This window comes from Wolbachia endosymbiont (group A) of Hedychridium roseum (genome assembly GCF_964028325.1).
In the GTDB taxonomy this organism is placed as follows: domain Bacteria; phylum Pseudomonadota; class Alphaproteobacteria; order Rickettsiales; family Anaplasmataceae; genus Wolbachia.
This window is the reverse complement of sequence record NZ_OZ034755.1, coordinates 519,045-634,387: the sequence shown is the minus strand read 5'-3', so window position 1 is coordinate 634,387 and position 115,343 is coordinate 519,045. Positions and strand designations below refer to the sequence as shown.

The following is a 115,343-nucleotide window of genomic DNA, read 5'->3' as shown; positions in this document are numbered from 1 at the left end:
CAAGCGCCTAGTTACAAAACTTTGGAACGCTAGCAAGTTTGTTTCCATGTTCATGGAAAAGCATCAAGTAATGAGCATAAATTCTGCTCACGAGACAATAGATAAGTGGATATTGTCTAAGTTATACAAAGTTATAGAAAGAGCAACGAATAACCTATTACAGTTTGAATACTGCGAAGCTTTGGGCGTAATAGAGGAATTTTTTTGGAAGGATTTTTGTGATAACTACTTGGAATTAGTAAAAAAACGCGCGTACGGAAGCAGTGAAGCAACCTTAAGTGCAAAACAAAGCTTGGCGTATGTGTTAAATGTTATTTTGCGGTTATTTGCACCTTTTTTGCCTTACATTACAGAAGAGATATACCACCAGTTGTATAGTTATAATTCTGTACACAATCAAAGTAATTGGCCAAAATTAGAAGAGCTTATCTACGATAAATATTCAGAGGAAATGGGAGACAATTGCGTGCAGATATTAAACATTATCAGAAAGATAAAAGCAGATAATAATGTATCAGTTAAGCATTTGATAAAGAAATTAGTGATAAAAGCAGATCTACGAGAGGACAAATTGAATCAATCCGCGCAGAATGACCTACAAGCAGTTTGCAATGCGGAAATGATAGAGTGGATGCAGTCTGAGCTTGAAACTGAAGACGGGAAATACATAGTGAATATAGACTTATACTGATTTGTATAGCTTTACTTCCCTTGACATTTATGCTATTATAATACTTTAGTTGTGAGGGAATAATAATGGGGGATTTATATAATAAAGCCAATGCACCATATCTTATAGCTGGTGCTTTTGCTACTTTGGTATTGCTTGCATCTGGGACACTTGCTGTTGCCCCTTATGTTGAGTTCTTGTCTTCAGTTGCAGTCTTTAATGTAGCTCTTCCTGTTGCCTTGAGTTTATCTATACTATCTACTTTGATACTCGCACTTTCATGCAAGATGATTAGTAATAATAAGAAAATAGAGGTTGAGAAAAATAAATTTGCTGAAAAAGAGCAAGAGTTAGAAAGCGTAAAACAACAATTTGAGAGTAAGGTACAAGAGTTAGAAAATAAAATAACTCTAGAAAAAGAAGCTAAAGAAGCTGCAAGCAAAGAAGTGGAGGAATTGAATAATCAACTAAATAGATTAACTCGAGAAAAGCAAGGTTTAGATGAGAGAATAAAAAAATTGAATAAGAAAGTAAGTCAGTTAGAATGTGAAAAGAAAAATTCTCTTGATTTTACTAAAGAGTTACGTGATGAAAATACGAAACTAAATGAAAAAAAAGGTAATTTACAAGGTGAATTATGTGAGATGAAGAACAAACTGAGCAACTTAGAACATGAATACAATGACTTACCTTGTAAATTAAAAGAGAAGGTTTCTTCTCTAAATCATCAATTAACTATGTTAGAAAAAGAAAAGATACAATTAGAAACAGAATTAAGAAAAGAAGTAGAAGAATTAGTAGTGCAGTTAAGAATAAAAAGTGATGAAGCTTCCTCTCTGAAGGAGGAATTAAAGAAAAGAGAAAAAGAATTAAGTAACGACATAAAAGAATTAGAGAAGAAGTTATACCAGTTGGAAAGGGAAAAGAAAAGATTAGAAGGTGAAGTTAGTTATGAGCGTCAAGAGCACACTCGTTTTAAAAATGAAGTTGACAAATTAAGTACAAAGGAGAAAAAGCACTTATCTAAAATTGAGGAGCTGGAAAAGGAATTATTATCTTTAAAAGCAGACGAGGAAGAACTTGTTAATCAATCAATAAACGTTAAGGATGATTACAAGAAAATGTAAATAAATTTGAAGAAAAAAAGAGAGAATATGTAACAAAAACAGTATTTACTGTACTCAGTGTAGTGAAAGAAAGAGTAGAGCAAGGACTTTTTAATTTAGAAGAACAAGACATGCAAGATACAGACCGTATACAAGAAGCAGTTGATGAATTTATGCAACCTATATATGAAAAGTTAGGTATAAATAATCAACTAGATATAAGCAGTGAACATTCATCAGAATTTGAAGGAACAGGTGAAAATAAGCTTGCTAATGGACTAACTTTCCCGAAACCACTTTCTCCTCGCACATCCACACCAAGAAGATATTCTAGAAAATCTCTATCTCCTAAAAAGGAAGATGAGGATGAGAATAAAGAAAATTCAGAGCAACTAAATCACGAAAATCCTAATACAAGTACCGGCAGCCCTAATTTATCGCTTTTTAGAGATGCAACAAATAATTCCTATCACACCTTAACGATGTAAGTGCAGTGACTTCCACAGATAAGAGAATCTTAACAAATATATACAAGACTGCTGAAGTTTTGTTCATGAGGGGAGGGGAGTAATGAGCAATTTGTTTAACAAAGCTAACACATTTTATTTTGTAGCTAGTTCCTTAGCTACTCTTACGTTACTTACATCTTTAGCGCTTACTGTAACTTCTAATGTGCCTCTTCCTCTAATTCTTGCTTTAGCTGCATTATCTGTTTTGGTGCTTGCACTTTCGTATAAAATAATTAGTAATAATAAGAAACTGGAAGTTGAGAGAAATAAATTCGCTCAGAAAGAGCAAGAGTTAGAAAATAAAATAACTCTAGGAAAGGAAGCTGAAGAAGCTGCAAACAAAGAAGTGAAGAATCAATTAAATAAATTAACTCGAGAAAAGCAGGGTTTAGAAAGCGAAATTGAAAGGCTAAATGAGGAAATAGAGTGGTTAAAGAAACAGTTAGAATCACAAGAAGAACTATATGATGAATCAGGAGAAGAACTGTATGATGAATCAGAAGGAAAAGGGGGAGATGAAAATAAAAATGAGGAGTTAGAAAAAAAGATAACAAAAGAAATAGAGGATCTAAAGGCATCCCTCAATATGACAAGTAGAAATATTGGTTTACATAAACAAAACAAAAAGCACTCATCTGAAAATTCTAATATTGATAAAACTCTTTTTAATAAAGCTCTAAAAGCGGAAAAGAAGTTCAACGAAAATATTAACAAGTGCGAGGAAACGCTAAGCATGCTGGAACGAATTTCATTACAAGAAAATGCAGTACAAGAAGCAACTAATTCGGGAGTGTTAAATAAACTGTGTCAAACCGCATTTTTAGTTCAACTCAATTTTCAATCTGCCAGGAAAGAAAACATCAAGTTGAGAGATAGTTAATGCCCAATCATGTACAGGCATCGTCCACTTTTCCTCTGCCTTCTTTATAGCACAATATACCTGCTTATACAAGGCATTTATGCTGGTAAATGAGCCTTTGGTCTTAGTGAATTTCCTAATTTGCCTATGTAGCCCCTCTATGGGATTGGTGGTGTAGATTATCCTCCTAACTGGACCAGAATACTTAAAATAACCAGACAAGTTTTCCCAATTATTCTGCCAAGATTTTATAACCATAGGGTACTTTGTGCCCCATTTTTCATCTAATTCCAACAGATAATTCTCGGCAATTTCCTTGCTTGAAGCTTGATATACCTTCTTTAAATCGCTCAAAAAACTCTTCGCATCTTTACTGGCCACATACTTCAGTGAGTTGCGTATCTGATGCACTATACACATCTGCACTTCCGCATTAGGAAAGACACTGTTTATAGCTGCAGGAAAGCTTTTCAGCCCATCAACGCAGGCAATAAGGATATCTTCTACTCCTCTTTCTTTGAGGTCATTTAGCACTCCCAACCAGAAGTTAGCTCCTTCACTTTCAGCCAAATAAAAACCTAATACTTCTTTTTTGCCATTTTGATCTATGCCTAATATGTTATACATGCATTTACTTACGCAATGCCCGTCCTCTTTGACTTTAAAAAACCATGAAAACTATCGGATATACAGACTGCAGCGGGCGACTACGCCATTCGTTGATTACTGGTAGCAATTTGTCAGTAATACTTGATATCTCTGCCACCGATATTTTGTGATCATAAATTTCCTCAACATGTGACACTATATCTCTATAGCCCATACCACTGGCAAATGTGCTCAAAATCTTCGTTTCAAGCTCTGGATGTAAGTTTGTTTGCCTTTTTTTGACTATTTGTGGTTCGAAACTTCCTTCCCTATCTCTTGGCGTCAAAAGCTCAAATGACCCTGCGCTTGTACGTAAAGTCTTTGCATTCCTCCCATTTCTTCGATTATTCTCTTCGCTTTCAGCCGACAAGTGGTTTTCTATTTCACCTTCCAGGCTTACCTCCAGCAACTTTTTTATAAACGGTGTTAATGCTCCATCTCTTCCTGTCAACGGTCTTCCTTCTCGTATAGACGACAGGATATTTGTTTCTAATTCTTTATAATCTACCAAACCGGTAGTTCTGTTTACTACTTTCTGACTCATTGTCAAACCTCCATTTTTTTATATCAATTTATTACTTTTTTTTCGGTTTGACACAGTTTATTTAACACTCCCACTAATTCACTGGAAATGATAAAGGATCTGAGTAGTAAACATTCATCAGAATTTGAAGGAACAGGTGAAAATAAGCTTGCTAATGGACTAACTTTCCCGAAACCACTTTCTCCTCGCACATCCACACCAAGAAGATATTCTAGAAAATCTCTATCTCCTAAAAAGGAAGATGAGGATGAGAATAAAGAAAATTCAGAGCAACTAAATCACGAAAATCCTAATACAAGTACCGGCAGCCCTAATTTATCGCTTTTAGAGATGCAACAAATAATTCCTATCACACCTTAACGATGTAAGTGCAGGGACCTCCACAGATAAGAGAATTTTAATAAATATATACAAGACTGCTGAAGTTTTGTTCATGAGGGGAGGGGAGTAATGAGCAATTTGTTTAACAAAGCTAACACATTTTATTTTGTAGCTAGTTCCTTAGCTACTCTTACGTTACTTACATCTTTAGCGCTTACTGTAACTTCTAATGTGCCTCTTCCTCTAATTCTTGCTTTAGCTGCATTATCTGTTTTGGTGCTTGCACTTTCGTATAAAATGATTAGTAATAATAAAAAAATAGAGGTTGAGAGAAGTAAATTCGCTCAGAAAGAGCAAGAGTTAGAAAATAAAATAACTCTAGGAAAGGAAGCTGAAAAAGCTGCAAACAAAGAAGTGGAAAAATTAAAACATGAATTAACTCGAGAAAAGCAAAATTTAGACAAGAGAGCAAAAAAATTGGATCAGAAAGTAAATGAGTCAGAAGTTGAGAGAGAATCTCTTCTTGAAGAAAAAAAATCTTTAGAGAAAAGATTAGAAACAGCAAAGAATCGTACGTTTGAAATAGACAATGAATTGGACAAAACAAAAGAGGAAATAGATAAGCTTGTTGCACGAGAAGAAGAATTGCATCTTAAAATCTCGCGTTTACGTGAACAGTTACAAGAAAAAGAAGGTAATCTAGCTGAAAAAGAAAAACGCATGACGGAATTGAAAAGGAAAATAGACAATAATAAACATGCAGAATTAAAAAATGAAGAATTATATAAGGAAATAGAAAAATTATCTAAAGAAAAAGAGGAATTGTGTAAGGAAATAGAAAAATTGTGTAAGGAAAAACATATATTATGTGAAAAAAAAGAAGAATTACATAAAAGACAAGAAGAACTTTGTGTAGAATTAGATGAATTACAATATAAATTTAAAGAAATTAATCAGAAAAATAAAAACTTATCTCAAGAATTAAAAAGGAAATTTGAAGAGCTATATAAAGCAGATGATTTAATTAAAAATCAATCTTTTGAGTTAGATGGGATAAGAAAAGATTGTAATAACGAAGTGAAAAGTTTAAGAAATTCACTTTTAGAACGAGACAGTCAAATAGAAGATTTTTTGAAAGAGAAAGAAAAACAAGTGAATTTTGTGCAACTGTTGATAAGATGCGTAACAGACAATATAGAAGAACCTATAAGAAATAATGATGGAAAAGCAATATTAAATACGATTCAAATATTAAAGTTTGCGTTACAAGAAGAATTTGCACGGCTTTTGCCAGACAAAACGCCTTCTTCTTCGCTGGAAGATCTTGTATATGCATCATCGCCAGACGAAACATCTGTTCCTTTACATGCAGGAGATCCTGGATATGGATCCGAGGAAGATTCTGGATATAACAGTCGCTCATCCACCCCGATCAAATTGCCAAATTCACTATTGACAGAATCTTATGAACGTAATCAGAGTGAAGGTATTTGCAAAACATAATAATTAGCTTTATTATAAAAAAAATTATGCAAGATAATGAACCCAATAATATGCGCACTGGATACACAAGACTTAAATAAGGCTATTTCTCTAGCTAATGCTCTGCGTGGTAAAGTTGGCATGGTAAAGCTGGGATTAGAATTTTTTGCTGCTCATGGTCTCTCTGGAGTGCAAGAAGTTGCAAAATGCAATGTACCAATTTTTTTAGATCTGAAATTGTATGATATTCCGAGCACTGTGGCTAAAACAGTTGAAGTAATAAAAGTTCTAAGTGTTGAAATGTTAACTCTGCACATCAGTGGCGGAACAAAAATGCTTGAAGAAGCGCTAAGTGTGGTGCAAGGCACAAAAATAAAGCTGATTGGAGTGACAGTGCTAACTAGTATGAGCAATGAGGATTTAAACGAGCTTGGAGTAGCAAGAGAGGTAAAATCACAGGTAATTTTGCTTGCAAAGCTTGCAAAAAAGATTGGACTCCATGGAATAGTCTGTTCTGCACTAGAAGCTCAAGAAGTGCGCCGAGAATGCGGTGAAGACTTTAAAATTATTACTCCAGGAATTCGTATAGATCCAGGTCATGACGACCAAAAAAGAACAGCAACACCAAGAGAAGCAATAAATTTAGGAGCTGATTATATCGTCATTGGCAGACCCATTACAAAAACTGCAAGTAGTGCAGAATTAATATTGAAATCCCTTATCTAATCGAAGCAGATAAAAAAAGTGCTTGACATAAAAAAACGAACATTATATATTGTTGTTGTCTTTTGTTTTACCTCGCTTAATTTAATTACTGGATTAAGCTTACATCACTAAGCGTGGTACAAAGTGCCACGCTATTTTCCGATTTACATTTTCAACAGATAAACAAATGATGTCATGCCAGTGTCTGGGCACATAACTGTACGAATATTCATTTTTGAAGATAAATTGCACAACAGATGATGTCATTCCAGTCTGGAATCCAGAAATTTTGCTTATAACTGAGCTGATGAGCTAAAGGCAGTTGTCTTACGCTAAAACAAACGTTTTTAATTAAGTTGCATAGAAGCTGGATCCCAGTGTCTGGGCACTGGGATGACACCCCACTGGTAGGGAATTGCTCCCAAACTACAATGTTCGTACAGTTATGTGCCCAGACACTGGAATGACATCGTTTACTATGTACCATATTGCAATATTCGTACAACTGTGGGAAACATCTATGGGTGCCATTCCTATTACCTTATTTCCATTCTAATTTTATTTTCAAAGGAGGCTATTATGTCACTTACCGATATCGCTCACCGTATCAATGAACTCGCTTCATCATGGGAGCAATTTAAATTAATAAATGATCGCAAATTAAAAGAAATTGAGAGCAAAGGGCGTGCTGATTCTGCAACGATTGAGCAGCTATGCAAGGTAAATAATGCCATTGATAGTTGCAAAGAGCGTTTAGACTTGATCGAAACTGCAGCTCAACGTCCAGAAGTAAATACAGATTTTAGCACAAGTGATAAATATTTTTCTGATTATATCCGCAAGGGAATGGAAAGCGGTTTATCACACAAAACCCTCAGTGGAGATGATAATGATATCGGAGGGTATCTAGTTACTCCGCATATTGTAAAACGCATAAACAAGCGCGTAACTGATTCGTCCCCAATGCGACAAATATGCTCCAGTCAAAGAATCTCTACTGAAACATTGGATTACATTATAGAAGATTTTGACCGTGCCGGTGCAGGTTGGAGCAGTGAAACAGTAGATGATGAGGACGGTGGCAATAAATCTAAGTATGATTTTGCAAAAGATACGGACACGCCTAAAATCCAAAAGATTCCTATCACGACTTACGAGTTATATGCTCAACCACAGATATCACAAAAGTTACTCGATGATGCGTTTGTCGATGTTGAGAGTTGGCTGGTGGAAAAGATTGCCGAGACTTTTAGTAAGAAAGAAAACGAAGCCTTCATTAAGGGTGATGGCACTTTTCAACCCAAAGGAATTTTAGCTTATGATAATGGAAAGGGCTACAATAAAATAGAGCAAGTTAAAACTGAAAAATTGGATAGCGATTCAATAATGATATTGTATTACTCTCTGGATGAATATTATTCCAAAAATGCATCATTTTTGATGAACAGGAGTACGTTGAAGAATGTTAGGCTACTAAAAGCTCAAACAGGTCAATATCTTTGGCAACCAAGTTTGTCGCTTGAAGCTCCAGATACCTTAATGGGAATACCAGTATATCAATCTGCCGATATGCCACCGGTGCCAAACAATCAGCTACCGGTAATTGCGATGGCAGATTTCAAACAAGCTTATAAGATTGTAGATAACAGAGGAATGAGAATATTACGAGACCCTTATACGAATAAACCTTATGTGAGGTTTTTTGTCACTAAGCGTGTCGGCGGAGAGGTTGTAAACACCAGTGCTATTAAATTGTTGAAAGTTGCGAGCAAGTACTAAAAACTTCTATAGCATCATCTTTAGAGCCGTTTTACTTCTTTTTGTATAGCTCCGCTCCTGTCATCCCATGCCCTCTTCTTGTCATTCCAGTCTGGAATCCAGCCTTTTCATAATCATCAAAACGTTGTATTTTAACATAAAACGGCTACTTTTATGCTTACCAACTTAATAAAATTCCTGGATCCCAGTGTCACGCACTGGGATGACACCCTCCTGGTAGACAATGTTCATACATCTGTGGGCTTGACCATAAGATCCAGTCTAAAAAATTTGGATCCCAGTGTCACGCACTGGGATGACATCAGCGGTTAATATTTTATATACATTTTATAACTAAACTAGACATTCGTACAGTTGTGTGCGGTATGACGTTGTTACTTATAGCTATACACACAAAAATCATATAGAATTGTAAACGCAGTTTTTTTATTCTGATGCTTTTCAATTCTATAGCTCTGGTTGTCTCTCTATTACTATTTTTCTACATTATTGTAAAAAAACTGAGCGAAAAGAAAGCAAACCTTGAGGGTAATTTATGTAAATTAGAGCGTGAGCTTCAAGAAACAAAGCAAACTTTACTTACAAAGAATGAAGAAATAGTTGATTTAAGGGTCAAAAGAGCAGAGCTTGAAGTAACTCTGCAAAAAGAACGTGAGGAAAAGAAAAAGGAAATAGAGTTACTAACAAAAGCAGAGGAGAGATTAACAAACACTTTTAAAGCGCTCTCTCTTGATGCTTTGCAGACAAATAACAATAATTTTCTGAACTTAGCAAAGGAAGTAATCGATAGTAAATTAAAAGAAACAGAAAGCGATTTCAAAAAAAGACAAGCAACGATCAACGAAGTTGTAACGCCAATAAAAGAAAAATTAGAAAAATTCGATAACGAAATACGTGAGCTAGAAAAGGAGAGGGTAGGGGCCTATGAAGGTTTAAAGGAGCAAATTGGAGCGCTGATGAACCAAACTTCTAGCCTTGCTAATGCCTTGAGAAAGCCCCACATTAGAGGAAAATGGGGTGAAATGCAGTTAAAGAGAGTGGTAGAAATGGCGGGAATGATTGAATATTGCGATTTTTTTACTCAGCCGTCAGTGGTTGATAAAAACGAGGATAATTTATTGCGTCCTGATTTAATAATCAAAATGCCATCTGGAAAGCAAATAATAATAGATGCTAAAGTGCCGCTTGATTCTTACATGGATGCTATATCACAAAATGATTTGCAAATACAAAAGGAGAAATTAAAGAATCATTCCCTGGCAATAAAAAAACACATAAATGACTTGGGTAAAAAAGAGTATTGGAATCAATTTGAAAATACGCCAGAACTTGTGGTGCTTTTCTTAACAGGGGAGGGGGTTTTTAGCGCAGCACTGGAATATGAGCCTGCTTTGATAGAGATTGGAGTGGAAAAAAAAGTGATCATTGCAACACCGATCACTCTAATTGCATTGCTGAGAGCAATAGCATATGGATGGAAGCAAGAGATGATAGCTGAAAATGCAAAGAAAATCAGTGAACTAGGTCATATTTTATATGAGCGCATTTGCACAATGGGCGAAAACTTTGATAATTTGCGCAGGAGCTTAAAAAGTGCTGTCGATCATTATAATAAAACTGCTGGTTCGCTTGAAGCAAGGGTGTTTCCTGCTGCCCGAGAATTCAATAAGCTTGGTATACATGCAAAAAATAAAAGTTTAAGTGCTGCAAAGGAATTAGAATCTTTACCACGCAATTTACATACTGAGGAACTGAAAGTGGATTAGACTTCTTACATAACTATTCAAGAGCCAGACCATAGGCGTTTTCCTGCGCTAACATGGAAGTTCTTCTGCTCCACAAACAAATAGTATTGTGCTCAATGCTGCAAATGAAATAGCTATTTATTAATATATTAAGGAAAAAGTTGACTTTTTGTCTAAGATAATATAAAATAATAGTTGGTGAGGTAAAAATGTCAGTATCAAAAGAGCGTAAGGAATATTTACTAGAAAAGTTTAAATATGCTGCCAAAGAATTTGGCAAATCTGGTACAAAGTCCAATCATAAAACAGTACCAAAAGAACAGCAACTCTCTATTGATTTAGGTAACAAAAAAGTTTTTGGTATTATAAACAGAATTTTACACTGGATAGAAAGTAAATTTACATATTTTTTTCCACGCTATAATTTATTTTCAGAAGTTGGAGTTAAAGGAAGAAAAATTCCTAGAACTAATACAAAGGTTAAGTATTTTAACTCTGATGAACAGTTTGATCAAAGCAAATTTATTGGTGAGGAAGATGGGGAACTAAGGTTATACGACTTAGAAGGCAAGCTATATGATACAACTGATAAAATTAGTAAGGGTAAAAAAGGTTGTGTAGCTTATGTGATCACGCTTGATGGCAGATTGGTAACTCATGAACATATTAATGTTAATAAAAACGAGTGGGCTTATCGTCATTCAACTCTTGCAGGTGGTAGGCCAGTTTTATGTTCTGGTTTAATAAAAGTGGTAAATGGTAAAATAACTTATATAGACAATAATAGTGGGCATTATAAACCAGAATCAGCAAACTTATACAATGCAGTGAAAAAATTAGAAGGTCTATTTTCGAAAGATGCAAAAGTTGTCTGCTTACCATATTGGGTTGGCTTGCAAAAACAAATTCCGTTTATACGCAAAATTATTCCAGCTAAACAAGAGCCAGCAGAGGAATTCTTGAAAAGGATGGAGAAAAAAGGAAAAGATGGATTGACTCAATATGAAAGACATTTTAAAGGGGTAAAAGAATATAATGAACAGTATGAACAAAAGTTGCTTCTTGCAAGCTATAAGTCACCTACAAATGAACTGCCCTGCAAACCAACTATACATAAAAAACACAGGTTGAAATACTCTGAATATATTAACTTACACCTTAATTTTTTGAAAGAGTTCGATGAAAATCCCAAAGTGCAAAAAATGGCAATAGAACACTCAATAAGAAGGATTATTGGAGCAAATTATGGCCATAAACCTACAGTTGCGCTTGCTAAGGCACAGATAGCTAAAGATGGAAAGTTGCAAGAAACGGACGAAATAGTAGGTATAAATGTAACCTTTCACCATGAGAACGATTGTAATAGCTTTGCTAAATTTCTGGATCTCAAAAAGCATAGCTATAATTGCACATCTCATCTGAAGGACAAAGAAATTGATGAGCTTCTTAAATATACATATGACGAAAAAGATAGAGCCACTATAGAAAAATTAATGCCCAATAAACATACAGTTTTTATGAGTACAGACCAGGCTGATAAGTTTATAAAGGACACTTTACAAATTGAAATAGACAGTGTTGAACAATTGGGTATCCGTTTAGTGGAGTGTTAAAACAGATAAACAAAGCAAGACAAAAAGGTAATCAGAGAGTAAATGTGAGAGAACTCTGCAAAAATTTACAGTAAAAAATAGAAAAGTTAGAAGCAAAAAGAATGAAGTGGTATTTTTTGAATGATCCAACCGCTACCATGCTGAATGACAAATACGGCATACGGATACATTTTTTAAAGTAGCCAAGCTACTTTGATGACAGAAACCTAATGATCCAGGATATACTCCTTTGTTAAGGGAGATTGAGCATTTTCGAATATTTCTTGAGTGCTTCCAGACTCAACAATTCTGCCATTATGAAAGAAAATTACACTATCAGATAACTTTTTAGCTTGCTTCATTGAATGAGTTACCATAATTATAGTAAACCTTAATTTCAGCTCTTGTATAAGATTTTCGATTGCATTGGTTGCCATTGGATCAAGAGCGGAGCACGGTTCATCCATTAATAAAATAGTTGGCTTCACTGCAATTGCGCGAGCGATGCATAGCCTCTGTTGTTGGCCACCGGATAAATCGAGTGCACTATCTTGCAATCTGTCTTTTAATTCTTCCCATAAGCCAACTTTAGTTAAACTATTTTCCACCATCTCATTCAATTTTTGCTTATCCTTCACCATACCATGCAGTTTTGGCCCATAAGCAACATTGTCATATATTGATTTTGGAAAAGGATTTGGCTTTTGAAATACCATGCCAACTTTTGCTCTGAGTAGCACAACATCCATATCGCGTGAATATATATCACCCAGCCCATCGATATCTAATTCACCAACAGTTTTGCATCCAGGTACATAGTCATTCATACGATTAAAACAACGCAAAAATGTTGATTTACCGCACCCGGATGGTCCGATAAAAGTAGTAACTTTTCTTTTATAAATATTCAAATTTATATCGAATAAAACTTGCTTAGAGCCATACCAGAGATTTAAATCTTTAACAGAGGCACGTGTATTGCTCATATCACATCCTGCATTGAATAGAGCCCCGGAATTTCTCTTTTATTTTCATATAGCCATACTGCTGCTTGAACAGCTCCTCTAGCAAATGTTGTGCGATCAATTGCTTTGTGGTTTAGTTCTATCCGTTCATCAGAATTAACAAACATCACGCTGTGATCTCCTATTACTCCACCTCCACGAGATACTGCAAAACCTATTCCCCCCTTTTTTCTTATGTTTGAACCACTATGTAAATATTGATTGGACTGAAAATCCACTTTTGAAGCGTTAGCAATTGTTTTGCCAAGTTCTATAGCTGTTCCAGATGGTGAATCCTTTTTTAAGTTATGATGCATTTCCCAAATCTCAACGTCATATTCATTACCTAAAAGCTCAGCAGCTTTTTTTACCAATTTCAGCAACACATTAACCCCAACACTCATATTTGCTGACCATAATATTGGAACTTCAGCAGCATATTCTTTCAAATCGACACCTTCTATTCCAGTTGTGCCACTAACCAGCGGTGTTTTAAATTTTACAGCTGCTTTAAGGCAGTCTAACATACATTCTTTAGTTGTAAAATCTATTACAACGTCGGATAACTCAAATATGCCACTAATAGAACTTGTAACCTTGATTCCTAGATTGGCTATAATTGGTCCAATATCTGAATCTATGTACTTACTGCCTGAACGGGCAACAGCACCTGCTATTTCCACTTCGGCATTTGTAATTAATTCATTGAGTATTTTCTTGCCCATTCTGCCTAAGCAGCCTATTACTCCAACTCTGATTTTCATAAAGCTTTTTACGTTTATTAAGAATGTTATGCCTTTTTTTAAGCTCTGTCACTTCTGATCTATATTCTATAGCTGACCCAAGCAACACGTCATGCCGTTGCGGATAGATTCCGCTAACTATTAGCGGAATGACGATTGTCGGTGAACCTAAGTTACTTTAGCTATAGCTGACCCAAGCAACACGTCATACCGCCGCGGCGCTAACTAGTAGCGGAATGACGGTTTTTCAAATTGTCGGTAAATCTAAGTCAGTTTAGCTATATATGACTCATTTCTTTACTGTAACTTAACAAGAACTGGTCTGTAGCTAATAGTTATTGACAATAAGGGTAATTAACTTTGATAAGAATCTTTTCTGTGTTCAATTGAAGTCTATATGTTCTGGAATATCTATATAGTAAATTATGCGGTAATCGTAGACTACGCTGCCCACTTAAATTATGCCACAAAGGTTTTCCAAGTGTAACCGTTCACAGATTTCCACTTAATTCTTCAATCTCACTAATAGAAAGGCCAGTAAACTTGACAATAGTGTTGACATCAACATTATTAGCCAGCATTGCTTTTGCGACTTCAATTTTCCCTTCAATTTTTCCTTTCTCTATACCTTTTTGTATACCTTTCTCTTCAGCAAGATCAAGTCTGTATTCAAGAATGGCTTCTTCTTTCCGTAGATCCATTATTCTTTCTTCGTAAGCTACTAAATCTTTTTCGTTCCAACGAAACTTGTCTAATTCATCATATGCTAGCTTTATTATTGGCGCTTTTTCTGCTATCTCTTTTAAGTCCTCTTCTGTTGTTTCTTCTGCGTATTTAAAAAAGAAACACCACCTTTCTACTATACTTTCTAACTGCTCTACTTTACTTTTTGAAAATTTGGGCAATTCTATAAAGATAAATTGAAAATCTTTTAAGTAATGGCCGTTAGTTTTTATATCACGTATATTGTGAGTAGAGATATAACCAACTTCTTCAGGAAGTAAGTTACAATTTGATATAGCAATAAAGAAGACTTTCTTTAAATCAATGTAGTTGCCAGATTTATCTAATTGTCTTGAGTAGGCTTTAGCGGCATATAATTGAGCGCGTTTTTCGAAGCCCTTGTCTCTAGCGAGCTGCATTTCTGCTATATATCTATTTCCGTGAGAATCCTTGCAGAGAACATCAACAATACTTTGTTTATCAGAGGCAACTTCGGGATCCATAATAGTGCTAAGAAACTCAACTTCTTGTATTGTATTTATCTCAGTAAACCCTAAAATATCGTTCAAAAAGTGGATCAGGATATTCTTATTTTTTTCCGTTCCAAAGATTTTTTTGAAACACAAATCATTGCGAGGATCGAGAAATTTTGAAAGAGCCATGGCAAAAATGCTTGAAAATATTAATAATTATACACTATTATTAACAATTATTCAACCATATTTTTGAAGATAGCTATAGCTATGCTGCCGCGGTATCTCTTAGCATAGATCCCGCTAACAAGTAGCGGGATGACGAGGATGCCGCCGCGGCGCTAACTAGTAGCGGAATGACGGTTTTTCAAATTGTCGGTAAATCTAAGTCAGTTTAGCTATAGGCAGCAATTTTCTGTATTTATTTTAAATTGAAGAAAGCTCAAATGAAAGATCATGTTTTGCTAAAAATCACAGAATGCAGTCTGGTTACACCTTATTTTTGTTAGCTATAGCAAGTAATTGTATTTGTAATATGACAAATCACCTGCTGAAAAATCATTTTATGATCTAAATCAGTTTTTTTACAGGTAACTTCTAAGCTTATCAATTCTTCCAAAATCTTTTTAAGTTCTGAAAGTTGCAAACTTTTCAAATGAGATTTAAAGCTCTGCAATTGTTTAAAAAACAATGGAGGGCTTAGCTGATCAATCGCAGCCTGCTCACTCATTCCACCTTGCACTGACAGCAAAACGTTTTCAAGGCGTAGGAAATAATTTGATATAATGCGAATTAGCGCTATCGGTGAAAAATTTTCTTGCGATATCAATGCATCAGAAATTCTAATGAAGCGCGACATATCTTTACTTGCTATGGCAGAGCATAGATCATCAAGTGTAGCATAGTCGTTGCCGGAAGTTGAAAAGCATAATTCTATATCAGTAAGTTTTAGGTCTTTTCTCTCCCCTAAGTACAAAACTAACTTCTCAAGTTCTGAACATATAGGCAGCTTGCTATGATTAAAGTAAGATTGCAAATGGTAGATTATCTCATTTGTGCATTTTATATCATTTTGTTTTAAGTAACTTGATATAATGTCATAAAGATTGCTGTTGCTGTCCTTATAGCAAGCAATCACACCAAAAATTTTTGAACTCTCCATATAACTTTTAGTCGCAGAATTATATGGAAGATCACTTGCTACCATCATTACATAGTGACCACTTGCGTTATAATCCAATACGTTTTTTAACTCTTTGGATATACCTCCACTCACATTTATCAGCTTAATTAATTTTTTGCTGGTAAACATCGAAATGTTTGCCAATTCAGAAAACAGTAAACCGGGTGACTTATTCACTATTGCAAAATCCATCACCTGAACTGAATACTCATCCAAATTGGCAATTATTTCTTGTACATAAAAACCAACCCTACTGTTATCACTTCCATGAATTAACACACCACTTAAAGCATCAGGTTTCTCTAGGAATTTTTTAACTTTGGATGGTATGACCCTCATGCCATCTATATGATATCATTCTCATTTGATTGTACATGAGTATCCAAAGACTCTGAGTTTTCTTGCGCAATATTGTGCACATCATCTGCCGTACTCTGCACATTATCCGACTCTTCTGTTTTTCCTGTAATATAATTATAAAATTTTTTCACAGGTTGAGATATATATTTGGAAAAAAATCCTTCTTCGCTCATATTGCTTACTCCATAAAATTAACAGCTTATCATTAGCACATAAACAATAATATAGCAAAGACTATTTTGTGCTAAGATAGTGATGTTTTATAATGAGTATATTACAAAATTATTAACATTCGAGACTAAAATCAAGCCAACCTGCTTAATACTAACCTTATAAAATAAGCGATAATTAAATATACGGCTGCAACAAGTATAATTGCAGGTCCAGTTAACAAATCAAAACTTGCAGATAACATCAGACCTGATATCCCAGAAATCACAGAAAAAACTGTTGCAACAATAATCATCTGCATTGGAGTTTTCGAAATGAGCCTTGCAGATGCTGCTGGTATTAGCAAAAATGCAGCAATGAGTAATATTCCTATTAATTGGGCAGCAATTGCTATAAATATAGCAAGAGTGATTAAAAATTCTAGTCTAACAAAATTAACATTAATCTTCTCAACTACTGCTAAATCTTGATTAATTGAAATTATTAACCAATAACGCCATCTAAATATTAATATCAAAGTAACTATTACAGAGATTAAAAAAATCAATATTATATCACTTTGATCGAGCGTTAATATATCACCAAACAGTGAGCTAATAATACTATTATTGCCCGATGGAAGAAAAGACATAAGTATTAAACTCGATGATAAAACTACATTGGTAACAATGTTCAATATCGTATCAGCAGAATATAATCTGTTAAAATTAAGAGAAAGTAGTATAGCAAATGTAATTGCAATGAGCATTATGCTAAGCGATGGGCTAATCTTAAAGATTAAAGCAAGTGCAACACCAAGCAACGAAGAATGGGACAAACTATCACCAAGATAAGATAACCTTTGCCATATCATAAACGATCCTAAAGCGCCTGTTACTAGGCTAATTACGACTACTGCAACTAGACTATTGATGAAAAAGTCCTGGGTAAACATTTCAAGCATGCTATATGGCTATTAGATAACTGACAACAAATCTATCTTCGGATATTAAAACGTTATGGGTTCTGCATGCTGCACCGGTTGTCATAAATTCAAAATTTAAACCTTTTTGTTCCATAAGATAGGACTTCACTGAAGAACTTGGTATATTGCGTGTTTTACCAGTACCTATTATCAAAATTTCTATTTCCTCTGTTAAAAAAGATTTAAAATGTTCCTTGCTATTTATATCACTTTCTTTCAATTTAATCACCTTTTCAGGAAAAACTATAATTGAGCCGCAATATTCTCTATTATTCACCAAAAATTTTCCTTCCCTGTAACCATTTATAAGATTTTTATTCTCGGAAATTAAGGGCATAAAGTCAAACTATTAATTGAGTGTCACATACCCACCATTCTGGTTGCTTTTCTCTGATATTAACTGCAGCAGCTTTTGCATTTTCCTCACTATCGAATATTCCAAAGCATGATACACCACTGCCTGACATGCGAGAAAGTATAGAGCCTTCTTGTGACTCAAGTGTTGATATCACATCCTGAATTTCAGGTACAAGGCTTATTGCTATTTCTTGAAGATCGTTTCTCGTCTCTTTAAGAAACTTCAACAAATCCTTTTCAGCGTCATCGCTCCATTTAATTGGCTCAGAAAATTCTCCTTCATGTTTGGAAAATACCTCTAGTGTGCTCAAAAACTTTTTTTTCGGCTTCACCAGTACTATATTTGTGGGTAGAGAGAATTTTTTTATGGGACACAACTCTTCACCAATACCTCTAACAAAAACTGGCTTGCTATCTATACTCGCAGGAACATCAGCACCAACGCTTAAAGCTATTTCATTTAAAATCGTCCTATCAATCTTCCACAGCTTCCCTAGTATGCGTACCACAGCTCCAGCATCTGAGGAGCCACTGCCCAAACCCGCAGCAATTGGTATATTTTTCACAACCTTTACAATGACTTTAGTTCGCGCAGGAGCATATCTAAGCAATAGATTAACTGCTCTCATTACGGTGTTGTACCTGTTATTAATTCTAAGTTCGGAATTTACAAATTCAACTGTAGAGTTATCGTATCTAGAATCCTTCTCACCTACTTTTATTTCCAAAAAATTAGAGAGATTAGCAAAGACAAATAAACCTTCAATCAAGTGATACCCTGTTTCTTTTTTGTCTACAACATGCAAAAAAAGATTGATTTTTGCAGGCGCCTTTACACAAAAACTTTTCATTATATATCTTCACTAAGATTATTTTTACATTATATGTATAATGCTATTTTAGTCAACTTCTATAAGGTTTTCGCACTTCTGATGAGATCAAATGCCATAAATCCCAATTTCTCTGTATGGGTAAATGCGTCCGCTGGTACAGGCAAAACAAAAATCTTAATAGACAGAGTATTGAGACTTTTATTAGAAAACAAAAGAAATATTCTCTGCTTAACGTTCACCAACGCTGCAGCAAACGAGATGGAGAATCGCATTCACAGCATACTCAGTAAGTGGGCAATATGCTCAGAAAGTGAATTAATAATGGATCTGGAACAACTAGACCTATTGCAAATCAGAAAAAAAGAAACCTGGATCCCAGTGTCAGCTACTTGGATGACAGGGGATGACGCAGAAATAACGGAGAATGATGCTGAGGTGATAGCACCACATAATCACGATTTAAGTGAAAATCCAGTAGCTCACCCTTCGACGTCATCCCAGCACCCCTATTTGTCATCCCAGTGCGTGACACTGGGATCCAGAAAAAATAAAGATTATTTAACAAGAGCAAGAAGGCTTTTCTCTGAATTGGAAAATCTTGGTCTAACTATACAAACCATACACGCTTTCTGTTACAAACTAATTTCCAACTTTCCCATAGAAGCTGGCATCGCCCCAAATTGTACGCTGAGTGAATGTAAAGAATTACATTCCATCATATTCAATAAAGTGCTTCATAACGAAACTGTGCAGGATGATATCAATCTTATTGCGGCTGAATTTGATGAAAATAAGCTACGCGATTTGCTTTATACTTTATGTATAAAAAGATCGATATCAGAAAATGATTCAGAATATATCAAAGATAAACTCAGTGCTCCAGATGAAATTCATGACTTACAGAGTGAAACGACTGAGCACATAAAAAGATTAGCCGAGATATTAAGTGAAGGCAGTAAAAGAGATCAGAGTTATAGTGAAATACTTTATTCTACTGTCATCCCAGTGCTTGACACTGGGATCCAGAAGAAAAGAAGTGTAGATTCCAGCGTCACGCGCTGGAATGACACCAAAATAGAAAACCTAGCCAAGGTATTTCTCAAATCAGAATCGCACGAAAAAAAGAGCATATCATCCATTGCAACAAAAAGTACTTTGGAAAAATTTAGAGATGCAGAGCAAATAATAGAGAGCGTTCAGAATGTAGTGTTTACTCATATAAAAGACATGAACTCTTATCAAATATTCAAGAGAACCAGTAGCTTACTTGGTATATTTAAAGTATATGTTGATCTATATAGTAGCGAAAAATCAAAAAACGCACTGCTTGACTACAATGATATAATTGGCTTAGCAACAAATCTTCTCAGCAATCCAAACTACAAAGATTGGATATTGTTTAACTTGGATCAAAAAATAGATCACATCCTTGTTGACGAGGCACAAGACAATAGCATCAGCCAATGGAAAATTATAACAAATCTCTGCGATGAATTTTTTGCCGGTAATGATGAAAAGCGAACCTTATTTGTAGTTGGTGACGTAAAACAATCCATATACAGATTTCAAGGAGCAAATCCCCATCTATTCAACTACATGCAACAATACTTTCATACGAAAACTGGTGGCAGAGATTGGATATCATGCCAACTTGAAAAGTCATTTCGTTCAACTCCAGAAGTTTTAATGCTTGTAGATAGAATATTTAATAACTTCCGCGCAGAAATATCTTTTGTTGATAATGAAATAAAACATGTTCCACATAGAGAGAATGACCAAGGATATATTGAAATTTGGCCAGCGTTACCAAAGTGTAAAGAGAAAGAACAGCGAGCTTTACAAATTCCTCTGACATGCAGGGAAAATTATATAATAACAGATCGATTACTTGCTCAAACAATAGCCAACAGAATTCACAATTGGTTAAACGAAGGGCGGATTTTAGTCGCTAAAGATCGCCATATAGAGCCAAGGGACATTGTGATTCTGGTACGGCAACGAAACGTGTTAGTTGATTACATAATAAGCGAACTTAAAAAAGCAAACGTGCCAGTTGTAGGCCGAGATTATTTTAGAATTATGGACTATATAGCCGTGCAGGACTTAATAGCTTTGGCCGAATTTTTACTCCTCCAGGCAAATGATTTAGCTCTTGCAAATGCTTTAAAATCACCGTTATTCAATTTTACCGAGGATGATTTATTTAACATTGCATATGACCGTAAAGAGCATTCACTATGGGAAAGAATTCGCGATTATTCTGTGGTTATCTATAGTGAATTAAACTATCTCATTAACTTATCTCGCATAGAGTCTCCTCTTGCACTATTTACACATATATTGCGTACAGGTAAGAAGAAATTTGCTGCAAGGCTAGGTCTTGAGTGCTTCGAGGTTCTAGACGAATTTATGAACCTTGTGTTGCAATTTGAAAACCCATCTCTTCAAGCGTTTGTTCAGTGGATCAAGGAGAATAACCCGGAGATTAAGAATGATATGCAATCAGAACGCAATGCTGTGCGAATAATGACAATTCACAAATCAAAAGGTCTGCAAGCTCCCATAGTATTTTTGGTTGATACAAACACAGTGCCAAGAAACAGTGAAAGCATTATCTTTGATGGAACGGAAGTGCCATTTTGGTGTGGAAAAAACAATAACGCTTATTGTGATCAAGTAAAAAGAGAGAAAAAACTAGAGGATTATAACGAATATTTGCGTTTATTATACGTAGCACTCACACGTGCTGAAGATGAGTTATACATCTTAAGTAAAGAGCCAGTGCAAAAGGGCTCTTGGTATGATCTAATCACTCAGTATGGAGAACCATATGAAAAGAAACAAGCATACTTACAGCCAATATTTAAAGAAAAAGTTGAAGTGCTATGTGTGAACGCAAACTACCCTTACATTTATAAAAAACGTGATTATTTTGACGTTCCAGTCATTTCCCTTCCGCCAAACCTATCAATGTCATTCCAGCGCCCTCTTTCGTCATTCCAACATCCTTCCTTGTCATCCCAGCGTCCTCCCCTGTCATCCCAGTGCTTGACACTGGGATCCAGTAAAAAAGAAGGAAAATCAGCATCAGCTACTTGGATGACAGATGGTTATACAAGAGGCTTAATAATCCACAGCATATTACAATATATGCCCAAGATAGAAAAAGAAAGGAGAAAAAACTGGGTCAGAAAATATCTTGACAATATAAACACCAGTGAAGATAAGGATGAAATTTACAGTAAAATATTGGCCTTTAATGAAAAATATGGCTATTTGTTTGACTTAGAAGGCAAATCAGAGATTACACTGAGTGGAATAATCGATGGCGAACCAGTATTAGTACGACTAGATAGGCTATGCATAACGCAAGATAAAGCGATCATAATTGACTACAAATCACACCGTAACGTTTCTGTTTCCTTATTAAATGAAATAAAAAAGCAAATGCTGACCTATAAAACCTTAGTACAAGAAATATATCCAAACAAGCAAGTAGAGTGTGTGGTTATTTGGGTGGAAGATTTAACCATTCAATCTGACCTTTAACGAAACTTGATTACAAGAAATAGCTACTACGTCATACCCCGCGGTATCTCTTAGCATAGATCTCTTACTTAACCTTCATACCGCGATTCATTCGCGGTATCTCATCAGCTAACAAGCAGCGGGATGACGAGGCTTATCGTCATGCCGCCGCGAACCGTCATACCGCCACTCCTTTCCCGTCATGCCACCACGAACCGTCATACCGCGATTCATTCGCGGTATCTCATCAGCTAACAAGCAGCGGGATGACAGCAGTCCTACGTCATACCGCTGCGGATAGATCCCGCTAACAAGTAGCGGGATGACGAAGTTATCGTCATGCCACCGCGAACCGTCATATCGCCGCAGACCGTCATACCGCCGCGGTATCTCTAGATCCCGCTAACAAGCAGCGGGATGACGAAGTTATCGTCATGCCACCGCGAACCGTCATATCGCTGCAGACCGTCATACCGCCGCGGTATCTCTAGATCCCGCTAACACGTAGCGGGATGACGAATTACTATCTACACCGTCATACCGCCGCGGTATCTCTTAGCCGCTAACACGTAGCGGGATACTTAACCGTCATACCGCGATTCATTCGCGGTATCTCAGCCGCTAACAAGAGATCCCGCTAACACGTAGCGGGATGACGGTTGTCGTTTAGCCATAAATATTTAAGAAATTTACCAAACGAAAAAAAAGGCAAAAGAAGCCCTAGTCATTGTCTACTTTCAGTATTGGCGTTTTTTAAGTCTTAAACACTGCAATTTAGCTGCTTTTAAATGCAACTCACCTTTGTTTAAATGTTTAAGAAATTTACTAAACAGAAAAAAAGGCAAAAGAAACCCCGTGTTAGCTAGTTGTCACTCTCTAATCCTGCAAATTGGCGTACTATACTGTCTTAAACGACTTATAAGCGCGTTTCAGCTTATATAGGTAAAAACCCAGAAATGTTGTGAAGACATAAGGTGCACATAGTGCAAAAAATTAAAAATAAGACGCCAACTACGTTGTTTTCTTGCTGTTTAATCTGCACAGATGAAGATAACTGAATACCTTCACTATCATAATAAGGGGGCTGGCGGAGTTTGTCAAGCAAGTTTTATGCAAGAGATCTATTGAAATGCCCCTGTAAAATTATACTATTAATTAGTGCACTGTAAATTTAAAATTATAGATATGTTAAGCAGATTGGTAATTTTGCTATTAGTTTTTATACTTCCTTTTTCTTCATACTCATACCAGTTTAGAACCAAAGCAAAGCAAGCAGTAGTCTTAGATTTAGCTTCAGATTCATTCATTTTTGACCATAATTCTGATGAAAAAATGGCCCCATCTTCAATGAGCAAGCTAATGACTTTATATATAGCCTTCGATTATCTAAAAGCTGGAATAATACACATGGAGGATAAATTTCGAGTAAGCAGAAAAGCGTGGGAAAGAAAAGGCTCTTCTATGTTTTTGAAAGAAGGTCAATCCGTTACGGTGAGGGAATTACTCGAAGGAATTACAATAGTCTCAGGTAATGATGCCTGCATAACACTAGCCGAGGGTATTGCAGGATCAGAAGAGAATTTTGTGGCTGAAATGAATGAGGTTGCACAAAATTTGAACCTGAATGACAGTCATTTTGTCAACTCAAGCGGGTGGCCAGATGGAGATCATTTTATGAGCGCAAAAGACTTGGTAATGCTGGCAAAAAGGATTTTCACTGATTTTCCTGAATATTACGATTTATTTTCTGAACAATATTTGACATATAACGAAATTGCACAAAAGAATAAAAATCTTCTACTTTTTCACGACATTGGGGTTGACGGTTTAAAAACCGGTTATACAAATGCTGGTGGTTATGGCATTGTAGCATCTGCAAAACGAAATGATAGGAGAATTTTTGCTGTCGTAAATGGTTTAAACACTGAGAAAGAGCGAATAGAAGAAGCAAAAAGACTGATACAATACTCCTTAAAACATTTTAATACTAAGAAAATATTTGCTAAAGACAGTGTAGTTGAGGAAGTAAATGTTCTCTATGGAAAAGATAAAAAAGTGCCTATTACAGTTGCAAACGATGTTACCATAACTTACAACCGCAAATTGCATGACCAAATTAAGGTGCGTATTGAATATAAAGATATGATACCTGCACCCATTAAAAAAGGTCAAGAAGTGGGCAAAGTTTTTGTAGAAATACCAGGTGTTGAGCAACAAACTACGCCTCTTTATGCAGCAAATGACGTACAGGAATTGAATTTCGTAGAAAAGTTTTTTAGAATGTTATTTTAAGTTTAATATATTGGCTTTCAAAGCAATTTCGAAAGAGAGATCTATTGCACTTTAGTATAGTTTTAACTAACAATTTCTGTTACAATACAAGATTGAAATGTTACGAAAATGTGCTGGTTATATTTGTTGCTGTCTAGTATCCTAGAGATACTGTGGGCTGTAACGTTAAAGTTTAGTAACAGTTTTACTAAAGTTGTGCCTTCGATTGCAACATTGGTAATTATGATCATTAGCATTTACTTTTTATCTCTTGCAGCATGCTTTCTACCTATTAGAGTATGCTATGCAGTTTCCTCTGGAATATGCACAATTGGAATAACTATAATTGGTGCAACCGCTTTCACAGAGAATATTAATTTATCTCAAGTTTTATGTATCATTTTAATTGTAATAGGAACCATAGGGCTAAAGCTCTCTATTTAAACCTAAAAATTTATGCATGAATTGGATATATTTACTCTTATCGTCACTAATTGAAGTGTTCTGGGTCATAACACTTAAGCATAGTTGTGGATTTACTCATCTCGTACCATCAATAATTAGCATACTCTCCATGGCTCTTAGTACGTATTTACTTTCGCTCGCTATACGTTCTATACCTATCGGAGTATGCTATGCAATTTGGACTGGAGTAGGTGCTATAGGAGCTTCGATACTTGGAGTTTATCTATTTAATGAACCAGTTAATTTATTCGAAGTAATATGCTTTATTTTAGTTACATTCGGGATTATAGGATTAAAATTGTTTGATACTGCAAAACAAACTGTTGATAAAATGGAATAAGAGATCCCACAATTGGAATTATATTAAGGAAATACTTCCTGCACATTCCCATTTACGTTTTGCGCTTCTTTCGTTTCATCCATTTTAGTACTAGGTTCTAACATTCTAACTGTAGTATAAGCTACCGCTAATGCTGCTGCTACAACTGTAACTACTGCTCCTATTACAGGATATAGCCCATCTGTAATTGTTCCAATTGCAAAAAGTGTTATCGTTATAGCAGTACCAAACAATATTGTTAAACTGAAAGCAACAAGAGATATTTTACCCTGTTGGTCATGTCGTTTCATTCTTTCTTCAGATAAAAGAAAATTCACATGCCGAACTATATAATGATTTTTGTCAAAATCGCTCGGAATTTTATTATCATTATTCTTTGACAAAAGATCTGCTCTTTTGCCTATTAAAGTCTCAATTACCTCTTTGCAACCACGTCGAGCAGCCATATGTAAGGGAGTGCATTTATCTTTATCTACTGCATTAACCTTTGCTCCTGCTCCTATTAGAGCTTTTGCTGTCTCTTCATTCTTGGCATTATGCAAGGGAGTGCGTTTATCTTTATCTAATGCGTTAACATTTGCTCCCGCTCCTATTAGAGTTTTTACTGTCTCTGCATCTTCAGCAAAATGTAAAGGAGTACATCCATATTTATCTGCTGCATTAACATTTGCTCTTGCTTCTACTAGAATTTTTACTATCTCTTTACGGCAAAATTGAGTAGCTATATGCAAGGGAGTGCGTTTATCTTCATCTGCTGCATTAACATTTGCTCCTGCTCCTATTAGAGTTTTTACTGTTTCTTTACAACCATATTGAATAGCCAAATGTAAGGAAGTGCGTCCATCTCTATCTATTGCATCAACATTTGCTCCTGCTTCTATTAGAGTTTTTACTATCTCTATGCGACCTTTTTTAGCAGCCAAATGTAAAGGAGTATTCCTATATTTATCTACCGCTTTGACATCTCCTTCTCCTTCTATTAGAGTTTTTACTATCTCTATGTAACCTTTTTCAGTAGCCAAATGTAAAGGAGTATACCCATCTTTACTTATTGCATTAACATCTATATCTTCTCTTTTCAATGGGAGATTTACTACTTCTGTTTGACCATTTTCACAAGCCAAATGCAAAGGAGTACATTCATGATTATCTTTTTCATTAACATCTGCTCCGTTGTCTATTAGAGCTCTTATTGTTTTAGTGCAGCCACGACGAGCAGCCTTACATAAAGGAGTGTCTCCATATCCATTTTTTGCATTAGCATTGATTCCTTCTACTCCCAATAGAGCATTCACCACATTTTCTAAATTATTGTGGATAGCTAAATGCAATAATCCATATTCTACTGCAAATAAGTGGTTTACACCAAAACCAGCTCCTTCCCACTCTTTATATTCATCTGAATATTGTGATAATTTCTCTTTTATCTTCCCAATTACGTTATCTTTACTTAAATTTTTGTCAGCATCAATTGCACTTAGCATTCTTTCCCACTGCTCGTGTTCAATTGTCATAACTTTACTCCTACTTTAACAATATTTTAATTATCATATATTATGACAAGAAAGTTAACCCTACCTAATTTTGCTTAGTAAGCACACTAACTATGAAACAATCTATATTACCATCAAAAACAGAATTTATATTACCCACTTCATGTCCAGTTCTTAAATCCTTCACCATTTGATATGGATGCATAACGTACGATCTGATCTGATTGCCCCAGCCTATATCGCATTTTTTACCATATTCTTCAGCCATCTTTTGTTCTTTTTTTTCCAGTTCAATTTGGTACAAACGTCCTTTAAGTAATTTTAACGCCTCATCCTTATTTCTGTGTTGAGAACGACCATTTTGGCATTGAACTACAACACCAGTTGGAATATGCGTAATGCGTACCGCACTTTCAGTCTTGTTCACGTGCTGACCGCCTGCTCCGGAAGCACGGTAGGTGTCGATCTTTAGATCCTTTTCATCCACAGCAATATCAATTGAATCTTCTATCACTGGAGTTACTCCTACACTTGCAAAACTGGTATGACGTTTACCATTTGCATCAAACGGCGATATTCTAACCAGCCTGTGAATTCCACTTTCACTTTTTGCCCACCCATAAGCTTTTTCTCCAACGATTTTTATCATTGCAGACTTTATACCAACCGACTCTCCTTCTAATTTTTCTACAACTTCAACTTTAAAGTTGTGATAAATTTCTGCCCATCTTACATACATGCGCATCAGCATTTCAGCCCAATCATTGCTCTCTGTTCCACCAGCTCCTGAGTGGATTTCTAAAAAGCAGTTATTGTTATCTGCTTCACCAGTAAATAAGGATTCTGTCTCTTTAAGTTTGATTAATTTCTCTAGCTTAGCTAATTCACTTTCAACTTCAGAGAAAAATTCTTCATCATTCTCATCAATAGCAGACTTCATTAAGCTAATGGCATCGTTGTAATCGCTTTCCAACTTTAAAAACAACTCTACGTCATGCTTAATTTTAGAACGTTCTTTTAAAATTTCTTGTGCCTTTTGATTGTCTTGCCACAGATTATCATTCGACGCTTGGGAATCCAGCTCTTCAAGACGCAACTTTAATTTTTCTATGTCAAAGACACCTCCTGATAAGAGAAATACTTTTATTTAAGCCTTGAAAGTATTCGAAAATTTCTGAATAAGTTTTCATTATACTTTAGATTTTAATATATTTACTATTACTAACAATAACAGCAAACAAAATAGAAATTTAACCATATGATAGTTAATTCAAAATAATTTCATTATACTTTAATGTTTAAGGAAATCAAGTGTGTATATTTATTAAAAAATAAGGTAAAGTAATGAATATTAAAATAAGTTCTCATTATGGTTTAGACAAAAAGGCTATTGATGACTTAATAGAGTCACTTGATAACGAGGAGCTAGAAAATGTTTGTAATATTGTAAAAACGATAGATAGCGTTCAGTTAGCTTATTTTTTATCTACTTCAATCAGTGATCACAGGGAGAAATTAGTTAATATCCTCGATCAACATTTGTTAAGTGATGCCCTAGTGCATGTAGTGCCAGATTTACAAAGAGAGATCATAGAAACATTGGGAATAGAAAATACAGCAAAGTTACTAATGCTCCTTGATGTAGAAGATATAGTAACCATAGTGAAAGATTTGGATAGAAAGTCTATAGAAAACATACTTAACTACTTACCCAATGCAACTCAAAAATTAGTAGAGGAGTTGTTATCATACCCAGAAGAAAGTGCAGGAAGGTTGATACATAAAAATATGGTTATAGCTCCATATTATTGGACGATAAATCAGCTAATGGAATTCTTGCGCAACTATAAAAAAATACCAGAAAGATTTCACCAGATATTCATTATCAACTCAAAATTAGAGCCTGTAGGCAGTGTTAATTTAAATAAGGTAATATCTCACTCAGGAGACACAATAATAAAAGAGATAATGGATCATGACATAAAAATCATTAAAACTGGAGTAGACCAAGAGGAAGTAGCAAGAATATTTAAAGATTACTCTCTATTATCGGCTCCGGTAGTAAATAAGAATGGTAAAATTATTGGTGTGATCTTAATTGAAGATGTGATAAAAGTTGTTCAACAAGAAACAGAAGAGGATGTACTCAAAATAAGCGGTGTATCTTCTAAAGCCGATATAAATGCCCCTATACATAAAACTATAATTAAAAGGCTACCTTGGTTACTGTTTAACCTCTTAGCTGCAACAATGTGTTCCATAGTAGTTGGCTTTTTCGATGATGTAATAAAAAGTTTTATAGTACTGCCAATAATCATGCCGATAATTGCATCAATGAGCGGAAATGCAGGATCCCAAACAGTAACGCTAACCATCCGGGCAATCGCAACAAAATATCTAACTGAGCAAAATGCAAAAAGAGTACTGATGAAAGAATTTTTAATAGGTCTTATAAACGGGGTAATTTTATCTACCATTTCACTCGTAGTATTAGCAATAAGATTTCACAATTTCAAAGTGGAGATGATTTTTGTGGTCTCCATGATTATGATGTCAATTATTGCAACGTTCATCGGAACTTTCATTCCTATAATGCTTCACCGTTTAAAGTCTGACCCTGCAGTTTCTTCTTCAATCCTAACATCGGCAACAACTGATATTCTCTCAGCTCTTATGTTTCTTGGTTTAGCTACGATCTTTTTATTAAACAGCTGATACTATCTATAGCTATACCGCGATTTATTCCATAGCTGTACGAACATTCATTTTTAAAGGTAAACTGTACAGCGAATGGTGTCATTCCAGTGCTTGACACTGGAATCTAGCCTTTTCATAATCATCAAAATGTTGTATTTTTACATAAAATGGCTACTTTTATGCTTACCAACTTAATAAAATTCCTGGATCCCAGTGTCTGGGCACTGGGATGACACCCTCCTGATAGACAATGTTCGTACATCTGTAGATTTATTCGCGGTATAGATTCTGCTAATAAGTAGCGGAATGACGGTTTTTCAAATTGTCGTAAGTCAGTTTAGCTATAATATCAAGTTTCACAACTTTACCAACTATTTCTTTCTATTAAATAAGAATAAATTACCTATACAAAAATAGATTGGCAATATTTCAAGTCTACCAAGCAGCATCAAAAACGACAAAAATAATTTTACTTCATTACTGAAAGAAGAATAGTTACCTGAAGGGCCTATTAAATTACTAAATCCCGGGCCAGAATTTGTAAGCGTTGCAGAGACTGAACTGATGCTAGTTATAAAGTCTGCATTGCTTAAGTAAGACATCACTATTGATGAAATGGTAAACGTTAACATGAAAATTGCAAAAAATATAAAGACAGAGTGAACTTCATCATTCTCCAGGGTTTTTCCGTTGAATTTTACCCTATTACCTGCACCTGGGTTTAATAAAAGGCGAAAGTGATTTCCTATAGACTTTAGAAAAATGATCAAACGAAAGATTTTGATGCCACCACTTGAAGAACCACTACATCCACCAACAAAGGTTAGAAAAAAAGCTAAGACTGAAATGAAGCTCCAATCTGTATGATTACAGATTGCATAACCAGTTGACGTAATTAAAGAGGTGATGGTAAACGTGCTGTATCTAAATGATAATGACACTCCTAAATCAACATTTTGATACAACCAAAAACAAGCAAATAAAGATGAAACAATAGCTATCTTAACAAAGTAAGAGACCTGTTCATCATAGCAAATGTCTAACCGTCTTATGATTTTTAAATAGCTAAAAAAAGGCAGAGAACCCAAAATCATAAAAATGATCGTTATGACTTCTAACATAGGGTTATTGTAGTGCCCTATAGAATCATTATAGTTAGCAAATCCACCAGTTGATACAGCGGACATTCCGTGACATATTGCGTCAAATAGTGGCATGCCAGCCAGATAATAGGAAAATATACATAACAAAATTAGGCCATAATATATTGCTGTAATATGAATTACTACGCTTCGCGTGTTCGGCAACTTCCTTTTTGTAGCATCTGAATATTCAGAATAAAGTAAATTATTTAGGCTGAAAATCTTAAACATAGGAAAAACTGCAATTCCTAAAGTGATTACACCAAAACCCCCCATGCCATGTAGCATTGCTCTCCATAGCAGTATTCCTGGAGATTGTTTTTCAATATCATTAATATAGTTGCCCCTGTGGTTGTGATGCCAGATATCGTTTCAAATAATGCATCAACATAGCTCAGATTGTCAAAATAGAAAGGAATAGCTGCAAACAAAGACAAGGCAATCCAGGTGCAACTAGTAATTGCAAAAATTGCCGGCATGCCATTTAATTTACCGAGTAAAATAAAAATTACACCAGATGTGCAGGTAATTATGAATCCAGCGAGAAAATTTTTCCATTCGTAGCTGAGACATTTATTAGTAATAGCAGGAATAAGCATTGCTAAGCTAAATAACAATAGGAATATTCCCACAATAAATACAATTGAACGTAAAGTTTGTAAACGTTGATGATTTTTCATAGAGTTATTTCCTCGCTATACAAAGCCATAAAAGCTACTCTAACGTCAAGCATTTTGTTGGCCTTTATTAACAGTTATTAACAATATACTTGACTTACTTGTAAATATATATGATAATTAAACTTTATAGAAAATAGAGGTAAAATATGACTGAATTAACTGACATACAACAAAAAATTCAAACTTCATTAATTACAGCAATCAGCGAGAACAACCTTAAAATGGTCCAGGAAATATTCAACAGTAATGAAAATGATGATATACAAGCAGCTTTGAGACACGAGGGAGCTCCAACTAGTGAAAAAGATATCATTTTATATTTTGCTATTACTCGCCTTAACGATATAGTTGAAGATAAAGAAAAATTTGAAAAAAGCGTAAAGATCATTGAACTAATTTGGCAGAAAACTAATCAAAAAATTCGTGATTCTGTGTGTGATCATGCAATAGAGAGTTTTGAAAACTCTCTAAGAGAAACTGTCCTTAGTGACATACCTGCTCTTGAAACAGTTATTCAAGAAATGGAAGAGCACAAGAGGGTAATGGATCTTAGTTCAATACTAAGAGATGCAATAAAAAGTCTTAATGTTAATCAAGTTGAAGCAGCATTAGAGAATTGTGGTAAAATGTACAAAGTGTTTTAGATCGAATAGTATATTGGGTTGATGGAGACGTAGATGCCTTTTTAGTTTATCCTCTGGAAGTTAAATATAGTAAAGAATTGAACCAAGAAGATGTGGAAAAGATAAAAGAAATCTTTGAATTAATGTTTAATGCTGCTTCTCCACAGCTCCTTGGGTATGAGCACCGTGGAAATAACTATGTAATGAGTAAACTTGTAAAGGCACAAAAACGTTTTGCTAAAATACCTGGAGTAGGTGAGCAATGCTTTCAAGATTTGATTCAAAAATTTGAGGAAAAACTTAGTAAAGATACACTAGATAATGCCAAGGCTGATGATCAGATAGCATGGGATAAAGAGTATGCGACTCGATTTTCACAAGAAATCAATCATGATCTGTTTGAGAATGATGAACTTAATGCTTGTATAGATGACACTGATCTAGGTCAAAACCCAGTAATTAACACCGCAAACCCTGAATTAACAAATGAAGCAGATAACAAAACCCCAGAAAAGAACGATACAAACTTCTGGAGTGAACACAAAGGGAAGATTGCTCTAGGTGTTACTGGACTATGCGTAGCTGGTGCTGTTGCAGCCTATGTGCTAGCGTATCCTGTAGTTGCACTGGCTTTAACAGTTTTGGCAGCAGTTATATTAATGGGTGCTGGTATTGCTAAGTTTTGTGAGAAATCAGAAAGCCCAAATACGAAAAGCTCGGACCCAGATCTTTCTCAGTGTTGCAACAAAACAAGAACTGCCTAATTAGTAATCCATTGTCATCCCAGCGCGCTGCGCTGGGGTCTGACTACGCTAGACAAAGAATATGTATCCGTTCAGGAAAGCGACAAAATAAGGTAGACAAGGTAGTATAAAAAGATAACCATAAAAGTGAGTTTACAACAAATGGTGTCATGCCAGTGCGTGACACTGGCATCCAGTTGAGCTATTTCAACAAAAATACTGCATTTGAGGTGAACTTTTTTCTCACCAGGACCATTATCTATTACACTTATTTACGAGTATAATAATTAAAGTCTGGATCCCAGTGTTACGCACTGGGATGACAAAAAAAGGAGGCTGCTTGGATGACAGGAGAAGGAAGTGTTGCCGTCACGTTATATCATAAACCTTTGCTGAAGCTTTCTTTATATATTCACTTGAAAGTGGGATTAGACCAAGCCTAGATAGGTACCCATCTTCAATGCCGATCGAATCTATAATTTCTTTTATGAATTCTCTTAATCCATCAACAGTATCCAGGTGTTCTTTCTTTATATAAAGGTATAGAGGTCTTGCTAATATATATTTTCCCGATGATATATCTTCGTAAGTTGGCTCAATTCCTGCAATTGTGCTCCCTTGTATTTTATCTTGATTCCTCATTAAAAAGCTAAAACTAAATATCCCTAAAGCGTTCTTGTTACTTTTCAATTTTTGTATTATTATGTTTTCATTAATTCCAACTTCTATATACCTTCCGTCATCCCTTATATTACCACATGCTTTCTTTCTTTCTTCCTGATCTTTATAATTCTCTTTGAAAATTCTCGAGTTCATGCATGAATATTGATTGAACATAATAGAATTAACCAAAGTTTCGTATGTGCCTGTATTTTGATGTGGACCATAAATTTCAATTTCTGTTTTTGGTAAGGCTTGATTTACATCAGACCAAAACTTCTTATTATTTTTTACTAATTTATCATTTTCTTGAGAATATGCAGATAAAGTTTCAAATAAGTCCTTTTTTGTGAAATCAAATCTATGGCTTTGATTTGAATTTGCAATGACAATTCCATCATAGCCAATGATGATCTCTATCACTTCATTAATTTTATTTCTTTTACATAGTTCTCTTTCTACTTCCTTCATAGGGCGAGATGAAGTGGTGATGTCTGGCGTGTCTTCCCCTATTCCTGAGCAAAACATTTTGAACCCTGATCCACTTCCTATCGATTCCACAACTGGAGTCTTAAAAGAGAATACACGATTGAACTCCTCGGCTACAAATGAGATAAAAGGAAAAACGGTTGAAGATCCAACAATTCTGATGTATTTCCTGGCATCAGCATTTGACAGCGGCGTGAATAATACGAATACAAAAATCAGGAGAAAGTTTCTAAGCATTATTTTTAGTTAAGAACATAAATCTAATTATTGTAATAAAAAATCAAACTGAAAAGCTTTAATTTTCTCTTGTGATTGACCTATAGCTAATCCAATTGACCGCTATTTCAATTGCATGAACATTGTAACAATGGTGTCTGCAAGCAGCTTACTGTACGAACATTGTGATTTGAGAGCAATTTCCACTAGGAGGATGTCATCCCAGTGCCCAGACACTGGGATCCAGTTCTTATTACCTGGTGTAAAGTTAAGTTTTCTGGATTCCAGACTGGAATGACATCATTTACCATGTACAATTTGTTAGTTAATAATCCATTGTCATCCCAGCGTCATGCGCATAATTGTATGAACATTGTGATTTGATACAAGCTACTTGCATGACAAAAGCTACAGTTTACATTTAAATTTTATTTTATATTATTGTAAGTATTACACAACTTTAAGGGGCAATTATGGCAGTTATGCCAGATAAATGGATCAGAGAAAAAGCTGAAAATTTTGGAATGATAGAGCCTTTTGTGGATCACAAAAGCAGCAAAGGTGTTATATCTTTCGGACTATCGTCTTATGGGTATGATGCAAGAGTGGATAATAAATTTAAAATTTTTACTAACGTTAATTCAGCCATCGTGGACCCTAAAAATTTCTCTGAGAATAGTTTTATAGATAAAGAAACAGAAGTATGCATAATTCCACCAAATAGCTTTGTGCTTGCAAGCACAGTGGAATATTTTCGTATACCAAGAAATGTACTGGTCATTTGTGTTGGTAAATCAACTTACGCAAGGTGTGGAATTATAGTAAACGTTACTCCCTTAGAACCTGGATGGGAAGGTCATGTCACACTCGAATTCTCAAACACCACCCCACTTCCTGCAAAAATTTACGCTAATGAAGGCGCATGCCAATTCGTATTTTTAAGCGGCGAAAGTGAGTGTGAAAAATCATATGATGATATGAAAGGAAAATATATGAATCAGCATGGTATCACTTTGCCGCTGGTAAAGTGATTACTTTAGGTAAAGCAAGATATTGTGCTATTGTACTGAAGATTACTAAGATAAGTTTTAACTAATTTGTCGCATTCTTTATCACCTAAAACTGCACGTGCAGAGTGGTTTTTAAATGACTCTACATAGCTTGAAAAGAAATTTGTAGAAGGATTACTTAAAGCTTCTGCAACTTCTTTTTTTTCTTTATCATTGGAAAGCTGATTAAATAGTTCTTCTCCCTTTTTTTGCAGCTCATTTTCAAATTCCTGCTTTATAGTATTCTTATCTGCTTTTTGCAAGAAGGAAAACTCTTCAAAAATGTACAAGGAAGAGACAATACTGTTGAAGGTACCAGTAAAACATGCACTTGAACCACGACCACCACGCACTCCGTATTCTGTTTGCGATTCTACTAAATGTTTAACCAGTTGATATTTTCTCTGTGATATGCGGGTATTAATATCTATATTATGATCAGCATTTGCTCTAGTTTGATCGTTGCAATCCTTCCAAGCTAAATTTAAAACTTGCTTCAATGTTAACCCGCTTCCACTATGTGTATCAGGGTTATTTTTTATACGCTCCAAGCACTCAAGTGCATGTTTTTTCTCATCTTCTCTAAGTTGATCTTTATCTGCAGCTTTTTGTGTGCCATTTGCTATGCACTCTAACTGATCAATAAATCCTTCTATTTCCTCTATAAACTTATCATCAACATCAGGCTCGCCATAGTTTTCTTTTAGCTTTTGAACGTTAATATTAATTGCATCATTTACATTAGTATCATGCGTTGTTTGTGGGATACGTGCTGCCTCCATAAATGCTTCAGTTCTTTTGCCTCCTGCAAAAAGATATAGCTTACTCAATACCTTAGCGATTAAGAAAAACACCAGGGGAGGAATAAAAAATATTATAAAAAGTACTACAAATAAACCTGTGATTAGCCACCTTACAGGAGCTAGCAGAATTTCTTTTGCTTTTTTTAATTTTGACGGTCTTTGTATGTTGTCTGGTGTATTTACTACTGCTGGCATAATTAGTTTAAGTTAGTATCAATATTTTTAATATACTATATTTTTTCTTATTTTGTCAACTCAAATTTCTACTTCCGCACTTTTTCATTGTTGCTTACAATAATTATAGCTACACGATTTACTCATGTGCTTTTCTTAATTAAAAACTTCAACTATTCATTGTAAGCTATTGAATTTCCTACTATTTAGTGGCAAATTGTCATCCAAGTGGCTGTAAAACGACAAATTCGTCATTCCGCTACTAGTTAGTGGAATCTATACCGCGAATGAATCGCGGTATGACGTTTCGCGGCGGCATAACGATAAGCTCGTCATCCCGCTACTAGTTAGCGGAATCTATGCTAAGAGATACCGCGAATGAATCGCGGTATGACGGTTCGTGGCGGCATGACGTAGAGCCTACATTAACTATAGAAACAAAAAGGAGGATTATCATGTCTACAATAGTTTTATCATCAATTTTTGGTCAAGCAGGCAGCATTTTTGGTCCAATTGGCCAGATTATCGGCTCAGAACTCGGTGCTCTTCTTGGTGCGCAGCTTGATGGTGCGATGTTTAGCCTTGATGCTGAGCAGAAAGTAACGCATGGTGCGAGACTAAAAAATCTGCAAGTTCAAACCTCAACCTATGGAAGGACGATACCAATTATCTATGGCACTGCTCGCATTGCAGGGAACATTATTTGGTCACAGCCAATAAAAGAAGAGGCGATAACCACCAAAAGCAAAATTGGAAGAGGTATGAATGTTGAGTATAATTACTATGCAACGCTTGCAATTGCGATCTGCAAGGGGAAAGTAGAAAAATTAAACAGAATCTGGGCAGATACAACATCACTTAGCTTTGATGAAATAGATTATACTTTTTACCGCGGTACAGAAGACCAAAATCCTGATCCATTTATGTCGTCAATCGAAGGTGTGCCGGCTTATAGGGGAATATCTTACATAGTCATCAAGAATTTTCCTTTAGCAGACTATAATAACCGCGTTCCGGTATTCACATTTGAAGTGCAGACTATATTAAAGCCTAGCGGATTTTCAGTAGTAGAAAATATTCAGAATATCAATATAATACCAGACTCAGGAGAGTTTGTATATGATACAAAAATACAGAAGAAAATCGCGCAAGAGAAAATAAGCAGCAACCAATATATCCCATATGGGCTGGCACAAAGGGTAAATCATAACAACCACACTAAAAAGAGCGATGCAGTGCTTTCTTTGGATCAATTAAAGGGAGATTTACCAAATGTTGAGTGGGTATCGGTAGTAGTCAATTGGTTTGTGAATGATCTGTGAACATTAAAGATTGTAAAATATACCCTGCAGTTGAATTTCAAGATGATTCCGCAATATTACCTGATGATTGGCAAGTAGGAAGTAGTACCAGAGATGATGCTCAGCTAATTTCAAAAGACGATAATGGAAACCCAAGATATGGTGGCACAGTTAGTGATTCAGCGCTAATAAGATATATAGAAGAGCTACACAGCAGAGGCTACAAGGTGATGCTCTATCCGATGCCCTTACTTGATACAAAGAACAAAGAGTGGCGAGAAAGATTGAGCGGGACTCCTGGGGATATAAGTGATTTTTTTAAGAATCAGTACAACAAATTTATAGAGCATTATGCAAGCATTGCCAAACAAACTAAAGTGGAAGGGTTTATCATTGGTTCTGAATTTGTTGAACTTACCAAAATCAGAGATGAAAAAGGTAATTACCCTGCAGTGGCAGAGCTAGTTAAGCTTGCAAAGCAGATAAAACTTGATCTTGGAAAAGAAGTAACAGTAACTTACGCTGCGGATTGGAGCGAATACCACTCATATGATGGTTGGTATAATATGGATGAACTGTGGTCTTCACAGTACATCGACGTTGTTGGCATAGATGCTTATTTTCCACTGACTGATGGTCCAGAGCCTCCTTTTGGCTATTCTGCGGAAGATGTAATGGGTGGTTGGAGCAGTGGAGTGGGGTATGATTATTTCTATGATTACTCAAAAAGTGAGCCTGAAAAAGTAAAGTATAACGACAGCAGGTATGCGTGGAAAAATATAGAGAAATGGTGGAGTGAAACTCACATAAACCCCGGTGGTAGTAAAACAAAATGGCAACCAAAAATGAAAAAAATATGGTTTACTGAATATGGATTTCCCAGTATGAACGGCTGCACTAATGAGCCAAATGTGTTTGTTGACAAAGGCAGCATAGAGAGCAAATATCCACGATATTCAAACGGAGAGGTGAGCTTTCTTTCACAAAAAATTGCAATTGAAGGAACGCTAAAGAAGTGGCAAAGCTCAGAAATGGTAGAAAAAATGTTTCTCTGGGCATGGGATGCAAGGCCATTTCCTTACTTTCCCAATTTGTGTGATGTGTGGACTGACTGCCATAATTGGCAGACAGGACATTGGATTCAGGGAAAGCTTTCACAGCTTAATATTTCCGATGTTTTATTGGATCTGTTACAAAAAACAGGTTTAAAAAGCAATCAGTTCGATACAGGTGGCGTCAAAGGGTTATTGTCTGGATATGTAATAAATGACCAGCAACCCGTACGTTCAATTATTAAAATGCTGCAAAGTTGCTATTTTTTTGATGTGGTTGAGCAGGGCTCTAAACTGAAATTTGTCCAAAAGGGCAGGGGAGTTACAACTGTAATGCCAATTGGTGAAACGGTTTTCAGTAACAATTCAAAACTTGTTAATATTAGTCAACTGGATTTAAACAATAAAGTTAACGTCGTTTATTTTAATCGCAATTTTGGCTATCCAATTGATGTTAAATATGCTGAGTTGCCAAAGCAAGGCACTGCTGCAACAGTTGAAATACCGCTCATTATGGAGGAGGGAGAGGCGCAAAATATAGCTGAGGTTTTACTTTATTCTTCGTGGCAAGAGAGAAATATATACAATTTCAAGCTGCCGATAAAATATGCGTGGCTTGCGCCAAGTGATGTCATAACGATTTTAGACGGTGAGAAAAAGCATACGGTGAGAATTATAAAAACAAAATTTGAAAGCATGTCCATTCAAGTAAGTGGTGTTGGTTATGACAGCTCCATATATAAGCTTTCTTTTCCTTCAACAAGGTCTCTTATGCTGAAGGAATACCCTCCTTCTCATATCAGCAAAACCACGTAGAAATGATAGATTTACCGCATGTTAAAGGTAATATTGCAAGCTTTACTTTAATTGGTGAGGAAAGGAATTGGAAGGGAGCAACGCTCTTTATTTCGTACAACGATAAGGATTATAAGCCTATCGCAAGCACAAATAAACAGTCTACTTACGGATATGTAATGGAATCTACCGATGAGGGGCTTGTAATAGTATTACGTTTTGGTAAGCTGCTAGGAATTATCGATTCAAATTCAGCATTAATCGGAAAAGAGATAGTGAAATTCCAGAGTACTAAACTCATAGATAAAAATAAATATAAGCTTAGCAACCTAATTAGAGGGCAAGAAGGTACTAAAGAGTATGAGCATACAGGAGGTGAGAAATTTACCTTACTTGATGATTCAATAATTTCTTTTGAAGTGCAATCAGGGAGAAAATTTTACCTCAAAGCAGTGACTTATGGTGATTCGTTGGATAACACGGAAGCAAAGGTCCTGAACAATTGATGCTCAGTATTTAAACTTAAACCTGAATAATTGAAGATAAGATATTGAAATTCAGGCTTTTTATGATTTTAGCTTAAGATTCCAGTGTCAAAGCACATAACTGTACGAACATTGTGATTTGAATCCACTAGGAGGGTGTCATTCCAGTCTGGAATCCAGCTTTTTCATAATCATCAAAACGTTGTATAAAACGGCTACTTTTATGCTTACCAACTTAATAAAATTCCTGGATCCAAGTAGTCAAGGCACTGGGATGACAAAGGAGGACAGTGTCCGCTACTCGAATGACATCGTTTACTATGTAACATTGTACTTATACTAATGAAAAAAATATATTATAATCAAGTATATTTAATCCAGTCAATCATTAAGTGAAAACAGCTCTTTCGCAAAATATCATCTCTCTTATTATGATATTGTCTGTAGCAATTGTCGATATGGCAACTGACCTATACTCAGTTGCACTACCAAGCATTGCCAATTATTTTAAAGTAGAAGGCAGTGTAGTGCAGCTTACAATTAGCTTGAATCTAGTTGGATTTGCAGTATCTGGATTAATTTATGGTCCATTATCGGACCATTATGGTAGGCGTCCAATGATGCTGATTGGTATGACAATTTTTACTTTAGCAAGTATCATGTGTTATATAGCCGACAGTATTGCGCTCTTGATACTAATTCGCTTCATACAAGGAGCAGGGGCAGGTGTTGCAGGTGTTGTTGGGTATGCAGCAATAAGGGATATGTACTCGGGTAGTGAATACTCGAGAGTAATTTCAAAGTTAAATATGGTAGTGGCACTCTCACCTGGAATAGCTCCAGTGGTGGGCGGTTATATAATTTCACATGGGTATAGTTGGAAATTTTTGTTTTTTATTATATCACTTGCGGCAATTGCTATGCTTATTTTTATTTACTTTAAGTTACAAGAAACACTCATTGTGAATAAAAATGAAACCAGTATAACTAACATAACTACTAATATCTTCAAGCAATACATATCAATATTTAGAAATTATCGTTTCCTTGGGTTTTCAGCCATTCATGGATTAACTTTCATGTGGCTTTGGGCATATGTTGCTAACTACCCGTTCATATTTGAATCAATGGGCATTGAAGTACAGTATTTTGGCTACCTCATATCGATCATAGTCATATTTTACATAATTGGAACTTTAATTAATAGAAGGTATGTACCAAAAGTAGGGGTTAGCAAAATGCTAATAATAGGTTTGGTGTTACCGATAATATCCGATAGTTTATTGGTATATTTTTATTTCGCGGACAAGTTAAATATATTAATTCTTCAAGTTGCCTGGATTCCAGCCAATATTGGGCTTGCATTAGTAATCAGCAATAACGTAACTTCTGCTTTAGAAACGATCAAAGGTATAGGGCTTGGTAGTGCAGTCCTCTCATTCTGCAATATGATGTTTGGGGCTATTGGAATATATATAGTAGGAAAATTTTTTCGCTATGGCATTTTACCAAATTTACTATTAACAATAATATGCTCTACAATTGCAATTCTTATGTACAGCCTGCTCAAATATACTGAAAAACATGGGCATTATTTGCGTGATCCAGGAACATAAAGGTCATAGATTATTAACGGCTTTGCCGTGATAATATAATTTTACAGGAGGTGTGGGATGAGTGATGTAAATGAAGATATAGTAACAGATAATTTTGGAAATACTCCTTTACATTGGTCTGCTCTAAATGGCGAAAAAGATGTAGTAAAAGCCCTATTGGATAAAGGGGCAAATGTTAATGCAAAAAATAATAGTGGATGTACTCCTTTACATTGGGCTGCTGAATATGGCAAAAAAGATGTAGTAAAAGCCCTATTGGATGAAGGGGCAAATGTTAATGCAAAAGATAATTCTGGAAAAACTCCTTTACATGAGGCTGCTCTAACTGGCAAAAAAGATGTAGTAAAAGCCCTATTGGATAAAGGGGCAAATGTTAATGCACAAAATGATGAAGGAAAGACTCCTTCCAATTTAGCCACTGATGAAGGAATACAAGATCTATTGCAAAGCGTAAAAAAGGCCAATGATAAACTGCTTAAGGCTGCTGAAAACGGTAATATTGATGATGTAAAAAATCTGTTGGGTAAAGAAGGAAAAGCACAGGTTAATGCAACAGATGATTCTGAAAATACTCCTTTACATTTGGCTGTTGAAAAGAATGACAAAGAGGTAGTAGAAGCCCTACTGAAAGTAAATGGGATCAATGTTAATGCACAAAATAAGGGTGGATGGACTCCTTTACATTTTGCTGCTGGAAATGGCGAAAAAGATGTAGTAAAAGCCCTATTGGATAAAGGGGAAAATGTTAATGCACAAAATGATAAAGAAGAGACTCCTTTACATTTTGCTGCTCGAAATAACAACAAAGAGGTAGTAGACGCTCTAATAAAAGCAGGAGCAAATATTAATGTAAAAGATAAAGATGAAAAAACTCCTTTCGATTTAACTACTAACGAAGAAATAAAAACTCTATTTCAAAAAGCCGCAGAAAGCCCTGATGCTGGTTTAATTGATGAGCCATCGACGGATAGTAAAGGGGTTCAAGAAGAAGATGCTGGTACAGAAAAGAAAGAAAAGCAAGAAGGTGATGCTAAATCAGAATCAGACATTGCAGAAAAAGGAACTGGTGTAAGCAACGGTAGTCAACCTACAGGACCTACACAAAATAATGGAGGACAACCCACCACCAGTGCAGGACAAGGAACTGGTGTAAGCAACGGTAGTCAACCTACAGGACCTACACAAAATAATGGAGGACAACCCGCCACCAGTGCAGAAAAAGGAACTGATGTAGCAACCGGAAGTGCACAGCCTATTGCTCCCATAGAACCTGCACAAACAGAAGAACAGCCGAGCTCTTTTTTTGGTAGTTTGTTTAGTATACTTATGAAGCCTTTTTCATTAATTGCATCATTTTTTGGTGGGGTTTTTTCATGGTTGTTTGGGTCTGATGAGCCAATACAATCATCATCTGAATCTGACCAACCAGTTGTGTTAGAACCACCGAATAGTTCAGGAGACCATGACATAATATAGCTAAAGGTTTACTAGATTCCAGCGTCACGCGCTGGAATGACATGGTGGGATGCATCCAAGTAGCTGACACTGGTTTCCATCTAAGAGGGCAGTGCCCAGGCACTGGTTCCTTTATGACGGTGTCATCCCAGTACCTTCTCCTGTCATCCCAGTGCGTGACACTGGGATCTCATTTTACTTTATGATGATGTCATGAAAGTAGCTGACATTGGGATCCAGAAGACTTAATTTCAACCAAATAATAAAGGCTAGATCCCAGTACCTTCTCCTGTCATCCCAGTGCGTGACACTGGGATCTCATTTTACTTTATGATGATGTCATGAAAGTAGCTGGCACTGGAATGACAGCAGTCCTACGTCATACCGCCGCGGTATCTCTTAGCATAGATCCCGCTAACAAGTAGCGGGATGACGGTTGTCGGTGAACCTAAGTTACTTTAGCTACAAACGTTAAGAAATTTACCAAACGAAAAAAAAGGCAAAAGAAGCCCTAGTCATTGTCTACTTTCAGTATTGGCGTTTTTTAAGTCTTAAACACTGCAATTTAGCTGCTTTTAAATGCAACTCACCTTTGTTTAAATGTTTAAGAAATTTACTAAGCAGAAAAAAAGGCAAAGAAATCCCGTGTTAGCTAGTTGTCACTCTCTAATCCTGCAAATTGGCGTACTATACTGTCTTAAACGACTTATAAGCGCGTTTCAGCTTGTGTAGGTAAAAACCTAGAAATGTTGTGAAGACATAAGGTGCACATAGTGCAAAAAATTAAAAATAAGACGCCAACTACGTTGTTTTCTTGCTGTTTAATCTGCACAGATGAAGAATAACTGAATACCTTCAGTTTCATGATAAAGGGGCTGGCAGAGTTTGTCAAGTGGTTTCTATTGAATATATACAGTGGAATGATAAAATTCACACACACATTTTACTACGTGATCAGCGCTGATATTAAAATGCTCATAAAGTGTTTTATAAGGTGCTGATTCTCCAAAGCTTTTCATGCCAATAAATATACCGTTTGAACCTATATATTTATGCCAACCCATTTCACTTCCAGCTTCAATTGCAACTTTGATGCTGTCATTATTTAATATTGCCGCTTTATATTCATCACTTTGCTCATCAAAAAGTCTCCAGCATGGCATAGAAACAACCCTTGTACCTATACCCTTTTCCTGCAATTTCTCCCTTGCTTCAACTGCAATTTCAACCTCGGACCCCGTAGCAAATATTGTCACTTTTAATTCTTTTGAACATTCACACAAAACATATGCACCAAACTTCGATAGATTAGCAGATTGATCGATATCAAAATAGAATTTGCGCATGTAACTTACGTTTTGCCTTGAGAGCGCAAACAGTGCAGGTGATTCTTTTTTTTCGAGTGCAATGCTAACACACTCTAGAGTTTCAACTGCATCGGCTGGCCTAAAAACATATAGATTTGGTATAGCACGAAGAGAGGCTAAATGCTCTATTGGTTGGTGAGTTGGGCCATCTTCTCCCACTCCAATTGAGTCATGAGTCATCACATAGATAACCTGCTGTTTCATCAAAGCTGAAAGACGTATAGCAGGACGACAGTAGTCGGAAAATACCAAAAAAGTGCCACCATAAGGAAGAATCGCGCCGTGAAGTGCCATACCATTCATACATGCTGCCATAGCGTGTTCTCTCACTCCATAGTGGACATAAGAACCACTATAATTATTACTATCTATTACCTGCATGTGCTTATATTTAGTGCAATTTGACCCAGTAAGATCAGCAGAACCGCCGATTAATTCCGGCATATGTTGTGTTAAAAGTTCCATTACCATGCCGAAAGAAGAACGTGTAGCTTCGTTTGGCATTGTCTCGTGTATTTGTTTCTTCAAGTTAGCCAAAACATTATCGATATTGTCTGTTAGACGTTTATCTAGCCGTCTTTGAAGTTCTTTATTTTCACTGGATTCCAGTTTCAAGCACTGGAATGACACCGAATTGCTGTTATCTGGCAGACGCTCATCTAGTCGCCTTTGAAGTTCTGCATGATATCCTGTCATCCCAGCATTCTCTTCTGTCATCCCAGTGCTTGACACTGGGATCCATTCTTTTTCTTCTTCACTGGTCACATGCTGGAATGACAATGAATTGTAATTTTGCCTTGCTCTCTCAACAGTTTTCTTCCAGGCGTTTTTCACATCTTCTGGCACATGGAATGGCTCGTAATTCCAGTTTAATTTCTCTCTCATCTGTTTGATGTCTTCCTCCGAAAAAGCACCACTGTGAGCAGAGGATGTGCCAGCACGGCTTGAAAATTTTCCGATAATAGTTTTGCAGCAGATCATTGTAGGTTTATCAGACTTTTTTGCTTGCTCTATTGCAAGGGATATGGCATCAAAATCATGGCCATCAATTTTGTCAACATTCCATCCATACGCTAAGAAGCGTTTCTCTACATCATCAGAGCAGGAAAGGCAAGTAGCGCCATCTATAGAGATATCATTATCATCAAAAAGGGCTATTAATTTATTCAATTTAAGATGCCCAGCAAGTGATGCTGCTTCATGGCTTATTCCTTCCATAAGACAGCCATCCCCTAGCATTACGTAAGTGTAGTGATTGATTCTGAATTGCTTTTTAAGGATTGATTCAGCAAGTGCCATGCCAACAGCAGCGGCAAACCCCTGACCGAGCGGGCCTGTTGTTGCCTCTACCCCGGAAGTCAAGCCAAACTCTGGATGACCTGGGGTCTTGGATCCCATTTGCCTAAAGTTTTTTAGCTCATCTATGCTAGTATAACCTGTCAAATATAATATTGAGTATAGTAACATTGACCCATGACCGTTTGATAAAACAAAGCGATCTCTATTGAACCATTTAGAATCATCAGGATTATGATTCAGATATTTAGCAAACAAAACAGTTGCAACATCTGCCATGCCAAGTGGCATACCTGGGTGTCCAGAGTTTGCTTTTTGTACTGCATCAATTGATAAAAAACGGATGGCGTTTGCCATAGATTCCAAATGTGAATGATTCATGTGTTAATAGAAAAACTTAAAAATGAAGTATAAAAGATTATATCAGCAAAAACAAGTTGACACTGAATGCTAAAATCCTTAATAATCTAAAGTTAAATCGTGAGAGTTTTTATATGACAACTGTTATCACTAGAAAGTATAGGATTAGCCGTAGACTTGGTGTAAATTTATGGGGTAGAGCTAAAGACCCAGTAAACAAAAGAAAATACCCTCCAGGTCAACATGGTATTCTTGGATTCAAGAAGTTATCCGACTTTGGTAAGCAGTTTGCTGCGCATAAGAAATTTAAGTTTTACTATGCGATTTCAAGTAAGCAGCTCAGACGTACATTTTTAGATGCTTATAACAGAAGGGGTTATACGGCTGATAATTTTATCGGTATTTTAGAATCAAGGCTCAGTTCTGTTTTATACCACTCTGGTCTTGTGCCAACAATTTATGCAGCGAAGCAGCTCATATCTCATAAGCACGTTACAGTTAATGATAAGGTGGTCAACATATCGAGTTATCGAGTGAAACCAGGTGATATAATAAAAATAAGAGAAAGGGCAGCAAAAATCCCTGTAGTAGTAGAGGCTGAACAAAAACAAGAGCGCAAGGCTCCGGATTATTTAGAGACAGATAGTAAAGAGCATTCAGTGAAGTATTTGAGGTCACCTCAATATTCTGAGGTTCCTTATTCAGCAGACATGGAAGTCAATTTAGTAGTAGAGTTTTACTCTAGATAGATAAAAAAAAGCCCGTGTGGCGGAATCGGTAGACGCAGCGGACTTAAAATCCGTGGGTTTTGCGACCTTGGGAGTTCAAGTCTCCCCATGGGCACCAATTTAACTTAGCAGATAAATACAAAAAAGTATGAAATGGCTTGATATAGAAGATATTGTAGAAGCTCTAGAGGAAAAATTTCCAGATGAGAATATAATTAATATCAGATTCACTGAGCTTAAAAAAAAGGTCTTGAGTTTAGAGGAATTTGATGATGATGAAAAACGCTGTAACGAGAAAATACTCGAAGCCATTCAAGCAGCTTGGATTGAGGAAAGATCTTAACAAATAAGAAATAACTATCGCTATTAAAAGTTAGCGCGTGACGCTGGAATCCAGAAAAAAAAGAAAAATGGATCCCAGTATCAAGTACTGGGATGACAACAAAAAAGAAGGAGTCTAAAATTCGGACACCGTATATCATTCATTTTAGACAATACTGTACTTTTTAAATCTAATTTAAAATTCACTCAGGTTAATAATAATTTAATTAATTACAATTAAAACAGCTAGAAGGTTAATTATGAGGCAAAGATGGCAGCACAAAAATTTTTGGATGGAACGTGATTACGACTTGCCTGACAAGTGCTACGTTGAGATAAATTTTACATAAAAATACTGCTTTTTACGGTGTGAGGCTAGAGGTTTGTAAAGTAGTTAGAAGGTTGTCATCCCAGTGTTAGCTACTTGGATTTGGCACTGAGGAAATCGAATGTAGTAGTAAACCTTACTTATTTAGTTATACTAGAAACAAAACAGAAAAATGCTCAAACGTAGCGGTCCAAAAAAATTAAAGTCTATAATTGAAAATTACGCATTAAAATGCATGAAAAATAAGATTAGCAAAAATGAAATACGTCTGATTTTAAACTGGCGAAATATAGTAGGGAAAGAAATAGCAGAGTGTACAAAACCGAAAAAGATCTCATATGCACAGAATGTAAATTCTGGTGTATTGCATCTAGTAGTAACAAATGGCAGTAAAGCATTAGAAATTCAGCATATGATTTCTCTTATAATAGAAAAAATTACGATATTTTTTGGCTACAAAGCAGTATATGGTATAAAAATTAAGCAAGAGAGTATTGACTATTTGACTATATAAGGTAATCTAAGTACATAGAATAATTTGGTATATTGAAGTGAGTAGAGTTTGTGAATTAACAAATAGAAAAAAATCTTTTGGTAATAAGGTATCACATTCGAATCGTAAAACAAAGCGTACCTTTCTTTTAAATTTACATAAGGTTACGTTGACAAGTGATATATTGAATAAAAAGTTTAGATTTCGTGTGGCAACAAGAACTTTGAGAACTATAGATTACAAAGGTGATTTAGATGCTTTTTTGCTCAACACAAGAACGATTAAACTAAGTGAAAAAGCGCAGAAGATAAAAAGAAGGTTGAAAAAAGTTTTAGTAAAGCAAGAGGTAGAGTTAGCCGTTTCAGATGCATAGCAAACCTCAATGGCTCAGAGCAAAAGCTCCGACCGGTGAAGTATTCAATGAAACTTTAAACATCGTTAAACTGCATAACTTACATACGGTATGTGAAGAAGCTGCATGTCCAAATATTGGTGAATGTTGGAATAAACGTCATGCTACTGTGATGATTCTTGGTTCTGTTTGTACTCGTGCTTGTGCATTTTGCAACGTTGCAACTGGCATTCCTGATAAACTAGACCCTCATGAGCCAGAAAATTTAGCAAAAGCGATAAAAAAGTTAAACTTAAAACATGTTGTCATTACCTCTGTTGATCGTGATGATTTACCAGATGGTGGCGCAAATCAGTTTATACAGTGCATAGAAGAAATTAGAAAGATAACTTCAGAAACAACAATAGAGATTTTAACTCCTGATTTTTTAAATAAGAAAGGAGCATTTGAAGCAATTGCTGTTGCATCACCTGATGTCTATAACCACAATATTGAAACAGTGCCGAGATTGTATGCAAAAATAAGACCACGAGCTCGCTATTTTCATTCACTATATTTGTTGAAGATGGTAAAGCAGATTAATCCTAAAGTTTTCACAAAGTCAGGGCTTATGGTTGGTCTTGGAGAAACAAAAGAGGAAATACTTCAGGTTATGGACGATTTGCGCAGTGCTGAGGTTGATTTTATTACAATTGGTCAATATCTACAACCAACTCCAAAACATGCAAAACTTGATAGGTATGTTACCCCAGAGGAATTTGAGCATTATAAATACGTTGCTTACTCCAAAGGTTTCTTAGTGGTTGCATCAAGCCCACTAACTCGGTCATCATACCACGCTGAAGAAGATTTCAACAGGCTCAAGGCCTGTCGTTGACATTTGTGTTAATTCAAATTAATTTTTACTAATTATAAAGGAGTTGAGCGACTTTACGTAATGTCTACTATAAAAATCGAGAAGAAATCACAATTAGTTAAAGAGGTATTCGATTCCGTGGCAAGTCGCTACGACACCATGAATGATATAATGAGCCTCGGAATGCACAGATTATGGAAAGATAAGATGGTAAATAGTGTGCATTTTACAAAAAACTCTAAGATTTTAGATATTGCTGGAGGAACTGGAGATATAGCAATAAGAATAGTAAGAAAAGAGCCAAGTGCTAAGGTTACAGTATGTGACATAAATCAAAATATGCTAAGCAGAGGACGTGATAAAGCTATAAATTCAAACCAAATTAATTTTGATTGGGTATGTGCGAATGCAGAAAGTTTACCATTTGAAGACTCCGAATTTGATTATTGCACAATAGCTTTTGGCATTCGAAATGTTTCTGACCGCAAGAAGGCTTTAAATGAGGCGTACAGGGTATTAAAACCACATGGAAAATTTATCTGCTTAGAATTTGCCCCTATGCACTATCAAAATGAGATATTTACCAAACTTTATGACTTATATTCATTTAAAGTAATTCCTAAAATTGGCAGCATAGTTGCTAAAGACAGGAGTTCTTATGAATATTTAGTGAAGAGCATTAGAGAGTTTCCAACTCAGGCTGATTTTAAAATGGAAATTGAAGAGGTAGGCTTTAAGAATGTTGAGTTTCATAATATGAGCTATGGAATAGTGGCATTACACATTGGAACAAAATGAATATTAAATTCTGGTATAGAACGCTGGATTATTATCTCATCCTTCCAGTGTTTTTTTTGCTCACTATAAGCTTCATTCTTGTTTATTCAGCAAGCCCTGTAATTGCGCAGCGTCTTTCTTTACCACAAGATTATTTTATACGGCGCCATACAATTTATATAGTCCTGTCACTAATTACCCTGGTGACATTTTCTTTTCTCAACACAAGAACTATACTTAACCTCTCATTCGCAGGTTTCATTTTATTTACTATTTTAGTGGCAGTTGCGATAATACTTGGTATAGAGGTAAAAGGTGCGAAACGATGGTTACATATTGTCAAAATTTCAGTTCAACCATCTGAGTTCGTAAGGCCATTTTTTTCTGTTGTTATAGCTAGTATCTTAGCCAGCGGAATGAAGTTTAAAATGCACATATCAATCATAATATTTCTGTTAGTTTTTGTGTTGTTACTTTTGCAACCTGATTTCAGTATGTCCATGCTTTTAACATATTCTTTTATTGGTCAAATGTTTATTGCATGTATACCACTTTTATACTTTCTATGCATAATAGGAATGGCCACAACTGGAACTACAATAGCTTACTTATGCCTCCCACATATAAAGCAAAGGATTTACAATTTTGTCTTTTTTACGCAACGCGATAACTTTCAAGTCACAAAATCATTAGAAGCATTCAAAAGAGGTCAATTAACTGGAGTTGGACCTGGTGAAGGTAGCGTAAAAACCTCTCTTCCTGATTGTCATACAGATTTTGTGTTTTCTGTTTTAGCAGAAGAATTTGGTTTGATTACGTGCTTAGCCACATTGATGTTATTTGGCATCATTTCCGCCCGCTTGCTTTACGTTGCATATAGAGAAAATGAATTATTCAATCTATTGGTGATTCTTGGTATCTCAATTCAATTCATCACACAATTCATAATAAACACAGGGGTAACATTGAGTGTTTTTCCCACCACCGGCATAACCCTGCCACTACTTAGCTATGGTGGTTCTTCTCTTTTATCTTCGAGCATCGCACTTGGCATAATGCTGTCTTTCAGTAGAAATCAAGCTATCGCATTAAAGTTTCGTGAGCGTGTTATGCTTGTGGACTAGTGGTCACCCGCTCACAACTATTATTGGTATCCCTCCAAAATGGGTATCTGTTCAGATGAGTGGCAAGAGATATTATGAAATCTGAAAGAGTTATGCATAGCTGTACAAACATTCATTTTTGAAGACAGCAAATGGTGTCATTCCAGTCTGGAATCCAGAAATTTTGCTTATAACTGAGCTGATGAGCTAAAGGTAGTTGTCTTACGCTAAAACAAACGTTTTTAATTAAGTTGCATAGAACCAGTGTCTGGGCACTGCCCACTGGTGGCCCAAACTACAACGTTCGTACAGTTGTGCGTGGCGCTAACACGTAGCGGGATGACAGCAGTCCTACGTCATACCGTCACGGTATCTCTAGATCCCGCTAACACGTAGCGGGATGAAGGTTGTCAGGGTGTCATCCAAGTAGCCTCTTTCTTGTCATCCCAGTGCCCAGACACTGGGATCCAGGAAACTTAATTGCAAGTAATGCATTGGGTTTGGTGAGTATGGGTTTTGCGTTATAGAATGAAGCACTTTTGGTGAATTTGTAAAGAAAACTGGATTCCAGACTAGAATGACACCTACAGACACTCCACTTGTTATTCTAACGCGTGACACTGGAATCTAGATAACAATTAGACCATATTGTCAAGCAATAGGATTACATAAAATACCCTGCATATATTTTCTGCTCATTTGGTGGGCCTTGTTCTTCTTTCACTTCTTCTACTTTAGTACTAGGTTTTAACATCATATATGTGATACCACCAACTGCTAGTGCTGCTGCTGCAATTGCAACCACTGCTGTTACTATAGGTATTAACTCAACTGCAACCGTTCCGGTTACAAAAAGTGCCACTGCTACAGCAGTGCCTAATACTGCGACTGCACCACCTGCAAAAACACCTTTTTTAATCGCTGATGTAGGTTGTTTTTTTTCTGTTTCTTCCAGAAGAGGTGTTGTATCCTTATTATCATCCTTATCTTGCGGTAAATCGTTTTTTTCTTCGTTTAGTTTTTTTAGCTGTTTTTCTTCTTCTTCCAGAAGCTTCTTTATATCACCAGTTCTAGCTAAATCTCTTGGAGTTTTTCCAGAATTATTCTTTAATAAAAGATCTGCTCCTTTTTTTAATAGAACTTTTACTATATCTATATGACACTTGTAAGCAGCCAAATGTAAAGGAGTCCATCCATCTTGATCTTTTGCATTAACATCTGTTCCTTTTGCTATTAGAACTTTCACTGTGTCTACATGACCATTTCTAGCAGCCAAATGTAAAGGAGTGTATCCATCTATATCTTTTGCATTAACATCTGCTCTTTTTGCTATTAGAACTTTTACTGTATCTATATGACCATTTCTAGCAGCATTATGTAGAGGAGTACTTTTAAAATTATCTTCTGCATTAACATTTGCTCCGTTTTGTATTAGAGCATTTACTATCTCTATATAACCTTTGTTAGCAGCATCATATAGAGGAGTACTTTTAAAATTATCTTCTGCATTAACATTTGCTCCGTTTTGTATTAGAGCATTTACTACATCTGCATGACCATTTTTAGCAGCTAAATGCAATAACATAAATCGATCATATGCTATTAATGTATCATCTAATGTATCATCTTCAATTTCAAATAGGTAATCTACATCAAAACCAGCTTCTTCCCATTTCTTATATTCTTCTGGATATTTCTTTAATTCCTCTTTTATTTTGTCAATTACGTTGTCTTTACTTAAGCCTTCCTCCTTATCAACTGCGCTTAACATTCTTTTCCACTGCTCATAGTTCATTGTCATAATTTTACCCCTACTTCAATAATATTTTAATTATCATGTATTATGGCAAAAAAATCAACTCATTTCTTCCAAAGGCTCTATATTGAAGATAGAAAGTCCAGAAGCGATGACGTGTGCTAAGGCTTGTACAAGGAACATTCTTGCAGCGGTGAGGTTTAAGTTGTCTTCCAGTATGAACCGCATGTTTAAATCACTCTTGCCATACCCCCATAAAACGTGAAACGCTTCTGCAACTTCAAGTAAGTAGAAAGTAATTCTGTGTGGCTCATAAAGTCTTGCCGCTGTTTCTATCACATTTGGCCACTTTGCTAAGGTTTTTATGAGGAAGAGCTCCCCATCTGTCTTTAAAAGTGAAGGGTCTGCTGTTGGGAGCTCTTTTGGAGCATTACGCATTAACGAATGAGCACGAGCATGCGCATATTGCACGTAAAAAATAGGGTTGTCTTTTGACTGTTCTTTAACTTTAGCAAAATCAAAGTCCAAGACCATATCATTCTTGCGTGTTAACATTATAAAACGAGTTATGTCCCTGCCAACTTCTTCCACTACATCTCTTGCTGTGAGGAAGTTTCCTGATCTTTTGGACATCTTAACAGGTTTGCCATTCTCGAAAAAATTCACAATATTATGCAGTTTTACCTCTATTTTTGCTTGATCATCACTTAGTGCAGAGACAACTGCTTTTAGCCTTTTGATATAACCACTATGATCACTACCGACTGCTACTATCATATTATTAAAACCACGTGATATCTTATCAAAATGGTAAGCGATATCTGAGGCAAAATAAGTCCAACTGCCGTCCTCTTTCTTCAATGCGCGGTCAACGTCATCACCAAATTTTGTAGAGCGAAATAACATTTCTTTTCTGGAAGTCCAGTTTTCACTTTCTTTGCCTTTTGGTTTCTCCAGGTACCCTTCATGCACCAAACCCTTGTCAGACAATATCTTTATACTCTCTTCAATTTTGCCACTTTTTTGTAGCTCATACTCTGAAGTAAAAACATCATGACTTACCCCAAGTAAGTTCATGTCTTCCTTTATGATTTCTAAGATAGAACTTAAAGTATATTCCCTAATCACCTGATTATCTTGCTTTTCTAGAAGCTCCTTGCCATATTTTTTGGCCAGCCCATTCCCTATCGGTTTTAAATATTCACCTGGGTATAAACCTTTTTCAATGCTGATTTTTTCTCCCAGAGCTTCCTTATACCGCAAATATACTGACTTTATTAGTGTATCTATCTGCGCTCCAGCATCATTAATATAGTATTCCTTAGTAACTTTATAACCAACTTTTTTCAATAAATTTGCCAAAACGTCACCAAATACTGCTCCTCTTGCATGACCAATATGCAGTGGACCAGTTGGATTTGCCGATACAAATTCAACATTGATGGCCTGATTGTTCCCTATATCTAGGGTGCCAAACTCTGTTTTTAGCTCATTTATTTGTTTTAAAATTCCATGCCATACTTCTATTTTTAAGTGCATGTTGATGAAACCAGGGCCTGCTATTTCCACTTTTGCAACTTCATTAAAAGGTTTAAATTCTCTTGCTAAGATCCCTGCAATCTCAACTGAATTCCTCTTTTCATGCTTTGCAAGCACCATGGCAACGTTTGTGTAAATATCTCCATGCGCTCTATTGCTTGGAGGCTCTACAATAAAATTTGCCGCACTTGTATTTATGACACCCCTTTGCTTCAACTCATTTAATTTGCTGGAAATTAGAGAGGAAACCTGTTTGAAAATGTTCATTAACTAAAAAGCTATAAGACTTGTAGCAGTATAGTGGATAAATGGAAGGAGTTGAAGGGTTATCTGATGTAATCTATAGCTAAAGTGACTTAGGTTTACCGACAATTTGAAGAACTGTCATTCCGCTACCCGTTAGCGGCCGCGGTGGTATGACGTGTTGCTCCGTGTCAGCTACTTGGATGACACCTATAGCCCTGTCATTCCAACGCGTAACGCTGGAATGACAAAGAAGAATGGGCTATTGGTTTTTCATATGGTTATGCAAAAGCCTAATCTTGCAGTCTTTTCTTTAATGGCACATGTATCAAAATCGTATAAGCTTATACCATTCCCTGTTCAAAATATCATTTATATAAAAAACACTGGCACTACCTCCGAAGAATCCCAAATTACTTCTTTGCACAATTCACAATCTCTGCCACCTTCTGTACAATCAGTTATTCTTTCCTTCTGATCAAAAAATGCTCTGCATTCATCAAAAGTTTTATTACTTATTGTTCCATCTTTTCTTACAAGTCTATCTGTTTTCTTGTCAGCAATCATCAGTGATTGACTTTGAGAGAGCACCACCACTGGCTTGCCTCTGTCAATACTGTCAGGGTAGTAATATGCTCTTGTGTTAACTAAATAACTATTGTCAGAAAATATGTCATTCTTACAAGATGCATACCAATCAGGCCAATGATCTTTGTTACCAACTTGGCGTATATTATAAGATTCTTTGCAAGTACTATTCGAAGGAATAGTAACGCACCATGAATTCATAGTTCCTCTCCAAGTGATAAAAGGGTATTCCATGCCATTCTTATTGCAGTCAGTTGCCGTTATACCAAATTGTTTTACATAATAATCATTAGTTTTAATCTTGTCAATAATGTCTGCACTTAAGTCAGGGTATAATTTATTTATTGCCTCTCTTATATAAAGCTTACCATCGTTACTTACGTCAATATAGTTACCATCTTTTTTGCTGTTTTCACATCCTTTTCGGTTACACCCACCATCATCAATTATTTCTTTAGTTTTCTCTTCAAGGTTACACGTTTTTAATATGTCACAATTTAACTTTACCTTTAATTCTTTGTCTATTTTTTTTTCTACTTCCTTTATCAATTCACCCTTAGTCTTATCATCAATCTCACAATTAAGATCTTTCTCTAGTTCATTTTTAATCTTTTCTTTTATTTCATCCTTAGTCTTATCATCAATCTCACAATTAAGATCTTCCTCTAGTTCATTTTTAATCTTTTCTTTCAGTTCATTCTTAGTCTTATCATCAATCTCGGACTTAGGGTCTTTACAATCATCTAGCTTTGTATGTAAATTAATTTTTAACATACGTGGCAGTTGACGTACATGACTTGCATGCTTATAATTTGAATAAGGAAAAGTGTTTTTTAACATAAAATAGCTCCATTAATAAATAAGAATTAACATAAAATGGGGGTGTGTACTAACAATGTACACACCTTGGTTGCCTTTATATAATATGAACAGTATCTTCTGGTACTGACATTTTTTCAGAAAAAAATGCTGGTTCTTTGCGTGAGTCTATTATAGAAGCATTTATCGCGTCCACACAAGCTTTGCATTCAGAATTGCTATCACATCCTCCTTTGAGACGATTGTCTGGATCAATTTCAAGGTTGTTGTCAGTTTTATCTATAATTTCTTTACAGTCTGCAAATTTTAAGCCACTAGTTTTCTTAGTAATGGCATCTTTAATCTCTCCAGAAGTTGCGTCAACTGCTATTGTAAGTTTTGAAAAGTCAATTGGTTTTTTAGGTTCTGGACAAGCAGGACACTCAGGACAAGGAGGTATTTCTACATCAGGACATTTTACCTCAGGACAAGGAGGTATTTTTACCTCAGGACATTTTACCTCAGGACGAGGAGGTATTTTTATATCAGGAAGCTGTATATTTAATTCGAGTCTATCATAACACGGATCAAAGTGGTCATGGCAATGTGGGTTAAAGTGGTTATGACAATGTGGATCAAAATTATGATGGTACCGTGGTTCAGTTGTGCAAGCTGTGCGCGTAGGAATACATGAACCAACACGTGGAGATGAGGAAAAATTATAATTCATAAGAATCCTTTAAAAAATAACTATTAGATTATTATAGGATAAAAAAGTTAATGATTTAATAATTTTGAGGCTAAAATTAGCATATACAAACTTACAGTACATTTCAAAATACGACTTTAATGTAGCAGATATTAGAGTTAAAAGTTTTACTATGGTAGAATAATGATAAGATTCCAAGAAGAAGCTGTCAGTAGTCAAATTAGTCGTGTTGCTGAAATAAATTGTAATATATGGTTACTGTGAATAACAAGTAAGCACCTGTTTATTATATTTTCAAGCAAAATGTGAAGCACATGGGAAACCATGTGCTCTTGGAAGCACGTATAGCTAGACGTGCGTTTATGAGTTGTTTAAAAACAATCTTCTAATAAAGAAACCCAAATTCATCACAAGGATTATAACATGTGTCATAATAGTTATGATATGAGTTAAAATGATTGTGGCACGAATTAGTAGCACAAGGTGCGTATGCAGGTGCACAAGCTTGTGCACAGTTCGATACTGGTGCTGGTAAAGCTGGCAAATTATAACCCGTACATGGTAGTTTTGGTAAATTACTGTAATGATAAGTCATAATGATCCTTAAAAAAATACTATAAGATTATTATAAATTAAAATGATTAAAAATTTAATAACTTTAATTATAAATCTAGCATATCAACTAACGATATGATGTAAATTTTCTTTCAATTCCACTGTATCTTCGCCAGTTTTGCATACAACCCGTCTTTACTTATTAGGGAGTCATGAGTCCCTACTTCTTCTACTTTTCCGTGATTAATTACTATAATCTTGTCAGTTTTAAGTGCAGTTGATAGTCTGTGTGTAATTACGATCGTTGTTCTGTTTTGCATTAACTTGCTTAATGCTTTTTGCACGAGGTTCTCACTTTTATAATCAAGGGCAGAGGTTGCTTCATCCAGTATTAAAACCTGAGGGTTTTTGAGTATGGCTCTTGCTATTATAATACGTTGTTTTTGTCCTTCAGAAAGTTTTAATCCTCTTTTTCCTACAAATGTATCAAATTTATCAGGCAGCTTATCAATAAATTCCATCGCATAAGCGCTGATAGCTGCTTGCTTCACTTCTTCATATTCAGCACCAGGTTTGCCATATAGTATATTTTCCATTATTGAGCAAGAGAATATTATGTTATCTTGTGGCACTAAGCCAAACAACAATCTGAGGTCATTTAACGCAATTGACTTAATATTGTGCCCATCGATAGTAATGCTGCCTCTGCTTGGATCATGAAAACGGAGCAGAAGTTTTAAAATGGTGCTTTTACCACTGCCAGATGGTCCAACAATTGATACTACTTGACCTGCCTTTATAGAAAATGATATGTTATTTAACGCTGGCTTATCAGACTGAGATTCATAAAAAAATGTCACGCCATTAAACGAAATTCCTTTTTGAACACTACAAATTTTTATAGGATCATTGGCATCTGCTATAGAGCTTTTCATATTTTTAAATTCAAATAAACGCTCTACTATTCCAAGACCTCGTTGTAAATCACTGATATTATCGCTCAAATTATTTATAGCTCCTGCCGCAAGCGCTGAATAAAACACAAATGAGGAGAGTTCTCCAATAGTTATATTATTGCTTAAGACTTCTTTAATACCAAAAAAGAGCAAAACAACTAGTGAACCTATCACACACGTGATAACTAGAGTTACTAAAATAGCACGCAAGAGTACTAATTTTACGTATGATTTTGATACTGAGTTTAAATACTCTTGAAAACGGATTTTTTCATTTTCTTCGAGTACAAACGACTTGATAGTCACTATAGATCGAAAGTTTTCCTCACTAAATGACGCAAGCTCACTTAATTTATCCTGGGCAAAGCGTGCATAGCTACGCACTTTTTTTCCAAGTGAGGTCATGATAATGAGTAGTATAGGTACTATTGCGGCTGCATACGCAGTTAGGTGCAGATTTGTATATAATAACATGGCAACACTGCCAATTAATATTACAAAATTTCGCAATATGGTGAGTAGGCTGCTATTTATTATTGATTGCAGCGCAGAGGTATCAGTAATGAGTGCTGAGATAACATCTTGTACGCCTGTGTTCTCAAAGAAACTTGGTTGCAAGTCAGTGATACTGCTATATAAGTCATATCTGATTCTTGCGATAACTTTCTCGCTGCCAATGCCAATGAAATATAACCGAGTAAATGCAGTGAGAGAAATGGCTAAAACTATAAGTATTGCAACTAATAGTTTGGTAGTAAAATCGTGCTCTGTGCCAGAATCAATTATGTTGCTTAAGCCTCTGCCAAAGAGGAGGATCGTTAAGGCTGAAAATAAAACTGCAATAAAAGCTATGATGAAATAAGATAGATTAGGTTTTATATAGCAAAATAACTCTCTAATATTAGATCGCATCGTATTTTGAAGTTTCTAAAGTTAAGTATATAGATTTTAGTTTCAGGGGAAAGGTGTAGCACAATAGCTAACGTCATACCGTGTACAAACGTTGCAATTTTTAAGCAAAGTGATGTTGTTCAAGTAGCTGACACTTGGGGTCTATGTTTTTTCTGGTCACACGCTGGAATGACAAAGTGAGCGTGCGTAGGTGTCATCCCAGTACTCCTTTCTCGTCATCCCAGTGCCTATTTCTTTGTCATCCGAGTAGCCCCTTTTTTGTCATCCCAGTGCCCAGACACTGGGATCCAGAAAAGTTTGCTTGTAAGCAAGCAAACTAGCATAGAAAGTGGTTACAACATTTTCGATGAGATTATATAGAAAACTGGATCCCAGTGTCTGGGCACTGGGATGACAGCAGTCCTACGTCATACCGCGATTCATTCCTACGTCATACCGCGATTCATTCGCGGTATCTCTTAACATAGATCCCGCTAACAAGCAGCGGGATGACACCTCTCTTGGGCTCTTTTAGCTACAAACATTAAGAAATTTACCAAATGAAAAAAAAGGCAAAGAACTCCCGTGGTGCGAGTTTTGACTCTATATTACTGTAAGTGGCGCTGTAATAATGTGCTGAAGCTTAGTTTAAGCGCGTTTTGGCTGAATGTAGAAAAAATTTAAAAGACATGCAGCCGCTATAATTTTATGTAATCCGTCAAAAAATACCCTAAGTTTTTTACTGAATTTTGTCATTGAGCCTGCAGGTCAAAAACAAGTTTTGAGTCATAAATACCATTATTGTCATAATAAGGGGGCCGGCGGAGTTTGTCAAGTAAGTTTTTTCGTTTCTATTCCCAAGAAAAGTCCGTCATATGGTTATGCAAGAAGTCTATTCGTGTAGTTGTCTAGTTATAAATCACTCACAATTGATATGCTTGAATTATTCTCAGTAAATAAATCAAGCATAATGTTAGGTATTCTACCATCAACTATGTGAACAACTCCAGCACATTCCTCTACCATTTTAGTATATGCCATAAGCCTTCTAATAAATTTTTCTCCTTGAATTTTGCCACAATCAATCGATGCATTTAAATTTTTAACAGATATCTTCCTGCCACCAATTTTATCTATTTCTTCACCTGTATCGCTAAAGGTTATCATTTTAGATGCAGAAACTGCAATTGCAATTGTGCTTGCAGTGCTATCGGCATCAATATGATATGTTTCCCCATTTTTTCCATGACCAATTGGTGCAATAACTGGTATAAAATCTGATTCTTCAATAAAAAATAATATATCAGGATTGATTTCAGTGGGCCTACCGATGAATCCCATGTCTAGTATTTTTTCGATGTTATTTGATCTGTCTTCCTTAAGCGTAGCGCTTATCTTTTCAGCTTTTATTAAGTTGCCGTCTTTTCCACATAATCCAATAGCTGAACCACCAGCAGAATTTATATGCTGAACAATTTTTTTATTAACTGAACCACACAGTGCCATTTCAATGATTTTTATAGTGTCTTTATCTGTAAGTCTGATACCATTCACAAACTTACTGTCCATACCCAGCATTTTTAACACTGAGTTAATTTCATATTCTCCGTCATGAACTATCACCGGATTTATACCAAGCTGCTTTAATAAGACAACATTATGCACAAAAGTATAGAATAGTGTTTCATCCGAGATCGTTACGCTGCCACATTTAATGACAAAAGTTTCACCCACAAAGCTAGGTATGTTAGATAACACTTCAAGTAATATTTCTGCTTTTTGTTCAAATGATACTTCACCCTTTAAAAATTCACTACTCTTCATTTTTTTATCTTGTAAACTTGAAAAACTCACCTCTTACCTTGGTTATTTTATGCTTAATACGGATGCTTATTTGATGAATTGACACATTCTCATTATTAATCCATTTTTGAGTATCTTCTAGAATGGCATCTAGGCTTTTTTGACTCACTTTATCTATTTTTGTTAGCACAACGTTAAAGTTAATATTATTATATATTAACCAATAAATGAAGTCTTTGTCTATTTCTTTTAATCCTACCTTGCTATCTATCAACACAAACACTCTTCTTAGATTTTTTCTTTGAATTAGATAATACTCAATTAAGTTTAAATATTGTATAATTTCCTCCTTACCTGCATGAGAATAACCATACCCTGGTAGGTCAACAAGTCTGAATTTATCATTGTACATAGAGTAAAAATTTATTTGTCTAGTACATCCAGGTTTAGAGGAAACTCTGGCAGCTTTTTTGCTGTTTATCAGTAAGTTGATCAGACTGGATTTTCCTACATTTGATCTACCAGCAAACGCAATCTCTGGAGCCGACTCATCTGGTAATGATTTCATGTCCGAAGCTCCAAATATGAAATTGCAGCTTGATGTTATCTGTCTTGCCATTATATTCAAGTAGAAGGTAGTAGATATATTATAGTGTTATTGCTTGATATAAGAAATTTTTTATTTCAGTATATATTACTTAGTGAAAATACTAGATCTGTGCTATATGAATATAGAGAATAATTTACAAGACTTAAAGAAAAAATTTAGTGATATAGAAAGGAACTTGGAAAACCCTGCCAATTTAAGTCAAAAAGAATTCATTACTCTTTCAAAGGAATACTCTGAGCTCAGGCCAATAATCAAGATAATTGATGAATATAACACGCTGAAAGAGGAAATTTCAGACTTAGAGGAAATAATGAAAGATGAAAACAGCGAAGGAGATATAAAAGAGTTAGCAAAAGAAGAATTTTTCGAAAAGCACAAGGTATTATTACCAAAAGTAAAAGCAAAACTAAAGTTAGCATTATTGCCTAAAGATGAAGATGACTTAAGAAATGCAATATTGGAAATCAGAGCAGGTACAGGAGGAGAAGAAGCAGCATTATTTGCAGCAATGTTATTTCGTATGTATCAAAAATATGCAGAAAGAAGAAATTGGAAGTTCGAGCCAATAAGCATTTCTAATACAGGTATAGGTGGCTATAAGGAAGCTTCTGCACTCATTAATGGAACAGAAGTTTTTGCAAGGTTGAAATTTGAATCAGGAGCACACAGAGTACAGAGAGTGCCAGAAACTGAATCCTCAGGAAGGTTACATACCTCTGCCGCTACTGTTGCGATATTACCTGAAGTAGAAGAAGTTGACTTTAAAATAGAAGAAAAAGACTTACGAATAGATGTTTATAGATCCAGTGGTCCTGGAGGGCAATCAGTGAATACAACTGACAGCGCAGTAAGGGTCACCCACTTGCCAACAGGGATAATTGTAATACAGCAAGATGAAAAATCGCAGCACAAAAATAAAGCTAAAGCGCTTAAAGTATTGAGGGCAAGGCTATACGAAATTGAAAGACAAAAAAAAGAAATGGAAAGGTCAACAATGAGAAAAAGTCAGATTGGCTCTGGTGATCGTTCCGAGCGCATAAGAACATATAATTTTCCACAATCAAGAATAACAGACCACAGAATTAATCTAACTTCACATCGGCTAGAGCAGATTATAAAAGAAGGTGAACTAGATGAATTTATTGAGGCATTAATTTCACGTAATGAAGCAGAAAGATTGGCCGGGGAAAGTTAATCGCTCACATCTGTAAAAAGATCATTAATTATACCGGATCTTTTAAAAACAATAAACAGGCAGTAAAAACAAGTTCTAGTACTATCGCGGATAGAACAAGAACAGCTACACTAATTGCTTGACCGTTGTAAACGTAGCTTGTTAAGCCGATAAAAATAGCCATGATAAAAGCTCTAATGAACGAGACTGCAGAAGAAGCTGTGCCTTTAATTTCAGGGAAAACATTTATTGATGCATTAAAAATCACTGGCTGGCAAATTGCACAACCGATAGAAAAAATAATCATAGACAGTGTTACTAAGTAGAAAGAGTGGGGTACAATTATACTGAATATTACAAGCAATAGAGACCCAATAGCACCCACGCTCGTACCAGAAATTACACACCATATTGCTCCAAGTTTCTGTAAGATTTTGCCAGCAAATAGACTAATGAGTGAGAAGCACCCAACTATTGCACCTTGATGTAGTGCATAAATAGTGCTAGATAAACCAAAAGTCTCCATATACAAAAAAGGTCCACAAGTAATGAATGACATATACGCAGCAGAAAAGAGGCTTGACATTAAAGACAACGTAACAAACCTCGGACTAGATAGTAGTTTTCTGTAATCTTTCATTATTTTTTTCAAACTGAAAGCATCGCGATCCTTTTTTGTTTCTGGTAACAGAAAAAGCAGCAAAACCCAAGAGATCAAACAAAGTATTGCAACAGTTGCATAATTACCACGCCATCCTACAATTTCATTAATGAAACTGCCTAACACTGGCGCAATTGCCATGACAACTGTAAGAACAGAATTCATGATTCCAATAAATTTCACCGCTTCGTCGCCTTTGTAGCTGTCTGCAACGATTGCAAACACAACTACAGATGTGCTAACACCAATGCCCTGAACAAAGCGAGAAATTAAAAGCCAAAAAATCGACGGTGCAAAAACACAACCAACAGCGCCGATTAATAACAAAGTGTTACCTATGATCATAATCCTTCTTCTGCCATAGCATTCAGACAATGGACCAAAAAACAACCCTCCTATGCAAAAGCCTAGGAAATTATAAGCAATAGTTAATTGAATTGTGCCTTATGATACGTTAAAATAGTGCACCATATCAGGAAAATTAGGTACGGAAATGTCAATTTCAATGAACTTAGCAATTAGAGACAGGATTAATAGAAAGGGTAGTAACATTTGAAATTTTTAATTAATGAATAAAAATATCACATTTAAAGCGTTGAAAGAAGAACATTTTTTACTGTTATTAAAATGGTTAGAAACACCTCATGTGAAGCTATGGTGGGTAAATTGGACACTAGGGTTAATTAAAGAAAAATATGACAACTATGTTAAAGCCCTTACTCTCTGTCCTAACTTTACTTATTTCCTCTTACTTTTTCAACAGTCCGTCTAAATTACCACAAGCAGTTTAATTTTTCATCATTATTCAAAAATATGCAAGGAGCTTTATAGAAACTTAACATAATTTTATCATAAAAATGTCATTCTTAAGTCTTATGTAAAAACAAATTTTGACACTAAGTGAATCTTTTTTAATTAACTATGAACTGGATAAATTGGAAAATAAATTTTGTTTACTTTTATAATACCTTAAGATCTAATATCACTTTATCAGTCAAAAGTATCACAATAGGCTAGTATGTTCCTTACTCTTTTCCTAAAAATATTACCTATTTATATTACAATATTTATTGGTTATTTATCAGGAAAATGTCTTAAAATTGACAGAAACACTATATCTCAAATACTCTTTTATATAGCTAATCCAATAGTGATTTTATATGGAGTCTCTCATACAGAAGTTAATTTAAAAGTAATTTCTCTGCCGATTTTGATATGGTTTATAGGTAGCACTATGTCCTTATCAGTGTATTATCTTTCTTCTTTTTTATTTAAGGATAACACGAGAAACATATTAGCGTTTAGCTCGGGCAGCACAAGTATGGGGTATTTTGGCCTGCCGATTGCCATGGCTTTGTTTGATGAAGATTCAGTATCTGTATATGTTGTTTGTTATATAGGAATGGCGTTGTTTGAAAATAGCTTAGGATTTTACATAGCTGCAAATGGTATTTATACCGCAAAAGAATGCATATTAAAGTTGTTCAAACTTCCTTCGCTTTATGCGATGGTTCTGGGCTTCTTTTTAAGTATATATGATATACAAATACCTACTTTTTTAACAGATGTTATGATGAATATTAGAAGTACATTTGTCACATTAGGGATGATGCTACTTGGAGTGAGCATTGCAAATATTACAAGCTTTAAAGTAGATTGGAAGCTTGCTTTGATCACTATTACAGCAAAGTACGTATTCTGGCCACTGTTTGTTTTAGGAATTGTCCTTCTAGACAAACATGTTATAGGTGTATACGACGAGAGTATATATAAAGCACTGATGTTGCTGGCTATTATTCCAGTTTCTGGGTCCAGTATAATACTTGCTAATATTTTGAATTATCAACCAGATAAAGCTACTCTGTTGCTTCTAATTAGTACTGCAGTGGGACTATTTTATGTTCCACTAATAATATCATTATTTTTTACTAAACTTATTCTTTTTTGATCAAGCGGTAGATAAAACTTAAATTTACACTAGCTTCTTGCATAATCACATAAAAAACCTACTCTTTTTTGTCATTCCAGCGCGTGACGCTGGAATCTAGTTTCACTTTATGATGGTGTCATGAAAGTAACTGGCACTGGAATCCAGAAAAAAGAATGGTGTCATGAAAGTAGCTGACACTGGTTCACTCTATAATGATGTCATTCCAGTGTCAAGCACTGGAATGACATCATAGGGGCACTGGGATGACAAGAAAGGGGCTTGAATGACAGGAGGTAACGCAAGAAGTCTACTGCTATTCCACGTCAAGAACAACCATAAGTTCATTAGGGTTCACATAACCTAAAGCATTTTTTGCTTGCTCATCGAGCAGATCTAAATCTAAGCTTTTTTCATATAAGCCAAATACTTTATTGTCCAACTTTTCCTTTTCAGAAGAGACATCCTTTAGCAAAAGCTTATTGTACTCAATCTCTTTTTTTAAGTCGATTAACGTCAATAAGCCACGTTTACCTGTAATTGTGCTAATGCTAAAATATAATGTAAGAGAAGAAATGAATAAGGCTGCGCTTAAACACAATAACTTTTGCTTCTTTTTAGGTATAAACACCGTACTTTCACATACAAGAAATGTATAACATGAAAAGGTGAACAAAAAGCTAAGAACCTTGACGCGCTTTACACCTTGGCTTTACCTTGTTTATAATGTAAATCTTACCACCCCTTTTCACAACTTTACAATTTTTATCTCTGTTACGATGAGATTTTAGCGACCCTTTGACTTTCATATCTATAGTAAGAATTAAATTACCTTACATTATGATCACTTACAGAGAGTTAGTCAATTGATAAATTTTTCACATTTTATTAAAATACTGTATAATTGTTGCTGATACTTCTTCGATTGACTTTTGCGTGACATCAATAATTGGCCAGTTATTCTGCTTAAATAGTTCCTCTGCTTCTTTAATTTCCTTTTCTACTTTTCTAGGATTAGCATATATATTATTATCTTCGTTGTTAATTGAAGTAAGTCTATTTTTGCGTATTTCTATTAGCCTACTTACGTCTATTGTTACCCCTATCGTTAGTTTATTTTTTAATTTTGCCAAGTCGACATAAAAGGGTACTCCACTAACAAAAGGAATATTTGCAACCTTATAGCCTCGATAAGCTAAATACGTACTGGTGGGAGATTTTGATGTACGTGAAACTCCAACCAAAATTATATCTGCTTTATCAATATCTTGAATATTTTGCCCATCATCATGATTAATAGTGTAGTTTATTGCCTCAATGCGCTGAAAATATTCGTTATTTATCTCAGTATGCAAGTCAAGCTTTTCGTCTTTTTCAATTTCAAGATAGGACGAAATTTCTCTAATAATATGTAATAATATTGCTCTATAGGGAATTTTCAACTTTATACAGTTATCTTTTAGATATTTTCTTAGCTCATCATCAGTAATAGTGCATATAACAAAATTATGCTCATCACTTTTCCTATTAATTTCCTCCAGAATTTTGTCAATCTGCTCTTCTCCTTTCACAAAAGACCAAACATATTCGATTGTTTCTACAGAACGAAAGTGTTTCAGAGCTGATTTTGCAACTGATATAACAGTTTCACCACTTGAATCTGATACTAAGTGTAAATTAAGCTTTTTAAGGGTCATGTTTTATATAGTGTTATACTAAAAATAATAGCAAGCAATCGGCTACTGAAATTGTGCTAATTTGTTAATCTATGTCAATGCAGAAAAACTATCCTGTTGATAAAACTCAAACTAATTGGTAAATTCTTAACGCAATTATTCTCAAAACGAATGTTTTTATTAAAGCCTACAAATTTCACTTCTTTTTCTAAAAAAGCACTACCTTGGCTTGGGGTTATTTGTTTCGCATGTTTTTTAATTGGAATGTTTTTAGCGTTATTCTTCTCCCCAGAAGATTATAAACAAGGAGAAATTGTACGAATTATGTACATTCATGTGCCTTCTGCATGGCTTGCTCTTGGAATATATGGACTCATTGCATCACTTAGTTTCATTTCATTGGTGTGGAACAATAGCATTGCTAGTGTCTTGGCACATGCTGCTGCTCCTGCAGGGACAGTCTTTTCTGCAATATGCTTAATCACAGGTAGCATCTGGGGAAAAGGAACCTGGGGCACTTGGTGGGTATGGGATGCAAGGCTTACTTCAATGCTAATTTTATTTTTCCTATATGTTGGCTACCTTTCATTGTGGAGCGCTTTTGATAATGAAGCGAGGGCAGAAAAATCAGCAGCAGTATTTGCCATTTTTAGTGCTATAAATATTCCCGTAGTAAAATTTTCTGTGAATTTATGGTCTACTCTCCATCAGCCAGCAAGCATTTTGAGAAGAGGTGGAGTAGCAATAGAAAGTTCTTTGCTGTTGCCACTCATTGTAATGTTTATGTTTTGTGCCACATTTTTTTTAGTAGTGTGGATACTATACTCACTTCACTTAATTAATTTGTACAAAATAAAGAGAGAAATCAGTATGCGGTATTAGGTAGCTTTGTAAGTATACAGGTAAATATGCTAGAGAAAATTAGGTAAAATATCTTTGGTCACTTTAAATACTTGCCTGCTGAAACTGAAGAACGTGCTATGTTATGTGATCTAACTAATTTTAAAAGCAGCAATGACCAACTAACTAGAATAGATCAGGTATTGAATCGAGATCAACTTGAACATTTTACCAACGTTCTTGAAACATATGATGCAACGGCACGTAGTTTTTACGATTAGGTGCATTGTAAAATAGCAACCGTTGCAACCATGAACTCTAAAATATTCAAGGAGCCTACCAGTATCTTTAAAGTAAATGTTCATGTGATTCCACAGATAATTTCTGTTTTTTGATTCTATCTGTCCATTTATCATTTTCTATATCTTGTTTGTTGGTTGCTCTTTTTTCTTGCTCAACAATTGCCTTATCTACCTTCTGATAAATTGCATCAATTGCATTAATTGCATTTTTTTCTTTGTATACTTCGCTTTTCCCTTCAATAATTAACTTAATAAAAGTATTTACAACAGACTGCACTTGATTATGATTAACCTGACCTTTTATCAAAGAAGGTAAAGATCCTAATTCCATTATATGTTGACCTATGTTATTCTTTATACCTTCTGTATGCATTAACTTTATTATTTCATCATCAAACTCTTTCAATACTTCTGATGCTATTTTATCTTGAGTGGAAAGCCCTAAATTATCTGCTACTTCACTTGTTAATAACTCTCTGTTTTCTTTATTATCTTCCAATTTAGCATAATTACTCAACAGATCCATAACTGTAGATACTCTGACTTCAACAATACCATCAACATCTTCATTTCCTAAAGCAACTCCTGATTCCAATAACCTCCCTCTGAGATTTTTGCTTAAAAGATTGATAAACTCTTTATTTGCATCCGATCCTGTAGCAGATATTGTACCATCTAAATAGTTACTTTGAGTACCTAAGCTATGCTCTATTTGTATTTTTGTCTCAGGTTTAAATCCTAATTTTGCACAGAATTTCTGAAAATATTCTTTAATAATGTCAAACAAGCTCTTGCCATTATCTTTATAATTTTTTAACTCTTTAGGAATAGTAAGTGACAATTTACCATCTCTGTATGTTACAAAGTCTTTACCATCTTGAGACTCAAGTGTAAATTCTAATGAGTTAGACAGATCACATATCTTATCACCATGCATAACTTGATTTTTAACAGAGAGTATTGGTAGCCTCATGTCAGATCTAATTCTTACATTATTTTGGTTAGCACAATCAATATTTATTACTTTTTTAGGATTTTCTACTATGAACGACTGTCCAAGTGCAAGTTGGGTTTGTATAAATGGAGCAGCCTCATACCCTGCTTGATTACAATTGGTGACTAGCTCTTCTAAAATAGCATTACTTGGAACTTCTGCTCCAGCGTATCTAAACATTTTTTTGAAAACTTCTTTTGCAAAGGAACGGTAGTCTTTGTTTTCATCTTTCTCTGTTGGTAATAGATGTTGGCCAGCATTGTAAAATTCTTCAAATTCTTTCTTATATGAATCGGTTTTTTGATGATTGGCAGTTTTGGGATTTTCACAGTGATTTTTCCATAGCTCACCCAATGCATTACTTACAAGCTCTTTCTCAATATCTTCGAGTACTGAAGCAACAAAAGCTTTGCCATGATCCGTATCTATTTCTCTTGTTCCTTTTTTGTTAAATATTTCGTTATTATATATATCATCACTATTAAAAAGTTCGCTTTTGTGGTGCTTAGCTCCTTCCTTAAATGCAATAATAAGATTTTTATCTATTTCTTTTCCGTTAATAATAAAATTCATCCTTTGAAAATCTAAGAACATTGTTTCACCAGAATTTGCTAATTCATTATCTTGACCTGCTCTTAATTTACTAAAATTGAACTCTTTAGCTGTGGCCTTTAATCTAACTACTGGACTCTTATTATTTTTTCCTTTTGCCTCTTTCATAAATAACACCTTACTGTAAATATGCTGTAAGTTATATCATATAATGATGAATAGTTTGGTAATATATTAAGAAAATCGACAGTATATTTCTTTATTTAAGAGGTGCAGGAAAGGCGCAGATTTCTCTTTCCATTTGTAGCGTACTGCATTAATATTTATGTATTAATTTAGAAAATAATGATGAATAACATTGTAATTGTTGGTCTGCAATGGGGTGACGAAGGCAAGGGTAAAATAGTAGATTATCTTTCTGGGAATGCAGATGTAGTTGTGAGATTTCAGGGAGGAAATAATGCAGGGCACACTATAGTAATAGATGATGAGGTTTATAAATTAAATTTACTGCCCTCTGCTGTTTTGAGAACGGGCAAAATATCCATCATAGGAAACGGTGTTGCTCTTGATTCACATGCTCTAATCTCAGAAATAGAGTCATTGAAAGTTAAAGGAGTGGACATAAACTATAACAACTTGATGGTATCCGAGAGCTGTCCATTAATACTTAGCGTACATAAGGACAAGGAAAAGCTATTTGAAGATTTAAACGGAAATCACAAAATTGGTACAACAAACAAAGGGATAGGGCCATGTTATGAAGATAAAGTTGGAAGGAGAGCTATACGCCTTTGTGATTTAGAAAACGCAGATGAGCTCAATAAAAGAGTGGATACTCTTCTGAATTACCACAATGCTATCAGAAAAGGCCTTAACTACCAGGTGGTTAAAAAAGAAGAAATATTAAAAGAAATTCAAGGGATTTCAAAAAAAATTCTTTCATATAAAAAACCTGTGTGGAGGATATTAAATGACTTTGTGAAAGAAGGTAAGAAAATAATATTTGAAGGCGCCCAAGGCACATTTTTAGATATCGACCACGGAACTTACCCTTTTGTTACTTCAAGTAATACTGTAGCGTCGCAAGCAATAACAGGCTCAGGATTAGCCTCCAATGCTTACATTATTGGTGTGGTAAAAGCTTATACAACAAGAGTGGGCAATGGTCCATTCCCTACTGAGCAAAAGAACGAGATTGGAGATAGCTTATTTACTATAGGCAAGGAGCTTGGAACAGTGAGCAATAGAAGAAGGCGCTGCGGATGGTTTGACGCAGTTTTAGTGCGCCAGGCTGTGCAACTTTCTGGAGTTTCAAGCATTGTATTAACCAAATTAGATGTGCTTGATTCTTTTGATACAATTAAAATATGCACTGGTTACAAGTATAGCGGGAAAATGTATGATTATTTACCCGCATCGCATTCAATACAGGAGGAATTAGAGCCAATATATGAAGAGTTTCCTGGCTGGAAAGAAAATACTCAAGGTAAAAGGTCGATTGAAGCATTGCCTATCAATTTAATAAAATATATAGACAAGTTAGAAAAATTAATAGGTGTACCAATTCATCTAATTTCAACTAGTCCAAAAAGAGAGGATGTTATTAAGCTTAAAGATTTCTGAAAACGTCTTTTAACTTTTATCCAATAAAAAAAATACTTGCATAACTCAAAATACTAAGTCTATTATATAAGATATTATTGTAAACTTATAGTGAGTAGTGCATAATGAAAGACAAAAGCTTAAGTTTAACACTTGCAGTTATTTTCAACACAATTAAGTTAATAATAAAAGTTAGTGTAGAACGTGGTTATACAGTTTGATTTTTTTGAATATATGTTAATTGGTATAATGTAAATATAGTTAAAGGAGGTGTGTGATGATTGGAGGTTTGACTAAGGGAGACAAAACAGCAGAGGCAGGAAAAACAAGTGATCAGTCAGAGAATTATGATGTTGAATCAGTTATAAGGGCAGCATCATGTACCTGGTATGCAATACATCGCCTACTGGTGTTGTATGGAGAAGAAAAAGAAAAATTATGTTATTCATCACGGTTTACACTACCTTTTATATCTCTCAAGAACCGTATCAATGAAGTGGAAAAAGAAAATCCTTCCACTAAGGACTCTGCTACAATAAAGTTCTGCCGCTCAATTGCAGAAAATGATAAATTATGCAAAGAATTAAGAAATTTAAATAATCTTGCTGAAAATTTTGCCAATAAAGAATTTGATTCTCAATTAGAGAAGATAATAACAGGTTTTAAACTAAAAGATCTAGAAGACAAGGTAGGCTTCTTAGTACTTTTAAAAGAAGAAAGTGACTTCACTGCTATACAAAAGGCTTATAGGGATGAGTGGAGTTTTTATGACCTAATAAACGATAGAGATTTTAAACAAACGTACATAGATAAAGCAGTAACAGAGTCTGCTAATAAGAGCTTTAAGGAAGATATAAATAAATGCATAAAGTTGGCAGAGCAGGGAAAAAAAGCTGCAAGTAAATATTTTGAGAGGAAAGACGTAGAGCTTCAAGCTTATTACACAGAAACTGATAACGCTCATAGAGTTTTGAATGTTAACCTTATTAATTACAATAGAAGTGAGCCAACAAGGATTAGTGACATTTTACAGCAAGAGAAAGATATTAAAGAACTGAATATCTATTGCAATAAAAAACATGAAATATACGCTCATCAAGAAGATAAGAAAAGATATTATGAATTTAAAGAAGGCGCATATTATGAAATGACAAGCACTTGGCCTGTAGAGAATGGATCCAGAATGTGTACCATGATTATGAATGTGAGTAGTAGCGGCATAACTGAAGTACTAAAATTTGATGGTGAAGATTTTGTGTCATCGGAGGAGATCCTAGAATTAATAAAGCAAAATGATGAATTATATATTCAAGGCCTCGTCTTACATGATGCTGTAATGAAATCACTAGAAAAGGGTAAGGCTGCTGATGTTGTACCTACTGCTAATAATAATTTTCAAAATGAATCTATAGTGGCCTATCAAGATAAGGAACCAGGGGGGGAATCGAAAGGTCCAGACCCTAAAGTTGATGATGACAATAGCCTTCCTTCTTCTCCTTCTATTAATAGCAATGCATTAATTCAAACAGAAGTCAATTTACAGCACACTGAAACTCAACCAGAAGTTGCTTCACAACAAATGGATGAATTGATTTTAAATAATCAGATGCTGTCCGAAGAAAACGTTGAATTGAAGCAAGAAGAAGCAGAGTTGCAAGTGATAAATAAAAAGCACCATGAATTAACACAAGAAAATCAGCAACTACAGGAGAAACTAGAAACAACCCAAGCAGAAGATAATCAAACAATTGTAAAAGAGAGGCAGAATAGCGATTTACAAGATAAACTTGGAGAAGAGAGACCAGAATTCGACATTCCAGAAAACGAGTACGAGGAATTTCCAGGAGATACAATGCTTATACTTAAACTCACTGAAGATGAAGATAAAGTTAATGTTACACCAGAGAAGAAAAAATTACGCAGATTTTCAAGCGTTGATAGTGGACTTGGTGATGAGCATTATGTATCGGATCAGAGACCTGTAGAAATTGAGCAAGAGCAAAAAAACACAGAATTGCAAACTGAACTGGCACAAAAAGATAAAAAGTTAGCAAGTGCGTTAGCAGAGCTACAAGGGAAAGCACAAGAACTTGAAAGTGTATGTGAAGAAAAAGGAAAGCTAAGGCAAGAGCTGGAAGTTGCTAATGCAAAAAAGGAGGAGTTAAAAAGTGAATTAAAGAAATCGCAAGAAGAACTATATCATGTGCAGGAAGGAAAATCTGATTTAGAGGACAAGTTTAACCATTTAGAACACTTGAATAAGAAGATGGATGGAAACCAAGAACAGCTTTCAGAACAAGTATTAGATCTGCAAAAAAAATTATCATGCTCGGAAGAGGTAACCCAAGAATTAATCAATAAGTTAAAAAGTGCTGAAGCAGAAAAAAAAGAAGTGAATCAGAAACTTGCAGAAGCTGGGCAAAGAATTGAAACATTAAAAAAATGGACTAGCGATTTACAAGATAAACTTGAAAAAAAGGAGCGAGGATCAAAGGCAGAAATAGATGCAATGCGCAAGGAGTTAACGCAGCTTAAAGAAAACCTGAAGAGGAATGAGGAAGAATTTAAAAGTGTGCATGAAGAAAAAAGAAAGCTAGAGGACAAGCTGAAAGTTGTTAATACAGAAAAGAAGGAATTAGAAGAAAAATTAAAAGAACGTGAAAAAGAGATAGACCAAGAAGCACAAATAATGGAGGAAAAGGAGCAGTTTATAAGCAATTTAAAATGTCAAATGCAAGGGTTGGAAAAAGAGCATGAAGATGAGATTAAGGAATTGGAAGAGAACCTTGATGCATTGAGCGACATCATTGCAGGTAAAGTTTTGGATATTGAAGGTCTGATGAAAAAATTACAAAACAGTGAAAAAGAAAAAGAGTTTTTCCGTGGTCAAGTAGAAGAGTTAAGTGAAGAAACGTTTGCTGATAAACAAAAAGGCTTCAACAATCAATTTTATACTCTAACAGGAGACATTTCTAGTGAGCCTGATAATGTTCCACGAAAGAAGATAGAGTTATCCAGATCTTTAAGCTTTGATAGTGAATCTGATAATAAGTCTTATGTTCCACAGGAAGGGGACAATGATAGCGCATATGATAGCAATGAGGAGAATTGTGATAATAATCCTTGTAGTTCAGTTCTAGTCCTAGGGTCCGTAAGTCCTATCAGAGCACAGGCAAGGAGTAGAAACGTAGGTAGGTAGCTCACCTTCCTCTCGCATTATTGTGAAGATGGTTGGGGTTAAGTTGCAAGAGAAATACTTAAGTGGGGTGCAAAAAGTCTTTTGTGTTGATAATAATTTAAAATCTATAGTAGACTGAAAAAGATTATTAAATTATAATATAACATATGATAAAAGACGAGAAATCGAAAACAATTTTTGAAGTGGAAGGGGCAGTAACTGCTTTACTACCTGCAGCAGAATTTAGAGTGAAACTGGACAATGAACATGAGATTATCTGTCATGTATCAGGGAAAGTGAGAAGAAGTAAAATACGCATCATTATCGGGGATAGGGTGTTAGTTGAGATGAGCATTTACGATAGGAATGCGAAAAAAGGTCGGATCATTAGAAGGCTTAAAGGTACAAGTGACAGAACGATCTCTAAATAATCTTATTCTTGCTTCATCATCGAAAAGGCGTATAGCTTTACTAAAACAAATAAATATTGAGCCAGGTTTAATTTTGCCAGCAGACATAGATGAAGCCCCTTTAAAAAAGGAACTTCCGAAGGATTACTCAATCCGTATGGCAAAAAGTAAAGCTGAGAAAATACAAAGTTCAAATCCAAATTACTTTGTGCTTGGTGTTGATACAGTTGTTGCTTGTGGTAGAAGGATATTGCTTAAAGCTGAAAACGTTGAGCAAGCAGAAAAATGCATCCGCTTGTTATCAGGAAGAAGGCATAGAGTATATACCAGTGTGTGTCTATTAACTCCCGATCAATCTAAACAACATATTAGAACTGTGGTTACAATAGTGAAATTTAAACGTCTCAGTGAACAAGAAATTAAGTATTATTTAGCATCAGAAGAGTGGAAAAATAGGGCAGGGGGATGCAATATACAAGGCCTAGCTGGGATGTTCGTATTGTTCTTACGCGGCTCCTACTCTTCCGTTATAGGGTTACCATTACATGAAACCTATTGTTTGCTAAGTAATTATTTTAACCGGGAGTGTTAAATAAACCATACGCGTCAAGTTAAGGCCCAATATAGCACCATTTAAAGTGGGTAGATAGCCTTTCGAAATCCCTTAACAAGTGTGCCCAACAAATCTGTCTTTTTTCGTCACTGAAGTAGTGGGAGTATTAAATAAACTGTGTCAAACCGAAAAAAAAGTAATAAATTGATATAAAAAAATGGAGGTTTGACAATGAGTCAGAAAGTATTACGTACAAGCGCAGGGTCATTTGAGCTTTTGACGCCAAGAGATAGGGAAGGAAGTTTCGAACCACAAATAGTCAAAAAAAGGCAAACAAACTTACATCCAGAGCTTGAAACGAAGATTTTGAGCACATTTGCCAGTGGTATGGGCTATAGAGATATAGTGTCACATGTTGAGGAAATTTATGATCACAAAATATCGGTGGCAGAGATATCAAGTATTACTGACAAATTGCTACCAGTAATCAACGAATGGCGTAGTCGCCCGCTGCAGTCTGTATATCCGATAGTTTTCATGGTTTTTTAAAGTCAAAGAGGACGGGCATTGCGTAAGTAAATGCATGTATAACATATTAGGCATAGATCAAAATGGCAAAAAAGAAGTATTAGGTTTTTATTTGGCTGAAAGTGAAGGAGCTAACTTCTGGTTGGGAGTGCTAAATGACCTCAAAGAAAGAGGAGTAGAAGATATCCTTATTGCCTGCGTTGATGGGCTGAAAAGCTTTCCTGCAGCTATAAACAGTGTCTTTCCTAATGCGGAAGTGCAGATGTGTATAGTGCATCAGATACGCAACTCACTGAAGTATGTGGCCAGTAAAGATGCGAAGAGTTTTTTGAGCGATTTAAAGAAGGTATATCAAGCTTCAAGCAAGGAAATTGCCGAGAATTATCTGTTGGAATTAGATGAAAAATGGGGCACAAAGTACCCTATGGTTATAAAATCTTGGCAGAATAATTGGGAAAACTTGTCTGGTTATTTTAAGTATTCTGGTCCAGTTAGGAGGATAATCTACACCACCAATCCCATAGAGGGGCTACATAGGCAAATTAGGAAATTCACTAAGACCAAAGGCTCATTTACCAGCATAAATGCCTTGTATAAGCAGGTATATTGTGCTATAAAGAAGGCAGAGGAAAAGTGGACGATGCCTGTACATGATTGGGCATTAACTATCTCTCAACTTGATGTTTTCTTTCCTGGCAGATTGAAAATTGAGTTGAACTAAAAATGCGGTTTGACACAGTTTATTTAACACTCCCTAAGAAATTACTGGGTTGCTGAGTGTCTTGCTGGTTACTTTTTTCCTCTTCTACATCTACATTACTTTGCTCTACTTCATTTGATTTTTCCACCTCTTGTTCAGGTTTACTTCTGCTTATATCCTCTTTGGATTCTTTTCCTGATTCTGGTTCAGGCTCTTTTCCTGGTTTTGGATCTGTGTCATCCACATCTTCTTCAGACTTACTTCTGCTTATAAGTGTCTTATCTAACCATTCGGACATATTCTTGTCTGGATTATGAAAATACATTCGACTTATCTCCTTATTTTCATCAATAGAAATTACTACAGTTGCATTCTGACTTAATGGCCCCTCATTTAATCCATCACATTCACTAATGAGCGATTCATGAGAGTTCTTAATGTCTTTGATAAATTGAAGTTTTTCTTTTTCTGAAAAGTACTCGCATTTTACGTTATAAGTGGTGCCTTTGTATTTAAAACTAAACATCGATCCATGGTCTTTATATTCATCTACTAGTTCATGAATATTCTTGACATTTTGTATAGCTTTAAATTTTTCTTCTTCTGAAAGGTTCTTGTGATATTTATAAAGTGTACCTTTATATTTAAATTGAAACATCGATCCACGGTCTTCATATTCATCTAGTCCAGAATTCTTGACACGTTGTATAATTTGAAATTTCTCTTCTTCTGAAAGGTCCTTGCGGTATATACTACCAGTTGTATCTTTATATTTAAATTGAAACATCGATCCATGGTCTTTATATTCATCTACACCCATCTGCTTGCAAATAGCTTTATAATTTTTTTCTTCTACTTCAAGTCCAATTGCATTTGCCATCAGCTGATTATTTATACGGTCTAACTCCTCTACTTTTGCTTCGGAAAGCTTAAATTGAAACACATGACCGAATTCATGGGCTAAAACGTTGTCCGTATAAGCGTCTTTATAGAGCAATACGCTTTCTCCGTTCGTCATCCCACCAGAAATATTGAGCGAAGATTGACTCCGTGAAAACCCAGGAACCAAAGTGCCATATCTCCTATAATCATCTCCATTATTAAAAATATAGGTATGCACAGTAACTTGAATATTACTAGCAATACAAAACTTTGCTTTATATGCTTCATAAGCATTTTTAATATCGAGCTTCATTTGCTCCTGTTCTTGTTGCGATACATTGTCATAATGTATTACGCAATTCAACTTTCCGTATTCAAAATTAAATTGATTAGGCAGCACATCTTGTACTCCTACGTATTTTGTATTCTCACCAAAGTTTCTTGATTGTGCAGTTTTATATAAATTATTATAGTATGTAAAAGAGTTTCCGTTAGGCAACTTAGGTATTTGTGCAATCGTTCTTCCATGGTTATCGTGGAAAGAAATTTTAGAATCACCAATCCTAAAATCCGTTATAGATTGCCCGCAAGTACCATCGTTTGCACAATCGTGATTATCTTTCTTATAAAACCATGCGTTAGTGTATTTTCCCATTTTGATACCTCACTACCAAACCTTACTATATTATTATCTTGGTAAAAATCATAATAATTCGTTAACTTGTATTTTAAATCTGTATATCAAATGTACTTTTCTCATAAAGTGCCAATTGTGAAGCTAATGAACTTTATTTGTTTAAAATTTTGCTGAAATAGCTCTTTTTATACTATGTTTTATATAGCTAAACTGACTTAGATTTACCGACAATTTGAAAAACGACAAATTCGTCATCCCGCTACTAGTTAGCGGAATCTATGCCGAGATACCGCGAATGAATCGCGGTATGACGGTTCGCGGCGGGATGACGATAAGCTCGTCATCCCGCTACTTGTTAGCGGCTGAGAGATACCGCGGCGGTATGACGTAGGAAAACCTTTCTTAGGTTAGCTATAGTTCGCTATATTATGTGATTTTATTTTTAGCGTTGCTTCTTATATTATGTGATTTTATTTTCCATAATGCTTATTATGTAATTTTCAATGCTAATAAAACTACTTCCCAACCTTTTAAACAGCAACTTGTCGAACCTCCAGATTAGTACTTAAGAGAAAGTGTTAAAGTATCTCTTTAAGTATTATATATTAGTATTTGGAGATCATACTTATTATAGATCTCCAAAGTACTCATAACGCGTAAACTATGTATTCCACTGGGTTATCAACCAAGTTATTCACAATGCCGTGAATAACCTCAATATATGCTTAAATAAGAAAATTGGTATTTCGGTAAAAGACAAGGAAGAAGGCTTCTTCCTTCTACTGTTTTTAACTTAACTATATGGCGAATTTCTAAGCAGGTACCTTTTCTTTTTCTTCTTGTGCGTGAGCTTCTTCTAGTCTACCACTAGGTTTTAATACTGCATATGTAATAACGCCAGCAACAATCCCGACTGCCAGCGCAGCAGCTACAGCTATGCCAACTATAGCTAATACTGATAATTGAACACCGGCAACACCACATCCAACACCGACTGCCAATGCAGCTATAACACCACAAGTGATACCAATTCCTATTGCTTTATTAGTTACTTGTTTAGTTTCTATCTCATGTTTCTCTTTCATTTTATCATTAAAACCTTTGGCAAAACCCTTGGCAAAACTCTCGACAAAACTCTCGACAAAACTCTCGACAAAATCCCCAAGTTCATCAAAAAGCATTTGCTTGTCTTCAGGCGGCGTCCCATCAAATTTTACAACGTTGGGGAATTCAATATTTATAATCTCAGCATTTAATATTTCATCAAGTGATATATCTTTCTTTGTCATCTCATCAGAAATAACTTTCAAGCCTTCTTGATTCTTAATAACTCTACTATAGTAAAATAGTTTTTTAGTATATCTTTCACCATTTTTGAACTCTATGGTTGTACCACGAGCACTAAGAACTGCTAGTAAATCATCTTTTGAAACTCCTTGTAGAATTTCAGCAACGTTACCATGATCTTTTATTGCGTTCTGTAACCGATCATATAATTTCCTTTGTTCTTCTGTTAAACCAAACATACAATTACTCCCATAAGTCTACTAAGTTTAATTATTGCATGTTTTATGTAAAAAATCAAATACAAAAAGTCTTATTAGGAATTATCACACACACTCAAACAAGAGAAAGGTGCTTGTGCTCGAAAAAGAACGTTACAAATACATATTTATTCAAACCTTTGCCTTCTTCTCAATATACCTACATATCAAAATGGACAATTCATATAGAATCAGCATTGGTATTGAAAGCCCTACTTGGCTTAATACATCAGGTGGAGTTAAGATTGCAGCGATAATAAAAATTACCACTATCGCGATTCTGCGTTTATTTGACAAACTTTGTGTAGTGAGTAACCCTACTCTCACCATCAATGTGAGTATTACTGGAATTTGAAATGCAGTGCCAAATGCAAACATAAATTGGAGAACGAGGTCTAAATATTCGCTAACTGATGGCATAAACTCTATCGGTATATCGAAGGATTTACCACTGTGTTCGAAGTTGATAAAAAACTTCCAGGCTAAAGGAAATATATAGTAATAGACTACAGTAGCTCCCGTTACAAATAAAACCGGGGTTGCAATTAAGTATGGCAACAACACTGCCCTTTCACTTTTATATAACCCAGGTGCTAAGAACATATAGAATTGCCATGCAAACACAGGAAAAGAAAACAAAAGTGCGCTCATTATTGCGACTCTAAGATACACAAAAAATGCCTCTGTTAAGTCTGTGTAAATTAAAGAAAAACCTTCGCTATCTTTTGTTGCTTCTATTAAAGGTGCAAGTAAAAAACGGTATATATTTTCCTTAAAGTAGTAACAAAAACCAAAAGTAACGCAAAAAAATAGAAAGCAAAAGATAACTCTTTTTCTGAGTTCCGCAAAGTGCTCACAAAATGAAGCATATTTGTTTGGGTTTCCATTCATACTTTACTATGGCTCAATAATGCTATGTCTAACATTCTCAGCGAAAAAGCCCACTCATTGTCATACCACGCTGCAACTCTACAGATGTCGCCTGTAACATATGTACCAGTTGAATCCACAATTGCGCTATAAGGGTTATGCACAAAGTCTATTGAAACTAAAGGTTCCGTGCATATAGAAAGTACATTTGACATTGGAGAACCCTCTGTCATCCTAGTACCCTCTGATGTCATCCGAGTAGCTGACACTGGGATCCAGAAATTAGATTCCAGCGTCACGCGCTGGAATGACGTAGAGGAGAGAGCTGCATCCTTAAACATTTCATTTATTTCTTTAACGGTCGCTTTCTTATCAGTCGTAAATTTAAAATCAACCATAGAAACATTGCTAACTGGAACTCTGACGGCAGTGCCATCTAGCTTTCCCTTTAATTCAGGAATTACAGAACCGATTGTTTTTGCTGCCCCGGTTGTAGTTGGCACCATAGATAATCCGCAAGCCCTTGCTCTGCATAAGTCTCTATGATTGCCATCAAGAACATTTTGATCATTCGTATAGGCATGTATAGTAGTCATAAAGCCACTTTTTATACCTAGATTAGAGTGTAGGACTTTCACAATCGGAGCAAGGCAATTTGTAGTGCAAGAACCTGCTGATATTACTTTATGCTCTTTTTTGAGCATATCATTATTCACACCATAAACTATAGTTACATCAGCATCTGGAACTGGAGCAGAGACAATCACTTTCTCTGCATTGTGCCTTATTGCTTCTTCACGCTTGTTAAATGCACCAGTACATTCAAGTATTACATCAACATTCCAAGGAATATTTTCAGGGCTCCGTTCTCTATATAAAGAAAATTTTCTGCCATTTATAGATAGCCAATTTTGAGACTCATTAAAGTCAATATCACCACTGAATTTGCCATGAACAGAATCATATTTAATCAAATGTTCATGCTGCTTTGCACTGAGCGATCCATTCACAGCTACAACTTCTATTTGTTTGCTATATTCTTCTATTTCGAAAATAGCACGCAATACGCCTCTGCCTATTCTACCCAGACCATTAATTCCTACACGAATCGTCATCTCTTCATTCAAAAAATTTAATTATAGAGGATATCACTTGATATTTCATTCTATTCTTTTGCTTTTCTATCGATATGAACATTATAGCAAAGAGACAGGGCTAAAAAATTGCTTTACAAACTCCGCCAGCCCCCTTATCATGATAGTGAAGGTATTCAGTTATCTTCATCTGTGCAGATTAAACAGCAAGAAAACAACGTAGTTGGCGTCTTATTTTTAATTTTTTGCACTATGTGCACCTTATGTCTTCACAACATTTCTGGGTTTTTACCCACACAAGCTGAAACGCGCTTATAAGTCGTTTAAGACACTAGAGTGTTAAAACAAGTGGAATTATGGGAAGTCAGTTTGGTCACTTTTCCTGCAAACTTAGCTGCTCAGGTAATCAATGTGAAAAATCAGAACAATGAACAGGAAATGTTAGCAAGAGCGATAGAAAAAGCAAATGCTGTACTTACAGACATGTACGTTTCTGCTTAAAGTGTATTAGGCGGGCAAAGACTTTACCATAATTTGATACCTGCGTTAGTATTTATTTAACATTTATACTAATATATATAACTTTACTACTGTTAAAATTTTCTGTAAATCGAAGTTAAAAAATAAGGTAATTTTATGCTAAATACTAACAATACGGTTAATTATGAAATTAATGTTAAACGAAAGGAAAAAAAATACAGTTGGTCTACTGTATTTGCTTGGTTGTACTTAAAAACGATTGGACGAATACTACCAAAGAAATGGAACAAATGGGCGGAAAATATTCTATCTAATAAAGTAACATTTCAAGATACGATAATGCAGACCGAATGTGTTGAAACAACGGATAAAAATATTGGAGCTGACTTAAAACCTGAGGTTGCAGAAAAAGGGAGCCAGAGTGAAGTAATAAGTAAGGATGGAGAGGTTCAAACTGAAGAAAATAGTGAGTTCACTGATGAGAGTTGTTTTGATACTATAGTAAATGATGAATTCATTGATGAAGAATACGATAGTATGGAAGAAGTAAGCATAGAGGAGGAAGGTGTAAGTCAGGAACTAGAACTTGAGCGTTTACAAAATGCCTTCTTAAAAAAGGAAAATGAGGATTTGGAATCTAAACTTGCAGAATGCAAAGAAGAGTTGGTAGAGGTGAAAGAAAAAGACACGAAAATAAATAGTTTAATGCGGTTAAATGAAGGATTAGATGAAGATAAAAAGGAAATGGATGCTAAAAATAACGAACAACAGCGCACTATATCTGATCAAGAGAAAAGAATAAGAGAGCAAGAAGCTTTCATTAAATCACTTATCGATAAAAATAAAGATATAAATGAGGCTGTTAAGAAAGACAATGAAGATTTGCAAGCGCAAGTAACAAAACTCAAGGAAAATTTATCTGTAAAAGAGAAGGAGTCAACAGAACAATTGGAGAAGATAAATTATCTACAGCAAAAAGAAACAGAATTGAAGCAAGAAAGAAAGGAAGATGTTGAATTAAAAGACAGAATTAATGCTTTAAATAGTGAAAAAGAGGAGCAGTTAAAAGCTATGAAAGAAGAACGCAAAATGCATGAGGAAAGTCAGCGTGAGTTAGAACGCAAATTAGAGAGCTTGGGAAGTCAATTAAGAACTGCTGAAGTAGAGAAAAAGAGCTCAGAAAATGAGATTGCTAGGTTGCAAGAACAAGTGCAGATCTTAGAAGGAAGTAAAGAATGGGAGTTAGCTGGAATAGGTGATACCTTAAATAAAACTTCTTTGAGCGTGATGGAATTGTTAGCGCAGCAACTACCACTAAATAATCAAGAGCAACAACTACAGGGAAAAAAGTTGACTTAGAAGATAAATTAAAAATTTTAATCAGTCAGCTAAACGCTACTGAAGAAGAAAAGCAGATCTTAGAAGGAAATAAAGCTGAAGAAATAGAAAGACTAAAGGCAGAATTGGAGAGAAAATTAGAGTCTTCACAAGGGGATAATAAAAAGTTACAAGAGCAAGTTGAACATCTGAATGTAGAATTAGAAAAAGTAAGAAGTGTTGCAATGTCATCTGTTAAAGCGCATACAGACACACTTGGAGAAAATTACGAGTTGAAAATACAGCAAGTTGAAAATTCAACAGCTGAAGATGAACAACAAAATGGGAAGTTAACAGAGAAAGATACACAAGAACAGACAAAAGCTCAAGGATCAAGTATAATAAGCTTAAAGCCAGCATCTACTAAAAAATCACTTAATTATTGGGAGTGTTAAATAAACTGTGTCAAACCGCATTTTTAGTTCAACTCAATTTTCAATCTGCCAGGAAAGAAAACATCAAGTTGAGAGATAGTTAATGCCCAATCATGTACAGGCATCGTCCACTTTTCCTCTGCCTTCTTTATAGCACAATATACCTGCTTATACAAGGCATTTATGCTGGTAAATGAGCCTTTGGTCTTAGTGAATTTCCTAATTTGCCTATGTAGCCCCTCTATGGGATTGGTGGTGTAGATTATCCTCCTAACTGGACCAGAATACTTAAAATAACCAGACAAGTTTTCCCAATTATTCTGCCAAGATTTTATAACCATAGGGTACTTTGTGCCCCATTTTTCATCTAATTCCAACAGATAATTCTCGGCAATTTCCTTGCTTGAAGCTTGATATACCTTCTTTAAATCGCTCAAAAAACTCTTCGCATCTTTACTGGCCACATACTTCAGTGAGTTGCGTATCTGATGCACTATACACATCTGCACTTCCGCATTAGGAAAGACACTGTTTATAGCTGCAGGAAAGCTTTTCAGCCCATCAACGCAGGCAATAAGGATATCTTCTACTCCTCTTTCTTTGAGGTCATTTAGCACTCCCAACCAGAAGTTAGCTCCTTCACTTTCAGCCAAATAAAAACCTAATACTTCTTTTTTGCCATTTTGATCTATGCCTAATATGTTATACATGCATTTACTTACGCAATGCCCGTCCTCTTTGACTTTAAAAAACCATGAAAACTATCGGATATACAGACTGCAGCGGGCGACTACGCCATTCGTTGATTACTGGTAGCAATTTGTCAGTAATACTTGATATCTCTGCCACCGATATTTTGTGATCATAAATTTCCTCAACATGTGACACTATATCTCTATAGCCCATACCACTGGCAAATGTGCTCAAAATCTTCGTTTCAAGCTCTGGATGTAAGTTTGTTTGCCTTTTTTTGACTATTTGTGGTTCGAAACTTCCTTCCCTATCTCTTGGCGTCAAAAGCTCAAATGACCCTGCGCTTGTACGTAAAGTCTTTGCATTCCTCCCATTTCTTCGATTATTCTCTTCGCTTTCAGCCGACAAGTGGTTTTCTATTTCACCTTCCAGGCTTACCTCCAGCAACTTTTTTATAAACGGTGTTAATGCTCCATCTCTTCCTGTCAACGGTCTTCCTTCTCGTATAGACGACAGGATATTTGTTTCTAATTCTTTATAATCTACCAAACCGGTAGTTCTGTTTACTACTTTCTGACTCATTGTCAAACCTCCATTTTTTTATATCAATTTATTACTTTTTTTTCGGTTTGACACAGTTTATTTAACACTCCCATTTCTTATCCAATATTTTTCCAGCAATTAAATCCGTTATTGATTCTATCTCACCATTCTTTTCATGGTTATTTGGGTCTAAAGAGGAAGAACAATCTGATAACAATCTTTCTTTGCTTAACTTATCAGAAGAACAATCCGATGATAATCTTTCTTTACTTAAACCTGATGTTAATCACGATGCTGACGAAAATTACGTAGGCAATTACTCAGATTATCACCAACATGATGACCTAATATAGTGAAATAACGAACTTTTATCCCCTACCCTTCTAGTTGTATTTATAACTTTGCAGATATGGGAGGCGATAAAGGGAACTTAAATAACTAGATAAAAAACTAGGTGGATCATTCGGAAATTCTTGCATTTTTTGTCTATAATTTTGTAAAGAAATAACTTTTACTTTATCATAATCAAGTTTCCAGAAAGAGAGTGGTATTGCTTAAATAATTAGATAAAAAACCAGGTGGATCATTCGGAAATTCTTGCATTTTTGTCCATAATTTTGTTAAACAACTTCCCTTTTGGTCATGTCGAACCAAATTTCTTTTTCACACCACCTTTTAAGCCACCGATGACAGCTTCGTTAGTTTTTGTCATAATGCGATCAAACACTCCCAATAACCTCTTTAATAGGTTTGGAGTTAGCGAAGAGATAAGATCAACAGATACGTTATTGTTTTTGTCATCACCACTTGCTTTATAGTCTATTGAAACGATTCCCCTACTTTTCCCGCCAGTAAGAAGTTTCCCAATTATAGGAATTTTTAACAAAGATTTATTAATTGAATATGCTGGTATTACCTGTCCTTCAACTTGGAATTTATAATTTCTAATGTCGAGCTTACCGCTAGTGCTAATGCCTAATTCCGCCCCTTCAAGCCAAGATTCTTCAATTTCGACAGAGCCATCTTTGTATGAGAAAGGTACATTACATTTATAAAAGTATACACCTTCATCCTTTATAGCATTTACAATACCAGGAAGCGAAGACATCGATAATAAAGTAGTGAGTAGTGGAGCATCTTTGATATAAAAATTACTAATAGATAACATGCCATAATGTTCTTCATTTTCTCTTTGAGGAGATAGATAAAGAGAAAGTTTACCATTTTTGACTGATTTACTAATGCCTAAGGAACGCGAAAGTATACCTGCATTATCCGCATATATTTCGAGCCCTATTCCACTGTATTCCGCTAGTATATTGCTGCTATCTTCTAGAAACTGTCCTGTAAATTGACTTCCATTGCAATTACCTTTAGTACAGGTTACATTCAGCTTAGCATTTTTGATAACGACGCCTTCTTTCATAATTACATTGTCAACATTCATACTAATTTCTATATCTTTGTTTAATCCATTATTGTTTTTGCCAAGCAAGCCTAAAATATCACTCAAATTGATTTTCTCACCATAAATAGTTATGGCATTTTTTTCCTTACCTGATTCAATTTCTATACTAAAATCATTATCAGGCAATTTAAAACTACTAGAATTTAAATATAAATTTCCATTTTCTACTCTTCCGCTGAATTTTATATCTAGGTCATTTCCTATAACATCTAATTTGTCTACTAACAATTCATCGGCACCTTTTAATTTTACAGAGAACAAAACTTTATTGTGATCTTCAAAACGATTTTTCCACCCAAAATAACTTGAACGTGATTCAAGCTCTGATAAATCCATATTACCATTAACATGTCCCGTCTTATCTTGATTTATCACCGATTCTATATTTGTATTGACATAGCCACCTATATTTTCATCAAAATCAAGTATTTGAGCGGGTAAATCTCCGGTCAAATTCCAGGCAAAACTTTCATTCCTATTGCTACTTTTCAGGTCAAATAATAGCTGTGTGTTATTCACCATACCACTACCATTTAAATCTATAAAGTCACTGCCAAAACTAAGCTTAATGTCATATTTACCAAGACTTGCATTATAGACGGCCAAATTATCAATTTCAAAATGAAAATTTGCTGAGAAGTCTACTTTTTTGTCATCATCATTTAGATTAAAAATGCGAAAATTAAATACAGATTTTGCCATTCCACTTACTTTATCCCTTTCAACCTTCACCACATCATCCAGCTTAAATCTTATAGGCTCATATAAACCATACGCATCACTTACAGCTTGGCCATTAATGGTTAGAACTGAATTTTCCTTATTGAGAGATTTCATTTCAATATCACCACCATTAATAGTGAAATTCTGAAACTTAGCGCTATTTGCAGTAATTTTGAGATCGTTATTCTTGATGATCAAATCACCCTTTAATTCCTTTACTTGCTCAAAATCTTCATCAAATTTTACGCTACCATTTTCTATATCAGCAACAATTACAATGTCTGACAGATCGTCATCAACCAAATTGTTAATTTTGCCATTGAAACTTACAATGGTATTTAAAACATCCCCATTAATATTATCACAATACCAGCTTCTAAATTTACTATTCACTACACCATCTGGTACATAAGTACATAAATCCTTTGCAGCAAACTTGCTAATATTAATTCTAAGCAAAGCATGACTTGTACTAAAGTTCATCTTGCCTATTAAAGAGAGATACGTGTCATTTAACTTAAAATGGAAGTTTTTTACACTAATAATTCCATCACTATATGTTAAATTTATATTTACATTAGTTAAGGCCAAATTTTTGTTCAAATAATTTTCTGTATTCAATACGTATATATTTCCATCTACAATTTCATCCTTTTTATTAATTTTCACTGAGAAGCTTCCTTTGAATCCTATATTTTTGTCCAAATTGTAGCTTTTAACTAATGTAGAAAACTCGCTCAATAGTCCCAATTTTAGATTATAAAATGTCCCGTATACATTTAGCAAATTGTTGCGATTTTTTATTGTAATTGATAAATCATCCAAAAATCCCTTTCCATCTTTTGTATTCACATGAATATCTAAAACATTAAAATCTTCCCCCTTCCCTATATATAATTTATCAATAAAAAATTCATCTTCTGTGCTTTTATCAATAGCGATGTTAGTAAATTCAATTTTTGAATCCGCATTTAAGTCAAAAAAAAATTCCCTTATTGTTTTTAATAGATTTTTTGCACTGCTTTCTGTCATCTTGAAATTCTTCCCTGTCATTCCAGCACTCGTCCTTGTCATTCCAGCACTCGTCCTTGTCATCCAAGTAGCTTGACTACTTGTTTCTTTTTTTCTAGATTCCAGCGTCACGCGCTGGAATGACACCGAAGGAAGGCGGTTACTATTTAAATAATGATTATCCAAAAGGTCTAATGAGTTTTGCGGATTAACATTAGTTTCTTCTCTCTTGATACATACATGCACATTATCAGCTGAAACCTGAGAGAGATTTGTGCTAGCTTTAAATAAGGAACTTAACTTAAAATGTACAAAAAGCTCAGGAACTTTTATAGTAAAATTAGGGTTTGCTATTGCCAAATCTGTAATGACTAAATACGGATCTTTGCCATCTTTCTGCCAAACAACTGAGGTATTCTCCATATTAACGCTTGAGCCAACAAATATTTTTGATATTTTATGTTTAACATAAAAATTAATATAATTAATATTGATTTCTAAAGGCTTTAAAAAAATAAAGAAGCACAATATGAATAATAAAGCTACGGAAAATAATATAGTAATTTTTTTAAGCATCGATTATTGCTTTTCTTGCTAAAATATCAGCCTCCTCATTATATTTATTGCCACTGTGTGCTTTAACCCACTTCCAATCAATTTCGTGTTGTGAAGCAACGTTGTCTAGCTCTTTCCACAATTCCATATTTTTTACTGATTTTTTATTACTTGTTTTCCAGCCATTCATTTTCCACTTATTTATCCACTCTGTTATGCCATGCTTAATATAAAGACTATCCGTATATAAATTAATATTACAAGAAAATTTCAATACTTTTAGCCCATTGATCACCGCTGTTAACTCCATTTTATTGTTTGTGGTATTTTCTTCTCTACCATAAATGTCTTTTCTATAATCTTGAAATAATATGATAGCTGCCCATCCTCCCGCTCCAGGATTACCAGAACACGCCCCATCCGTGTATATTGTCACTTCTTTCTTACTCACCTTTGTTTATATCGGTTAACAAAGTATATAGTTGCTTTTATGAAAGCACAATTTCTAAAGGTAGTTTAAGCTGCACCTTTAAATTTTATTATAGAAACAAAAAAAAGTGTGACAACGAGCATTACCAAAAGGAAAAGTAAAAAATAGTTTTTATGCTTCTGCCGTTCTTTCATAACTAAAATAAATCAATAGAACAAAAAATAATACTGGCGAATAGGGAAAATAGATAAGAAATTGAATAAGAAAACATTTGTTTCTGTGAGTTGTGGTTCTTGAATCTGAGAATTGATATAGCGTACCAAATAAAGATGCAACCTGCAAAAATTGCCATGCTTAGATAAAGTAAAGCCTTTTTCAAAAATAGAGCTGGAAGCAAGCTGGTTAATACCAGCAACACACTATAAATTAATATATATTTTCTTGTTTTTTCCGGACCATAAACAATATTGAACATAGGAATCGATGCTCTTGCATAGTCTTCAGACTTATTTAAAGATAGGGCCCAAAAGTGTGGTGGAGTCCACATAAAAATTACTAAAAATAAAATGAAACTTTCCCAACTGACAGAATTAGTCACAGCTGCCCAGCCAATCATTGGAGGAAAAGCACCTGCTGCACCACCGATAACGATATTCTGTGGAGTACGCCTTTTTAGCCAAATTGTATATACGAAAACGTAAAATAATATGCTAACTGCAAGCAAAGCAGCAGAAATATAGTTTACTGCTATTGCCATGATAAATACTGACAATATTCCAAGAGTTATACCAAATTCAAGCGCACTTTCTGCAAGAATTCTTCCTGAGGGTATAGGGCGGTTTTTTGTCCTTTCCATGAGCAGATCTATGTCTCTGTCATACCACATATTTATAGCACCTGCAGATCCTGAGCCAAGAGCAACACATATAAGAGATATTAGTGCTAGAAAAGGATGCATACTACCTGGTGCAGTAACCATACCAGCAACTGCAGTAAATACCACAAGATACATTATCCTTGGCTTCAGCAAACGCCAAAAATCCAGTATTGTTGATTCAACATTTAGCAAAACACTTGTGTACATTCTATTTTACCACTGGTGGCTTTTCGAAAGTATGAAAAGGCGGTGGTGAAGATACTGTCCATTCCAAGGTGTCACCTTCCCAAGGATTATCTCCAGCTTTTTTGCCCCATTTAAAGAGATGTATAACTATAAACACAAAAAACATAACTGAAACAAAGGACATATATGAGCCAATTGAGGATATATAATTCCAAGGAATAAACGCATCAGGATAATCAGGTATACGCCTTGGCATGCCAGCTAATCCTAAGAAATGTTGAGGTAAAAAAGTGATATTGGTACTAATAAAAGTAAGCCAAAAGTGGATTTGACCTAAGCGCTCATTATATTGTTTACCCGACATTTTACCAATCCAATAATAAAAGCCAGCAAAAGCTCCAAATAATGCAGCAAGTGACATGACATAATGGAAGTGAGCAACAACATAGTAGGTATCATGCAGAAGCTTATCTATTCCACCATGAGAAAGAATTATTCCCGTTATGCCACCGCCAACAAACATGAAAATAAAACCTAGTGCAAATAGCATAGGGGTCTTAAACTCAATTGCTCCACCCCACATAGTTGCAATCCAGCTAAAGACTTTTACACCAGTTATAACACCGATAAAAATTGTGGTAGTGCTAAAAAATGCAGCAGCGTCAGCACTAAGCCCAACAGTGAACATATGATGAGCCCACACCATAAAGCCAAATACTGCTATACCTATCATAGCATAGACCATCCCTATGTAACCAAATACAGGTCTGTGAGAAAAAGTTGATACAACCTGACTTATGATGCCAAATGCAGGAAAAATAATTACGTAAACTTCTGGATGACCAAAAAACCAAAATAGATGTTGAAATAACACAGGATCTCCGCCACCGGCAGGATCAAAAAAGGAAGTACCAACATTGCGATCAGTAAGAAGCATAGTTATAGCACCGGCAAGCACTGGTAAGGCAACAATCAACATAAATGCTGTTAGCAAGACAGACCAAACAAACAGTGGCATCTTAGTTAATGACATTCCTTTTGTGCGCATGTTAAATATAGTAACTATAAAGTTGATCGCCCCAACAATTGACGACATACCAGCAACATGAAGTGCAAGTATAGCAATGTCAACTCCTGCACTTGGATGGGACATTACCTGTGATAAAGGTGGATATAAAGTCCAACCTGTACCTGGACCTTCACCAATAAACACTGAGAGAATGAGCAAAATAAAAGATGACACTAATAACCAAAAACTTAAATTATTCATACGAGGAAATGCCATATCTGGTGCGCCAATCATGAGAGGTACAAACCAGTTACCAAATCCTCCCATGAGGGCTGGCATTATCATAAAAAACACCATTATCAACGCATGCCCTGTAACCATTACGTTATATAATTGATAATTATTGTTAAGTATATTAATGTGCATTAGCTGAGTGCGAATAATCACCGATAATAATCCACCAATAATTCCAGCTAATATGGAAAAAATAATGTACAGTGTCCCTATGTCTTTATGATTAGTGGAAAACAACCAACGCTTTATGCCCTTTGGTACGTCACTCATATCTATACTCCAAATTTAACTCACTAATTTTCTATTTTCAATCCACTTATTAAAATCTTCTTTGCTTACTGCTTCAACAACAATTGGCATAAATCCATGGCCTTGACCACACAATTCATAGCACTGCCCGTAATAAACACCAGACTTTTTGATATTAAACCACGCCTCATTCAGCCTACCTGGTATCGCATCAATTTTTACACCGAAAGCCGGTACTCCCCAGCTGTGTATCACATCTCCTGCTGTAACTTGTAAACGAACGTTAGTATTAATGGGTAAAACGATGTTGTTATCAACAGAGAATAGCTTTAAATCTCCTTCGATAAAGTCTTCTTTTCCCTTAATATAACTATCAAATGACACACCTTGATATTCTGGATATTGGTAACTCCAATACCATTGATGGCCAATAACTTTCAGTGTTATATCAGCTTTCGGTATTTCTTCCTGTAGCTTCAGTAATTTAGCGTTTTCAAAGGCTAATATACCAACAATAATCGTTGGTATAACAAACCAAACAATTTCTAAAAGGACATTGTGGTTAGTTTGGCTTACGTTTGCCACTTTGCTTTTACGAAAGCGAAATACTACATAAGCAAGCAGCGCCCACACAAAAAGCATTATTGCAACCATCACAACCATTACAAACGAATGTGACCTAACTACAGCCTCCATTACTTCAGTTGCAGGAGCAGGAAATCCAAATTGCCAGGAAGTAGGAGCAGAGGCAACAGATATATTTGAGTAAAATATTATCAATAGTGCAAATAACTTCACCATATCTTTTGTTTGTTTGCTATAAAACTAAATGATATACTGTATAATAGTATATATAAACTTACTATGCAAATAGAGATTAGTGATGGTTAATAATTTTTTAGCATTCAATAAGTATAATAGTACAATACTAATTTGAGGAAAAAAGCATTTACATAAATCTATTGTAAGGAAAAATATTATAATATTTTAAATTAAGTATTTACTTTAAGTAAATTCTATAATAAGTTTAATAGTGTCTGTTACTGCTAATAACCCTCTAGCCTCACACCTAAAAGCAGTAACAGACACTATTAAACTTTATGACAAGTTTATAATTTGCAAGATCAAAATCTTACAAGTTCCTTTATTTTATTATACATTGCAGTTTGTTAATTAACTTTTAATGCCTATGGTAGCATTTACAGCTTGGACCAAAGATTTACGCATTATAGAAAATAATTATAAAAAAACACACTATATTTGTATACCATACAAACTTTTTTCATTCTGCATAGCTGAGTTACTAGATTCTGTAAACGAAATCTTTAGAGAAGCCAAATAGAGCTACCTTTCTATAAAAGACCTATCGACTGTTGCAATTATAGGTGTAAACAAGAATGATAAAAGAGTACGGGATTGAGTAACTATGTACACTTCTGCTGGCATACCAGGGTATAGGTATACATTTTTAAATTGAGCAAGCTCTGACTTTGGTATCACCACGCGCACTGAATAATAACGCCCTAGTCTTGGATCATCAAGAGCATCAGGAGAAATATGGCTTACTATACCACTAATTAAACTTAAACGACGTGCACTGTAAGCACTCAGCCGGACTTTAACCTTTAGCCCTTCTAGCCCATCAATAGAGACTATGTTGCTATCTTTCTTTTGTGCTGACAGTACCTCTTCTATGTTTCTGGTCTGAATTTTAGCATCTATTATTAGGTCATCATCCGATGGCACTATGCTCATGATTGGAACTCCAGATTGTATAACACCACCTTCAGTATGGTATCTTATATCTGTGACTATCCCATCTTGAGGGGATTTAATTATTGTACGTGCTAATGAATCTTCAGCAACCATCAGCCTCTCTTTCAAGTCTGCAATAGACGTACTAACTTCCTTAAGTTCAGCGTTTGCTCTTTCTTGAGAATCATTTCTCACGTTTATAATTTCTAATTCATTCTCTCCAATTTTTTGCTGCACTTGAGATATTGCAGAACGGTAATGTCCAACTCTGCCTTCAATTTCAGCAAACTGTTTTTCTAAAGCTAAAATGTGTGGTTTGCTTATATGGCCACTATCAAGTAATTGTCTTTTTGTTTCCAACTCCTCAGTTATCAAGTCATATTGCTTATGAGCTGCATTTAGTTGAAAGTTTAGCCCAGCTAATTCATCATTTAACTGCTTTATACGTTGTTGCAGTATGTCTGTTTTTCCCAATATGCTCTTTCTCTGAGAGTTGAACAACTTTACTTGATTCTTTATCGCTTTATTTACAAGTTCATCGTGAGATAATTTTTTAACCTCATCAGGAAACTCGAGCGTGTCTAAATCTCCTCTGATTGCAATAAGCCTTGCTTCTGTTGCTAAAAATGATAAGAGCTTCTCTTTGATAATACTTAAATTCGCCTTCTCGTTAACATCACTCAACAAAACTAGAGGCTCATCTTTTTTAACTGCTTGGCTCTCTTTGACTAAAATTTTGCTTATTATTCCTCCGCCCAAGTGTTGAACTATTTTCCTATTTGAAGATACAATAACTTCTCCACTTGCATGCACCGCACCGTCAATTGGAGCTATAGCCGACCAAATACCACCTATCCCAAAAAAGATGAGTATTACTACCAGACCAAAAAATAGTGGTCCCCATGTTACTCTCAGAACTTCATTTACGTTATTACTTTCGCGTTTTAAAATAAAATTTATCACTGCATCAATCAATGCAAACGTCTTATCCAAAAATTTTGGGTACTTCTTCTTTTTATTTTTTGCTCCTTGCATATTTATATTATCACTATGGCCAATCAGGCCTGTCAAAGAAAATCCAGCGCTAAGCTTTTTTAACTTACTTATCATAATACTACTGTGAATTTGTGTTAACTCAAGATAACACACAAAAACAAAGAATCTATAATTTAGGCATTCCATTTAGACTGCAGAGCACCAGAATAAACTATTTAGTAACAATTCCTGCATCAACTATGTTTTTAAAATTTTTTGACGTTTAACTTTATTATAACTTTTCCTTTATTTTGTGAATATCTGAGTTACTTATATTATGTAAGAAATCTATTGCCAACCAGTCGATATTCTGTTAGGAATTAAGATAATATAAAGTTATTATGTTTAGATTGGAAAGTAGAAAGTTCCTGATCACTGGCGCATCAGGCGGAATAGGGCAAGCAATTGTAAAAATTATGCACAAAGCCGGAGCAACTTTATGTATTTCTGGCACAAAAAAAGAAGTGCTCGAAGAAGTTGCTAAACAATATGAAAAAAATATGCACATACTCCCTTGTGACTTATCAAATGCTGAGGAAGTAAATCAACTAGTAAATAGAGCAAGTGAGTTGATGGAAGGCTTTGACGGGCTTATATGCAATGCGGGCATTACGCGAGACAGTTTATTATTGAGAATGACAGATGAAGCATGGCAAAAAGTAATTGATATTAACTTGAGCTCTACATTTAAGCTGAGTAGAGAAGCATGTAAGAGACTAATTAAGAATAATTGGGGAAGAATTATAAATATTTCCTCAATAATAGGGCTGACAGGAAACGCCGGGCAAGCAAATTATGCAGCGTCTAAAGCTGGAATAATAGCTATGAGCAAATCTATAGCAAAAGAAGTTGCAAGTCGTAATATAACAGTAAATTGTATTGCTCCTGGGTTTATAGATACTAAAATGACTGAAGTTTTAAATGAAGGACAAAAGGGAAAAATATTAGATAATATTCCAATGAAAAGAATGGGAACAGGGGAAGAAATAGCAGCAGGGGTCTTATTTTTAGCAAGTGATGAAGCAAAATATATAACAGGGCATGTGCTTAACATTAATGGTGGGTTATTTATGTAGCAACACTTATGTATAGACAAATTATAATTTTTACTTTAAAATAAAAATATGTGTAGGTTTGCGTTTGCGTTAATTTATTATTTAAAGGCAAGAAAATGAGCTCTATAATAAAAAGATTTTTTAGTGTTTTTTGTGTAGTATTACTTTTCTCTTTCTCAGGTTATGCAGCTACCACTGATCCTGATATGGATGACACAACTAAAGTAATATGCAATATTATTGGTTACGTTTGGGGAATAGGCGGTCCACTTATGACGGTAGTAATAATTGGTGCAGCTTTGCTTGCAATATTTGGCAGGATGCCGTGGCCAGCCCTCTTTGCTCTAGGCATGTTCTGTGGTGTATTTTTTGGCGCTAAAACTATCATAACGAAAATTATGCCCAACGTAAGTGATGAAGCAAAAGCTATGTTGGAAAAGTGTGGAAAATAACCCATAAAAGTGCAGAAATGCTTTTTTGTTATCCATTAAATCGCTTCATATCTTCAACTTGCAACAAATAAGGACTATCTTTTGGTAGAGTTTTAACAGCTAGCTCAGCATATTTTGTAAATTGCTTTAAATCACCTTCAATACAAGCCTTTTTTGTCAAGGCAAAATAATGCATTGCCGTATCAGCTTCACATTTATATGCAATGCTTAAATATTTCCAGACAAAAGCGTTATTTGGTTCTACATTCAAAATCTGCTCCAGGTAAAAAATCGCCTTTTTTGCATCACCGTGTAATAATAAAGTATGAGATAATGCAAGTTTCACTAAATAACTGTTTTTCTCAGATAAATACCTAAGCGATTCCTCATACATTTTTATTGCTTCACTTAAATTTCCGGCCTTGTATAGCATTTCTGCTTTTAATTCATATAGGTATGGGTCATTGCGTGACTCTTGAATCAATGAATTAACTTTAGCAATAGCCTCTTCTATCTTTCCTTGCCTATAGCAAACTATAGCATTTACATACTCAGAATTATTTTCATATTTATTAGATAACACATGAATAGGAACAAAGAAAGAGTCTAACTTTGCAACCACACGCTCAAACTTTAGTAACTTATCCGCAAAAATTGGTTTTACGTTGTTTTTGACCTTATAATTTTGTACAGCAAATATGCGTTTCTCACTAAGTGGGTGAGTGCGGAAATATTCCTCGGTGTTCTCATGATCAATACTTTTAAAATAATCAAAAATCTCTTTCATACCTGAATTATCATAGCCAGATTCATCAAGGTACCTTAAAGCATAGCTATCTGCTACACTTTCTTGCTCTTGAGAATAGTTAAAAAATAGCCCTGAACTGAGTGCTACACCACTAAGCAAAATTGCACCAGCAACCTGAGGGTTAATGATAATACTAGAAACTAATCCTACCATATAACTAATCATTGCTATCGATTGAAAATAACCCATAGCACTACTCATTTGCAATATATGACCAGCAGATATGTGAGCAATCTCATGTGCTAATATACCAAGCAGGACATAAGGTTTAGCCGAGTATTGTAAAAGTCCTAAATGAATGAAGATACTGTTGTTGTTAATTACAAAAGCATTAATCGAATTATCATTAATTATAAAAACTTTCATTCGGTCACTATCAATGTTTGCAGCGAAAAATAAAGGTTGCGCTAGCTCTTTCACTATTGCTTCCACTTCACTATCTCTAATAATGTTAATAGAGTAAGCATTATTATAATATGCAAAAAAGAACAATAAGGTCAAAAACTTAGCAATTCTAAACATGGAAATTCTGTGCTTGTATAATTTATAGGAATTCTATATTTTAACACTTAAATTATACAAATTTATAAACGCTAGTTTAATTTTTTAACGTAACTGATAAGTTTGTCGATGGTAGTTAACTTAATTTTATGTTGTTCAGCAAATTTAAGTAACTGAGGTAAGCGCATCATAGAGCCATCATCATTCACTAATTCACAAATAACTGCTGAATGATCAAACCCTACTAACTTCGCCATTTCAATACTCGCTTCAGTATGACCAGCACGTTGTGCCACCCCACCTTTATGTGCAATTACAGGAAAAACATGACCTGGAGTTATGATGTCATCCTGAGTGCCATCCTTGTTGATAGCAGCATGTATAGTTTTCGTTCTATCCTCTGCTGAAACACCGGTTGTAATGCCATAACGTGCATCAATTGATGTAGTAAATGCGGTATGATTTTCACCAGTATTTTTCTTTTCCATGAAATTAAGGCCCAACCTCTTCATGTGAAATTTAGTCATTGCTAAGCACACAACCCCTGTACCGTACCTAACCATAAAAGCCATATGTTCTGGTTTTACTTTTTCAGCTAAGACAACCAAATCACCTTCATTCTCTCTACTTTCATCATCAACTAAAATGAATAATTTACCGGAACGAGCATCCTCTAATACATCTTCCACAGAAGAAATACCGGGTAGACTCATTGAAGCATAAGTGGCCTGTACCATAATAATTTACTTAAATTCAATCTTAACTATTTTATACAATTTCTCTCCATTTGGCACTGTCACTTCCACATACTCACCGACTTTTTTGCCGATTAAGGCACTCCCAAGTGGTGAACTAGTAGATATTAACTGCTTTGAAACATCAGCTTCATATTCGCCTACAACCTTATAAACATATTCCACTTCACCGTTATTATCACTTAACATGCTTAATGTCACAGTTGCACCAAACATTACTGAATCACCAGACAAATTTTTTACTTCTATTACTTCCGCATGTGAGAGCTTACTTTCTATCTCCATTATACGGCCTTCAATAAAACCTAACCTTTCCCGTGCTGCATGATACTCTGCATTTTCAGACAAATCACCTTGATCACGAGCATCAGAAATAGCCTGTATCACAGAAGGTTTTTCTTCCTTTAATTTTTCAAGTTCGGCTTGCATATTCTCAAAACCTTCCCTCGTCATAGGAAATTTATTAATAATGGATGAAGCCATAATCACCACCTAAACGCAATTAAATTGAGTAACGAAATTACTCACAATGTTAAAAATATCACCTTTTATATCATCACTCATGTCATTTGACAACTTTTTTAAAACCCCAGGGTGTACAGTATGAAAATAATTAATAAGATCATGTTCAAATTTATTAATGTAACTTATTTGTATTTTACTTAACTGATTATATAGGTTAGAAAAAATATACATCAGCACTACTTGCTCTTCTATTGACATAGGTAAATGTTGTTTTTGCTTTAATAACTCGACAAGATATTTACCCTTATTCAAGGATAATTGAACACTAGCATCAAGATCAGAACCAAATTTTGCAAAATCTTCTAATTCTCTATACTGAGCTAAGCTTAGCTTTATAGAACTAGCAACTTTCTTCACAGACTTTAGTTGTGCAGCAGAACCAACCCGTGAAACTGACAAACCTATATTTACTGCAGGTCGAAATCCTTTATAAAATAATTCAGACTCAAGAAAGATCTGCCCATCGGTAATTGAAATAACATTTGTTGGCACATATGCAGATACATCACCAGCTTGAGTTTCGACAATCGGCAAAGCAGTTAAAGACCCCTGCCCTTTTTTATCAGACATTTTAGCAGCTCTTTCAAGCAAGCGAGAATGTACATAGAATATATCTCCAGGGTAAGCTTCACGACCAGGAGGACGTCTGAGCAATAAAGACATCTGCCTATATGCCACAGCATGCTTAGATAAATCATCATATATAATCAAACAATGCATTCCATTGTCACGGAAAAATTCCCCAATAGTGCAACCAGCATAAGGTGCTAAAAATTGCATAGGCGCGCAGTCAGATGCACTAGCCACAACTACAGTTGTATACTCTAATGCTCCGCTTTCTTTCAGCTTATTTACCACTTTTGCTACTGTTGAAATTTTTTGTCCAATAGCAACATAAACACAGTAAATTTTTTGATTTTCGTTTACCTCATCGTTAATCTTCTTCTGATTGATAATAGTATCAAGCGCAATAGTAGTTTTACCAATTTGTCTATCGCCAATAATCAATTCACGCTGCCCTCTACCTATTGGAATTAGCAAATCTATAATTTTAATTCCTGTTTGTAGTGGCTCATGCACAGACTTACGATCAATAATGCCTGGCGCTTTAGATTCTATATCCATTCTGTTTTTGGCTCTAATTTCCCCACCGTCGTCTATAGGATGGCCCAACGCATTTACAACTCTCCCTAACAATTCATGCCCTATAGGCACCTGCACAACATCACCACTACATTTTACAACGTCCCCTTCTTTCACATCACGGTCATTACCAAGCACAACTATTCCAGCCGTATCATGATCTAAATCAAGAACTATTCCTTCTACACCGCTTGCAAAAAATACCTTTTCACCGAATTTTGCTTTTTCCAGCCCATAAACCAATGCGATACCATCTGTTACTGAAATTACTTCACCTATATTTTCCCGCTTTATAGGATTATCAAACGTCTCAACTTTTTCCCTTATTACACTTGCTATCTCAGAAACATTCATACTGTTCTTCATACAAAATTCCTTACTTTTAATATTTCCATTTTACTTAAGTCAACTAACCTATCTAAGTAACTTTTTAGCGAAGCATCGATCAAATTAAAACCATACCTAACTACGAAGCCACCTAGTATAGAAGGGTCAACCACATTGCTTACTTTTATTATTTTACCAAGAAAGCTCAAAGATTCAGTAATTATTTTTATATCAGATTCCTTTAAAGCTTCTGCTGACTTTATAGTAATTTCGAATTCATTTTCATTTTCTTTTGCAAGACTTAAGAATTTTTCTAATATAAGGATCAATAAACTAGAGCGTTTGTTTGCAAATATAACCATAATAAATTTTACTAAATTTTCACTCAAGTGCTCATTTATAGAAAGCATCACTTCTTTTTTGTGTGCAAAAGAAATCATAGGATGAGATAGGTACACAAAAACATCACGTTGATCCTTAAAAAAAGCCAATAAAAATTCTACTTCTTTCCTTATAATACCTAACCTGCTTCCTGAGACATGAAACAGCACTCTAGCGTAAGATGAAACTAAATTATTGTATTGGGTCTTTTTCATATTAAATCCAGTAAATCTAAATTAATTCAGCTACAAACCTTCCATTCTTCAATCCAAGCATTTTTTATATAAACAGGTCCTCTCTTTAAGGAAAGAAAACATAAATCATATCTGACTGAATAATCTAAAAAACTAAGGTTTGTACTTAAGAAATACTTAGAAGAATTTATAATAGACTGACATTGAAGATGAGATATCGGTATTTCTTTTCCAAGTAAACTTGTTTTAACTTCTATAAAAATCAGCTCCTTTTTTTTAGATACAATTAAGTCAATTTCACCGAACTTACAACGGTAACGGCGTTTTATAACATTATACCATTTCAGCTTTAAATATGCCAAAACTAACAATTCGCCAAAGTAACCTACAAAGTAGCGTAACCTACTTACCATAAGAAGAACAATTATGATAATAATTAACTTTGTGTAACTACTTTGCCTCCTTCTCTATTTTTACTATAAACCTTACCTCTTGCTGCAATATCCCTATTAACCAGTTCTATCACTGCCATTGAAGCGCAATCACCCTTTCGAGTGCTAAATTTTATTATTCTAGAATACCCACCTTTACGATCTTGATAACGGCTGGCTAAGACGTTTAATAACTTATCAACTGCTAACTTACTATTATGAAGGCGTGAAAGCAAAAGTCTTCTACCATGTAAAGTATTCTTATTCTTAGCAATTGTAATAAACTTTTCGACATATGGACGAAGTTCCTTAGCTTTTGGTAAAGTAGTTACAATCTGCTCATGGTTAATTAATGAGATAGATAGATTCTTTAACGTCGATAATCTATGTTCAGTGCAACGAGATAGTTTACGTTTTTTTATTCCATGTTTCATATATCACCTAATCTTCATCAGTATGTTGTTTAGCCAACTCATCTATATCCTTAGGCGGCCAGTTTAGCACATTCATACCCAAAGACAAGCCAAAATTAGCCAAAACTGCCTTAATCTCATTCAAAGACTTCCTGCCAAAATTAGCAGTTCTTAACATTTCACCTTCTGTCTTTTGCACAAGATCACCTATATAAGTGATGTTTTCGTTTTTCAGACAGTTATGAGACCTGACAGATAATTCCATTTCATCTACCTTACGCAATAAGACAGGGTCATAACCCAAATCTTTAGCACCACTAGACGAAGAAACCTGCGATTTTTTATAACTTACATCAGAACTAATAAAGGGCTGAAGTTGCTCCTGTAATATTCTTGCAGCAGAGTCAACAGCTTGACTTGGAGAGATTGTACCATCAGTTTCAATTGACAATATCAGCTTATCCTTATCAGTCACTTGGCCAACACGACTATTCTCTACCCTGTACGAAACCCTGTTGACAGGGCTATACAAAGCATTAACTGGAATAAAACCAATTAAATCCTGTTCACTCATAAGCTTCAAAAGTTCATTTTCTTTATACTTAGTTACAGGAAGATAACCTTTTCCGCTAGCCACATATATGGTCATGTTAAGCTCTACATTTTGCCCCAGCGTACATATTAACAAATCTTTATTAACAATAGAGCATTGATCATCAGTTTCTATCATCCCAGCTAATACCTGGCAAGGCCCTTTAGCGTTTAAATTTAAGCATTTATTAGAAGCACCATTTAATTTACAACTCAACATGCCCATATTTAATACTATATCAGTTACGTCTTCTCTTACCCCTTGAATTGAAGTAAACTCATGAGTTATACCTTCAATTTTTATTCCATAAACAGCACTACCTTTAAGAGAAGATAACATTACACGTCTTAATGCATTACCTAATGTTAAAGCAAAACCACTTTCCAACGGTTCTAGGACTATATCACCTTTTTCACTTGAATCATCTGATATTACCTTAACTGAACTAGGTTTAATCAATTTATCTAAATTGCTACAGAGAGAAACATTATTATTATAATACATAAAACAACCTTTTCAAATATCCTATACTCTTCTTTTTTTTCTTAACCTGCATCCATTATGAGGAATTGCGGTTTTATCTGCAATTGAAGTCACAGTCAACCCACAGCTCTGAAGTGCTTTAACCACAGCTTCAGTACCAAAGCCAGGACCACGAATTATTACAGAGACAACCTTCATACCAAATCTCTCCATTGCATTCTTCGCAGCAGCCTCCGCAGCCTTACCTGCAGCATAAGGTGTGGATTTTCTCGAACCTGAAAAACCACATGCACCCACAGAAGTTTGACATAGCGTATTACCATGAACATCAGTTACATTTACAAAAGTATTATTAAAAGTTGCACGAATATGAACAACACCAGTAATAAACTCCTTTGTACTCTTACCAACCGTTTTGACTTTTTTCATTAAAACTCACAATAATAATAAATTTTATTTTTTCCCAGCAATAGGCAACCGAGATCTACCTTTACGAGTCTTAGCATTAGTATGAGTCCTTTGCCCTCTCACAGGTAAACCTTTTCTATGTCTCACTCCTCTATAGCATCCCATTTCCACTAAAGATTTTATGTTCATAGCCACTTCTTTTCTGAGCTCACCTTCTATAACATAATTTTGTCTAATGAAACTGCTGATCTTTTCTATATCTTCATCTCGTAATTCTGAAACACGTTTGCGCTTATCAACTTCACAAGCGTGACAAATTACATTCGCAGTAGCAATACCTATACCATATATATAAGTTAATGCAAAAGGAACACATTTCCTCACTGGAATATTTATGCCTGCAATACGTGCCACTGGTACCTCGATACTTTATTAATAACAACTCTTAATTTATACCATAAAACAACTCAGAGTCAAACCAAATTACAAGAAATTTTACTTTCAATCTCTTGCGTTACCTCATCAACACTCAAATTAGCGTCAATTGTTAATAATTTGCCTTTATAATACTCGCGTAAACCTTTCATTTGAAGGTGATATTCACTTATTCTCTTATTAATTGCAGACATATCAGCATCATCAATTCTTTTCTCTAACCTCGTACTTTTACATTTAGCACAAGTAGTACTCTTAAAAGAAGATACACTATATATGCTTTTACAGTCCAAACACGCGAGACGATTTTTTAATCTATCGATTGCAATATTATCGTCAAGCTGCAGTTCAATTACAATATCAACATCCCTATTATATTTTTCTTGCAAAACTTGAGTCAAAAAATGAGCCTGGTTTAAATTTCTCGGAAAACCATCTAATAAGCAATTATCATCCATTAATGCAAGCTGGTCATGCAATAATCCACATATAATTTCATCTTGAATTAAATTACCAGATTCCACGGTACCCTTTATTTTTTTACCTAACTCACTGCCATTAGATATAATATTCCTTAATAAATCCCCCACTGAAATTAATTTTAAATTATATTTTGCTATTAACAAGCTTGACTGAGTACCTTTACCAGAACCTGGAGGACCAAAAATCGTAATGATCATCTTACTTTCCTCGTTTTAGACTCATATTTCTTTATCCAGCTATCGTACCTATTCGAAAAAATATAAGATTGTATTTGCATAATAGTATCAGTAATAACGTTCACTATAATCAGTAGACTCGTCCCACCAAAAATAAATGGTATATCATAATAATATCTCATAACTTCAGGTACAGTACATATGACTACCAAATACGCAGAGCCAATGAATGTCAACTTAAAAACTATATCTTGAAGGTAATCAGAAGTATGTTTCCCAGGCCTTCTACCAGGTATAAAACCACCATTTTTTTTAAGAAAATCTGCGTTTTCCTCTGGATTAAATATAAAATTGGTATAGAAAAAATTAAAAAATACTATCAGCACCAAATAGGCTACAATATATACTACTTTATTTGCCATAAAGTAATTTAAAATAAAATCAGAAAAAGCGTGCCCCTTATAGAAATTTGCAATTGAAATAGGTGTCAATAAAATTGCATTAGCAAAAATGGTTGATACTACACCAGATAAATTAATCTTCAATGGAATATAAGTAAAATCGTCATTATGTAATCTTTTAAATTGCTTTTTAGGATGTTGAACAATAACTTTTCTATAAGAAGACTCTACAAAAATGACTAAGACTAGCAGCAAAAAAAACAATACCAAAACAAAAAGGATAATAAATAACGATACGCTACCGTTTTTATTTAACGTTAACAGAGATGACAAAGCGCTGTGTAACTCTGATATTATGCCCGTGAAAATGATTAATGAGATACCATTGCCTATACCGCTAGCACTGATTCGTTCACCAAGCCATATTAAAAGCATAGTTCCACCTAAAAGGCTGAAAACACCTATTGTACGAAACATAACACCAGGTTCGATTACAACCAATACCCCTTCCCTATTCATCCCTTCCAATCCAACCAAAATTGGAATTGATTGAAATACACAAATTACTATGGTCAGGTAGCGTATATAAGAATTCATCTTTCTACGGCCTGACTCTCCATCATTCTTAACTTCCTTCATTCCTTTAATCGCAGAAGAAAGCAACTGAATAATGATAGAAGCCATTATATATGGCATAACATTCAATGCTAGAATTGTCATTCTAGCCAATGCACCACCAGAAAATAAATTAAATACTCCAAAAACACCTGAGCCCTCTTTGGGAAATATATCATTAATTACATCAAGATTAATTCCAGGAATAGGCACATAAGTACCCAAGCGATAGCAAATTAAAGCTATTAGCGTAAAAAATATACGTTTTAATAAATCGCCTTTATATAACAACGTAGGATCCAAGCTATTAAATGCGGATTTATTGCCCATGATTTACGATAGTATTTCCACACTACCACCAACTGAAGCTACAGATTTTTTTGCAGCTTCTGACGCAAAATCAACATGAAACACAAATTTTTCGCTCAACTTACCTTTATTAAGAAGTTTAATTTTATCCTTAATAGACTTTATAAAACCTAATCTATACAGCCTCTCCTTATCTATAACAGAGTCTTTCACTATTTTTTTAGCTTCCATTAAGCGCTGTATATCGCCAACATTAATTATAGAATATATGTTCCTACGTATAGGCTTAAAACCTCTTTTAGGCAAACGAGTATATATAGACTGTTGTCCACCCTCAAAACCATTTATGGAAACTCCACTTCTAGCCTTTTGCCCTTTATGCCCTCTACCGGATGTTTTACCTTTACCACAACCGATACCTCTACCCAGCAACTTAGGCTTCTTTTTCTTAGATAACTTAGTAAATATAGAGTTTAATTTTACAGCATTATTCATACTTTACCTGTTTCCAACTATCTCGCTAATCTTTTTGCCTCTTTTGCTTGCTACCTGACGAGGAGATAACATACTATCAAAAGCCTTAAATACCGCACATATAACATTATGAGGATTATTTGATCTAGTGGATTTAGCTACCACATCCTTTATACCTAACACCTCAAAAACTGATCTAATCGCTCCACCAGCAATAATACCTGTTCCGGCTCTTGCGGTTCTTAAAACTATCTCACCAGAACAAAATTTAGCTTTAATATCATGATGCAAAGTTCTACCTTCACGCAAGTACACTCTAATCATCGATTTCTTTGCAGCATTTACAGCTTTGACTCTTGCTTCAGCAACTTCTGCGTGCTTACCTATTCCACATCCTACCCTACCCTTCCCATCACCAACAACAACCAAAATTGAAAATGAAAATCTTCTGCCACCTTTGGTAACCGTTGTTACTCTTCGTACCGAAACTAAAAGCTCTGATAAATCATTATTATTTTGTAAATTCTTTATAGCCATATTCAAAACCTTCTAAAACTCAAATCCAGAACTTCTTAAAGCCTCAGCAAATTGAGAAACTAATCCTGTATATTTATACGCTCCACGATCAAATACTAGCTTTTGTTCTAATTTCAGACCAGATAAGCGCTCAATCATTAAAGAAGAAACCTGTTTTATAGTTTCAGCATTGACTTTTCCTTTACATACATCCTTAATTTTAGCATCCAAAGTAGAAGCTGAAGTGAGAGTTACTCCTTTTACATCATTAATTAACTGGACATAAAAATGCCTATTAGATTTAAATATGGATATACGCAAACGTTCAGCGCTCTTGTCAAGCTTCGCTCTATTACGCAACTTCCTTTTTTCATATTTACTTAAAAAATTATATAACCTTCTCATCTTAATTACTTCTTTTTACTTACAACTTTACGCAACATAAATTTACCCTTTATTACAATACCCTTACCTTTATAAGGATCGTACTTTCTAATCCTGCATATATCAGATGCCACCATATAGACTTTTTGCTTATCCATACCACTAACTACTAAGTGAGTTGGCTTTATGCACTTAATCTCAACATCTTTAGGCACTTTATATTTAACATTATGGCTATAACCAAGATACAAAGTCAAATACTTACCATCACACTCTGCCTTATATCCAACACCATTAATCTCAAGATTAACAGAAAAACCATCAACCATGCCGTTAATAATATTATTAATATTACTCCTATAAGTGCCCCACATAGGCTTTATTTCATCATAATCATCTTTATCTTGATCCACAGAAAGGAGTAGCTGATTATCAACAATCCGGCACACAACATCACTGATTAAGCTAAGCTCTTTTTCAGCCTTAGCACTCTTTATTAACATCCTACCATTATTATATTCAACTGAAATACCAGCAGGAATATTGATAGGAGCAGCACCTATACGAGACATGAATTTCTCCTATTATTTAAAATACACGACACAAAACTTCTCCACCAACCTTTAACTTATGTGCATTATAATCAGTCATCACTCCTTTGGGTGTCGATATAATAAAAATACCAAGACCATTATATGCTTTAGAAATGTCCTTATACTTAGAATAACAACGACAACCAGGCTTTGACACCCTAACTATGTCACTAATTACAGGTGACTTCTCATAATACTTCAATTTTACAATGAAAGAAGGTAAATTATCTACAACTTGCTTTTCATAATCAAGGATATACCCTTCATCTTTTAAAATCTTCAGTATAGAAGAATTCACTTTAGAAAACAACACTCTTGTTGTTCTATGCATTGCCAATTGAGCATTACGTATCCTTGTTAAAAAATCACCAATACTATCAGATAACGCCACAATATACTCCTTATATTATATTTACCAACTAGACTTTGTAACTCCTGGAACTTGCCCAAAAGAACATAAATCACGCAAAACAATTCTACATAAACCAAATTTTCTATATACTCCTCTTGGTCTCCCAGTTAAAGCACACCTATTTCTAATTTTGGTTTTAGAAGAATTTCTAGGCAATTTTTTAATTAATTTATTTTGAGCTGTAAACCTTTCTACAATAGACAAATTCTTATTATTTATTATAGATTTCAATTTCTCTCTTTTTTCTTTATATTGATCGCACAGCTTTATTCTGCGAAGATTTCTTTCTATCATAGATTTTTTTGCCATATATTTCTCCTCTCAATTAATCAAAAAAAGGAAATTTAAGAGCCAGTAATAATTCCTTTGCTTCCTTATCACTAACTGCACTTGTTATAATATTAATATCCATACCTCTAATTTTACTTATTTTATCATAGTCTATTTCTAAAAACGAGATATGTTCCTTTATACCAAAGGAAAAATTACCATTACCGTCAAATTGCTTCACACTAAATCCTCTAAAATCTTTTTCCCTTGGCAAAGCAATATATATCAATCTTTCTAAAAACTCATACATTTTATCTCTACGCAAAGTTACTTTGCAACCTACTGTAGCACCTTTTCTGATCTTGAAGCCAGAAATAGATTTTTTTGCAAAAGTTGATAAAGGCTTCTGCCCAGCAATCAAATATAGGCTATCAAGTGGTTCATTTATTGCTTTACTATCTGTAGCAGCATCTCCAACGCCCATATTGATACACACCTTGACAAGTTTAGGCACTTGCATGATATTGCCGTAATTAAACTTATCCTTTAAGGACTTTACTATGCTATCTTTATACAATTCTTTAAACATATCAACCTAATCTATCACTTCTCCAGAAACTTTTGCAAAACGCACTTTTCTACCGCCTATAACCTTAAACCCCACTCTAGTTGGAGTTTTATATTTAGGGTCTAATGTTGCAATGTTGGATATATCAATAGCTAACTCTTTATTTAATATACCACCACTACTACCAGCTTTTGGTTTAGTGTGTCTCTTATGTACATTTACCCCAGAAACAATTACTTTCTTTTTAGCATCACATGCCACAACTTTAATCACTTTACCAATTTTTCCCTTATCTCTACCAGTTAAAACTATAACGTCGTCACCACTTTTTATTTTAGCACTCATTATAAAACCTCAACAGCTAATGACATTATCTTCATAAAAGAACCAGATGATAACTTTTTTACCGGACCAAATACCCGAGTGCCAAGTGGTTCACCTTGATCGTTAATCAAAACTACAGCATTGCTAGAAAAACGAATTACAGAACCATCAGATTTTCTAATAGGGCTTTTCACCCTCACCACAACTGCTCTATATACTTTTCCCTTCTCAACCTTCCCTCTTGGAGTAATAGATTTAGTAGATACAATAACTGTGTCACCTATAGATGCAGACTTTCTACCACCCAATAAACCAATACAAAGCACTGCACGCGCACCAGAATTATCAGCTACTTCCAACAATGTATTTTTTTGAATCATATAAATATCCTATTCAATGTGAGCTATTAACAACAACCCATTTTTTAGTAGTAGAAATAGGCTTGTGTTCTTGTATTAAAACCTTGTCCCCTTCTTTACAACTATTATTCTCATCATGTGCTGTATACTTCTTGTATTTTTTTATAACCTTTTTATACAGCTGATCCTTATACACTTGTAATACCGAAACCTTTACAGTCTTATCACACTTAGCCTTAGTTACAGTACCACAAAAAACCTTTTTAGGCATTCTTTTCCTCTCTTCTTCTTTTATTTAATGTAGTTAGAATACGAGCTATGCTCTTTCTTATTAAGCTAAAACGCGAAATATTGTTGCACTGCCCCAACTTCTTTTGAAAAACCAAATTAACAAACTCTTTTCTCAAATTTACAAGAATTTCATGCAATTCTTGTGAAGACCTCGATTCAATGTCAGCTATATCCATTGCAACTCCATTTAATTATGATTAGATACAAATTTACACTTCATAGGAAGCTTAGCGGTTGCCTTTTCAAGCGCCAATCTTGCTAAATGCATGGGAACATCACTGCTAATCTCAAACAACATTCTACCGGGCTTAGCTTTAAACACCCAAAATTCAACACTACCTTTTCCCTTACCCATACGTACATCTGCCGGCTTTTTACTAACAGGGGTATCAGGAAAAATTCTTATCCACACTTTACCAGAGCGTTTTAATGTTCTAGATATTACACGCCTTGCAGTTTCAATATGCTTAGACTGAATCCTACCTGCTTCTACAGCTTTTAAGCCATAATCTCCAAAAGATAATGTGCTACCACCTTTTGTATTACCCTTAATTCGCCCCTTAAATACCTTCTTATATTTACTCTTTTTGGGAACAAACATCTCAATATACCTTAATTACCAATATAAACCCAAACCTTAACTCCTATAATACCATATATAGTTTTTGCTTCACAAAAAGCATAATCTATATTAGCACGTAAAGTGTGTAAAGGCAAACGACCTTCTTTATACCATTCAGTACGAGCTATCTCAGCTCCGCCAAGGCGCCCAGAACAACTTACTTTAATACCTCTAGCACCCATCCTCAAACAACTTTGAATAGCTTTTTTCATCGCTCTTCTAAATGAAACCCTTTTTTCTAACTGTTGTGCAATGCTGCTTGATATTAAAACTGCATCTATTTCAGACCTTTTAACTCCTACTACATTCACTTCCACATTATTTTTTACTTTTTCAGCTATTTTTTGCTTTATCTTCTCAATATCTGAGCCTTTCTTACCTATTATCACTCCAGGTCTAGAAGAATGTATTATTACAGACACTAAATCGATTGTACGCTCTATAATTACTTTAGAAACACCAGCATGCTTAAAAGATTCATTTATATAACTGCGAATAGATAAATCTTGATGCAACCCTTGTTTATAACCCTTCTCAGCATACCAAACAGATGACCAAGTATTAATTATTTTTAACCTAAATCCTTTAGGATTAACGTTTCCCATACTTTTGCACTTTCCTTATTAATTTTCTATTTTTATGAATCATATAATTTCTCCCAATTTTACAGTTATATTACTATAACGTTTACTAACTCTATTAGCTCTACCCATAGCTTTTGGACATACCCTACGCAAAGTAAGAGACTTACCTATTGAAATTTCTTTTATATATAAATTATCGATATCCAATCCATAATTATATTGAGCATTAGCAATCGCAGAATTTAATACCTTCCTTATAAGACCCGCAGCTTTCTTTTCACAAAATCTTAATTGCACAGTGGCAAAAGAAACTTTTTTATTACGTACTAAACCAGCAACCAAATTCAATTTACGAGGAGTTGATTTTAAAACCCTAGAACCAGCTTTAACTATTACATCTCTGTTTTTCATATCAATTACCTTCTTGTCGCCTTTTTATCACCACTATGCCCAGTAAATTTACGAGTGGGCGAAAATTCACCAAACTTATGACCTATCATATTCTGATCATTAACATTAACAGGAATGTAATCCTTACCATTATAAACAGCAAACTTTAAACCTAAACAATTAGGAAGAATTACAGAAGTCCTGGAATGAACTTTTATAGCCATGTTAACAAACCCCTTGTTTAAAGCATTATTCACCGACTTTAATATAGAAGGATGACAAAAAGGAGGCTTCCACGCAGATCTACTCATAAACTAACCTTTCAATTGTTTTATATACTTATCACTAGATTTATTTTTCCTCCGAGTTTTCTTTCCTTTTGTTGCAACACCCCAAGGAGTAACAGGATGACGACCACCAGAGGTTTTTCCTTCCCCACCTCCATGAGGATGGTCAACCGGATTCATTGCAACCCCACGCACAGTAGGTCTAATTCCAAGCCACCTACTTCTTCCAGCTTTACCCAGCTTTCTATTCTTATGGTCAGGGTTAGATACTACACCAATAGTAGCCTTGCAAGAAGATAAAATCAACCTAATTTGACCAGACCTGAGTCGTAATAAAACATATTGGCCATCACGACCAACAATTTGCGCATAACAACCAGCAGCTCTAGCAATCGCAGCACCATTACCTGGCTTCAGCTCAACATTATGAACGAAAGAACCAACAGGTATATACTTGAGTAGCAAACAATTACCTGGCAAAATATCAGCATCATTTCCAGCTGTAACAATATCACCAGGCTTCATACCTTGAGGAGCTAATATATAAGACTTAATATCATCTTCCTTATATGATATTAACGCTAAAAACCCACTTCTATTTGGATCATACTCTATTTTTTCAACTATACCCTGACCACTTCTATTACGCTTAAAATCTATAACTCTATACTTCTTTTTGTGACCACCACCCCTATGACGAGTTGTAATTCTACCATAATTATTTCTTCCACCACTGGACTTTTTACCGGATGTAAGAGACTTTTCTGGCTCATCTTTTGATAAACCAACTTTACTTACTAACACAGTCCCACGAGAAGACGGAGTAACAGGATTAAAAAATTTCATACCCATATTAAACGCTCATTATATCTAATTTTTGACCATCTATCAAAGAAAAATAAACTTTCTTTTTCTGTTTTTTACAACCAATCACACCCCTGAAACGCCTATATTTAGGCTTAATTCTAACAACATTTATAGAAGAAATTTTAACATCAAATAGAGACTCTATTGCCAACTTTATTTGACGCTTATTTACATTTACAAAAACATACAAAGAATATTTATTAAACTTCTCCCTCAAAAAAGAGGCCTTTTCTGTAATTATAGGAGATTTTATTATATTATTATATTTGATCATAACAATCTACCTTCAAGATGCTTTAAAGTATCCTTTGTCAACATCACGCATTCGTGATTCAATATATCAAAGACATTTAACCCAATAGGTTTGATTAAGTCTACATAATGCAAGTTTCTAACAGCACGCAACAAATCATCTCCATAATCACCAACTATCAAAAAGGAAGAAAATTTAAAATTTTTAATACATTTACACATTTCAGACGTTTTCTTCACATCAATATTTAAATTATCCAGAATAATCACTTGATTATTTAAATACTTTAGAGATAAAGCAATTTTTAAACCAAATTTGCGTACCTTCTTATTAAGAGAATAAGTATGACTCCTCACAACAGGGCCGAAAATAATCCCACCACCTCTAAATTGAGGAGATCGCAAGCTCCCTTGTCTTGCCCTACCGGTACGTTTTTGACCATAAGGTTTAGCTGTTGTACCAGAGACATCACTGATACCTTTTGTTTTATGAGTACCAGCTCTTCTCTTCGCTAATTGCCATCTCACTATATCATGCAAAATACTCAATTTTTGCTTAGCAGAAAATATCAAAGGATTGAGCTGAGCAGTACCTACATTATTATTAGATAGATTAACTAAATTACATTCCATAACTAACTTACCAAATTACTAGCATCATCATTTACATCTAACAGTAAACCTACCGGAAAAGGAACATCTTTATGTAAAGATTTTTTAACTGCATCTCTTACAAAAACATAGGAATTTTTAAACCCAGGAACATTATTACCCTTCACAGCAATTATACTATTTTCATGATCAATGGATAATATCTTCATATTTTGTGCAGTTATTCTGCTGTTACCTAAATGACCAGCCATTTTCTTTCCTTTGAATACTCTACCAGGATCCTGACATTGACCAGTGGAACCTTGTGATCTGTGAGCAATAGAAACACCATGAGATGCCCTAAGCCCACTGAAGTTATGCCGCTTCATCACACCAGCAAATCCTTTACCTATAGAATAACCCGTAATATCAAGATATTGACCAACCACAAAATGATTGATTCCCACTTTTTTACCACATTCTATTCCCGACAGGTCATTTAATCTACTTTCGTATAACTTACATTTATTATTTATACCCTTTTTCTTTAAATATTCCAACTGAGGTTTTGCTATATTTTTAAAATCTCCTGTGCCTAAAATGACTGAATTATAGCCACATTTATCTTGTCCTTTTATATCAACAATATAAGTTTCGCTGAGATGCAATAAAGTTACAGCCATGCGACTATTGTCAGAATACATAGCAGTATGACCAATATTCATCATTAGTAAACCAATTCTCCTCAGCGAATTTATTCTCTTCATTTCCTTCTCCTAAACCTTAACTTCCTTGACTTTTAAATCCACTTCTACGCCAGCAGAAAAAGATAAACCTGTAAGCATCTGCATCATAGTAGGAGTAAGATCATGTAAAACAATCAAACGCCTAGAAGTTCTCATTTCAAACTGTTCACGAGATTTTTTATCAACGTGAGGAGATCTATTAACAATAAATTTAGAATCTTTTCTTGGCAACGCAATCGGACCAGATAATTTTGCATTGGACCGCTTTAATTCATCAACAAATTTTCGAACACACTCCTCCAATAAAGAACAATCGAAAGCCTTAATGTTAATATATATATCTTGCTTCATCTTAGTTACTACTCTCACTCCAAAATTTCAGAAACAACACCAGAACCAACAGTTCTACCGCCTTCTCTTATCGCAAAACGCAATCCCTTATCCATTGCTATCGGTACTTGCAATTCTACTTCTACACTCACATTATCTCCTGGCATTACCATCTCCTTCCCATCTAGCAATTTTATGCTCCCGGTTACATCCGTTGTCCTTAAATAAAACTGTGGCTGGTAATTCGCAAAAAATGGTGTATGCCTTCCTCCTTCCTCTTTCTTTAATATATAAACCTCCGCCCTAAACTTTCTATGCGGCGTTATCGTCCCCGGTTTTGCTAATACTTGCCCTCTCTCCACTTCTTCTCTTTTTGTTCCTCTTAACAATATTCCTACATTGAGTCCTGCACTCCCCTTATCCAGCAACTTCTTAAACATTTCTACACCTGTGCATATCGTCTTTTGCGTCGCTTTCAGACCTATTATCTCTATCTCTTCTCCCGTCTTTATCTCTCCCTTCTCTATCCTTCCTGTTACCACCGTTCCTCGCCCCGATATCGAAAATACATCCTCGATTGGCAATAAAAATGGTAAATCCACAGGCCTTGGTGGAACCGCCACATACTCATCTAACTTTTCCATCAATTTATCTATTGATTTCTTTCCATATTCGCTACTGTCATCCTCCAGCGCTTTCAATGCAGACCCCACTACCACAGGCACTTCATCCCCTGGAAATCCGTATTTATTCAGCAATTCCCTCACTTCCATTTCTACCAAATCTATCATATCAGCATCAGCAACATCAGCTTTATTTATATACACCACGATATATCCAACACCTACCTGCTTCGCTAGCAATATATGCTCTCTCGTTTGTGGCATTGGCCCATCAATCCCCGACACTACCAATATCGCTGCATCCATCTGTGCTGCACCTACTATCATGTTCTTTACATAGTCAGCATGTCCAGGACAATCAACGTGTGCATAATGCCTTTTTTCCGTCTGATACTCAACATGCGCTGTTGCTATCGTTATCCCCCTTTTCCTTTCTTCTGGCGCCTTATCTATCTGATCGTACGCTACAAAACTTCCATAATGCTTTGTTATCGCCGCTGTTAACGTTGTCTTCCCATGATCCACATGTCC

At 35.1% G+C, this 115,343-nt stretch carries 117 protein-coding genes, 1 tRNA gene and 3 pseudogenes (2 of these 121 cut by a window edge); 48 read left to right on the top strand and 73 right to left on the bottom strand.

The window, feature by feature from the left end; translation table 11 throughout:
* The 4 genes from ABWU23_RS03020 to ABWU23_RS03005 form a co-directional block, all read left to right on the top strand.
* Positions 1–691, top strand: partial view of a valine--tRNA ligase gene (locus tag ABWU23_RS03020; protein ID WP_353270782.1) — the 3' end only. It extends 1,958 nt beyond the left edge of the window; the window shows 691 of its 2,649 coding nt (coding positions 1,959–2,649); the start codon falls outside the window, past its left edge; it ends in the stop codon at positions 689–691.
* 65 nt (positions 692–756) lie between these two features.
* Positions 757–1,797, top strand: a complete 1,041-nt coding sequence (locus ABWU23_RS03015) for a hypothetical protein (RefSeq protein ID WP_353270781.1) — start codon at positions 757–759, stop codon at positions 1,795–1,797.
* A 62-nt stretch (positions 1,798–1,859) separates the two neighbouring features.
* Entirely contained in the window at positions 1,860–2,264 is a 405-nt protein-coding gene (locus ABWU23_RS03010) for a hypothetical protein (RefSeq protein ID WP_353270780.1), read from the top strand.
* Positions 2,265–2,346: 82 nt separating this feature from the next.
* Positions 2,347–3,165: a hypothetical protein gene (locus tag ABWU23_RS03005; protein WP_353270779.1), complete on the top strand. Its 819-nt coding sequence runs from the start codon at positions 2,347–2,349 to the stop codon at positions 3,163–3,165.
* On the opposite strand, the pseudogene ABWU23_RS03000 reads toward ABWU23_RS03005, so the two are convergent.
* Positions 3,106–4,336 (bottom strand): annotated as a pseudogene (locus ABWU23_RS03000) (IS256-like element ISWpi15 family transposase). The gene ABWU23_RS03005 and the pseudogene ABWU23_RS03000 sit on opposite strands and share 60 nt — an antisense overlap.
* Before the next feature lie 87 nt (positions 4,337–4,423).
* Here ABWU23_RS03000 and ABWU23_RS02995 point away from each other — a divergent pair.
* The 3 genes from ABWU23_RS02995 (at position 4,424) to pyrF (ending at position 6,865) form a co-directional block, all read left to right on the top strand.
* The gene (locus ABWU23_RS02995) at positions 4,424–4,696 is read left to right on the top strand and encodes a hypothetical protein (RefSeq protein ID WP_253307327.1); all 273 of its coding nucleotides are present in this window, start codon (positions 4,424–4,426) and stop codon (positions 4,694–4,696) included.
* Positions 4,697–4,786: 90 nt separating this feature from the next.
* Positions 4,787–6,160: a hypothetical protein gene (locus ABWU23_RS02990; protein WP_353270778.1), complete on the top strand. Its 1,374-nt coding sequence runs from the start codon at positions 4,787–4,789 to the stop codon at positions 6,158–6,160.
* A 36-nt stretch (positions 6,161–6,196) separates the two neighbouring features.
* Positions 6,197–6,865, top strand: coding sequence for an orotidine-5'-phosphate decarboxylase (gene pyrF, locus ABWU23_RS02985; protein ID WP_253307329.1), 669 nt, complete (start codon positions 6,197–6,199; stop codon positions 6,863–6,865).
* A gap of 208 nt (positions 6,866–7,073) precedes the next feature.
* Here pyrF and ABWU23_RS07250 read toward each other — a convergent pair whose 3' ends face one another.
* Positions 7,074–7,331 carry a hypothetical protein gene (locus ABWU23_RS07250; RefSeq protein WP_264688133.1) on the bottom strand — a complete coding sequence of 86 codons (258 nt, stop codon included), beginning with the start codon at positions 7,329–7,331 and terminating at the stop codon, positions 7,074–7,076.
* A gap of 92 nt (positions 7,332–7,423) precedes the next feature.
* On the opposite strand from ABWU23_RS07250, the gene ABWU23_RS02975 reads away from it, so the two are divergent.
* The 3 genes from ABWU23_RS02975 to ABWU23_RS02965 all read left to right on the top strand — a co-directional run bounded on the left by ABWU23_RS02975 (position 7,424) and on the right by ABWU23_RS02965 (position 11,981).
* Positions 7,424–8,623, top strand: coding sequence for a phage major capsid protein (locus tag ABWU23_RS02975; RefSeq protein WP_353270777.1), 1,200 nt, complete (start codon positions 7,424–7,426; stop codon positions 8,621–8,623).
* A gap of 434 nt (positions 8,624–9,057) precedes the next feature.
* Complete coding sequence (rmuC, locus tag ABWU23_RS02970; RefSeq protein ID WP_253307331.1) at positions 9,058–10,389, top strand: DNA recombination protein RmuC; 1,332 nt, start codon at positions 9,058–9,060, stop codon at positions 10,387–10,389.
* Positions 10,390–10,577: 188 nt separating this feature from the next.
* Positions 10,578–11,981, top strand: coding sequence for a hypothetical protein (locus ABWU23_RS02965; protein ID WP_353270776.1), 1,404 nt, complete (start codon positions 10,578–10,580; stop codon positions 11,979–11,981).
* Positions 11,982–12,187: 206 nt separating this feature from the next.
* On the opposite strand, the gene pstB is transcribed toward ABWU23_RS02965, so the two are convergent.
* The 8 genes from pstB to ABWU23_RS02925 all read right to left on the bottom strand — a co-directional run bounded on the left by pstB (position 12,188) and on the right by ABWU23_RS02925 (position 18,789).
* Positions 12,188–12,946: a phosphate ABC transporter ATP-binding protein PstB gene (gene pstB, locus ABWU23_RS02960; RefSeq protein ID WP_253307333.1), complete on the bottom strand. Its 759-nt coding sequence runs from the start codon at positions 12,944–12,946 to the stop codon at positions 12,188–12,190.
* Positions 12,943–13,728: a 4-hydroxy-tetrahydrodipicolinate reductase gene (dapB, locus tag ABWU23_RS02955; protein ID WP_253307334.1), complete on the bottom strand. Its 786-nt coding sequence runs from the start codon at positions 13,726–13,728 to the stop codon at positions 12,943–12,945. The genes pstB and dapB overlap by 4 nt, the downstream gene beginning before the upstream one ends.
* Before the next feature lie 470 nt (positions 13,729–14,198).
* The gene (locus tag ABWU23_RS02950) at positions 14,199–15,092 is read right to left on the bottom strand and encodes an Rpn family recombination-promoting nuclease/putative transposase (RefSeq protein WP_353270775.1); all 894 of its coding nucleotides are present in this window, start codon (positions 15,090–15,092) and stop codon (positions 14,199–14,201) included.
* Between the two features lie 316 nt (positions 15,093–15,408).
* The gene (gene holA / locus ABWU23_RS02945) at positions 15,409–16,425 is read right to left on the bottom strand and encodes a DNA polymerase III subunit delta (RefSeq protein WP_253307336.1); all 1,017 of its coding nucleotides are present in this window, start codon (positions 16,423–16,425) and stop codon (positions 15,409–15,411) included.
* Between the two features lie 5 nt (positions 16,426–16,430).
* Complete coding sequence (locus ABWU23_RS02940) at positions 16,431–16,619, bottom strand: hypothetical protein (protein WP_096618007.1); 189 nt, start codon at positions 16,617–16,619, stop codon at positions 16,431–16,433.
* A gap of 131 nt (positions 16,620–16,750) precedes the next feature.
* Complete coding sequence (locus ABWU23_RS02935; protein ID WP_353270774.1) at positions 16,751–17,560, bottom strand: metal ABC transporter permease; 810 nt, start codon at positions 17,558–17,560, stop codon at positions 16,751–16,753.
* Between the two features lies 1 nt (position 17,561).
* Positions 17,562–17,918, bottom strand: a complete 357-nt coding sequence (locus tag ABWU23_RS02930) for an Mth938-like domain-containing protein (protein WP_253307338.1) — start codon at positions 17,916–17,918, stop codon at positions 17,562–17,564.
* A 4-nt stretch (positions 17,919–17,922) separates the two neighbouring features.
* Positions 17,923–18,789, bottom strand: a complete 867-nt coding sequence (locus ABWU23_RS02925; protein ID WP_253307339.1) for a 4-(cytidine 5'-diphospho)-2-C-methyl-D-erythritol kinase — start codon at positions 18,787–18,789, stop codon at positions 17,923–17,925.
* 81 nt (positions 18,790–18,870) lie between these two features.
* On the opposite strand from ABWU23_RS02925, the gene ABWU23_RS02920 reads away from it, so the two are divergent.
* The 4 genes from ABWU23_RS02920 to ABWU23_RS02905 all read left to right on the top strand — a co-directional run bounded on the left by ABWU23_RS02920 (position 18,871) and on the right by ABWU23_RS02905 (position 25,375).
* Positions 18,871–22,320, top strand: a complete 3,450-nt coding sequence (locus ABWU23_RS02920) for a UvrD-helicase domain-containing protein (RefSeq protein WP_353270773.1) — start codon at positions 18,871–18,873, stop codon at positions 22,318–22,320.
* A 1,164-nt stretch (positions 22,321–23,484) separates the two neighbouring features.
* The gene (locus ABWU23_RS02915) at positions 23,485–24,591 is read left to right on the top strand and encodes a D-alanyl-D-alanine carboxypeptidase family protein (RefSeq protein WP_253308928.1); all 1,107 of its coding nucleotides are present in this window, start codon (positions 23,485–23,487) and stop codon (positions 24,589–24,591) included.
* Positions 24,592–24,699: 108 nt separating this feature from the next.
* Positions 24,700–25,014 (top strand): DMT family transporter, encoded by a 315-nt coding sequence (locus ABWU23_RS02910; protein ID WP_064124961.1) that lies wholly within the window; start codon positions 24,700–24,702, stop codon positions 25,012–25,014.
* A gap of 16 nt (positions 25,015–25,030) precedes the next feature.
* The gene (locus ABWU23_RS02905; protein ID WP_264732404.1) at positions 25,031–25,375 is read left to right on the top strand and encodes a DMT family transporter; all 345 of its coding nucleotides are present in this window, start codon (positions 25,031–25,033) and stop codon (positions 25,373–25,375) included.
* 23 nt (positions 25,376–25,398) lie between these two features.
* Here ABWU23_RS02905 and ABWU23_RS02900 read toward each other — a convergent pair whose 3' ends face one another.
* Together ABWU23_RS02900 and prfB are read right to left on the bottom strand one after the other, a co-directional pair.
* The gene (locus tag ABWU23_RS02900) at positions 25,399–26,889 is read right to left on the bottom strand and encodes an ankyrin repeat domain-containing protein (protein WP_353270772.1); all 1,491 of its coding nucleotides are present in this window, start codon (positions 26,887–26,889) and stop codon (positions 25,399–25,401) included.
* 64 nt (positions 26,890–26,953) lie between these two features.
* A protein-coding gene (prfB, locus tag ABWU23_RS02895) for a peptide chain release factor 2 (protein ID WP_253308929.1) occupies positions 26,954–28,058 on the bottom strand; the annotation gives its coding sequence in 2 pieces (ribosomal slippage) (positions 26,954–27,982 and positions 27,984–28,058; 1,104 coding nt in all).
* Positions 28,059–28,212: 154 nt separating this feature from the next.
* Between prfB and mgtE the strand changes: the two genes are divergently transcribed.
* Positions 28,213–29,583 carry a magnesium transporter gene (gene mgtE, locus ABWU23_RS02890; protein ID WP_353270771.1) on the top strand — a complete coding sequence of 457 codons (1,371 nt, stop codon included), beginning with the start codon at positions 28,213–28,215 and terminating at the stop codon, positions 29,581–29,583.
* A 353-nt stretch (positions 29,584–29,936) separates the two neighbouring features.
* Here mgtE and ABWU23_RS02880 read toward each other — a convergent pair whose 3' ends face one another.
* Both ABWU23_RS02880 and ABWU23_RS02875 read right to left on the bottom strand, forming a co-directional pair.
* Positions 29,937–30,983 carry a TrkH family potassium uptake protein gene (locus tag ABWU23_RS02880; protein ID WP_353270770.1) on the bottom strand — a complete coding sequence of 349 codons (1,047 nt, stop codon included), beginning with the start codon at positions 30,981–30,983 and terminating at the stop codon, positions 29,937–29,939.
* Entirely contained in the window at positions 30,965–31,387 is a 423-nt protein-coding gene (locus tag ABWU23_RS02875) for a hypothetical protein (RefSeq protein WP_353270769.1), read from the bottom strand. The genes ABWU23_RS02880 and ABWU23_RS02875 overlap by 19 nt, the downstream gene beginning before the upstream one ends.
* 146 nt (positions 31,388–31,533) lie before the next feature.
* On the opposite strand from ABWU23_RS02875, the gene ABWU23_RS02870 reads away from it, so the two are divergent.
* Together ABWU23_RS02870 and ABWU23_RS02865 are read left to right on the top strand one after the other, a co-directional pair.
* Complete coding sequence (locus ABWU23_RS02870) at positions 31,534–32,031, top strand: hypothetical protein (protein ID WP_353270768.1); 498 nt, start codon at positions 31,534–31,536, stop codon at positions 32,029–32,031.
* 77 nt (positions 32,032–32,108) lie between these two features.
* Positions 32,109–32,774, top strand: a complete 666-nt coding sequence (locus tag ABWU23_RS02865; protein WP_353270767.1) for a hypothetical protein — start codon at positions 32,109–32,111, stop codon at positions 32,772–32,774.
* 348 nt (positions 32,775–33,122) lie between these two features.
* Here the strand turns inward: ABWU23_RS02865 and ABWU23_RS02860 are convergent, their stop codons facing one another.
* The gene (locus ABWU23_RS02860) at positions 33,123–34,139 is read right to left on the bottom strand and encodes a substrate-binding domain-containing protein (RefSeq protein ID WP_353270766.1); all 1,017 of its coding nucleotides are present in this window, start codon (positions 34,137–34,139) and stop codon (positions 33,123–33,125) included.
* 115 nt (positions 34,140–34,254) lie between these two features.
* Between ABWU23_RS02860 and ABWU23_RS02855 the strand changes: the two genes are divergently transcribed.
* Both ABWU23_RS02855 and dcd read left to right on the top strand, forming a co-directional pair.
* Positions 34,255–34,416 (top strand): hypothetical protein, encoded by a 162-nt coding sequence (locus tag ABWU23_RS02855; protein ID WP_264688080.1) that lies wholly within the window; start codon positions 34,255–34,257, stop codon positions 34,414–34,416.
* A gap of 175 nt (positions 34,417–34,591) precedes the next feature.
* Positions 34,592–35,149: a dCTP deaminase gene (gene dcd / locus ABWU23_RS02850; protein WP_353270765.1), complete on the top strand. Its 558-nt coding sequence runs from the start codon at positions 34,592–34,594 to the stop codon at positions 35,147–35,149.
* Between the two features lie 5 nt (positions 35,150–35,154).
* Here dcd and ABWU23_RS02845 read toward each other — a convergent pair whose 3' ends face one another.
* Positions 35,155–36,165: a hypothetical protein gene (locus ABWU23_RS02845; protein WP_265045446.1), complete on the bottom strand. Its 1,011-nt coding sequence runs from the start codon at positions 36,163–36,165 to the stop codon at positions 35,155–35,157.
* A 434-nt stretch (positions 36,166–36,599) separates the two neighbouring features.
* Here ABWU23_RS02845 and ABWU23_RS02840 point away from each other — a divergent pair, with 434 nt between their 5' ends.
* The 6 genes from ABWU23_RS02840 (at position 36,600) to ABWU23_RS02815 (ending at position 43,054) form a co-directional block, all read left to right on the top strand.
* The gene (locus ABWU23_RS02840; protein ID WP_353270764.1) at positions 36,600–37,466 is read left to right on the top strand and encodes a hypothetical protein; all 867 of its coding nucleotides are present in this window, start codon (positions 36,600–36,602) and stop codon (positions 37,464–37,466) included.
* Positions 37,463–39,313, top strand: coding sequence for a glycoside hydrolase TIM-barrel-like domain-containing protein (locus ABWU23_RS02835; protein WP_353270763.1), 1,851 nt, complete (start codon positions 37,463–37,465; stop codon positions 39,311–39,313). Before ABWU23_RS02840 ends, ABWU23_RS02835 begins: the two co-directional genes overlap by 4 nt.
* Positions 39,314–39,315: 2 nt before the next feature.
* The gene (locus ABWU23_RS02830) at positions 39,316–39,798 is read left to right on the top strand and encodes a hypothetical protein (protein WP_353270762.1); all 483 of its coding nucleotides are present in this window, start codon (positions 39,316–39,318) and stop codon (positions 39,796–39,798) included.
* A gap of 410 nt (positions 39,799–40,208) precedes the next feature.
* Positions 40,209–41,393 (top strand): multidrug effflux MFS transporter, encoded by a 1,185-nt coding sequence (locus ABWU23_RS02825; RefSeq protein ID WP_253309931.1) that lies wholly within the window; start codon positions 40,209–40,211, stop codon positions 41,391–41,393.
* A 57-nt stretch (positions 41,394–41,450) separates the two neighbouring features.
* A complete protein-coding gene (locus tag ABWU23_RS02820; protein ID WP_353270761.1) occupies positions 41,451–42,869 on the top strand; it encodes an ankyrin repeat domain-containing protein in 1,419 nt (472 codons plus the stop codon).
* Between the two features lie 41 nt (positions 42,870–42,910).
* Entirely contained in the window at positions 42,911–43,054 is a 144-nt protein-coding gene (locus ABWU23_RS02815; protein WP_353270760.1) for a hypothetical protein, read from the top strand.
* Between the two features lie 693 nt (positions 43,055–43,747).
* Here ABWU23_RS02815 and ABWU23_RS02810 read toward each other — a convergent pair.
* A complete protein-coding gene (locus ABWU23_RS02810) occupies positions 43,748–45,892 on the bottom strand; it encodes a transketolase family protein (protein WP_353270759.1) in 2,145 nt (714 codons plus the stop codon).
* A 113-nt stretch (positions 45,893–46,005) separates the two neighbouring features.
* On the opposite strand from ABWU23_RS02810, the gene rpsD reads away from it, so the two are divergent.
* The 8 genes from rpsD (at position 46,006) to ABWU23_RS02770 (ending at position 50,850) form a co-directional block, all read left to right on the top strand.
* Positions 46,006–46,620 carry a 30S ribosomal protein S4 gene (gene rpsD, locus ABWU23_RS02805; RefSeq protein ID WP_265016347.1) on the top strand — a complete coding sequence of 205 codons (615 nt, stop codon included), beginning with the start codon at positions 46,006–46,008 and terminating at the stop codon, positions 46,618–46,620.
* Between the two features lie 10 nt (positions 46,621–46,630).
* Positions 46,631–46,717, top strand: a tRNA-Leu gene (locus ABWU23_RS02800).
* Positions 46,718–46,747: 30 nt separating this feature from the next.
* Complete coding sequence (iscX, locus tag ABWU23_RS02795; RefSeq protein WP_253308941.1) at positions 46,748–46,942, top strand: Fe-S cluster assembly protein IscX; 195 nt, start codon at positions 46,748–46,750, stop codon at positions 46,940–46,942.
* Positions 46,943–47,420: 478 nt separating this feature from the next.
* Complete coding sequence (locus ABWU23_RS02790) at positions 47,421–47,762, top strand: DUF721 domain-containing protein (RefSeq protein WP_182182927.1); 342 nt, start codon at positions 47,421–47,423, stop codon at positions 47,760–47,762.
* A gap of 37 nt (positions 47,763–47,799) precedes the next feature.
* Positions 47,800–48,114, top strand: coding sequence for a 50S ribosomal protein L28 (gene rpmB / locus ABWU23_RS02785; protein ID WP_006279619.1), 315 nt, complete (start codon positions 47,800–47,802; stop codon positions 48,112–48,114).
* The gene (gene lipA / locus ABWU23_RS02780) at positions 48,107–48,970 is read left to right on the top strand and encodes a lipoyl synthase (RefSeq protein ID WP_264732375.1); all 864 of its coding nucleotides are present in this window, start codon (positions 48,107–48,109) and stop codon (positions 48,968–48,970) included. The genes rpmB and lipA overlap by 8 nt, the downstream gene beginning before the upstream one ends.
* A gap of 60 nt (positions 48,971–49,030) precedes the next feature.
* Positions 49,031–49,747, top strand: a complete 717-nt coding sequence (gene ubiE, locus ABWU23_RS02775; protein ID WP_353270758.1) for a bifunctional demethylmenaquinone methyltransferase/2-methoxy-6-polyprenyl-1,4-benzoquinol methylase UbiE — start codon at positions 49,031–49,033, stop codon at positions 49,745–49,747.
* On the top strand, positions 49,744–50,850 hold the full coding sequence (locus tag ABWU23_RS02770) for an FtsW/RodA/SpoVE family cell cycle protein (RefSeq protein ID WP_253308944.1): 1,107 nt from the start codon (positions 49,744–49,746) through the stop codon (positions 50,848–50,850). Before ubiE ends, ABWU23_RS02770 begins: the two co-directional genes overlap by 4 nt.
* A 643-nt stretch (positions 50,851–51,493) precedes the next feature.
* Here the strand turns inward: ABWU23_RS02770 and ABWU23_RS02760 are convergent.
* The 7 genes from ABWU23_RS02760 to yihA form a co-directional block, all read right to left on the bottom strand.
* Positions 51,494–52,630 carry an ankyrin repeat domain-containing protein gene (locus tag ABWU23_RS02760; RefSeq protein WP_353270757.1) on the bottom strand — a complete coding sequence of 379 codons (1,137 nt, stop codon included), beginning with the start codon at positions 52,628–52,630 and terminating at the stop codon, positions 51,494–51,496.
* A 54-nt stretch (positions 52,631–52,684) separates the two neighbouring features.
* Positions 52,685–54,391, bottom strand: coding sequence for an arginine--tRNA ligase (gene argS / locus ABWU23_RS02755; RefSeq protein WP_353270756.1), 1,707 nt, complete (start codon positions 54,389–54,391; stop codon positions 52,685–52,687).
* A 348-nt stretch (positions 54,392–54,739) separates the two neighbouring features.
* Entirely contained in the window at positions 54,740–55,795 is a 1,056-nt protein-coding gene (locus ABWU23_RS02750) for a hypothetical protein (RefSeq protein ID WP_353270755.1), read from the bottom strand.
* 76 nt (positions 55,796–55,871) lie between these two features.
* Positions 55,872–56,483 (bottom strand): hypothetical protein, encoded by a 612-nt coding sequence (locus ABWU23_RS02745; protein WP_353270754.1) that lies wholly within the window; start codon positions 56,481–56,483, stop codon positions 55,872–55,874.
* Positions 56,484–57,169: 686 nt separating this feature from the next.
* Positions 57,170–58,885: an ABC transporter ATP-binding protein gene (locus ABWU23_RS02740; RefSeq protein ID WP_265016351.1), complete on the bottom strand. Its 1,716-nt coding sequence runs from the start codon at positions 58,883–58,885 to the stop codon at positions 57,170–57,172.
* 891 nt (positions 58,886–59,776) lie between these two features.
* Entirely contained in the window at positions 59,777–60,688 is a 912-nt protein-coding gene (gene argB, locus ABWU23_RS02735) for an acetylglutamate kinase (protein ID WP_253308952.1), read from the bottom strand.
* A 4-nt stretch (positions 60,689–60,692) separates the two neighbouring features.
* Positions 60,693–61,289, bottom strand: a complete 597-nt coding sequence (gene yihA, locus ABWU23_RS02730) for a ribosome biogenesis GTP-binding protein YihA/YsxC (RefSeq protein ID WP_410530054.1) — start codon at positions 61,287–61,289, stop codon at positions 60,693–60,695.
* Positions 61,290–61,392: 103 nt separating this feature from the next.
* Between yihA and prfA the strand changes: the two genes are divergently transcribed.
* On the top strand, positions 61,393–62,472 hold the full coding sequence (gene prfA / locus ABWU23_RS02725) for a peptide chain release factor 1 (RefSeq protein ID WP_253308954.1): 1,080 nt from the start codon (positions 61,393–61,395) through the stop codon (positions 62,470–62,472).
* 28 nt (positions 62,473–62,500) lie between these two features.
* On the opposite strand, the gene ABWU23_RS02720 is transcribed toward prfA, so the two are convergent.
* Positions 62,501–63,502 carry an MFS transporter gene (locus ABWU23_RS02720; RefSeq protein ID WP_353270752.1) on the bottom strand — a complete coding sequence of 334 codons (1,002 nt, stop codon included), beginning with the start codon at positions 63,500–63,502 and terminating at the stop codon, positions 62,501–62,503.
* A gap of 628 nt (positions 63,503–64,130) precedes the next feature.
* Between ABWU23_RS02720 and ABWU23_RS02715 the strand changes: the two genes are divergently transcribed.
* Positions 64,131–65,060 (top strand): AEC family transporter, encoded by a 930-nt coding sequence (locus ABWU23_RS02715; protein ID WP_253309260.1) that lies wholly within the window; start codon positions 64,131–64,133, stop codon positions 65,058–65,060.
* A 295-nt stretch (positions 65,061–65,355) separates the two neighbouring features.
* Here the strand turns inward: ABWU23_RS02715 and ABWU23_RS02710 are convergent, their stop codons facing one another.
* From ABWU23_RS02710 to ABWU23_RS02700, 3 genes are all read right to left on the bottom strand, one after another.
* Complete coding sequence (locus ABWU23_RS02710) at positions 65,356–65,670, bottom strand: FtsB family cell division protein (RefSeq protein ID WP_253309259.1); 315 nt, start codon at positions 65,668–65,670, stop codon at positions 65,356–65,358.
* A 49-nt stretch (positions 65,671–65,719) separates the two neighbouring features.
* Complete coding sequence (gene ykgO, locus ABWU23_RS02705) at positions 65,720–65,848, bottom strand: type B 50S ribosomal protein L36 (protein ID WP_006279631.1); 129 nt, start codon at positions 65,846–65,848, stop codon at positions 65,720–65,722.
* A gap of 69 nt (positions 65,849–65,917) precedes the next feature.
* Positions 65,918–66,736, bottom strand: coding sequence for a pyruvate, water dikinase regulatory protein (locus ABWU23_RS02700; RefSeq protein ID WP_353270751.1), 819 nt, complete (start codon positions 66,734–66,736; stop codon positions 65,918–65,920).
* A 150-nt stretch (positions 66,737–66,886) separates the two neighbouring features.
* Here ABWU23_RS02700 and ccmC point away from each other — a divergent pair, with 150 nt between their 5' ends.
* Positions 66,887–67,597 carry a heme ABC transporter permease CcmC gene (ccmC, locus tag ABWU23_RS02695; RefSeq protein ID WP_253309953.1) on the top strand — a complete coding sequence of 237 codons (711 nt, stop codon included), beginning with the start codon at positions 66,887–66,889 and terminating at the stop codon, positions 67,595–67,597.
* A 98-nt stretch (positions 67,598–67,695) separates the two neighbouring features.
* Positions 67,696–67,836 (top strand): hypothetical protein, encoded by a 141-nt coding sequence (locus tag ABWU23_RS02690; protein WP_253309257.1) that lies wholly within the window; start codon positions 67,696–67,698, stop codon positions 67,834–67,836.
* A 67-nt stretch (positions 67,837–67,903) separates the two neighbouring features.
* Here the strand turns inward: ABWU23_RS02690 and ABWU23_RS02685 are convergent, their stop codons facing one another.
* Positions 67,904–69,571, bottom strand: a complete 1,668-nt coding sequence (locus ABWU23_RS02685; RefSeq protein ID WP_353270750.1) for a hypothetical protein — start codon at positions 69,569–69,571, stop codon at positions 67,904–67,906.
* 180 nt (positions 69,572–69,751) lie between these two features.
* Between ABWU23_RS02685 and ABWU23_RS02680 the strand changes: the two genes are divergently transcribed.
* From ABWU23_RS02680 to ABWU23_RS02660, 5 genes and pseudogenes are all read left to right on the top strand, one after another.
* Positions 69,752–71,029: an adenylosuccinate synthase gene (locus ABWU23_RS02680; protein WP_253309952.1), complete on the top strand. Its 1,278-nt coding sequence runs from the start codon at positions 69,752–69,754 to the stop codon at positions 71,027–71,029.
* A 256-nt stretch (positions 71,030–71,285) separates the two neighbouring features.
* A complete protein-coding gene (locus tag ABWU23_RS02675) occupies positions 71,286–74,207 on the top strand; it encodes a hypothetical protein (protein WP_353270749.1) in 2,922 nt (973 codons plus the stop codon).
* Between the two features lie 146 nt (positions 74,208–74,353).
* A complete protein-coding gene (gene infA / locus ABWU23_RS02670) occupies positions 74,354–74,617 on the top strand; it encodes a translation initiation factor IF-1 (protein WP_164224845.1) in 264 nt (87 codons plus the stop codon).
* Positions 74,595–75,188 carry a Maf family nucleotide pyrophosphatase gene (locus tag ABWU23_RS02665; RefSeq protein WP_064125248.1) on the top strand — a complete coding sequence of 198 codons (594 nt, stop codon included), beginning with the start codon at positions 74,595–74,597 and terminating at the stop codon, positions 75,186–75,188. The genes infA and ABWU23_RS02665 overlap by 23 nt, the downstream gene beginning before the upstream one ends.
* Positions 75,189–75,389: 201 nt before the next feature.
* Positions 75,390–76,398 (top strand): annotated as a pseudogene (locus tag ABWU23_RS02660) (IS256 family transposase); the annotation flags it as partial.
* Between the two features lie 19 nt (positions 76,399–76,417).
* Here ABWU23_RS02660 and ABWU23_RS02655 read toward each other — a convergent pair.
* The 4 genes from ABWU23_RS02655 to ABWU23_RS02640 all read right to left on the bottom strand — a co-directional run bounded on the left by ABWU23_RS02655 (position 76,418) and on the right by ABWU23_RS02640 (position 81,425).
* A complete protein-coding gene (locus ABWU23_RS02655; protein WP_253309064.1) occupies positions 76,418–77,914 on the bottom strand; it encodes a hypothetical protein in 1,497 nt (498 codons plus the stop codon).
* Positions 77,915–78,708: 794 nt separating this feature from the next.
* A complete protein-coding gene (locus ABWU23_RS02650) occupies positions 78,709–79,422 on the bottom strand; it encodes a hypothetical protein (protein WP_353270748.1) in 714 nt (237 codons plus the stop codon).
* Between the two features lie 150 nt (positions 79,423–79,572).
* Entirely contained in the window at positions 79,573–80,331 is a 759-nt protein-coding gene (tatC, locus tag ABWU23_RS02645) for a twin-arginine translocase subunit TatC (protein WP_353270747.1), read from the bottom strand.
* The gene (locus ABWU23_RS02640; protein ID WP_265045521.1) at positions 80,328–81,425 is read right to left on the bottom strand and encodes a type I glyceraldehyde-3-phosphate dehydrogenase; all 1,098 of its coding nucleotides are present in this window, start codon (positions 81,423–81,425) and stop codon (positions 80,328–80,330) included. The genes tatC and ABWU23_RS02640 overlap by 4 nt, the downstream gene beginning before the upstream one ends.
* Positions 81,426–81,740: 315 nt before the next feature.
* Here ABWU23_RS02640 and ABWU23_RS02635 point away from each other — a divergent pair, with 315 nt between their 5' ends.
* The 3 genes from ABWU23_RS02635 to ABWU23_RS02625 all read left to right on the top strand — a co-directional run bounded on the left by ABWU23_RS02635 (position 81,741) and on the right by ABWU23_RS02625 (position 83,656).
* Positions 81,741–81,905, top strand: a complete 165-nt coding sequence (locus ABWU23_RS02635; RefSeq protein WP_410530044.1) for an HK97 family phage prohead protease — start codon at positions 81,741–81,743, stop codon at positions 81,903–81,905.
* A gap of 135 nt (positions 81,906–82,040) precedes the next feature.
* Positions 82,041–83,243, top strand: coding sequence for a hypothetical protein (locus ABWU23_RS02630; protein WP_353270746.1), 1,203 nt, complete (start codon positions 82,041–82,043; stop codon positions 83,241–83,243).
* Between the two features lie 104 nt (positions 83,244–83,347).
* Positions 83,348–83,656, top strand: a complete 309-nt coding sequence (locus tag ABWU23_RS02625; protein WP_353270745.1) for a hypothetical protein — start codon at positions 83,348–83,350, stop codon at positions 83,654–83,656.
* A gap of 23 nt (positions 83,657–83,679) precedes the next feature.
* On the opposite strand, the pseudogene ABWU23_RS02620 reads toward ABWU23_RS02625, so the two are convergent.
* Positions 83,680–84,910, bottom strand: a pseudogene (locus tag ABWU23_RS02620) (IS256-like element ISWpi15 family transposase).
* A gap of 185 nt (positions 84,911–85,095) precedes the next feature.
* On the opposite strand from ABWU23_RS02620, the gene ABWU23_RS02615 reads away from it, so the two are divergent.
* A complete protein-coding gene (locus tag ABWU23_RS02615; protein WP_264688292.1) occupies positions 85,096–85,224 on the top strand; it encodes a hypothetical protein in 129 nt (42 codons plus the stop codon).
* Between the two features lie 287 nt (positions 85,225–85,511).
* On the opposite strand, the gene ABWU23_RS02610 is transcribed toward ABWU23_RS02615, so the two are convergent.
* The 6 genes from ABWU23_RS02610 to ABWU23_RS02585 all read right to left on the bottom strand — a co-directional run bounded on the left by ABWU23_RS02610 (position 85,512) and on the right by ABWU23_RS02585 (position 94,538).
* The gene (locus ABWU23_RS02610) at positions 85,512–88,649 is read right to left on the bottom strand and encodes an AsmA-like C-terminal domain-containing protein (RefSeq protein ID WP_353270744.1); all 3,138 of its coding nucleotides are present in this window, start codon (positions 88,647–88,649) and stop codon (positions 85,512–85,514) included.
* Positions 88,642–89,079, bottom strand: a complete 438-nt coding sequence (gene rnhA / locus ABWU23_RS02605; RefSeq protein WP_253309066.1) for a ribonuclease HI — start codon at positions 89,077–89,079, stop codon at positions 88,642–88,644. The genes ABWU23_RS02610 and rnhA overlap by 8 nt, the downstream gene beginning before the upstream one ends.
* Before the next feature lie 175 nt (positions 89,080–89,254).
* Positions 89,255–90,142, bottom strand: coding sequence for a heme o synthase (locus ABWU23_RS02600; protein ID WP_253309067.1), 888 nt, complete (start codon positions 90,140–90,142; stop codon positions 89,255–89,257).
* A 1-nt stretch (position 90,143) separates the two neighbouring features.
* Positions 90,144–91,694: a cytochrome c oxidase subunit I gene (gene ctaD / locus ABWU23_RS02595; protein ID WP_253309068.1), complete on the bottom strand. Its 1,551-nt coding sequence runs from the start codon at positions 91,692–91,694 to the stop codon at positions 90,144–90,146.
* Between the two features lie 15 nt (positions 91,695–91,709).
* Positions 91,710–92,474 carry a cytochrome c oxidase subunit II gene (coxB, locus tag ABWU23_RS02590; RefSeq protein WP_182182743.1) on the bottom strand — a complete coding sequence of 255 codons (765 nt, stop codon included), beginning with the start codon at positions 92,472–92,474 and terminating at the stop codon, positions 91,710–91,712.
* 543 nt (positions 92,475–93,017) lie between these two features.
* A complete protein-coding gene (locus ABWU23_RS02585) occupies positions 93,018–94,538 on the bottom strand; it encodes an HlyD family type I secretion periplasmic adaptor subunit (protein WP_353270743.1) in 1,521 nt (506 codons plus the stop codon).
* A gap of 266 nt (positions 94,539–94,804) precedes the next feature.
* On the opposite strand from ABWU23_RS02585, the gene fabG reads away from it, so the two are divergent.
* Both fabG and ABWU23_RS02575 read left to right on the top strand, forming a co-directional pair.
* Positions 94,805–95,539, top strand: a complete 735-nt coding sequence (gene fabG, locus ABWU23_RS02580) for a 3-oxoacyl-[acyl-carrier-protein] reductase (protein ID WP_253309071.1) — start codon at positions 94,805–94,807, stop codon at positions 95,537–95,539.
* A 95-nt stretch (positions 95,540–95,634) separates the two neighbouring features.
* Positions 95,635–95,970, top strand: coding sequence for a TrbC/VirB2 family protein (locus ABWU23_RS02575; protein WP_253309072.1), 336 nt, complete (start codon positions 95,635–95,637; stop codon positions 95,968–95,970).
* Between the two features lie 28 nt (positions 95,971–95,998).
* Here ABWU23_RS02575 and ABWU23_RS02570 read toward each other — a convergent pair whose 3' ends face one another.
* From ABWU23_RS02570 to tuf, 33 genes are all read right to left on the bottom strand, one after another.
* Positions 95,999–97,279 carry a M48 family metalloprotease gene (locus ABWU23_RS02570; RefSeq protein WP_265045507.1) on the bottom strand — a complete coding sequence of 427 codons (1,281 nt, stop codon included), beginning with the start codon at positions 97,277–97,279 and terminating at the stop codon, positions 95,999–96,001.
* A gap of 71 nt (positions 97,280–97,350) precedes the next feature.
* Entirely contained in the window at positions 97,351–97,995 is a 645-nt protein-coding gene (gene ribB / locus ABWU23_RS02565; RefSeq protein ID WP_353270742.1) for a 3,4-dihydroxy-2-butanone-4-phosphate synthase, read from the bottom strand.
* A 6-nt stretch (positions 97,996–98,001) separates the two neighbouring features.
* Complete coding sequence (gene greA / locus ABWU23_RS02560) at positions 98,002–98,496, bottom strand: transcription elongation factor GreA (RefSeq protein WP_007549342.1); 495 nt, start codon at positions 98,494–98,496, stop codon at positions 98,002–98,004.
* A gap of 9 nt (positions 98,497–98,505) precedes the next feature.
* On the bottom strand, positions 98,506–100,047 hold the full coding sequence (atpA, locus tag ABWU23_RS02555) for a F0F1 ATP synthase subunit alpha (protein ID WP_253309074.1): 1,542 nt from the start codon (positions 100,045–100,047) through the stop codon (positions 98,506–98,508).
* Positions 100,044–100,604 carry an ATP synthase F1 subunit delta gene (gene atpH, locus ABWU23_RS02550; protein ID WP_253309075.1) on the bottom strand — a complete coding sequence of 187 codons (561 nt, stop codon included), beginning with the start codon at positions 100,602–100,604 and terminating at the stop codon, positions 100,044–100,046. Before atpH ends, atpA begins: the two co-directional genes overlap by 4 nt.
* Before the next feature lie 26 nt (positions 100,605–100,630).
* A complete protein-coding gene (locus ABWU23_RS02545; RefSeq protein ID WP_253309076.1) occupies positions 100,631–100,996 on the bottom strand; it encodes a YraN family protein in 366 nt (121 codons plus the stop codon).
* 23 nt (positions 100,997–101,019) lie between these two features.
* Entirely contained in the window at positions 101,020–101,448 is a 429-nt protein-coding gene (rplQ, locus tag ABWU23_RS02540; protein ID WP_253309077.1) for a 50S ribosomal protein L17, read from the bottom strand.
* Between the two features lie 7 nt (positions 101,449–101,455).
* A complete protein-coding gene (locus tag ABWU23_RS02535; RefSeq protein ID WP_253309078.1) occupies positions 101,456–102,523 on the bottom strand; it encodes a DNA-directed RNA polymerase subunit alpha in 1,068 nt (355 codons plus the stop codon).
* A gap of 21 nt (positions 102,524–102,544) precedes the next feature.
* Positions 102,545–102,931 carry a 30S ribosomal protein S11 gene (gene rpsK, locus ABWU23_RS02530; RefSeq protein ID WP_353270741.1) on the bottom strand — a complete coding sequence of 129 codons (387 nt, stop codon included), beginning with the start codon at positions 102,929–102,931 and terminating at the stop codon, positions 102,545–102,547.
* A gap of 24 nt (positions 102,932–102,955) precedes the next feature.
* Complete coding sequence (gene rpsM / locus ABWU23_RS02525; RefSeq protein WP_007550179.1) at positions 102,956–103,324, bottom strand: 30S ribosomal protein S13; 369 nt, start codon at positions 103,322–103,324, stop codon at positions 102,956–102,958.
* Between the two features lie 59 nt (positions 103,325–103,383).
* Entirely contained in the window at positions 103,384–104,025 is a 642-nt protein-coding gene (locus ABWU23_RS02520) for an adenylate kinase family protein (RefSeq protein WP_253309080.1), read from the bottom strand.
* Positions 104,022–105,350 carry a preprotein translocase subunit SecY gene (gene secY / locus ABWU23_RS02515; RefSeq protein ID WP_353270740.1) on the bottom strand — a complete coding sequence of 443 codons (1,329 nt, stop codon included), beginning with the start codon at positions 105,348–105,350 and terminating at the stop codon, positions 104,022–104,024. The genes ABWU23_RS02520 and secY overlap by 4 nt, the downstream gene beginning before the upstream one ends.
* A gap of 3 nt (positions 105,351–105,353) precedes the next feature.
* Positions 105,354–105,824: a 50S ribosomal protein L15 gene (rplO, locus tag ABWU23_RS02510; protein WP_096616812.1), complete on the bottom strand. Its 471-nt coding sequence runs from the start codon at positions 105,822–105,824 to the stop codon at positions 105,354–105,356.
* A 3-nt stretch (positions 105,825–105,827) separates the two neighbouring features.
* A complete protein-coding gene (gene rpsE / locus ABWU23_RS02505) occupies positions 105,828–106,340 on the bottom strand; it encodes a 30S ribosomal protein S5 (protein ID WP_253309082.1) in 513 nt (170 codons plus the stop codon).
* A gap of 12 nt (positions 106,341–106,352) precedes the next feature.
* Positions 106,353–106,724 (bottom strand): 50S ribosomal protein L18, encoded by a 372-nt coding sequence (gene rplR / locus ABWU23_RS02500; protein ID WP_353270739.1) that lies wholly within the window; start codon positions 106,722–106,724, stop codon positions 106,353–106,355.
* A 5-nt stretch (positions 106,725–106,729) separates the two neighbouring features.
* A complete protein-coding gene (rplF, locus tag ABWU23_RS02495; RefSeq protein WP_253309084.1) occupies positions 106,730–107,275 on the bottom strand; it encodes a 50S ribosomal protein L6 in 546 nt (181 codons plus the stop codon).
* 16 nt (positions 107,276–107,291) lie between these two features.
* Positions 107,292–107,687: a 30S ribosomal protein S8 gene (rpsH, locus tag ABWU23_RS02490; RefSeq protein WP_064124654.1), complete on the bottom strand. Its 396-nt coding sequence runs from the start codon at positions 107,685–107,687 to the stop codon at positions 107,292–107,294.
* Between the two features lie 21 nt (positions 107,688–107,708).
* The gene (rpsN, locus tag ABWU23_RS02485) at positions 107,709–108,017 is read right to left on the bottom strand and encodes a 30S ribosomal protein S14 (protein ID WP_064124653.1); all 309 of its coding nucleotides are present in this window, start codon (positions 108,015–108,017) and stop codon (positions 107,709–107,711) included.
* A gap of 16 nt (positions 108,018–108,033) precedes the next feature.
* Positions 108,034–108,567: a 50S ribosomal protein L5 gene (rplE, locus tag ABWU23_RS02480; RefSeq protein ID WP_010962750.1), complete on the bottom strand. Its 534-nt coding sequence runs from the start codon at positions 108,565–108,567 to the stop codon at positions 108,034–108,036.
* Positions 108,568–108,573: 6 nt separating this feature from the next.
* Entirely contained in the window at positions 108,574–108,891 is a 318-nt protein-coding gene (rplX, locus tag ABWU23_RS02475) for a 50S ribosomal protein L24 (protein ID WP_406833359.1), read from the bottom strand.
* On the bottom strand, positions 108,891–109,250 hold the full coding sequence (gene rplN, locus ABWU23_RS02470) for a 50S ribosomal protein L14 (RefSeq protein ID WP_006279348.1): 360 nt from the start codon (positions 109,248–109,250) through the stop codon (positions 108,891–108,893). Before rplN ends, rplX begins: the two co-directional genes overlap by 1 nt.
* 13 nt (positions 109,251–109,263) lie before the next feature.
* The gene (gene rpsQ, locus ABWU23_RS02465; protein ID WP_264732192.1) at positions 109,264–109,500 is read right to left on the bottom strand and encodes a 30S ribosomal protein S17; all 237 of its coding nucleotides are present in this window, start codon (positions 109,498–109,500) and stop codon (positions 109,264–109,266) included.
* Positions 109,493–109,696, bottom strand: a complete 204-nt coding sequence (gene rpmC, locus ABWU23_RS02460; RefSeq protein WP_006279350.1) for a 50S ribosomal protein L29 — start codon at positions 109,694–109,696, stop codon at positions 109,493–109,495. The genes rpsQ and rpmC overlap by 8 nt, the downstream gene beginning before the upstream one ends.
* An 11-nt stretch (positions 109,697–109,707) precedes the next feature.
* Positions 109,708–110,121 (bottom strand): 50S ribosomal protein L16, encoded by a 414-nt coding sequence (rplP, locus tag ABWU23_RS02455; RefSeq protein ID WP_250294844.1) that lies wholly within the window; start codon positions 110,119–110,121, stop codon positions 109,708–109,710.
* Between the two features lie 11 nt (positions 110,122–110,132).
* Complete coding sequence (gene rpsC, locus ABWU23_RS02450) at positions 110,133–110,747, bottom strand: 30S ribosomal protein S3 (protein WP_253309088.1); 615 nt, start codon at positions 110,745–110,747, stop codon at positions 110,133–110,135.
* A gap of 39 nt (positions 110,748–110,786) precedes the next feature.
* Positions 110,787–111,137, bottom strand: coding sequence for a 50S ribosomal protein L22 (rplV, locus tag ABWU23_RS02445; RefSeq protein ID WP_096616838.1), 351 nt, complete (start codon positions 111,135–111,137; stop codon positions 110,787–110,789).
* Between the two features lie 5 nt (positions 111,138–111,142).
* A complete protein-coding gene (gene rpsS / locus ABWU23_RS02440; RefSeq protein WP_353270738.1) occupies positions 111,143–111,427 on the bottom strand; it encodes a 30S ribosomal protein S19 in 285 nt (94 codons plus the stop codon).
* 3 nt (positions 111,428–111,430) lie between these two features.
* Positions 111,431–112,255 (bottom strand): 50S ribosomal protein L2, encoded by an 825-nt coding sequence (gene rplB, locus ABWU23_RS02435; protein ID WP_253309089.1) that lies wholly within the window; start codon positions 112,253–112,255, stop codon positions 111,431–111,433.
* A 1-nt stretch (position 112,256) separates the two neighbouring features.
* Positions 112,257–112,544, bottom strand: a complete 288-nt coding sequence (locus tag ABWU23_RS02430; protein ID WP_353270737.1) for a 50S ribosomal protein L23 — start codon at positions 112,542–112,544, stop codon at positions 112,257–112,259.
* A complete protein-coding gene (rplD, locus tag ABWU23_RS02425) occupies positions 112,541–113,155 on the bottom strand; it encodes a 50S ribosomal protein L4 (RefSeq protein ID WP_064124641.1) in 615 nt (204 codons plus the stop codon). The genes ABWU23_RS02430 and rplD overlap by 4 nt, the downstream gene beginning before the upstream one ends.
* A 2-nt stretch (positions 113,156–113,157) precedes the next feature.
* Positions 113,158–113,880: a 50S ribosomal protein L3 gene (gene rplC, locus ABWU23_RS02420; RefSeq protein ID WP_253309090.1), complete on the bottom strand. Its 723-nt coding sequence runs from the start codon at positions 113,878–113,880 to the stop codon at positions 113,158–113,160.
* Between the two features lie 9 nt (positions 113,881–113,889).
* Positions 113,890–114,210: a 30S ribosomal protein S10 gene (gene rpsJ / locus ABWU23_RS02415; RefSeq protein ID WP_096616846.1), complete on the bottom strand. Its 321-nt coding sequence runs from the start codon at positions 114,208–114,210 to the stop codon at positions 113,890–113,892.
* A 14-nt stretch (positions 114,211–114,224) separates the two neighbouring features.
* Positions 114,225–115,343 carry the 3' portion of an elongation factor Tu gene (gene tuf, locus ABWU23_RS02410; protein WP_353270736.1) on the bottom strand. The gene runs 54 nt beyond the window's last position, so the window shows 1,119 of its 1,173 coding nt (coding positions 55–1,173); its start codon lies off the right edge, out of view; the stop codon is at positions 114,225–114,227.

Coding starts and splice junctions, on each gene's coding strand:
- rpsD (WP_265016347.1), top strand. CDS start 46,006: ATGACAACTGTTATCACTAGAAAGTATAGGATTAGCCGTAGACTTGGT.
- ABWU23_RS02965 (WP_353270776.1), top strand. CDS start 10,578: ATGTCAGTATCAAAAGAGCGTAAGGAATATTTACTAGAAAAGTTTAAA.
- argS (WP_353270756.1), bottom strand. CDS start 54,391: ATGAACATTTTCAAACAGGTTTCCTCTCTAATTTCCAGCAAATTAAAT.
- ABWU23_RS02600 (WP_253309067.1), bottom strand. CDS start 90,142: ATGTACACAAGTGTTTTGCTAAATGTTGAATCAACAATACTGGATTTT.
- ABWU23_RS02930 (WP_253307338.1), bottom strand. CDS start 17,918: ATGCCCTTAATTTCCGAGAATAAAAATCTTATAAATGGTTACAGGGAA.
- ABWU23_RS02900 (WP_353270772.1), bottom strand. CDS start 26,889: ATGACAATTGAACACGAGCAGTGGGAAAGAATGCTAAGTGCAATTGAT.
- ABWU23_RS02920 (WP_353270773.1), top strand. CDS start 18,871: ATGAGATCAAATGCCATAAATCCCAATTTCTCTGTATGGGTAAATGCG.
- pstB (WP_253307333.1), bottom strand. CDS start 12,946: ATGAGCAATACACGTGCCTCTGTTAAAGATTTAAATCTCTGGTATGGC.
- ykgO (WP_006279631.1), bottom strand. CDS start 65,848: ATGAAAGTCAAAGGGTCGCTAAAATCTCATCGTAACAGAGATAAAAAT.
- rmuC (WP_253307331.1), top strand. CDS start 9,058: ATGCTTTTCAATTCTATAGCTCTGGTTGTCTCTCTATTACTATTTTTC.
- rpsS (WP_353270738.1), bottom strand. CDS start 111,427: ATGAGTAGATCTGCGTGGAAGCCTCCTTTTTGTCATCCTTCTATATTA.
- ABWU23_RS02630 (WP_353270746.1), top strand. CDS start 82,041: ATGCTAAATACTAACAATACGGTTAATTATGAAATTAATGTTAAACGA.
- rplO (WP_096616812.1), bottom strand. CDS start 105,824: ATGAATAATGCTGTAAAATTAAACTCTATATTTACTAAGTTATCTAAG.
- rplF (WP_253309084.1), bottom strand. CDS start 107,275: ATGTCTCGTATAGGTGCTGCTCCTATCAATATTCCTGCTGGTATTTCA.
- ribB (WP_353270742.1), bottom strand. CDS start 97,995: ATGGTACAGGCCACTTATGCTTCAATGAGTCTACCCGGTATTTCTTCT.
- ABWU23_RS02640 (WP_265045521.1), bottom strand. CDS start 81,425: ATGACGATTCGTGTAGGAATTAATGGTCTGGGTAGAATAGGCAGAGGC.
- ABWU23_RS02750 (WP_353270755.1), bottom strand. CDS start 55,795: ATGTTAAAAAACACTTTTCCTTATTCAAATTATAAGCATGCAAGTCAT.
- ABWU23_RS02535 (WP_253309078.1), bottom strand. CDS start 102,523: ATGTATTATAATAATAATGTTTCTCTCTGTAGCAATTTAGATAAATTG.
- ABWU23_RS02610 (WP_353270744.1), bottom strand. CDS start 88,649: ATGCTTAAAAAAATTACTATATTATTTTCCGTAGCTTTATTATTCATA.
- holA (WP_253307336.1), bottom strand. CDS start 16,425: ATGAGGGTCATACCATCCAAAGTTAAAAAATTCCTAGAGAAACCTGAT.
- ABWU23_RS02825 (WP_253309931.1), top strand. CDS start 40,209: ATGATATTGTCTGTAGCAATTGTCGATATGGCAACTGACCTATACTCA.
- ABWU23_RS02840 (WP_353270764.1), top strand. CDS start 36,600: ATGTCTACAATAGTTTTATCATCAATTTTTGGTCAAGCAGGCAGCATT.
- ABWU23_RS02995 (WP_253307327.1), top strand. CDS start 4,424: ATGATAAAGGATCTGAGTAGTAAACATTCATCAGAATTTGAAGGAACA.
- atpA (WP_253309074.1), bottom strand. CDS start 100,047: ATGAAGAACAGTATGAATGTTTCTGAGATAGCAAGTGTAATAAGGGAA.
- greA (WP_007549342.1), bottom strand. CDS start 98,496: ATGGCTTCATCCATTATTAATAAATTTCCTATGACGAGGGAAGGTTTT.
- rplX (WP_406833359.1), bottom strand. CDS start 108,891: ATGAGTGCTAAAATAAAAAGTGGTGACGACGTTATAGTTTTAACTGGT.
- prfA (WP_253308954.1), top strand. CDS start 61,393: ATGAATATAGAGAATAATTTACAAGACTTAAAGAAAAAATTTAGTGAT.
- rpmC (WP_006279350.1), bottom strand. CDS start 109,696: ATGGATATAGCTGACATTGAATCGAGGTCTTCACAAGAATTGCATGAA.
- ABWU23_RS02905 (WP_264732404.1), top strand. CDS start 25,031: ATGAATTGGATATATTTACTCTTATCGTCACTAATTGAAGTGTTCTGG.
- secY (WP_353270740.1), bottom strand. CDS start 105,350: ATGGGCAATAAATCCGCATTTAATAGCTTGGATCCTACGTTGTTATAT.
- dcd (WP_353270765.1), top strand. CDS start 34,592: ATGGCAGTTATGCCAGATAAATGGATCAGAGAAAAAGCTGAAAATTTT.
- rplV (WP_096616838.1), bottom strand. CDS start 111,137: ATGAAAAACAGAGATGTAATAGTTAAAGCTGGTTCTAGGGTTTTAAAA.
- ABWU23_RS02870 (WP_353270768.1), top strand. CDS start 31,534: ATGACTGAATTAACTGACATACAACAAAAAATTCAAACTTCATTAATT.
- tatC (WP_353270747.1), bottom strand. CDS start 80,331: ATGAATGGAAACCCAAACAAATATGCTTCATTTTGTGAGCACTTTGCG.
- ABWU23_RS02915 (WP_253308928.1), top strand. CDS start 23,485: ATGTTAAGCAGATTGGTAATTTTGCTATTAGTTTTTATACTTCCTTTT.
- ABWU23_RS02700 (WP_353270751.1), bottom strand. CDS start 66,736: ATGACCCTTAAAAAGCTTAATTTACACTTAGTATCAGATTCAAGTGGT.
- rplC (WP_253309090.1), bottom strand. CDS start 113,880: ATGAAGAGAATAAATTCGCTGAGGAGAATTGGTTTACTAATGATGAAT.
- rpsE (WP_253309082.1), bottom strand. CDS start 106,340: ATGGCTATAAAGAATTTACAAAATAATAATGATTTATCAGAGCTTTTA.
- ABWU23_RS02740 (WP_265016351.1), bottom strand. CDS start 58,885: ATGCGATCTAATATTAGAGAGTTATTTTGCTATATAAAACCTAATCTA.
- ABWU23_RS03015 (WP_353270781.1), top strand. CDS start 757: ATGGGGGATTTATATAATAAAGCCAATGCACCATATCTTATAGCTGGT.
- ABWU23_RS02830 (WP_353270762.1), top strand. CDS start 39,316: ATGATAGATTTACCGCATGTTAAAGGTAATATTGCAAGCTTTACTTTA.
- fabG (WP_253309071.1), top strand. CDS start 94,805: ATGTTTAGATTGGAAAGTAGAAAGTTCCTGATCACTGGCGCATCAGGC.
- ABWU23_RS02770 (WP_253308944.1), top strand. CDS start 49,744: ATGAATATTAAATTCTGGTATAGAACGCTGGATTATTATCTCATCCTT.
- mgtE (WP_353270771.1), top strand. CDS start 28,213: ATGAATATTAAAATAAGTTCTCATTATGGTTTAGACAAAAAGGCTATT.
- ABWU23_RS03005 (WP_353270779.1), top strand. CDS start 2,347: ATGAGCAATTTGTTTAACAAAGCTAACACATTTTATTTTGTAGCTAGT.
- ABWU23_RS02820 (WP_353270761.1), top strand. CDS start 41,451: ATGAGTGATGTAAATGAAGATATAGTAACAGATAATTTTGGAAATACT.
- rplN (WP_006279348.1), bottom strand. CDS start 109,250: ATGATTCAAAAAAATACATTGTTGGAAGTAGCTGATAATTCTGGTGCG.
- ABWU23_RS02940 (WP_096618007.1), bottom strand. CDS start 16,619: ATGAGCGAAGAAGGATTTTTTTCCAAATATATATCTCAACCTGTGAAA.
- ABWU23_RS02570 (WP_265045507.1), bottom strand. CDS start 97,279: ATGTTTAGAATTGCTAAGTTTTTGACCTTATTGTTCTTTTTTGCATAT.
- rpsJ (WP_096616846.1), bottom strand. CDS start 114,210: ATGAAGCAAGATATATATATTAACATTAAGGCTTTCGATTGTTCTTTA.
- ABWU23_RS02845 (WP_265045446.1), bottom strand. CDS start 36,165: ATGCCAGCAGTAGTAAATACACCAGACAACATACAAAGACCGTCAAAA.
- ABWU23_RS02430 (WP_353270737.1), bottom strand. CDS start 112,544: ATGATCAAATATAATAATATAATAAAATCTCCTATAATTACAGAAAAG.
- argB (WP_253308952.1), bottom strand. CDS start 60,688: ATGAAGAGTAGTGAATTTTTAAAGGGTGAAGTATCATTTGAACAAAAA.
- lipA (WP_264732375.1), top strand. CDS start 48,107: ATGCATAGCAAACCTCAATGGCTCAGAGCAAAAGCTCCGACCGGTGAA.
- ABWU23_RS02685 (WP_353270750.1), bottom strand. CDS start 69,571: ATGAAAGAGGCAAAAGGAAAAAATAATAAGAGTCCAGTAGTTAGATTA.
- ABWU23_RS02935 (WP_353270774.1), bottom strand. CDS start 17,560: ATGCTTGAAATGTTTACCCAGGACTTTTTCATCAATAGTCTAGTTGCA.
- ABWU23_RS02575 (WP_253309072.1), top strand. CDS start 95,635: ATGAGCTCTATAATAAAAAGATTTTTTAGTGTTTTTTGTGTAGTATTA.
- rpsK (WP_353270741.1), bottom strand. CDS start 102,931: ATGAAAAAAGTCAAAACGGTTGGTAAGAGTACAAAGGAGTTTATTACT.
- ABWU23_RS02925 (WP_253307339.1), bottom strand. CDS start 18,789: ATGAAAAGTTTTTGTGTAAAGGCGCCTGCAAAAATCAATCTTTTTTTG.
- pyrF (WP_253307329.1), top strand. CDS start 6,197: ATGAACCCAATAATATGCGCACTGGATACACAAGACTTAAATAAGGCT.
- ABWU23_RS02715 (WP_253309260.1), top strand. CDS start 64,131: ATGTTCCTTACTCTTTTCCTAAAAATATTACCTATTTATATTACAATA.
- infA (WP_164224845.1), top strand. CDS start 74,354: ATGATAAAAGACGAGAAATCGAAAACAATTTTTGAAGTGGAAGGGGCA.
- ABWU23_RS02880 (WP_353270770.1), bottom strand. CDS start 30,983: ATGGGGGGTTTTGGTGTAATCACTTTAGGAATTGCAGTTTTTCCTATG.
- ABWU23_RS02790 (WP_182182927.1), top strand. CDS start 47,421: ATGCTCAAACGTAGCGGTCCAAAAAAATTAAAGTCTATAATTGAAAAT.
- ABWU23_RS02950 (WP_353270775.1), bottom strand. CDS start 15,092: ATGGCTCTTTCAAAATTTCTCGATCCTCGCAATGATTTGTGTTTCAAA.
- ABWU23_RS02545 (WP_253309076.1), bottom strand. CDS start 100,996: ATGGTAAGTAGGTTACGCTACTTTGTAGGTTACTTTGGCGAATTGTTA.
- ABWU23_RS02655 (WP_253309064.1), bottom strand. CDS start 77,914: ATGGGAAAATACACTAACGCATGGTTTTATAAGAAAGATAATCACGAT.
- ctaD (WP_253309068.1), bottom strand. CDS start 91,694: ATGAGTGACGTACCAAAGGGCATAAAGCGTTGGTTGTTTTCCACTAAT.
- ccmC (WP_253309953.1), top strand. CDS start 66,887: ATGTTTTTATTAAAGCCTACAAATTTCACTTCTTTTTCTAAAAAAGCA.
- ABWU23_RS02585 (WP_353270743.1), bottom strand. CDS start 94,538: ATGATAAGTAAGTTAAAAAAGCTTAGCGCTGGATTTTCTTTGACAGGC.
- rpsC (WP_253309088.1), bottom strand. CDS start 110,747: ATGGGAAACGTTAATCCTAAAGGATTTAGGTTAAAAATAATTAATACT.
- ABWU23_RS07250 (WP_264688133.1), bottom strand. CDS start 7,331: ATGGTACATAGTAAACGATGTCATTCCAGTGTCTGGGCACATAACTGT.
- ABWU23_RS02975 (WP_353270777.1), top strand. CDS start 7,424: ATGTCACTTACCGATATCGCTCACCGTATCAATGAACTCGCTTCATCA.
- rplB (WP_253309089.1), bottom strand. CDS start 112,255: ATGGGTATGAAATTTTTTAATCCTGTTACTCCGTCTTCTCGTGGGACT.
- ubiE (WP_353270758.1), top strand. CDS start 49,031: ATGTCTACTATAAAAATCGAGAAGAAATCACAATTAGTTAAAGAGGTA.
- rplP (WP_250294844.1), bottom strand. CDS start 110,121: ATGTTTGTTCCCAAAAAGAGTAAATATAAGAAGGTATTTAAGGGGCGA.
- ABWU23_RS02650 (WP_353270748.1), bottom strand. CDS start 79,422: ATGTTTGGTTTAACAGAAGAACAAAGGAAATTATATGATCGGTTACAG.
- ABWU23_RS02690 (WP_253309257.1), top strand. CDS start 67,696: ATGTTATGTGATCTAACTAATTTTAAAAGCAGCAATGACCAACTAACT.
- ABWU23_RS02875 (WP_353270769.1), bottom strand. CDS start 31,387: ATGAAAAATCATCAACGTTTACAAACTTTACGTTCAATTGTATTTATT.
- rpsN (WP_064124653.1), bottom strand. CDS start 108,017: ATGGCAAAAAAATCTATGATAGAAAGAAATCTTCGCAGAATAAAGCTG.
- rpsQ (WP_264732192.1), bottom strand. CDS start 109,500: ATGCCTAAAAAGGTTTTTTGTGGTACTGTAACTAAGGCTAAGTGTGAT.
- rplR (WP_353270739.1), bottom strand. CDS start 106,724: ATGAGAAGGTTATATAATTTTTTAAGTAAATATGAAAAAAGGAAGTTG.
- ABWU23_RS02810 (WP_353270759.1), bottom strand. CDS start 45,892: ATGAATCATTCACATTTGGAATCTATGGCAAACGCCATCCGTTTTTTA.
- ABWU23_RS02855 (WP_264688080.1), top strand. CDS start 34,255: ATGAACATTGTAACAATGGTGTCTGCAAGCAGCTTACTGTACGAACAT.
- ABWU23_RS02745 (WP_353270754.1), bottom strand. CDS start 56,483: ATGAATTATAATTTTTCCTCATCTCCACGTGTTGGTTCATGTATTCCT.
- ABWU23_RS02680 (WP_253309952.1), top strand. CDS start 69,752: ATGAATAACATTGTAATTGTTGGTCTGCAATGGGGTGACGAAGGCAAG.
- rplE (WP_010962750.1), bottom strand. CDS start 108,567: ATGTTTAAAGAATTGTATAAAGATAGCATAGTAAAGTCCTTAAAGGAT.
- ABWU23_RS02520 (WP_253309080.1), bottom strand. CDS start 104,025: ATGATCATTACGATTTTTGGTCCTCCAGGTTCTGGTAAAGGTACTCAG.
- ABWU23_RS02910 (WP_064124961.1), top strand. CDS start 24,700: ATGTGCTGGTTATATTTGTTGCTGTCTAGTATCCTAGAGATACTGTGG.
- ABWU23_RS02760 (WP_353270757.1), bottom strand. CDS start 52,630: ATGACAATGAACTATGAGCAGTGGAAAAGAATGTTAAGCGCAGTTGAT.
- iscX (WP_253308941.1), top strand. CDS start 46,748: ATGAAATGGCTTGATATAGAAGATATTGTAGAAGCTCTAGAGGAAAAA.
- ABWU23_RS02675 (WP_353270749.1), top strand. CDS start 71,286: ATGATTGGAGGTTTGACTAAGGGAGACAAAACAGCAGAGGCAGGAAAA.
- coxB (WP_182182743.1), bottom strand. CDS start 92,474: ATGGTGAAGTTATTTGCACTATTGATAATATTTTACTCAAATATATCT.
- ABWU23_RS02860 (WP_353270766.1), bottom strand. CDS start 34,139: ATGCTTAGAAACTTTCTCCTGATTTTTGTATTCGTATTATTCACGCCG.
- rplQ (WP_253309077.1), bottom strand. CDS start 101,448: ATGAAACATGGAATAAAAAAACGTAAACTATCTCGTTGCACTGAACAT.
- dapB (WP_253307334.1), bottom strand. CDS start 13,728: ATGAAAATCAGAGTTGGAGTAATAGGCTGCTTAGGCAGAATGGGCAAG.
- ABWU23_RS02815 (WP_353270760.1), top strand. CDS start 42,911: ATGGTGGGATGCATCCAAGTAGCTGACACTGGTTTCCATCTAAGAGGG.
- ABWU23_RS02990 (WP_353270778.1), top strand. CDS start 4,787: ATGAGCAATTTGTTTAACAAAGCTAACACATTTTATTTTGTAGCTAGT.
- rplD (WP_064124641.1), bottom strand. CDS start 113,155: ATGGAATGTAATTTAGTTAATCTATCTAATAATAATGTAGGTACTGCT.
- atpH (WP_253309075.1), bottom strand. CDS start 100,604: ATGAAAAAGACCCAATACAATAATTTAGTTTCATCTTACGCTAGAGTG.